At 51.8% G+C, this 115343-nt stretch carries 85 protein-coding genes and 20 pseudogenes (2 of these 105 only partly in view); 61 read left to right on the top strand and 44 right to left on the bottom strand.

The features are described from left to right. Positions 1 to 2143, top strand: partial view of a DUF3772 domain-containing protein gene (locus KQP84_RS15970; protein ID WP_215847267.1) — the 3' portion only. It extends 299 nt beyond the left edge of the window; the window shows 2143 of its 2442 coding nt (coding positions 300-2442); its start codon lies off the left edge, out of view; it ends in the stop codon at positions 2141 to 2143. A 70-nt stretch (positions 2144 to 2213) separates the two neighbouring features. On the opposite strand, the gene dld is transcribed toward KQP84_RS15970, so the two are convergent. Beyond that, a complete protein-coding gene (gene dld, locus KQP84_RS15965) occupies positions 2214 to 3917 on the bottom strand; it encodes a D-lactate dehydrogenase (RefSeq protein ID WP_215847266.1) in 1704 nt (567 codons plus the stop codon). Positions 3918 to 4071: 154 nt separating this feature from the next. Between dld and bglX the strand changes: the two genes are divergently transcribed. Both bglX and KQP84_RS15955 read left to right on the top strand, forming a co-directional pair. Beyond that, the gene (gene bglX, locus KQP84_RS15960) at positions 4072 to 6369 is read left to right on the top strand and encodes a beta-glucosidase BglX (RefSeq protein WP_215848316.1); all 2298 of its coding nucleotides are present in this window, start codon (positions 4072 to 4074) and stop codon (positions 6367 to 6369) included. A gap of 226 nt (positions 6370 to 6595) precedes the next feature. Further along, positions 6596 to 7473: pseudogene (locus KQP84_RS15955) on the top strand (oxygenase MpaB family protein). A 90-nt stretch (positions 7474 to 7563) separates the two neighbouring features. On the opposite strand, the gene KQP84_RS15950 reads toward KQP84_RS15955, so the two are convergent. Then, positions 7564 to 7875 (bottom strand): hypothetical protein, encoded by a 312-nt coding sequence (locus KQP84_RS15950; RefSeq protein WP_252515295.1) that lies wholly within the window; start codon positions 7873 to 7875, stop codon positions 7564 to 7566. Between the two features lie 255 nt (positions 7876 to 8130). On the opposite strand from KQP84_RS15950, the gene KQP84_RS15945 reads away from it, so the two are divergent. From KQP84_RS15945 to idi, 3 genes and pseudogenes are all read left to right on the top strand, one after another. Further along, the gene (locus KQP84_RS15945) at positions 8131 to 9240 is read left to right on the top strand and encodes a suppressor of fused domain protein (RefSeq protein ID WP_215847265.1); all 1110 of its coding nucleotides are present in this window, start codon (positions 8131 to 8133) and stop codon (positions 9238 to 9240) included. Positions 9241 to 9435: 195 nt separating this feature from the next. After that, a pseudogene (locus tag KQP84_RS15940) lies at positions 9436 to 11330 on the top strand (methyl-accepting chemotaxis protein). Positions 11331 to 11478: 148 nt separating this feature from the next. Then, on the top strand, positions 11479 to 12012 hold the full coding sequence (gene idi / locus KQP84_RS15935; RefSeq protein ID WP_215847264.1) for an isopentenyl-diphosphate Delta-isomerase: 534 nt from the start codon (positions 11479 to 11481) through the stop codon (positions 12010 to 12012). 50 nt (positions 12013 to 12062) lie between these two features. Here the strand turns inward: idi and KQP84_RS15930 are convergent, their stop codons facing one another. Then, a complete protein-coding gene (locus KQP84_RS15930) occupies positions 12063 to 13532 on the bottom strand; it encodes an MFS transporter (RefSeq protein ID WP_215847263.1) in 1470 nt (489 codons plus the stop codon). A gap of 200 nt (positions 13533 to 13732) precedes the next feature. On the opposite strand from KQP84_RS15930, the gene osmF reads away from it, so the two are divergent. From osmF to KQP84_RS15910, 4 genes and pseudogenes are all read left to right on the top strand, one after another. Continuing rightward, positions 13733 to 14644, top strand: a complete 912-nt coding sequence (osmF, locus tag KQP84_RS15925; protein ID WP_215847262.1) for a glycine betaine ABC transporter substrate-binding protein OsmF — start codon at positions 13733 to 13735, stop codon at positions 14642 to 14644. Between the two features lie 2 nt (positions 14645 to 14646). Beyond that, positions 14647 to 15813, top strand: a pseudogene (locus KQP84_RS15920) (ABC transporter permease); the annotation flags it as partial. Next, positions 15814 to 16776 carry an ABC transporter ATP-binding protein gene (locus KQP84_RS15915; protein WP_215848314.1) on the top strand — a complete coding sequence of 321 codons (963 nt, stop codon included), beginning with the start codon at positions 15814 to 15816 and terminating at the stop codon, positions 16774 to 16776. Next, a pseudogene (locus tag KQP84_RS15910) lies at positions 16764 to 17494 on the top strand (ABC transporter permease). The gene KQP84_RS15915 and the pseudogene KQP84_RS15910 overlap by 13 nt, the downstream one beginning before the upstream one ends. Here KQP84_RS15910 and KQP84_RS26470 read toward each other — a convergent pair. Both KQP84_RS26470 and KQP84_RS15905 read right to left on the bottom strand, forming a co-directional pair. Continuing rightward, complete coding sequence (locus tag KQP84_RS26470) at positions 17475 to 17582, bottom strand: YohO family small membrane protein (RefSeq protein WP_489853246.1); 108 nt, start codon at positions 17580 to 17582, stop codon at positions 17475 to 17477. The pseudogene KQP84_RS15910 and the gene KQP84_RS26470 sit on opposite strands and share 20 nt — an antisense overlap. Before the next feature lie 85 nt (positions 17583 to 17667). Further along, a complete protein-coding gene (locus KQP84_RS15905) occupies positions 17668 to 18402 on the bottom strand; it encodes a MerR family transcriptional regulator (protein WP_215847261.1) in 735 nt (244 codons plus the stop codon). Between the two features lie 149 nt (positions 18403 to 18551). On the opposite strand from KQP84_RS15905, the gene KQP84_RS15900 reads away from it, so the two are divergent. Together KQP84_RS15900 and KQP84_RS15895 are read left to right on the top strand one after the other, a co-directional pair. Continuing rightward, positions 18552 to 19115, top strand: coding sequence for a helix-turn-helix domain-containing protein (locus KQP84_RS15900; RefSeq protein WP_215847260.1), 564 nt, complete (start codon positions 18552 to 18554; stop codon positions 19113 to 19115). Then, positions 19112 to 19624 (top strand): annotated as a pseudogene (locus tag KQP84_RS15895) (GNAT family N-acetyltransferase); the annotation flags it as partial. The gene KQP84_RS15900 and the pseudogene KQP84_RS15895, both read left to right, overlap by 4 nt. 130 nt (positions 19625 to 19754) lie before the next feature. Here the strand turns inward: KQP84_RS15895 and KQP84_RS15890 are convergent. After that, on the bottom strand, positions 19755 to 20840 hold the full coding sequence (locus KQP84_RS15890; RefSeq protein ID WP_215847258.1) for an iron-containing alcohol dehydrogenase family protein: 1086 nt from the start codon (positions 20838 to 20840) through the stop codon (positions 19755 to 19757). A 330-nt stretch (positions 20841 to 21170) separates the two neighbouring features. Between KQP84_RS15890 and dinG the strand changes: the two are divergent. Together dinG and ybiB are read left to right on the top strand one after the other, a co-directional pair. Beyond that, a pseudogene (dinG, locus tag KQP84_RS15885) lies at positions 21171 to 23331 on the top strand (ATP-dependent DNA helicase DinG). A 29-nt stretch (positions 23332 to 23360) separates the two neighbouring features. Beyond that, positions 23361 to 24329: a DNA-binding protein YbiB gene (gene ybiB, locus KQP84_RS15880; protein ID WP_215847257.1), complete on the top strand. Its 969-nt coding sequence runs from the start codon at positions 23361 to 23363 to the stop codon at positions 24327 to 24329. 1 nt (position 24330) lies between these two features. Here the strand turns inward: ybiB and KQP84_RS15875 are convergent, their stop codons facing one another. The 3 genes and pseudogenes from KQP84_RS15875 to hutH all read right to left on the bottom strand — a co-directional run bounded on the left by KQP84_RS15875 (position 24331) and on the right by hutH (position 29130). Beyond that, the gene (locus KQP84_RS15875; RefSeq protein WP_215847256.1) at positions 24331 to 25488 is read right to left on the bottom strand and encodes a M20 aminoacylase family protein; all 1158 of its coding nucleotides are present in this window, start codon (positions 25486 to 25488) and stop codon (positions 24331 to 24333) included. Positions 25489 to 25875: 387 nt separating this feature from the next. Beyond that, positions 25876 to 27560, bottom strand: a pseudogene (hutU, locus tag KQP84_RS15870) (urocanate hydratase). Between the two features lie 10 nt (positions 27561 to 27570). Next, on the bottom strand, positions 27571 to 29130 hold the full coding sequence (gene hutH, locus KQP84_RS15865) for a histidine ammonia-lyase (RefSeq protein ID WP_215847255.1): 1560 nt from the start codon (positions 29128 to 29130) through the stop codon (positions 27571 to 27573). Between the two features lie 315 nt (positions 29131 to 29445). Between hutH and hutC the strand changes: the two genes are divergently transcribed. After that, complete coding sequence (gene hutC, locus KQP84_RS15860; protein ID WP_215847254.1) at positions 29446 to 30201, top strand: histidine utilization transcriptional repressor HutC; 756 nt, start codon at positions 29446 to 29448, stop codon at positions 30199 to 30201. Here the strand turns inward: hutC and KQP84_RS15855 are convergent. Together KQP84_RS15855 and KQP84_RS15850 are read right to left on the bottom strand one after the other, a co-directional pair. Beyond that, entirely contained in the window at positions 30185 to 30724 is a 540-nt protein-coding gene (locus KQP84_RS15855) for a HutD/Ves family protein (RefSeq protein ID WP_215847253.1), read from the bottom strand. The two genes, hutC and KQP84_RS15855, sit on opposite strands and share 17 nt — an antisense overlap. Next, on the bottom strand, positions 30721 to 32109 hold the full coding sequence (locus KQP84_RS15850; RefSeq protein WP_215847252.1) for a formimidoylglutamate deiminase: 1389 nt from the start codon (positions 32107 to 32109) through the stop codon (positions 30721 to 30723). Before KQP84_RS15850 ends, KQP84_RS15855 begins: the two co-directional genes overlap by 4 nt. A gap of 102 nt (positions 32110 to 32211) precedes the next feature. Here KQP84_RS15850 and hutI point away from each other — a divergent pair, with 102 nt between their 5' ends. Then, a complete protein-coding gene (gene hutI / locus KQP84_RS15845) occupies positions 32212 to 33375 on the top strand; it encodes an imidazolonepropionase (RefSeq protein WP_243078521.1) in 1164 nt (387 codons plus the stop codon). Continuing rightward, positions 33372 to 34195 (top strand): annotated as a pseudogene (hutG, locus tag KQP84_RS15840) (N-formylglutamate deformylase). The gene hutI and the pseudogene hutG overlap by 4 nt, the downstream one beginning before the upstream one ends. 32 nt (positions 34196 to 34227) lie before the next feature. On the opposite strand, the gene KQP84_RS15835 reads toward hutG, so the two are convergent. After that, the gene (locus KQP84_RS15835; RefSeq protein ID WP_215847250.1) at positions 34228 to 34860 is read right to left on the bottom strand and encodes a flavin reductase family protein; all 633 of its coding nucleotides are present in this window, start codon (positions 34858 to 34860) and stop codon (positions 34228 to 34230) included. A 185-nt stretch (positions 34861 to 35045) separates the two neighbouring features. Here KQP84_RS15835 and rlmF point away from each other — a divergent pair, with 185 nt between their 5' ends. After that, a complete protein-coding gene (gene rlmF / locus KQP84_RS15830) occupies positions 35046 to 35963 on the top strand; it encodes a 23S rRNA (adenine(1618)-N(6))-methyltransferase RlmF (protein ID WP_215847249.1) in 918 nt (305 codons plus the stop codon). Between the two features lie 81 nt (positions 35964 to 36044). Here the strand turns inward: rlmF and ybiO are convergent, their stop codons facing one another. The 6 genes and pseudogenes from ybiO to rhtA all read right to left on the bottom strand — a co-directional run bounded on the left by ybiO (position 36045) and on the right by rhtA (position 42714). Further along, positions 36045 to 38315: a mechanosensitive channel protein gene (gene ybiO, locus KQP84_RS15825; RefSeq protein ID WP_215847248.1), complete on the bottom strand. Its 2271-nt coding sequence runs from the start codon at positions 38313 to 38315 to the stop codon at positions 36045 to 36047. Between the two features lie 126 nt (positions 38316 to 38441). After that, positions 38442 to 39164: a glutamine ABC transporter ATP-binding protein GlnQ gene (gene glnQ, locus KQP84_RS15820; protein ID WP_215847247.1), complete on the bottom strand. Its 723-nt coding sequence runs from the start codon at positions 39162 to 39164 to the stop codon at positions 38442 to 38444. Continuing rightward, a pseudogene (glnP, locus tag KQP84_RS15815) lies at positions 39161 to 39819 on the bottom strand (glutamine ABC transporter permease GlnP). Before glnP ends, glnQ begins: the two are co-directional and overlap by 4 nt. Positions 39820 to 39895: 76 nt before the next feature. Next, the gene (gene glnH, locus KQP84_RS15810) at positions 39896 to 40642 is read right to left on the bottom strand and encodes a glutamine ABC transporter substrate-binding protein GlnH (protein WP_215848313.1); all 747 of its coding nucleotides are present in this window, start codon (positions 40640 to 40642) and stop codon (positions 39896 to 39898) included. 329 nt (positions 40643 to 40971) lie between these two features. Next, complete coding sequence (gene dps, locus KQP84_RS15805; protein ID WP_215847246.1) at positions 40972 to 41475, bottom strand: DNA starvation/stationary phase protection protein Dps; 504 nt, start codon at positions 41473 to 41475, stop codon at positions 40972 to 40974. 324 nt (positions 41476 to 41799) lie between these two features. Then, on the bottom strand, positions 41800 to 42714 hold the full coding sequence (gene rhtA, locus KQP84_RS15800; protein ID WP_215847245.1) for a threonine/homoserine exporter RhtA: 915 nt from the start codon (positions 42712 to 42714) through the stop codon (positions 41800 to 41802). Between the two features lie 45 nt (positions 42715 to 42759). Between rhtA and KQP84_RS15795 the strand changes: the two genes are divergently transcribed. Both KQP84_RS15795 and ompX read left to right on the top strand, forming a co-directional pair. Beyond that, the gene (locus tag KQP84_RS15795) at positions 42760 to 42924 is read left to right on the top strand and encodes a hypothetical protein (protein ID WP_215847244.1); all 165 of its coding nucleotides are present in this window, start codon (positions 42760 to 42762) and stop codon (positions 42922 to 42924) included. 159 nt (positions 42925 to 43083) lie between these two features. After that, complete coding sequence (gene ompX / locus KQP84_RS15790; RefSeq protein ID WP_215847243.1) at positions 43084 to 43596, top strand: outer membrane protein OmpX; 513 nt, start codon at positions 43084 to 43086, stop codon at positions 43594 to 43596. 304 nt (positions 43597 to 43900) lie between these two features. On the opposite strand, the gene KQP84_RS15785 is transcribed toward ompX, so the two are convergent. Next, entirely contained in the window at positions 43901 to 44092 is a 192-nt protein-coding gene (locus KQP84_RS15785; protein WP_215847242.1) for a hypothetical protein, read from the bottom strand. 267 nt (positions 44093 to 44359) lie between these two features. Here KQP84_RS15785 and mntR point away from each other — a divergent pair, with 267 nt between their 5' ends. The 8 genes and pseudogenes from mntR to KQP84_RS15745 all read left to right on the top strand — a co-directional run bounded on the left by mntR (position 44360) and on the right by KQP84_RS15745 (position 53696). Continuing rightward, positions 44360 to 44818, top strand: coding sequence for a manganese-binding transcriptional regulator MntR (mntR, locus tag KQP84_RS15780; protein WP_215847241.1), 459 nt, complete (start codon positions 44360 to 44362; stop codon positions 44816 to 44818). A gap of 21 nt (positions 44819 to 44839) precedes the next feature. Continuing rightward, positions 44840 to 45949, top strand: a complete 1110-nt coding sequence (locus tag KQP84_RS15775) for an SLC13 family permease (RefSeq protein ID WP_215847240.1) — start codon at positions 44840 to 44842, stop codon at positions 45947 to 45949. Positions 45950 to 46090: 141 nt separating this feature from the next. After that, the gene (locus tag KQP84_RS15770) at positions 46091 to 47242 is read left to right on the top strand and encodes an HlyD family secretion protein (RefSeq protein ID WP_370661505.1); all 1152 of its coding nucleotides are present in this window, start codon (positions 46091 to 46093) and stop codon (positions 47240 to 47242) included. Continuing rightward, on the top strand, positions 47239 to 48807 hold the full coding sequence (locus KQP84_RS15765) for a DHA2 family efflux MFS transporter permease subunit (RefSeq protein WP_215847238.1): 1569 nt from the start codon (positions 47239 to 47241) through the stop codon (positions 48805 to 48807). Before KQP84_RS15770 ends, KQP84_RS15765 begins: the two co-directional genes overlap by 4 nt. A gap of 10 nt (positions 48808 to 48817) precedes the next feature. Then, a pseudogene (locus KQP84_RS15760) lies at positions 48818 to 50339 on the top strand (efflux transporter outer membrane subunit). A 77-nt stretch (positions 50340 to 50416) separates the two neighbouring features. After that, on the top strand, positions 50417 to 50602 hold the full coding sequence (locus KQP84_RS26240) for an MFS transporter (protein WP_370661504.1): 186 nt from the start codon (positions 50417 to 50419) through the stop codon (positions 50600 to 50602). 922 nt (positions 50603 to 51524) lie between these two features. Then, a complete protein-coding gene (locus KQP84_RS15750) occupies positions 51525 to 51926 on the top strand; it encodes an H-NS family histone-like protein (RefSeq protein WP_215847236.1) in 402 nt (133 codons plus the stop codon). A 177-nt stretch (positions 51927 to 52103) separates the two neighbouring features. Further along, entirely contained in the window at positions 52104 to 53696 is a 1593-nt protein-coding gene (locus KQP84_RS15745; protein WP_215847235.1) for an ABC-F family ATPase, read from the top strand. 40 nt (positions 53697 to 53736) lie between these two features. Here KQP84_RS15745 and moeB read toward each other — a convergent pair whose 3' ends face one another. Together moeB and moeA are read right to left on the bottom strand one after the other, a co-directional pair. After that, positions 53737 to 54492, bottom strand: a complete 756-nt coding sequence (moeB, locus tag KQP84_RS15740; protein ID WP_215847234.1) for a molybdopterin-synthase adenylyltransferase MoeB — start codon at positions 54490 to 54492, stop codon at positions 53737 to 53739. Then, positions 54493 to 55726, bottom strand: a pseudogene (moeA, locus tag KQP84_RS15735) (molybdopterin molybdotransferase MoeA). Between the two features lie 226 nt (positions 55727 to 55952). Here moeA and KQP84_RS15730 point away from each other — a divergent pair. From KQP84_RS15730 to KQP84_RS15685, 9 genes and pseudogenes are all read left to right on the top strand, one after another. Further along, complete coding sequence (locus KQP84_RS15730) at positions 55953 to 56918, top strand: isoaspartyl peptidase/L-asparaginase family protein (RefSeq protein ID WP_215847233.1); 966 nt, start codon at positions 55953 to 55955, stop codon at positions 56916 to 56918. A 9-nt stretch (positions 56919 to 56927) separates the two neighbouring features. Beyond that, positions 56928 to 58783, top strand: a pseudogene (locus KQP84_RS26405) (dipeptide ABC transporter ATP-binding protein). Between the two features lie 72 nt (positions 58784 to 58855). Then, on the top strand, positions 58856 to 60391 hold the full coding sequence (gene gsiB, locus KQP84_RS15715; protein WP_215847231.1) for a glutathione ABC transporter substrate-binding protein GsiB: 1536 nt from the start codon (positions 58856 to 58858) through the stop codon (positions 60389 to 60391). 48 nt (positions 60392 to 60439) lie between these two features. After that, positions 60440 to 61369, top strand: coding sequence for a glutathione ABC transporter permease GsiC (gene gsiC / locus KQP84_RS15710; RefSeq protein ID WP_215847230.1), 930 nt, complete (start codon positions 60440 to 60442; stop codon positions 61367 to 61369). Beyond that, positions 61366 to 62270 (top strand): annotated as a pseudogene (gene gsiD / locus KQP84_RS15705) (glutathione ABC transporter permease GsiD). Before gsiC ends, gsiD begins: the two are co-directional and overlap by 4 nt. Further along, positions 62267 to 62716 carry a DUF4385 domain-containing protein gene (locus KQP84_RS15700; protein ID WP_215847229.1) on the top strand — a complete coding sequence of 150 codons (450 nt, stop codon included), beginning with the start codon at positions 62267 to 62269 and terminating at the stop codon, positions 62714 to 62716. The pseudogene gsiD and the gene KQP84_RS15700 overlap by 4 nt, the downstream one beginning before the upstream one ends. Positions 62717 to 63005: 289 nt before the next feature. Next, the gene (locus KQP84_RS15695) at positions 63006 to 63641 is read left to right on the top strand and encodes a carbonic anhydrase (protein ID WP_215847228.1); all 636 of its coding nucleotides are present in this window, start codon (positions 63006 to 63008) and stop codon (positions 63639 to 63641) included. A gap of 138 nt (positions 63642 to 63779) precedes the next feature. Further along, a complete protein-coding gene (locus tag KQP84_RS15690; RefSeq protein ID WP_215847227.1) occupies positions 63780 to 64436 on the top strand; it encodes a DUF3313 domain-containing protein in 657 nt (218 codons plus the stop codon). Between the two features lie 112 nt (positions 64437 to 64548). Beyond that, positions 64549 to 65685: a PQQ-dependent sugar dehydrogenase gene (locus KQP84_RS15685; protein WP_215847226.1), complete on the top strand. Its 1137-nt coding sequence runs from the start codon at positions 64549 to 64551 to the stop codon at positions 65683 to 65685. Here KQP84_RS15685 and KQP84_RS15680 read toward each other — a convergent pair whose 3' ends face one another. After that, positions 65686 to 66342 (bottom strand): HAD family hydrolase, encoded by a 657-nt coding sequence (locus tag KQP84_RS15680; protein WP_215847225.1) that lies wholly within the window; start codon positions 66340 to 66342, stop codon positions 65686 to 65688. It lies immediately after the preceding gene. A 309-nt stretch (positions 66343 to 66651) separates the two neighbouring features. Here KQP84_RS15680 and KQP84_RS15675 point away from each other — a divergent pair. Continuing rightward, positions 66652 to 67853, top strand: a pseudogene (locus KQP84_RS15675) (serine hydrolase). Positions 67854 to 67884: 31 nt separating this feature from the next. Here KQP84_RS15675 and ybjG read toward each other — a convergent pair. Both ybjG and KQP84_RS15665 read right to left on the bottom strand, forming a co-directional pair. Then, complete coding sequence (ybjG, locus tag KQP84_RS15670) at positions 67885 to 68490, bottom strand: undecaprenyl-diphosphate phosphatase (RefSeq protein ID WP_215847224.1); 606 nt, start codon at positions 68488 to 68490, stop codon at positions 67885 to 67887. A gap of 411 nt (positions 68491 to 68901) precedes the next feature. Then, positions 68902 to 70590, bottom strand: a complete 1689-nt coding sequence (locus tag KQP84_RS15665) for an aspartate:alanine antiporter (protein ID WP_215847223.1) — start codon at positions 70588 to 70590, stop codon at positions 68902 to 68904. Between the two features lie 258 nt (positions 70591 to 70848). On the opposite strand from KQP84_RS15665, the gene ybjM reads away from it, so the two are divergent. After that, positions 70849 to 71214, top strand: a complete 366-nt coding sequence (gene ybjM / locus KQP84_RS15660; protein WP_215848311.1) for an inner membrane protein YbjM — start codon at positions 70849 to 70851, stop codon at positions 71212 to 71214. A gap of 122 nt (positions 71215 to 71336) precedes the next feature. On the opposite strand, the gene KQP84_RS15655 is transcribed toward ybjM, so the two are convergent. Next, complete coding sequence (locus KQP84_RS15655; RefSeq protein WP_215847222.1) at positions 71337 to 71600, bottom strand: GrxA family glutaredoxin; 264 nt, start codon at positions 71598 to 71600, stop codon at positions 71337 to 71339. 270 nt (positions 71601 to 71870) lie between these two features. Between KQP84_RS15655 and KQP84_RS25465 the strand changes: the two are divergent. The 9 genes and pseudogenes from KQP84_RS25465 to KQP84_RS15610 all read left to right on the top strand — a co-directional run. Next, positions 71871 to 72056, top strand: a pseudogene (locus KQP84_RS25465) (DUF1418 family protein); the annotation flags it as partial. An 81-nt stretch (positions 72057 to 72137) separates the two neighbouring features. Further along, the gene (gene nfsA, locus KQP84_RS15645) at positions 72138 to 72860 is read left to right on the top strand and encodes an oxygen-insensitive NADPH nitroreductase (protein WP_215848310.1); all 723 of its coding nucleotides are present in this window, start codon (positions 72138 to 72140) and stop codon (positions 72858 to 72860) included. A 21-nt stretch (positions 72861 to 72881) separates the two neighbouring features. Beyond that, entirely contained in the window at positions 72882 to 73784 is a 903-nt protein-coding gene (gene rimK / locus KQP84_RS15640) for a 30S ribosomal protein S6--L-glutamate ligase (RefSeq protein ID WP_215848309.1), read from the top strand. Between the two features lie 87 nt (positions 73785 to 73871). Further along, on the top strand, positions 73872 to 74357 hold the full coding sequence (locus KQP84_RS15635) for a YbjN domain-containing protein (RefSeq protein ID WP_215847221.1): 486 nt from the start codon (positions 73872 to 73874) through the stop codon (positions 74355 to 74357). 369 nt (positions 74358 to 74726) lie between these two features. Then, positions 74727 to 75836, top strand: coding sequence for a spermidine/putrescine ABC transporter substrate-binding protein PotF (potF, locus tag KQP84_RS15630; protein WP_215847220.1), 1110 nt, complete (start codon positions 74727 to 74729; stop codon positions 75834 to 75836). Between the two features lie 123 nt (positions 75837 to 75959). Next, complete coding sequence (potG, locus tag KQP84_RS15625) at positions 75960 to 77093, top strand: putrescine ABC transporter ATP-binding subunit PotG (protein WP_215848308.1); 1134 nt, start codon at positions 75960 to 75962, stop codon at positions 77091 to 77093. Between the two features lie 9 nt (positions 77094 to 77102). Then, entirely contained in the window at positions 77103 to 78065 is a 963-nt protein-coding gene (potH, locus tag KQP84_RS15620; RefSeq protein WP_215847219.1) for a putrescine ABC transporter permease PotH, read from the top strand. Continuing rightward, positions 78062 to 78907, top strand: coding sequence for a putrescine ABC transporter permease PotI (gene potI / locus KQP84_RS15615; protein WP_215847218.1), 846 nt, complete (start codon positions 78062 to 78064; stop codon positions 78905 to 78907). The genes potH and potI overlap by 4 nt, the downstream gene beginning before the upstream one ends. Before the next feature lie 74 nt (positions 78908 to 78981). After that, positions 78982 to 79449: a YbjO family protein gene (locus KQP84_RS15610; protein WP_215847217.1), complete on the top strand. Its 468-nt coding sequence runs from the start codon at positions 78982 to 78984 to the stop codon at positions 79447 to 79449. A gap of 142 nt (positions 79450 to 79591) precedes the next feature. On the opposite strand, the gene artJ (KQP84_RS15605) is transcribed toward KQP84_RS15610, so the two are convergent. From artJ (KQP84_RS15605) to artP, 5 genes and pseudogenes are all read right to left on the bottom strand, one after another. Further along, positions 79592 to 80323 (bottom strand): arginine ABC transporter substrate-binding protein, encoded by a 732-nt coding sequence (gene artJ, locus KQP84_RS15605; protein ID WP_215847216.1) that lies wholly within the window; start codon positions 80321 to 80323, stop codon positions 79592 to 79594. Positions 80324 to 80447: 124 nt separating this feature from the next. Continuing rightward, positions 80448 to 81116, bottom strand: coding sequence for an arginine ABC transporter permease ArtM (gene artM, locus KQP84_RS15600; protein WP_215847215.1), 669 nt, complete (start codon positions 81114 to 81116; stop codon positions 80448 to 80450). Further along, positions 81116 to 81831, bottom strand: a pseudogene (gene artQ, locus KQP84_RS15595) (arginine ABC transporter permease ArtQ). The gene artM and the pseudogene artQ overlap by 1 nt, the downstream one beginning before the upstream one ends. 6 nt (positions 81832 to 81837) lie before the next feature. Then, complete coding sequence (gene artJ / locus KQP84_RS15590) at positions 81838 to 82569, bottom strand: arginine ABC transporter substrate-binding protein (RefSeq protein ID WP_215847214.1); 732 nt, start codon at positions 82567 to 82569, stop codon at positions 81838 to 81840. A 15-nt stretch (positions 82570 to 82584) separates the two neighbouring features. Beyond that, positions 82585 to 83313 (bottom strand): arginine ABC transporter ATP-binding protein ArtP, encoded by a 729-nt coding sequence (gene artP / locus KQP84_RS15585; RefSeq protein ID WP_215847213.1) that lies wholly within the window; start codon positions 83311 to 83313, stop codon positions 82585 to 82587. An 80-nt stretch (positions 83314 to 83393) separates the two neighbouring features. On the opposite strand from artP, the gene KQP84_RS15580 reads away from it, so the two are divergent. Then, complete coding sequence (locus KQP84_RS15580; RefSeq protein ID WP_215847212.1) at positions 83394 to 83537, top strand: hypothetical protein; 144 nt, start codon at positions 83394 to 83396, stop codon at positions 83535 to 83537. Positions 83538 to 83548: 11 nt separating this feature from the next. Here the strand turns inward: KQP84_RS15580 and KQP84_RS15575 are convergent, their stop codons facing one another. Next, positions 83549 to 84088 carry a lipoprotein gene (locus tag KQP84_RS15575; protein WP_215847211.1) on the bottom strand — a complete coding sequence of 180 codons (540 nt, stop codon included), beginning with the start codon at positions 84086 to 84088 and terminating at the stop codon, positions 83549 to 83551. Positions 84089 to 84216: 128 nt separating this feature from the next. Here KQP84_RS15575 and KQP84_RS15570 point away from each other — a divergent pair, with 128 nt between their 5' ends. Together KQP84_RS15570 and KQP84_RS15565 are read left to right on the top strand one after the other, a co-directional pair. Then, positions 84217 to 84537 (top strand): heavy metal-binding domain-containing protein, encoded by a 321-nt coding sequence (locus tag KQP84_RS15570; protein WP_215847210.1) that lies wholly within the window; start codon positions 84217 to 84219, stop codon positions 84535 to 84537. Beyond that, the gene (locus KQP84_RS15565; protein ID WP_215847209.1) at positions 84534 to 85358 is read left to right on the top strand and encodes an N-acetylmuramoyl-L-alanine amidase; all 825 of its coding nucleotides are present in this window, start codon (positions 84534 to 84536) and stop codon (positions 85356 to 85358) included. The genes KQP84_RS15570 and KQP84_RS15565 overlap by 4 nt, the downstream gene beginning before the upstream one ends. Positions 85359 to 85365: 7 nt before the next feature. Here KQP84_RS15565 and ltaE read toward each other — a convergent pair whose 3' ends face one another. From ltaE to KQP84_RS15550, 3 genes are all read right to left on the bottom strand, one after another. After that, a complete protein-coding gene (gene ltaE / locus KQP84_RS15560; protein ID WP_215847208.1) occupies positions 85366 to 86367 on the bottom strand; it encodes a low-specificity L-threonine aldolase in 1002 nt (333 codons plus the stop codon). A gap of 69 nt (positions 86368 to 86436) precedes the next feature. Next, positions 86437 to 88158, bottom strand: a complete 1722-nt coding sequence (poxB, locus tag KQP84_RS15555; protein WP_215848307.1) for a ubiquinone-dependent pyruvate dehydrogenase — start codon at positions 88156 to 88158, stop codon at positions 86437 to 86439. A gap of 123 nt (positions 88159 to 88281) precedes the next feature. Next, entirely contained in the window at positions 88282 to 89181 is a 900-nt protein-coding gene (locus KQP84_RS15550) for a LysO family transporter (protein WP_215847207.1), read from the bottom strand. A 135-nt stretch (positions 89182 to 89316) separates the two neighbouring features. Here KQP84_RS15550 and KQP84_RS15545 point away from each other — a divergent pair. Beyond that, positions 89317 to 90963, top strand: a pseudogene (locus KQP84_RS15545) (DUF2813 domain-containing protein). Between the two features lie 71 nt (positions 90964 to 91034). Here the strand turns inward: KQP84_RS15545 and cspD are convergent. Continuing rightward, positions 91035 to 91256 carry a cold shock-like protein CspD gene (cspD, locus tag KQP84_RS15540; protein WP_193403324.1) on the bottom strand — a complete coding sequence of 74 codons (222 nt, stop codon included), beginning with the start codon at positions 91254 to 91256 and terminating at the stop codon, positions 91035 to 91037. Between the two features lie 321 nt (positions 91257 to 91577). On the opposite strand from cspD, the gene clpS reads away from it, so the two are divergent. Both clpS and clpA read left to right on the top strand, forming a co-directional pair. Then, complete coding sequence (gene clpS, locus KQP84_RS15535) at positions 91578 to 91898, top strand: ATP-dependent Clp protease adapter ClpS (RefSeq protein WP_215847206.1); 321 nt, start codon at positions 91578 to 91580, stop codon at positions 91896 to 91898. A 55-nt stretch (positions 91899 to 91953) separates the two neighbouring features. After that, positions 91954 to 94230: an ATP-dependent Clp protease ATP-binding subunit ClpA gene (gene clpA / locus KQP84_RS15530; protein WP_215847205.1), complete on the top strand. Its 2277-nt coding sequence runs from the start codon at positions 91954 to 91956 to the stop codon at positions 94228 to 94230. Between the two features lie 87 nt (positions 94231 to 94317). Here clpA and infA read toward each other — a convergent pair whose 3' ends face one another. The 5 genes and pseudogenes from infA to trxB form a co-directional block, all read right to left on the bottom strand. Beyond that, positions 94318 to 94536, bottom strand: coding sequence for a translation initiation factor IF-1 (infA, locus tag KQP84_RS15525; protein ID WP_002211347.1), 219 nt, complete (start codon positions 94534 to 94536; stop codon positions 94318 to 94320). A gap of 345 nt (positions 94537 to 94881) precedes the next feature. Continuing rightward, complete coding sequence (gene aat, locus KQP84_RS15520) at positions 94882 to 95574, bottom strand: leucyl/phenylalanyl-tRNA--protein transferase (protein ID WP_215847204.1); 693 nt, start codon at positions 95572 to 95574, stop codon at positions 94882 to 94884. 33 nt (positions 95575 to 95607) lie between these two features. Further along, positions 95608 to 97337, bottom strand: a pseudogene (gene cydC / locus KQP84_RS15515) (heme ABC transporter ATP-binding protein/permease CydC). Next, on the bottom strand, positions 97337 to 99106 hold the full coding sequence (gene cydD, locus KQP84_RS15510; RefSeq protein WP_215847203.1) for a heme ABC transporter permease/ATP-binding protein CydD: 1770 nt from the start codon (positions 99104 to 99106) through the stop codon (positions 97337 to 97339). Before cydD ends, cydC begins: the two are co-directional and overlap by 1 nt. A gap of 143 nt (positions 99107 to 99249) precedes the next feature. Next, positions 99250 to 100218 (bottom strand): thioredoxin-disulfide reductase, encoded by a 969-nt coding sequence (gene trxB / locus KQP84_RS15505; protein WP_215847202.1) that lies wholly within the window; start codon positions 100216 to 100218, stop codon positions 99250 to 99252. A 110-nt stretch (positions 100219 to 100328) separates the two neighbouring features. On the opposite strand from trxB, the gene KQP84_RS15500 reads away from it, so the two are divergent. The 7 genes and pseudogenes from KQP84_RS15500 to KQP84_RS15470 all read left to right on the top strand — a co-directional run bounded on the left by KQP84_RS15500 (position 100329) and on the right by KQP84_RS15470 (position 109816). Continuing rightward, positions 100329 to 100583, top strand: a complete 255-nt coding sequence (locus KQP84_RS15500) for a hypothetical protein (RefSeq protein WP_215847201.1) — start codon at positions 100329 to 100331, stop codon at positions 100581 to 100583. A 156-nt stretch (positions 100584 to 100739) separates the two neighbouring features. After that, positions 100740 to 101234 (top strand): leucine-responsive transcriptional regulator Lrp, encoded by a 495-nt coding sequence (gene lrp / locus KQP84_RS15495; RefSeq protein ID WP_006118610.1) that lies wholly within the window; start codon positions 100740 to 100742, stop codon positions 101232 to 101234. Positions 101235 to 101352: 118 nt separating this feature from the next. Next, positions 101353 to 104817: a DNA translocase FtsK 4TM domain-containing protein gene (locus KQP84_RS15490; protein WP_215847200.1), complete on the top strand. Its 3465-nt coding sequence runs from the start codon at positions 101353 to 101355 to the stop codon at positions 104815 to 104817. Positions 104818 to 105000: 183 nt separating this feature from the next. After that, positions 105001 to 105611 (top strand): annotated as a pseudogene (gene lolA / locus KQP84_RS15485) (outer membrane lipoprotein periplasmic chaperone LolA). Positions 105612 to 105618: 7 nt separating this feature from the next. Further along, on the top strand, positions 105619 to 106962 hold the full coding sequence (locus KQP84_RS15480) for a replication-associated recombination protein A (protein ID WP_215847199.1): 1344 nt from the start codon (positions 105619 to 105621) through the stop codon (positions 106960 to 106962). A gap of 93 nt (positions 106963 to 107055) precedes the next feature. Continuing rightward, a complete protein-coding gene (gene serS, locus KQP84_RS15475) occupies positions 107056 to 108348 on the top strand; it encodes a serine--tRNA ligase (RefSeq protein WP_215847198.1) in 1293 nt (430 codons plus the stop codon). A 316-nt stretch (positions 108349 to 108664) separates the two neighbouring features. Beyond that, positions 108665 to 109816, top strand: a complete 1152-nt coding sequence (locus tag KQP84_RS15470; RefSeq protein WP_215847197.1) for an MFS transporter — start codon at positions 108665 to 108667, stop codon at positions 109814 to 109816. A gap of 56 nt (positions 109817 to 109872) precedes the next feature. Here the strand turns inward: KQP84_RS15470 and pflA are convergent, their stop codons facing one another. From pflA to ycaO, 4 genes and pseudogenes are all read right to left on the bottom strand, one after another. After that, on the bottom strand, positions 109873 to 110613 hold the full coding sequence (gene pflA / locus KQP84_RS15465) for a pyruvate formate lyase 1-activating protein (RefSeq protein ID WP_215847196.1): 741 nt from the start codon (positions 110611 to 110613) through the stop codon (positions 109873 to 109875). Positions 110614 to 110778: 165 nt separating this feature from the next. Next, a pseudogene (gene pflB / locus KQP84_RS15460) lies at positions 110779 to 113060 on the bottom strand (formate C-acetyltransferase). A gap of 72 nt (positions 113061 to 113132) precedes the next feature. Continuing rightward, positions 113133 to 113993, bottom strand: coding sequence for a formate transporter FocA (gene focA / locus KQP84_RS15455; RefSeq protein WP_215847195.1), 861 nt, complete (start codon positions 113991 to 113993; stop codon positions 113133 to 113135). A 379-nt stretch (positions 113994 to 114372) separates the two neighbouring features. After that, positions 114373 to 115343 carry the 3' portion of a 30S ribosomal protein S12 methylthiotransferase accessory factor YcaO gene (ycaO, locus tag KQP84_RS15450; protein ID WP_215847194.1) on the bottom strand. Its footprint extends 793 nt past the window's final position, so the window shows 971 of its 1764 coding nt (coding positions 794-1764); its start codon lies beyond the right edge, outside the window; its stop codon occupies positions 114373 to 114375.

Below are 115343 nucleotides of genomic sequence, written 5' to 3'. Positions count from 1 at the left end.
CGCGCAACTGGCGGTGCTGGGTCCGGCTCCCAAGCCAGACAGCGGCATGAAAGAGACCGCAGAAGTGGTGCGCAAACGTAGCGCCCTCGAAAGCCAGAAAGCCAAGATGGATGCGCAGATCAAGCAAGCCGAAGGCATTAAAAACGGCGCGCTGATGCTGTCATCGCAAATCGTTAATCTGCGTCGTGATCAATTGAAAAGCCAGCTGGCGCTGAACTCCGGCAGTATTTTTGGGCCACGTTTTTGGGCACCGGTGTTTAATAGTCAGGATCTTGATGGCGAAAAAATCAACGACTTCCTCAGCGAATTGCAAGATACCGCTGCCATGTCGTGGGAATCGGGTTGGCGCTTTGGCACCATCGCCTGGCTGGTTGCGGCGATGCTGGTGATGACGTTAGGACGTCGTTATAGCGAAGAGTTTCTCGCCTGGGTTAGCATTCACAAAATGCCGGAAGGGCGATTGCGTCGCAGCTTCCTCGCCGCGACCATTGCACTCACCACGCTGGCTGCGGTGGTGCTGACCTTCAACTTTATCGCATTAGCGTTGACCCGCCGCGATGAAGTCTCAACGGATGTGCAGGATTTTGTTGATCGATTAGTACAGCTCAGCGTGTTTTGTGGGTTGATTGCGGGCTTAGGCCGCGCTTTTTTGTCCACGCGCCGTCCAAGCTGGCGCTTACCGGCGCTTTCCAACGAAGTGGCGCTGGCGCTGAAGCCGTTCCCGCCGATTACAGCGGTGCTGGTGTTTATATTCCAGACGGTAGAAGCCTTTAACTACAGTGTTGGCACCAGCCTGAACACAACCATTTTTGCCAATGGCTTAACCGCGCTGCTGATTGGCAGCACTGCGCTGGCGATCAGCGTGCGCACCAATCGCGTTCGTCGTCGCATGGCGCTGGCGGGCACGCCGCCAGAAGCCCGCTCTACCGTGGTAGGTTTGATACAAATGGCGTTGACGCTGACAGCGGTGGCGATTCTGCTGTCGCTGATCATCGGCTACGTCACGCTGGCCCGCTACTTGAGTTATGAGGTGATCTGGTGCGGCATCTTGTTTGGCTCGTTTTACTTCCTCAGTCATCTGGTCAATGACGGGTGCGAAAGTCTGTTCTCAACCAATAACTCATCTGGTAAACGCATTCAAAGTTCGCTGAATATCGATGAGCGCCACCTACAGCAGGCGGCAACGGTGTTGGCGGCAATCGGCAAAACATTTCTGATTCTGTTTGTCGCGTTGGCCTTGCTGAATGGTACGTTCGCCTCGTCAACGCCGATTGAGCTGCTGCAAAAAGCTATCGAATTCTGGGGTGGTAAGGGACTGGAATCGCTGAATATTGTGCCAGCGCACATGGTAAATGCGATTATCTGTCTTATTGTGGGTATTTATGTGCTGCGTTCGGTGCGCCGTTGGCTGGATAACGATTTCCTGCCAAAAACCACCATGGACGTGGGCATGCGCGTTTCACTGGTGACCCTGTTCAGCAATATAGGCTACGTACTGATTATCCTGCTGACGCTGTCGATCATGGGCTTACAGTGGAATAAGCTGGCATGGATCGTCAGCGCCTTGTCGGTCGGTATCGGTTTTGGCTTGCAGGAAATAGTGAAAAACTTTATCTCGGGCCTGATCCTGCTGACTGAACGTCCGGTAAAAGTGGGCGATCTGGTGAGCATAAGCGGAATCGAAGGGGATATTCGTCGCATTAACGTGCGCGCCACCGAGATTCAGCTCAGCGATAAATCCACGGTGATTGTGCCGAACTCGCAGCTCATTTCGCAAAACGTACGCAACGCAACGATGGGCAATGCACAAGGTGTGGTCACTATTTTGCTGACCTTCCCATTAGATATCGATCCTGTGCAGGTGCGTGAAATTTTGCTGGAAGTGTATAACGAAAACGAACGTATTCTGGAAACACCGGAACCGTCGGTCTCGTTCAAGGATCTGACTCCGCAGGGCATTGTACTGAGCGTAACCGGAAACGTAGCAGGGCAACGACAGATTTCAGGTGCCAAAAGCGATCTGCTGTTCGACATCCTGACGCGACTGCGCAAAGAGGGCATTATGCTGTCCGCGCCGCAGACGATGATTATTGAGCGTCGTCATCAAGCAGCGGTTGCCGCTGCTGAAGAGCAAATGCCGTAAAGACAAAAAGGCCTCCGCATGTGCGGGGCCTTTTGCTTTAAACCGCCCTCAGCATTTCTCCTCGCGCAGATTAAATCTGTTTCACCGCCCAGCCTTTCTGTTTGCTGGTTTTGCCGATGCCCGGATTAAACGTGTTGGTGGGATCGAGTTGGCGATAAAACGACGCCAGCTGCGGTTTGGCCTGATAAAGATGACCGACATTGTGCTCTGCCGGATACTCCGCCCCACGCGCTTGCAATATCGCCAGCATTTTCTCTTTTAATGCGTGCGCATCTACCCCTTTTTTCACGATGTAATCCTGATGAAAAACGTGGCAAAAGAAGTGCCCGTAATAAAGGCTGTGGCTCAGTGACTGGGTGATCTCTGCGGGCAGCGTTTCAAACCAGTCACGATCGTTGCGGCGCAGTGCAATATCCAGCGCCAAAATCTCTTCGACTTCGTCAGCATGGACTGCGTGATAGCGCACCGCGGCTCCCGCTGCGGCAAAGCGATGTAGAAAGGCATGTGCGCCCTCTTTGCCTTCACATTCGAAGAATTCACCACCGCCTTCGCGGAAATAATCTTTTAGATATTCGCGCGCTTCCTGCACGCCGTCGCCAGACATTTTCAGCATGAGATGATGCGCATATTTATCGCGATACTGCTTCATGCGCTTGGGTAAATGCGCGGGAAACAGGCGGCTCAGACGCTGCAGCAGGCGATCGCTGAAGTGCGGTTTAACAAAAGAGAGTTTTGTCAGCCAGGCATCCACGCGGCCTTTTAATGTGAAAAACAGCGGCATTTTGTCGGTGCCGAGTTTGTCGATCATTAAAAAGGTGTCTTTGCCGTAAACTTCAGCGATGTCGTAGATGTCACGGTGCATATATTCACCCGCTACCGGCAGGTTTTTAAAGTGCGCGAGCATGTGACGACGAATGTCGCTCAATACCGAGACATCATTGGTGCCGATGTAAAACACCTGCTGCTGCGGTTCGGTGGGAAAAGTATCAAGTCGCACGGCAAATACTGCCAGCTTGCCTGCACAACCCGAGGCTTCAAACAGCCGACGCGCGTCAGCGTTAAAGCGTGCCGGTGTATCGGCATCAACCTCACGAACTCGCTCAGCGTATTCATTATCTGATGCATGACGACCATCATGCTGAACATCGTTGGTCTGCCAGCGATCGTCATCGAGACGTCCTAAAATCTCTTCCGGCGAGGCGCCAAGATCGATGCCCAGATGGTTCACCAGCTTCAACTTGCCTTGTGCATCTCTCTGTGCAAACAGCGCCATTTCGCTGTATGCCGGGCCGCGTTTGATCAGCGAACCGCCGGAGTTATTACAGATTCCGCCCAATACGGATGCGCCAATGCAGGATGAACCGATGACTGAATGCGGCTCACGCCCCAGCGGTTTCAGCACTTTTTCCAGTTGATACAGCGTGCTGCCCGGAAACGCTAAGATCTGTTTTCCCTCCTCAATGAGCTGTAGCTTATCAAGCCGCAGCGTACTGATAATCACTACCGGACGATCGTAATCATTGCCTTGTGGGGTTGAACCTTCGGTCAAGCCGGTGTTGGCCGCTTGCATCAAGATGATCGCGTCGGCGTTCACCAGCGTTTGCAGCACTCGCCACAGCTCCAACAGCGTGCCGGGAAAGACCACCGCCAGCGCATCACCTTCGCCTGAGCGAAAGCCTTTACGGTAGCGTGCCGTCTTTGCTGCTTCAGTAAGCAGGTGAGAAGAGCCGACCAAACGGCGTAAATCTGCGAGTAGGGCGGAGGTGTTAATCATGGGCAATTCCCTTGTCTTATTCATGCGTCCTTACTGTAGCACGTCAACCGTGCAGGACCAGTGTGACAGCAGCGGCTACCTGCTATCCTCTTCTTGTGGCAAACTGCCGCCAGTTAATTCGATATTGCGCAGTCACTTAAGAGAACCCGACCTGATGAAATGGATTTACTCTGTTAGTCTCGCTGTCTCCCTCGCTATACAACCCGCCTTAGCGGAGGAGCTGATTGGTAATCATCCGATGACGGAGCAGGCACGTGATGCCTTCGTCAACGATCTGCTTAAAAAAATGACGCTGGATGAGAAAATCGGCCAGCTACGTTTGATAAGCGTCGGCCCCGACAATCCGAAAGAAGTCATCCGCGAGATGATTCAAAAAAACCAGGTTGGCGCCATTTTCAATACGGTTACGCGCCAGGATATTCGCGCGATGCAGGATCAGGCGATGCAGCTCAGCCGCCTGAAAATTCCGTTGTTCTTCGCGTATGACGTGGTTCACGGTCAGCGCACCATTTTCCCCATTCCGCTGGGTTTAGCGGCCAGTTGGGATCTGGATGCAGTTGGCGATGTCGGACGCATTTCTGCCTATGAAGCCGCAGATGATGGTTTGAATATGACCTGGGCACCCATGGTTGATGTCAGCCGCGAACCGCGCTGGGGTCGCGTCTCGGAAGGCTTTGGCGAAGATACCTGGCTGACCTCTGAAATGGGTCGCAGCATGGTGCAATCGATGCAAGGTAAAAACGCGGCAGATCGTTACTCCATCATGACCAGCGTGAAGCACTTCGCACTGTATGGCGCAGTAGAAGGCGGACGTGATTACAACACCGTTGATATGAGTCCGCAGCGTATGTTCCAGGACTACCTGCCGCCTTATAAGGCTTCGCTAGATGCCGGCAGCGGTGGCGTGATGGTCTCGCTGAATTCCATCAATGGCGTACCGGCAACCGCTGATGGCTGGTTGCTGAAAGATCTGCTGCGCGGCGAATGGAAGTTCAAAGGCATTACCATCAGCGACCATGGCGCGATCAAAGAGCTGATCAAGCACGGTGTCGCCAGCGATCCGCAGGATGCAGTGCGCATTGCGCTGAAAGCGGGCGTCGACATGAGTATGAGCGACGAGTACTACAGCAAATATCTGCCGGGTTTGGTGAAAAGTGGCGCGGTCAGCATGGCGGAAATCGATGATGCTGCGCGTCATGTGTTGAACGTTAAATATGATATGGGGCTGTTTAACGATCCTTACAGCCATCTCGGTCCGAAAGAAAGCGATCCTCAGGACACCAACGCTGAAAGCCGTCTGCACCGTGCGGAAGCTCGCGATGTGGCGCGTAAGAGTATGGTGTTGTTGAAAAACCGCCTGGAAACCTTGCCGCTGAAGAAATCGGGCACGATTGCGCTGGTGGGGCCGCTCGCAGACAGCCAACGTGACATCATGGGCAGCTGGTCAGCCGCGGGCGTCGCGAAGCAATCCATTTCGCTGCTGCAAGGCATGCGCAATGCAACAGCGGGCAAAGCGACGCTGCTGTATGCCAAGGGTGCCAACATTTCTGACAATAAAGGCATTCAGGATTTCCTCAATCTCTACGAACCTGCAGTAACGGTCGATAAGCGCTCGCCGCAGGCGTTGATTGACGAAGCTGTCGAGAAAGCCAAACAGGCCGATGTGATTGTCGCAGCGGTAGGTGAAGCGCAGGGCATGGCGCATGAAGCGTCCAGCCGCAGCGATTTGGTGATTCCGCAAAGCCAACAGAACTTGCTGGCCGCGCTGAAAGCAACCGGTAAACCGCTGGTGATTGTCCTGATGAATGGTCGTCCGCTAACGGTAGTCAACGAAGATCACATGGCCGACGCGATGCTGGAAACGTGGTTTAGCGGCACTGAAGGCGGCAACGCAATCGCTGATGTGCTGTTCGGGGACTACAATCCTTCCGGTAAACTGCCCGCTTCGTTCCCGCGTTCGGTTGGACAGATACCCATTTACTACAATCACTTGCCAACGGGGCGTCCTTACAATCCGGAGAAGCCTAACAAGTACACTTCGCATTATTATGATGCGGTCAACGGCCCGCTGTACCCGTTTGGTTATGGCCTGAGTTACACCACCTTTACGGTGTCGCCGGTCAAGATGTCTTCGCGCACCATGCCGCGCAACGGCACCATCGACGCCAGCGTGACGGTGACCAACAGTGGCAAACGTGACGGCGCAACCGTGGTGCAGCTTTATCTGAATGATCCCGTGGCGACAATGAGTCGTCCGGTGCAGGAGTTGCGCGGATTTAAGCGCATCATGCTGAAAGCGGGTGAATCGCAGACGGTGACGTTTAAGATTGACGTTGATGCACTGAAGTTCTGGAATCAGCAGATGCAGCATGTCGCTGAGCCAGGTAAATTCAATGTGATGATCGGGTTGGATTCTGTACGAACCCAGGATGCGCAGTTCGATTATTTGTAAGTCTGTTTCGTTTGTGCTGGCCGATCTTGGATTGTGCTGGCTGTCCTCCATCCCAGCCTTCCCCGCTTGCGTAGGAAGGAGACGCTGCCACATGCAGGTAAAGCACTGATACAGGGCAGTGTCTTCCTTCCCCATTTATGGGGAGGGCTGAGGTGGGGACAAACGACCTCGCCCTTAACAGGACCGAAGTGAGAGCAAACGACGCCTGACTCTGAGAAAACTCACTATGGTTAACATCCGATACCGCATCCAGCAGCAGGTTTTTCGCCTGAATGGTCTGGCGCTTAATGAATTCGATATTTCTCAACCGCCGGGTGATCCGGGCCTGTTTGGCCCCGACAGCGTAATCTGGCGCGTACACGGCGATTTTTCCTCAATGATGTGCGGTGGCATCAGTGCGCTTTTTTGCAGATGTTACATCCGGCCGCGCTGGCAGGCGTATGGGATCATTCCAACTTTCGTGAAGATATGATGGGGCGCCTGCGCCGCACCAGCCAGTTCATTGCCGTCACCACCTTTGGTAATCAACACGACGCGCAATTTCTTATTGAGAAGGTAAAGCGTATCCATCTCAGGGTCAGCGGCGTAGACAGCGAAGGAAAACCCTATGCCGCCAGCGATCCGCATCTGTTGACTTGGGTGCACGTCGCCGAAACCAGTCGCTTTCTGGCCGCCCATCTTCGCTATAAAAATCCGTCGCTAAGTCCAGCGGAACAAGATCGTTACTACGCCGAGGCGGCCATTGTCGCTGAAGCGCTGGGCGCAGAAAAAGTGCCAAAGAGTTGTGCAGATATAGAAGATTATCTGCAATCGATGCGCAGCGAATTGCGTTTCGATGCCCGCACCGCAGACGTCACCCATACCTTGATGAATGCGCCCGCACCAAGCTGGCAGGCAAAACCGGTGATGAAAACCATGCTGAAAGCGGGTGTTGGGTTGATGCCGGAGTGGGCGCAGGAGATGTCTGGTTATCGCATCGGGCATTGGCAGCAATCACTGCTTGATCGGCAGATCAACGTTATCTCTGCCGCACTGCGTTGGTCGATTCAGCGCGGCGCTTATCAGCGTGCCATGCAGCGTATGGGCAGAAATCCTCAAAGCTGAAATATTACCCAGGCTAACCGGTTAGAACGCTTTTTTCGCGGCGGACACCGGGAAATTTGTGCTAATTGTCACCGGATGCTTTAACGCCTTTTAACTCTTGAGCCCATCCTGTTTGCGGTGATAAGTACGCGGTGTTTTAGCCTCCCGGCGGAGTGTAATTTGTCGTAGCTGATAGTGATAAAACAGCATGCCTAATCCAAAGCCAGACAGCGCCAGCGGCGGCAGACTGTAATAAAGATCGGCAGGTAAAATCATTATAATGACCAAGCCTAACGCCATTAACGTAACAGCAATCATCACCCAGGTATGGCGATAATAGAGCCAGGCAAATATCGCCAAAATCACCGCCTCACGAAATCCAAAATCTAATGTGCCCAGCAACATGTTAACTCTCTCTGGCATTTATCCGCATCCGTTGACGATAGCACTGGCTTACTCGGTTCAATCGCGGAATAAACTGCATAAAGCGCGGTATATAACCTTAAGCCAAATTACGGGTTTGATCGGGGTAATCACCATTTCCAGTTTGCGTTAATCAGTTTGCTTAAACTGTGCTTTTCACACTTTGAGAGTTTTACCCTTGTCACATGTGGCGGCAGTCAGGATCCTGCTCTAATCTCGGGGAAAATGACTTCCTCCTGGTTTTGTCGAGGCTCTATGACGTACCAACCTCTGATTGCCGAAGTCCACAATCAGCAACGTACCCTGACGGCGATTGTCGAACAGGATGCGCGCACCGCTTACTTCTACATCTGGCCGACGGATCTGTTTCGTAGCCAATATGCGGTGCGTGGCTGCTGGTTGCGTAACCTTGAGCCCGCTCCCGCGTTAGAAGATCGCGAAGCGATGGAGCAGGGCATTGCGCCGCTGTTGAGCGCTGAATTCTGCCGCACGCTGGAAGCGGAGCCTGCCCTGGATCCCGCCGGTCTTCAGGTGCTGTGGGAACCCAGCGATGATGGTGCGGCGTTGTGGTATTACGGCCAACTGCTGGCGGTGATTCCGGGATGGAGCCTGTATCAGGATAAGCAAGTGAGCTTTTCTGCGGGCTGCATCAAAAAGAATCGGTTAACCGCGCCGCTGGGTTCCGCCTCTACCAATGAATACTACGCACGTGCTGAGCAGCAGCGCCACTTCTGGCGCGAATGGCATGACGGCAGCGAATGGGACCGGGTTCAAAAAGAATTGATGGTGAGTTACCAGGCGCAGTTTGGCGAATCGGTAAAATATTACGCCATCGATCAGGGTAGCTGGCCGCCTATGGCGATTTCGCAGCACTGGCACAAAGGCATTTGGTATTTCCTGACGCTGGGTATGAGCATTCGTCCTATGCCGCAGGTGGATTACTTGTTTGACGAGTTAGCCCCGCAGTATCGCCGCATCGAACTGGCGATGGCGGTGGATGGCGAAGTGATGACCGAAAGCAATGCGGTGCAGATGGCCAGTGCGCTGGCGGAGTTCGTTCATCTGCCGTGGGCGCGCCTGACCTGGCTGGGCGAAGGTCATACGCTGGCATCAGAAGTTGCGCCGGTGGGCTTTGAGAGCTTCCTGCTGGCTAATGAGCTGGCCGAAGACAAAGCGCAGTTTAAATTGCCGAAGCGCGATGATGACCGACCCAAACTGTTGTGGGCCACGCCGGTAACGGAGGCGGAGCGTATATTTGCTCAGGCAGATGAACAGGGCGGTCAGCGGCTGCGAGAGCTATTAACCGCGCAGGGCAGCAATCATATTTTCCGACCCCGACAGCAAGTGGTTGATTCACCCGAGTAACCTTCAGCTCTTATCCCGGCTCTTTCGTCTGCACGCGGAGCAGAGCCGGTGGTTTTTTTATCGCGCCTGCTAACTAAATCCTTACCCTTATCAACTATTTCGTCAATCTGTGATCTCGCCCACCTCAAGTTCCTCACGGCCGCGCCGTTAAACCGGATCAGGCAATTGCGCCGCACCAGGCTCGAGGGAACAAAGATGTTTAAAACAACCCAATCCCGCTTCACCGCAACACTCATCGCATTCTTTATTTTATTGATGCTGATTACCGTATTGGTGATCAACCAGTTTGTCGCACCACAGCTCATTCATAACGAAAGCCGTCTGGTGCGTTATCAGGTTGATTCGCTTGCCAGCGGCATCGTAGAGCAGATGAACCGCGTACAGGCACAGCAACGCGCCATCACTGAAGCGGCATCGGTGATGGAAAGCGCCACCATCGATACGCTGCTGCCGACGTTAGTGAACCAATATCAGGACAGCAACGTATTTGGCGGCGGCATCTGGCCGTTGCCTAATCGTCGTGATGCTGACAAAGAGAAAAACAGCAGCTTTTTCGCCCGTAATGCCAGTAATCAACTGCAGGTAAACACCTACTGGAACTCTGACGCTGCCGACAAATATTGGGAGCAGTCTTGGTACAAAGATGGCTTAGCAGCGGCAAAAGGGCAGTGCGCTTGGGCAAAAGCGTACCAGGATGCTGCCAGCCCGCAGCCGCGCACCAACTGTGCCATGGCCATTTATCGTGATGGCAACGTTTGGGGGTCGCAACCATTGACGTTACGCTCGGCTTCTTCAATCAACTGGCAAAACAGATGGGTGAAGCCATTCAGGGCAACGTGCTGATTGTGGAGGCTGATGGCAAGGTGGTCGGCAACGCCGCGCTGGTTGATGCCACACCAAAGCTTGAGAATCTGGCTGACCTGCAATCGCCGATGGCGGCACCGTTGAAAGCATTGCTGGCAGGTGCAGGCACACAGCCCGCTGAGTCAACATTCGACAGTGATGAGGGCGAGCAAACGCTGTTCTTGCAGGCGATCCCTAACAGTCCGTGGTATCTCGCCAGCAGCGTGCCCACCAGTTTGCTAAAAGCGCAATCCCACAATATGTTGACGCGCCTGGGCTTAGTGCAGATCCCACTGGCAGTGATTCTGCTGCTGGTGCTGCTGGGTTTCGTGCGTACCATGATGAAGCGCCTCAACGTGCTTAACAGCAATATTGAAGCGTTATCAATGGGCGGCGCGGATTTAACCCAGCGTTTGCCTGCCAGCAATAGCCCAGAATTTAACGCGGTAGCGCAAAGCTTTAACCAGTTTATTAGCTACCTGCAAGGCTTGATGCGTCAGGTTGGAGAAAGCGCATTGGCGATCACCGCCGCCTCACGTGAAATTGCCAGTGGCAATGCCAACTTATCGTCACGTACCGAAGATCAGGCCAGTTCGATTGTTGAAACGGCGGCATCAATGGAGCAGCTGACGGGCACGGTGCGACAGAACGCGGATAACGCAACCCATGCTAACCAGCTGGCGGATGGCGCGTCACAAGTGGCAGCACGCGGCACCGACGTGGTGCGGCAGGTGGTGACCACCATGGGCGAAATTCACCATTCGTCGCGCAAAGTGGTGGATATCATCAGCGTTATCGACAGCATCGCGTTTCAAACTAACATCCTGGCCTTGAACGCAGCGGTGGAAGCTGCACGTGCTGGCGAGCAGGGGCGCGGATTTGCGGTGGTGGCATCGGAGGTGCGCAATCTGGCACAGCGCTCGGCTAATTCCGCGCGTGAAATCAAAAAGCTGATTGAGGAGTCAGTAGCCAACATTGATGCGGGTAGTCAGCTGGTGGAACAGGCCGGTAACACCATGGATGAGCTGATGCAGGGCGTGAGCAGCGTGACCACCTTAATGAGTGAAATCATGTCAGCCAGCCGTGAGCAGAGTATGGGCATTGAGCAGGTCAATATTGCCATTACGCAGCTTGATGGCACCACGCAGCAAAATGCCGTGCTGGTTGAACAAGTTTCTGCCGCCGCGCAGGCCATGGAAGTGCAAAGCGTGCAGCTGGAATTGGTGGTTCAAAGCTTCAAATTGTAAATTTTCAATGGGCCAGCGCGGCTGGCCCAATTTTTTCCTCGCTCGAAACCCTTGTCTGACATGGCCTGACGGCAAATAGCACGATTTTATGCGCTCCATATGCCAAATCCTGTGCCAAAATAGTTAGGAATAAGCTCAAGGAACCGACATGTCTGCTATTGAAGTTATCCTCGTCGACCATCTTGATCGTCCCACCGGCAAAATGGAAAAGCTGGAAGTGCATGAGAAAGGATTATTGCACCGTGCGGTGACGGTTTACGTCTTCAATTCCCGACAGGAATTGCTGTTACAACGTCGCGCCAGCGAAAAATATCACTGCGGCGGATTATGGAGCAACACCTGTTGCGGCCATCCGTATCCGCATGAATCCACCCAGGATGCGGCCGAACGTCGCCTGCGTGAAGAGATGGGCATGAACGTCTCACTGACGCCGATGTTTGAGCTGAGCTACAACCTGCCGCTGAGTAACGGTTTGACCGAACATGAATATGGTCACGTATTTTTTGCCGTTTGCGATGCATTGCCGCACCTCAACCCGGAAGAAGCGGATGCGTTTGAATACCGTCCAATGGAAAAGATTCAGCAACAGATGGAGCAAAATCCCCAGCAGTTTACGCCGTGGTTTCTTTACACCTTTCCGCGTATTCCTGCCTATATCGACGCTTTTTCTTTCCCTGCATAAATCAAGAATGGCATAAAAAAAGCCGCACCTTTTAGGGTGCGGCTTTTGTCTTAGCGATTAAAATCTTCCGCATCAACGTCGTAGCCCGAGGGTTCCCAGCGGATCGCCAGCAGCGCCAGCAAACCCGCCAGCGGAGCGAGAAAGATGACCCAGAAAACCCCGGTGCCCAGCGCAGCGACCAACACCGGGAAAAGGAACAGCGAAACGGTTGAGCTGCCGCGCATCAGCGTCTGGTTAAAGCCCACGCCAACGCCGCGCAGCGAAGTCGGGTAACTCAGCGAGGCATACGTCATGGTGTGCGAGCCGGGACCAAAACCCTGACCAAACAGGAACAGCGCCAGCATCGCGATCGCTAATGCGGCTTCTTGTCCGCCTTCCGGGCGACCAATCAAGGCCAGTCCTAACAGTGCAATACATTGACAGGCATATCCCGCCACCGACATCTTCCACGCTCCCAGACGCGGCACCAGCCGTACCGCAAGGATCCCGCCGACAAAGGCAAACAGCAGGTTCAGCGCCAGCGACACCAAAATGGTGGTGAGCATCGATTGCGCCAGGAAGCTGGAAATGATCACCGGTAAACCAAACGCCACGGCATTGTAAGCAAACGCTGAGGCGATCGAGGTTATGGTCGCCAACACCGTGCGGCGCAGGTAAACGCCCTGCAACAGCGCGCCATAATTACGCCAACTGGCGCGACGTGCCGGTTTTTCTGGCGTCAGCGGCGCATCTTTTGCGACCTGCGCATTAATATTCCATGCGCTGCGCAGAATATTAGCGGCTCCCTGTAAATCGCCCTGGTTTGCTGCCCATACCGGCGATTCGCTCATGTAGCGGCTGCGAATCAGGATTATCAAAATAGCCGGTACCGCACCAAAGCCTAAAATCAAACGCCATAACCAGTCCGAATGGCTTTCTGGCAGCACCGCATACAGCAGCAGCACCAGCAGATAGGAAATGCTAATGGCGGCATACCAGGTCGGGCACCACATCGCTACGGAAGCGGCTTTGTTGCCTTTACCGCGCAGTTTCGAGAACTCCGCTAAAAACGCCATCGCCACCGGTAAATCAATACCGACGCCAAGCCCCATCACAAAGCGGGCACCGCCCAGCACGTACTCATTTGGCGCAAACGCACAGGCCAAAGCCGCGACCACAAAGAAAAACATATCGGCCATGAAAACCCGATAGCGACCGATTTTATCGGTGAGATAGCCGCCAATCAGCGCACCAACGATGGCACCGAAGGTGATAGCAGAAGCCACCATGCCGGTGCCGGTTGGCGTCAGGTTAAATTCACGTGCGACATCTTTGATACCGAACGCCAGTGCACCGAGGTCATACGCGTCAAGAAACACGCCGCCAAGCGCAATAGCGACCACAATCCTCGCATTGTTGCGGGCGTTATCGCTGTGGTTTATTAGATTAGAAACGTCTGACGCGCTGCGGATCCATTGCGTTTCGCCCGTAGGCGCACTCCCTGCCGTTGCCACATGGGCTGAAGATGTTAATTCGGACATGATGTTGTCTGTTTTTTTATAAAAATGGTAATTGAGAATAATGTCTGGACGTCTAGACGTAAATTCTATTTAGTTATAGATGATAAGCTAACAATCTCGAATTGTTATTAGGATGCGCTAAAGTAGGTCGCGTATTGGCAATGCCAGGCTACGCTTTTAATGCACATCGCTATCAACAAAAAACAGAGAAGGAATGCGTCATGGCTAAGTTTCGGGGAATCGTGGGGATGGGCGCATTGCTGCTCAGCCTGGGCGTTGCGCAGGCTGCCGATCCGGTACGCGTGGGGTCGAAAATTGATACAGAGGGTTCGCTGCTCGGCAATGTCATTTTGCAGGTGCTGGAGAAGCACGGTGTGAAAACGGTGAATAAAATTCAGTTGGGCACCACGCAGGTGGTGCGCGGCGCGATTACCGCCGGTGAGCTAGATATCTACCCGGAATACACGGGCAACGGCGCCTTCTTCTTTAACGATGAAAAAGACAGTGCATGGAAAAATGCTCAGCAGGGCTACGAGAAAGTGAAAAAGCTGGATGCAGACAAAAATCATCTGGTTTGGCTCACACCCGCGCCCGCTAATAACACCTGGACGATCGCGGTACGCAAAGATCTCGCGGACAAAAATCAGCTTAAATCACTGGATGATCTCAGCGCATATTTGAAAAAGGGCGGCACCTTCAAGCTGGCAGCCTCGGCGGAATTTATTGAGCGCAGCGATGCGTTACCGGCGTTTGAAAAAACTTATGGCTTCGATCTGAAACAAGATCAGCTGTTGTCCCTGGCGGGCGGTGATACGGCTGTCACCATCAGTGCAGCGGCGCAGCAAACTTCCGGGGTTAATGCGGCAATGGCTTATGGCACCGATGGTCCCGTTGCGGCCCTGGGTTTGCAAACGTTAAGCGACCCGAAAGGCGTCCAGCCGATCTATGCGCCTACGCCAGTGATTCGCGAGTCAGTGCTGAAAGCTTACCCGGAGATCGGCAACTGGCTGAAACCGGTATTTAGTGCGCTGGATGAGAAAACGTTGCAACAGCTGAATGCCAAAATTGCTGTCGATGGGCAGGATGCCAGCAGCGTAGCCACTCAATGGCTGCAACAGAAAAAGCTCTTGTAACCATGCTGTTATCGCGGGATGCGATAATCCGCCCACGCCATTCTCCGGTTGCGCTGCTACTGGTGGTAGTGATTATCATCAGCTTAGTGAGCCTGCCTTTTCTCAAATACGCCGCCAATCGCCTGGTTGGCGGGCAACCTTTGATGCTGTGGCACATTAATGATGCGGCGATGTTGCTGCCGCCGCTGGCGCTGCTGCTGGGGCTGCTGTGGTGTAAGTCGTCGCGCACAACGTTGCTGCTATCATTGCTCGCCAGTGAAGTGCTCCTGGCGGGAATGATCTGGCTCAGCGGCCATCAGGCGACGCTGCTGGCGGATCAAGGTAGCCCGCTGGCGCGAACCAGTTTTGGCAGCGGCATGTGGTGCGCCAGTGGATTAACGCTATTACTGATGACGGATGTAATACGCCGCGTAACCCGCCATCGATTTGCGCAGCTGCTGCTGAATCTTCAGGTATGGATCATTCCACTCTTGCTGCTGTTTAGCGGCACGCTTGAGCACCTGTCATTACTTAAAGAGTATGCCAATCGGCAGGCCGTTTTTGATGCAGCTCTAACGCGACATTTGCTGCTGCTGGGCGGCACCGTGCTGCCAGCGCTGCTGATTGCGCTGCCGCTTGGCGTGGCGCTTTATCGTCGGGTTCACTGGCAAAGCAGCGTATTCAGCGTGCTCAACGTGATTCAAACCGTGCCTTCGGTGGCGCTGTTTGGGCTACTGATCGCGCCGTTAGCCGGTCTGGCTAATCGTTTTCCGTGGCTGGGCGAGTGGGGCATCAGCGGTATTGGTATGGCACCCGCATTGATCGCGCTGGTGCTGTATGCCTTGCTGCCGCTGGTTCGCAGCGTGGTAGTGGGTTTGCAGCAGGTGCCGCATGAGGTGCGTGAAAGTGCGCGCGGAATGGGAATGGGCGAGCGCCAACAATTTTTTGCCGTTGACGTGCCGCTGGCGCTGCCGGTGTGGTTGGCGGGACTGCGTGTGGTGGTGGTGCAAACTTTAGGGATGGCGGTGGTGGCCGCGTTGATTGGCGCAGGCGGGTTCGGTGCCATTATTTTTCAGGGCCTGCTGAGTAGTGCGCTGGATTTGGTGCTGCTGGGTGTTATTCCTGTGATTGCGCTGGCGGTGGTGATTGATGCGCTGTTCCGGCTGCTGATCTCTCTGCTGGAGAAAAAGATGATTCAGTTTGATGGCGTGACCAAGTATTTCGCCGGAAAAGCGGCAGTAAAAAATCTGTCGCTAACGGTGGGGAAGGGTGAATTCAGCGTGCTGCTGGGCACCTCAGGTTCAGGCAAATCCACCACCTTAAAAATGATTAACCGCTTGATTGAGGCAGATGAGGGCGAAATTCGTTTTGCCGGTGAAGCGATTCGTCAAATGGAGGCGCGCACTTTACGTCGCCGCATGGGCTACGCCATTCAATCCATCGGCCTGTTTCCCCACTGGACGGTGGAGAAAAACATCGCCACGGTACCCGTCTTGTTAGGCTGGTCAAAGGTGCGAGTAAGCGAGCGGGTCGAGGAGTTGTTCTCGCTGCTGAGCCTTGATCGACAACTGCTAAAGCGTTATCCACATCAGCTTTCTGGCGGGCAGCAGCAGCGCGTTGGCGTGGCACGCGCGTTGGCGGCCGATCCAGAAGTGCTGCTGATGGATGAGCCTTTCGGGGCACTTGATCCGGTCACGCGCGGGGCACTGCAACAGGAAATGTTGCGTATCCATCGCTTATCGGGCCGAACCATTGTGCTAGTGACGCATGATATCGACGAAGCGCTGACCCTGGCCGATAACATTGTGTTAATGGATGAGGGCGAAATCGTGCAACAGGGCAAGCCGGTCGAACTGCTGACTCAGCCCAAAAATGAGTTTGTGCGTAATTTCTTTGGCCGCAGTGAAATGGGCGTGCGGTTACTGGCGCTGGGACAAGCGGGGAATGCGGCACGGCGCGGTGAATGGCTGGAAGGCGAACCGATTGCCGCTGCGCTGACGCTGCGTGAAGCACTGTCGCAGTTTATCACCCGCCGTACCGACAAATTGCCGGTGGTGGACGATAGGCAACAACCGATTGGCGTACTTCACTTCAATGATTTGCTTAATCTGCGCGAGCTTAATCTCCGTGAGGGCGTGCAATGCGCTGGTTAAAAGATCCGTTACTGTGGTTGGTTATCCTTTATCTTGCGCTGCTCAGCGCCATGCCTTACAGCGCGCCGCTGTTTGCCCACTGGTTTCCTGAGCTGGCGCGTCCGCTTTATCAGCAGGACAGCTTTTGGCAGTTGACGCTGGCGCACCTTTTTTAGTGGTGACGGCCAGTTTGCTGGCGATAGTGATCGGCGTGGGAAGTGGGGTAGCGGTGACGCGTCGCAGCGGGCGCGCTTTTCGTCCCTTGATTGAGACAATTGTTGCCGCTGGACAAACTGTTCCACCGGTGGCGGTATTAGCCATTGCGGTGCCGGTAATGGGATTCGGCGCCTGGCCTGCGATCGTCGCGTTGCTGTTATATGGACTGTTGCCCATTTTGCAGGGCACGTTAGCGGGTATTGATAGCGTACCCGCCAGCAGTCGCGAAATTGCGCGAGGCGTCGGCATGAACGCATGGCAGCGTTTATGGCAGGTTGAGTTAGCGCTGGCTGCGCCAGTGATCATCGCCGGTATTCGTACCTCGGTGATCATTAATATAGGTACCGCCGCGATTGCCTCAACCGTGGGCGCAAAAAGCCTGGGTTCGCCGGTGATTATCGGTTTGAGCGGCTTTAATACCGCCTACGTTATTCAGGGAGCCTTGCTGGTGGCGCTGTTAGCGATTGTCAGCGATCGCCTGTTTGAGCGCTTGCAGCGTTGGTTTAGTTTGAATGAACGATAAGGCTATAACCCACCAGCATCATGCCGCCCGTGCCGCCAACAGCCATGATGAAAAACAGAGTTGCGAAGAAGATTTTTTGCCAGTTCATGAAGAAACCTGAGTGGATGACGTGGAGCGGGGGATAATAGCGCGCGCGAGGCAGGAGGCAAAGTGCCCAGCGTGCGTTTTTGTTATCAAGGCGTTTCGTGCAGATGAACGGTATAACCTTGCTCTTTCCAGTGTTCCATCTGTTCCTGCTGGCGACGCGTCAGCTTTTTACCGGTCCAGACAAACATATTCATGCCTGGAAACAACTCTGGGCGCGGCAGATCAAGTGGTTCAGCCAAGACATCGATACGCCAGCCATGTTGCGAAAGACGCCAGCCTTCCAGCCAAATACGGGTACGATCATCAGTGCCCCAGCCAATAATCAATGCATCTTTACCGGCTTTCTTGCGGCTTGCCGTGAGGCAGAAAGCCACGTAATCGATCAATATGCCATCAAGCAGACTGCACATGGTGCGCGCCGTGTTTTGATCCAGTCCGAGCTTCTGTCTTACCGGCATGAAAACATGATCGATAAGGGCATCAACGGGATGTTCACGACCAATTGTCGCGATTTTATTGCGTAATTTAGAGGGGCGAACGTGACGTAAAACGCTAATCAATTCGTCTTGTAGGGCGGTCCAGCCATCATGCGCATCAACGTCACCGCCTTCCAGCAACGCTTTGACTTTCCCAACCGGCACGCCACTTTCTATCCAGCGTTTGATCTCTTCAATGCGATTAACATCGACGTCGTCGAACTGGCGATGTCCACCTTCAGAGCGTTGTGGCTTTAATAAGCCGTAGCGTCTTTGCCATGCGCGCAAAGTTACCGGGTTTATCCCACAGCGTTCGGCCACATCACCGATACTGTATAAGGTCATACTTTCCTCTTCATGCTGACCTGAGTCGAAACACCATAACCAGGCAAGCTAAGTTGTACAATACTTTTTTACCTGTACAACTTGCCGGCGGGCTTATTTTGTTTGTATTCTCACTTATGAGAATAATTTCCCAAAAGTGAGACATAATCATGCAGATTCAAGATACCGAACAACGCTTAGCGGCGCGTCTTGCAGAGCTTCGACTGCAACGCGGCTGGTCGCTGGATGAACTTTCAATCGCAACCGGAATCAGTCGCGCTTCATTATCGCGTATTGAACGCAGCGAGACCAGCCCAACAGCCGCGCTCCTTAATCGCCTCTGCGTGGCTTATGGATTAACCATGTCACGCTTGTTAAGCGAAGTAGAAGAGGGCGTAGACTTACTGCTTACGCGTGACCAGCAGCCGGTCTGGCAAGATGAAACCAGCGGGTTTCACCGCCGTAACGTTTCACCCCCTGCCACTCATTTTAGATGCGAATTGGTTGAGGGCAAGTTACGTCCCGGCGCTCGTATCGATTATGACGCGCCGCCACTGCACGGCATGGAGCAACATATCTGGCTACGTGAAGGCGAACTCACTGTCAGCATGGATTCGCAGCAGTGGACGATGAAAGCGGGTGACAGTTTACGTTTTCACTTAACAGGAAAATCCTCTTTCGCTGCACATCTGACAGCAGGTGCGCGCTATTTACTGGTGGTGTGCAAACCATGATCGATTATGAGCCGCTGAATGCGAGGCAGGCGCAACAGGTTTTGCCGCAGTTATGTGATGTTTTACAGGCGTGCGTGGTTGAGGGGGCCAGCATTGGTTTTGTGAATGCCGACGATCGGGAAGTCATAACGCAGTTTTGGCAGAATAAAATACGTAGCCTCGCCAGCGGCGAGTGTGAGCTGCTGGTCGCGCGTCAGCATGGCGTGGTGGCAGGCACCGTGATGGTGAATTACAGCAGCATGCCGAACGGCCGCCATCGTGCTGAAATCAGTAAACTGCTGGTGCGGCCGCAGGCTCGGCGCCAGGGCATTGCGCGTCAATTAATGCAACAGGCTGAGCAGCGTGCCCGCGAGCAAGATAAAGTATTACTGGTGCTGGATACGCGCAGCGGTGATGTTGCCAGCGATCTCTACCTTTCGCTTGGTTGGCAGATTGCTGGGTCGATTCCGTTTTATGCAGAATCGACAGCGGGAATATTGGATGCCACAACGGTGATGTTTAAAGTGTTAAAAAAGTTTAGCGCGATTAGTGTGTTACACAGCTTGTCGCCGAACAATGTTGTAAAGCGGGGTAGCCGCGACGGCCAGCAAAACGCGTTATGCCCGATTTACCGCAGTAAGCCGGGCATAAAGTACAAGATTAAACCTGCTCTGCTAACGTCTCTACTCGCTGAATAGCGGCCAGCAGACGCGCTTCATTCACCGGTTCCGCCATCATGGCCATGTCCGGTGCGTGTACCGATTCTTTGATTATTAATGCCCGTTCGGTGTCATCCAGTGAGGCAATGGCTTGTAACGTCAGCGGGACGCCGCAATCGCGTGCGAGCCGCATCTCATTCAGCAGTTCCGCGTCGGGGCGATTTTCCAGCGCCAGCAGGCAGAGATTACCGAAACCAACCAGCAGCCCATGACCAAACTCACGGGTTTTATCACAGAAGGTAAAACCTTCATAAATCGCATGGGCCGCAGCGGCATGCGAGCCATTACTCATCAGCGACGTTAAGCCTGCCCAGGTAAAAATCGCATCCAAAACCTGATCTAACGCCGCGCTACTTTCGCCATTTAACACGGCCTGATAGGCATTCGGGCCTTGCTCTGCAATGACGTCGTAACAGATTTTGCTGTGTGCCAGTGAAGAGCGCGCATTGCCATCACGGGCGGGATGGCGTTGGCTGACCGCCCGAAACTCATACCATTTTGCCAGCGTGTCGCCCAATCCAGCAGCTAACCAGCGCGCCGGCGCTTTTGCCAGTAAATCACTGTCGATTAATACCGCAGCAGGCGCTTGTGGTAAGGGAAAGATATCGAAAAAATTGCCGTTGTCGTCATAGCGAATCGCTAACGGCGTGACCGCTGAACAGGTTGCGGCGATAGTGGGAATTGTCACCAGCGGCAGCCCGATTTGCGCCGCCACCGCTTTGCAGGTATCCAGCGACTTACCGCCACCCACACCGATAATCACCTCTGCTGCTAATTCCGTTGCCAATGCGGCTAAGCGATCAATGTGCGTTAGCGAGGTTTCTCCGCCGAACCACTCTTGCGCCAGCAGCGTTACGCCTGCGGCCTGCAACTGTTCACGTACCTGCGTTTCAACTGCTCGCAAAGCTTGATGACCACCAATCAGCACGGCTCGCTGCCCCAGGCTGGCGCACAGGCCGCCAAGCTGATTTAACACGCCTGCACCACGCAGTACGCGAGCGGGAAAGACAAGGTTCATTTCATGCATTCTGTTTTTCCAGATCACCGAGGCCGGGCAGATCGCACAGCATCTCAAAAAATAGTGTTTATCTGCGGCGAAGTCATACCGCTGATATCGCAGGGCAAAGCAGGCATCGACTACAGCAAAAGTCGGCGTGATTATCAATCTGATCTGCCGCGACAATTGGCCATAATATTTTATTTTTTACGCTGTGCAGCCGTGAAAGAGTGAACATCACAACGCATAAAATTCTGAACATGACGCGAAAAAATCACAGCGAAAGCTGACGCCGTCCAGACACTGTGTAAAAATACAGGCAATTTCCTGTAGTAGAGCGTTCCTGGTGGTAATGAAACAATGGCCCTGACAGCAGCAATAAAAAGCCAGATAGCGCAGTGGTATAAAGCGCTGCAGCAACAGGTGCCTGACTTTATTCCGCGCCCGCCGCAGCGGCAGATGATCGCCGAAGTAGCGAAATGCCTGGCCGGTGACGATGGTCGTCATCTGGCGGTCGAAGCGCCAACCGGCGTCGGCAAAACCCTTTCCTATCTTATTCCCGGCATTGCAGTGAGCCGTGCTGAAGAGAAGCGGTTGGTGATCAGCACCGCCAACGTGGCGTTGCAGGATCAGATCTTCACCAAGGATCTGCCGCTGCTTAAAAAATCATTCCCGATCTCACCTTTACCGCTGCTTTTGGTCGTGGTCGCTATGTTTGCCCGCGCAATTTGGCCGCACTGGCAGCGGATGACGAGCAGCAGGGCGATCTGCTGCTTTATCTGGATGACGAAGCGATCAGCAGTACTAAAGAAGAACAAACCCAATGTGGACGCTTGCAGAAGTCGCTGGATCGTTATCAGTGGGATGGTTTGCGCGATCACAGTGAAGACAACATCAGCGACAGCTTATGGCAGCGGCTTTCTACCGATAAAGCCAGCTGCCTGGGCGCGCATTGCCGCTGGTATCGCGAATGCCCGTTTTTTGTCGCCCGCCGTGAAATTGAGCAGGTGGATGTGGTGGTGGCAAACCATGCGTTGGTGATGGCGGCAATGGAAAACGAATCGGTGTTGCCGCCTGCTAAACAGCTGATGCTGGTGCTTGATGAAGGGCATCATCTGCCCGAAGTGGCGCGCGATGCGCTGGAAATGAGCGCTGATATCACACCCGGTTGGAGCAGCTTGCAGCTCGACCTTTTCGTGAAGCTGGTGGACAGCATCATGACTCAGATGCGACCTAAATCGCCGCCGCCACTGACGAATCCTGAACGGCTTAAAGCGCACTGCGATGAGCTACGTGAGCTGCTCACGATTATGAGTAACGCACTCAATCCGCTGCTGCCTTCGCATAATCAGCCCGGCGAATTCCGTTTTGTGCTGGGCGAATTGCCGCAGGAAATCCTCGAACTCTGTGCGCGCCTGTTTAAGCTCAGTGATGCGCTGCGAGGCTTAACAGAAGGGCTGATCAACGCGCTAAGCGAGCAAACGGGCAAAGTGGATCTGGTGCGGTTGCACCGCAACCTGTTGCAGCTCAATCGTCAGTTTGGCTGGTTTGAGTCGGTGAGCAAATTATGGCGACTGGCGGCGTTGGAAAAAGCCTCTGGCGCGCCGGTATCAAAATGGATCACCCGAGAACTGCGTGAGGGTCAGGCACATTTGCTGTTTCACTGCGCCGGCATTCGCGTCAGCGATCAGCTGGAAAAAATGCTGTGGCGGAAAATACCGCATGTGGTGGTGACATCCGCCACGCTGCGTTCGTTGAACAGTTTTAATCGCTTGCAGGAGATGTCTGGTCTGAATGAGAAGGCTGGCGATCGCTTTGTGGCGCTCGACTCGCCGTTCAATCATATCGATCAAGGCAAGCTGGTGATTCCGCAGATGCGTTACGAGCCCGTCATGGCTAACGAAGCGGAGCATATTGCTGAGATGGCGGGATTTTTCCGTCAGCAAATGCACGAAGAGAAACACAAAGGGGTGCTGGTGTTGTTTGCCAGCGGCCGTGCCATGCAGCAGTTTGTCGCCTGTTTGCCCGATTTGCGTCTGTCGATGCTGGTGCAGGGCGATCAACCGCGCAGTCGATTAGTGGAGCTGCACCGCAAGCGAGTGGAAAAGGGCGAAACCAGTATCCTGATTGGCTTGCAGTCGTTTGCCGAAGGGCTGGATTTAAAAGGCGACCTGCTAAGTCAGGTGCATATCCATAAAATTGCTTTTCCCCGGTGGACAGTCCGGTAATTTTAACCGAAGGTGAATGGCTAAAAAGCCTGAAACGCTATCCGTTTGAGGTGCAGAGTTTACCCAGCGCTTCATTTACGCTGATTCAGCAGGTCGGACGCCTGATTCGCAGCCATCAATGTTATGGTGAAATTGTCATTTATGACCGCCGTTTGTTGAGCAAAGCATACGGCAGCCGCTTGCTGGCGGCGTTACCGGTGTTTCCGATTGAGCAGCCAGCAGCGCCCGAACCTGCAAAAATAATAAGCACACCCACGCAAACCGTGCGTAAAAAACGTCCCACGCGGCGCTAAATGGCCGCGCACTTTAACGGAAGCGAGTGATGGAACTGAATAAGATTATTAAAGAGATTGGGCGTGGAAAGAATCACGCGCGTGACATCGACTTCGATACCGCAGTGGCGCTTTACAGTGCAATGCTGGCGGGCGATGTTCCCGATCTGGAGCTGGGCGGCATTTTAATTGCGCTGCGTATTAAAGGCGAAGGCGAAGACGAAATGCGCGGCTTTTATCAAGCGATGCAAACGCAAATGATGACGCTGCGTGCACCCGTTGATCGTCCTATGCCGATTGTCATTCCCAGCTACAACGGTGCACGTCGTCAAGGCAACCTGACACCTTTGCTGGCGCGGCTGCTCAACCAGCTTGGTTTTCCGGTGCTGGTGCATGGCGTGAGTGAAGATGCCACGCGCGTAACCAGCGAAGCGGTTTTTGCTGAACTTGGTGTACAACCTGCGACCACGCAGCAGCAGGCGCAGGAAAAACTGGATAACGGCGAGTTGGTGTTTATTACCATCGACAACCTTTGCCCGCCCATGGCAAAACAGCTGTCGCTGCGCTGGCGCATGGGCGTGCGTAACAGTGCGCACACGCTGGCCAAATTGGCCACCCCGTTTGGTGAGCGTGAGGCGCTGCGCCTTTCCAGCGTGTCGCACCCAGAATATGTGCCGCGCGTGGGCAAATTCTTCAGTGACATTGATGCGCCAGGCCTTTTACTGAACGGCACTGAAGGTGAGGTTTATGCCAATCCACAGCGCTGTCCGGCAATCAGCTACATTCACGGCGCAGAAACGGAAGCAGAGGTGTGGGTTGAACGTCAGCCAGAAGTCACGCTGGAACTGCCAGGCGATAAAACAGCTGCCGTGACGGCGCGTTGGATTGACGCGGTGTTGGCGAAACAGCTACCGGTGCCAGAAGCGCTGCGTTTGCAGATCGCCTGCTGTTTACGTGCCAGCGGACAAAGTGACTCGCTGGACGCGGGATTACAGCGCCTTAGCGAGGCGGGTTATTAAATCAGGCTTTTGGCAGCGCCTGTTCAACCAGGTTCTGCCAAAATTCAACGCCCAGCGGAATCAGCGCATCGTTAAAATCATAACGGGCGTTGTGCAAAGGTGCCGACGGCGTTTCGCCATCCACACCTAGCCAGAAATAGGCACCCGGACACGCTTCCATCATGCAGGCAAAATCTTCTGATGCCATGGAAGGATTAACCTGCCATTTGACATTCTCTTCGCCAAACGTGTTCAGCGCCACTGCGCGCACCTGTTCCGCCGGCTCTGCGTGATTGGCCGTTACCGGATAACCGGGTAACCAATCGATTTCTCCGCAGACGCCAAACGGTTTCGGCAGCGTACTCACAAAATCTTCAATTAACTGACGTACCCGATCGCGCACGTCGGTTTGCAGACACCGCACCGTGCCGCGCAGCTTTATCTGTTCGGGAATCACGTTGATTGCCTCGCCACCGTGGATTTGCGTCACGCTCACTACCGCAGAGGCCAGCGGCGACAGGCGGCGTGAGGGAATTGTCTGTAACGCTAAAATCAATTCTGCAGCGACCACCATCGGATCGGCACCACTTTCTGGCATTGCCGCGTGGCAACTTTTGCCATTCAGAGTGATTTCAAAGGAGTCAAGCGAAGCCATCATTGCGCCAGGATTCACCGCCAACGTGCCCAGCGGCATGCCTGGCCAGTTGTGCATGGCATAAACCGCATCCATCGGAAAGCGCTGGAACAGACCTTCTTCTACCATTTTCCGCGCGCCGCCAAGGTTCTCTTCAGCAGGCTGAAAGATGAAGTGCACCGTGCCGCTGAACTGACGCGTTGCGGCCAGTTGTTTTGCGGCAGCAAGCAGAATGGCGGTGTGGCCATCGTGTCCACAGGCGTGCATGACGCCAGGTTGCGCAGAGCGCCACGCAACATCACCTTTTTCGGTGATAGGCAGGGCGTCCATATCTGCACGTAAGCCAATTACCGGACCTGCACCGTTTTCCAGCGTGCCAATCACTGCCGTTCCCGCTAACCCACGAAAAACGTGCAGGCCAGCCAGTTCGAGCTGTTGAGCGACAACATCACTGGTTTTGTGCTCCTGATAGCCGAGTTCAGGTTCCTGATGAAACTGGTGGCGCCAGCGCAGGGCATCTTCAAGCAGAGCAGGGGAAAGGGTCATGCAGAAACGCGCTCCTTACGGATTGAGAAGATTTCACTTTAGAGGTCTGGCGAGCGCACGTCTATTGCCGAAACAGGGAATTTTGGCTATAGGCTAAATCAAAATGGAATAAGTAATAAGGAAGTGCGATGGGTTTGAGTCAGCGTAGGCGCGCAGAAAGTGAAGCGCGCGCGGTCCCCCATCCCAGCCTCGCCCCGTGAAGCGGGAGAAGGAGACGCTGCCACAGGCAGCTTTACTACTCGCATATTGCAGCATCTTCCTCCCCCATGTATGGGGGAGGATTGAGGTGGGGGCCAAACGACCTCGCACTCAAGAGGATTGAGGTGGGGGCCAAACGACCTCGCACTCAAGAGGAGCGAGGTGGGGGCCAAACGACCACGCACTTCTTTACTTCTGCATCGGCAGATTCAGCTCATGCGCCTTAGCACAGGCTTGCGCTTGCTCATAGCCTGCATCAGCATGGCGCATCACACCGGTGGCAGGATCATTCCACAATACGCGACTCAGACGTGCATCGGCGGCTTCGCTGCCATCACAGACAATGACCACGCCCGCATGCTGTGAGAAGCCCATGCCCACACCGCCGCCATGGTGGAGGCTGACCCAGGTAGCGCCGCCCGCCGTGTTTAACAGCGCGTTGAGCAGCGGCCAGTCAGAAACGGCGTCGGAACCATCTTTCATCGCCTCGGTTTCACGGTTTGGCGAGGCAACAGAGCCGCAGTCCAGATGATCGCGCCCAATCACCACCGGCGCTTTGAGCTCACCGTTGCGCACCATTTCATTAAAAGCCAGCCCGGCACGATGACGTTCGCCCAAGCCTAACCAGCAAATACGTGCAGGCAAACCCTGGAAGGCGATACGTTCCTGCGCCATATCCAACCAGCGATGCAGGCTGGCATGCTGTGGGAATAGCTCTTTCAGTTTGGCGTCAGTTTTGTAGATATCTTCTGGATCGCCCGAAAGCGCAACCCAGCGGAACGGGCCTTTGCCTTCGCAGAAGAGTGGGCGAATATAAGCCGGTACAAAACCTGGGAAATCAAACGCATTTTTCACGCCTTCATCCAGCGCGACCTGACGAATATTGTTGCCGTAATCAACGGTGGGAATGCCCATATGACAGAAGTCGAGCATCGCCTGTACGTGCACCGCCATTGATGCGCGCGCCGCTTTTTCTACTGCCTTGGGATTGCTGGATTTCTCCTGCTGCCAGCGCGCCAGATCCCAATCAATCGGCAGATAACCATTAAGCGGGTCATGCGCTGAGGTTTGATCGGTGACGATATCGGGGCGTGGGCCGCCCGCTTTAGCGCGTTTCACCAGCTCTGGTAAAATCTCTGCCGCGTTACCCAGCAAACCCACGGAAATGGCTTTTTCGCTTGGGTCGCTTCTGCAATCAGCGCTAATGCTTCATCCAGCGAGGTGGCTTTGTGATCGACATAGCGGGTGCGCAGACGGAAATCGATACGTGATTCCTGACACTCAATCGCTAGCACACAGGCGCCCGCTAAGACACCTGCTAACGGTTGTGCGCCGCCCATACCGCCTAAGCCTGCGGTCAAAATCCAGCGTCCGCTGAGGTCGTTGTCGTAGTGCTGGCGACCCGCTTCAACAAACGTTTCGTAAGTGCCTTGCACGATGCCCTGGGCACCAATGTAGATCCATGAGCCGGCTGTCATCTGGCCGTACATCATCAACCCGGCTTTATCCAGTTCGTGGAAGTGATCCCAGTTAGCCCAATGCGGAACCAAATTCGAGTTTGCCAGCAGGACGCGCGGCGCATCGGCGTGAGTACGAAACACACCGACCGGCTTACCCGATTGAATCAGCAGCGTTTCATCAGGTTTTAACACTTCTAAAGAACGCAGGATCTGCTCGAAGCATTCCCAGTTGCGCGCCGCTTTACCGATGCCACCGTATACCACTAAATCTTCGGGGCGCTCGGCGACGTCGGGATCGAGGTTGTTCTGGATCATGCGGTAAGCCGCTTCAATCAGCCAGTTAGCGCAATGCAGTTCGTTACCGTGTGGTGCACGCACTTCGCGTGCTACGGCCTGAGACAGGGTTTCGCTCATTACAGGTTCCTTATTCAGCAGACGTTACAGCGCGCATACTCGGCAGCAGCGCAGTCAAGGATTGAGGCCAGGCGGTGCGACTTGCCCACTGACGCATGGCGTCGATGTCAGGTGCCAGCAGGCGATCTTCCTCAAGGAAAGCCACTTGCTCGCGAATGGTGCTGATTTCCTGCTCGATTAAGGCCGAACTTTGCAGCGGACGATGGAATTCAATGCCTTGTGCTGCCGCCATCGCTTCAATACCGACGACCGCAGCGGTGTTAAAGCACATGTCGCCCAGACGGCGTGCGGCGTAAGTCGCCATTGAAACGTGATCTTCCTGATTAGCGGAAGTTGGCAGGCTGTCAACGCTGCCCGGATGCGCCAGGGATTTGTTCTCAGATGCCAGCGCTGCCGCTGTCACCTGCGCGATCATAAAGCCCGAGTTCACACCGCCGTCGCGCACCAAAAAGGGCGGTAAGCCGGATAAACCAGTGTCGAGCAGCAGCGCCATACGGCGTTCAGAAATAGCGCCCACTTCAGCGATTGCCAGGGCGAGAATGTCAGCCGCGAAGGCCACCGGTTCAGCATGAAAATTACCGCCGGAAATGACGTCACCGGACTCGCTGAACACCAGCGGGTTGTCTGATGCGGCGTTGGCTTCAATTTGCAGGACGCGTGCGGCGTGGCTCAGGTTATCCAGACATGCGCCCATCACTTGGGGTACGCAGCGAATAGAATAAGGATCCTGTACGCGACCGCAGTTAGCGTGCGAACCCAGAATTTCACTGCCTTCAATCAACGACGTCACTGCGGCGGCAACCGCAATTTGACCTTGCTGACCGCGTGCCTGATGAATGCGTGCATCGTAGGGCTTCAGCGATCCCTTGATCGCTTCCAGCGACAGCGCGCCCGCCATGAGTCCCGCTGCGAACAGATTTTCTGCTTCGAATAATCCCCGCAGCGCCAATGCGGTAGAGACCTGCGTGCCGTTGAGCAGCGCCAAGCCCTCTTTGGGGCCCAGTACGATGGGGGTTAATCCCACTTTGGCCAGGCCATCAACGGCAGAAATCAGCTCACCGTTAACACGGACCTGACCTTCACCTAATAACATCAGCGACATGTGCGCCAGCGGAGCCAGATCGCCAGACGCACCAACCGAGCCTTTTTCGGGGATGCAAGGCATGATGCCCGCGTTGAACAAAGCCAGTAGCGCATCAACCAGTTCGATACGCACGCCAGAATGTCCACGCGCCAGGCTTACGATCTTGGTAGCCAAAATCAGGCGCGTTACGTTATCCGGTAGCAAATTGCCCAAGCCGACACTGTGTGACAGCACCAGATTGCGTTGCAGATCGGCCAGACGTGACGTGGGAATTTGCGTCTGTGCCAGCTTGCCAAATCCGGTATTAATGCCATAAACCACGTTGCCAGAGGCGACGATGGCGTCAACGGTTTGCTGTGCCTGCACGATGGCGTTACGTGCCTGGTCATCAAGACTAAGCGAAACACCGCCTTGATAGATTGCGCGTAACGTAGCGAGATCCACCTCGCCTGGAACCAGGCGCAAATGCTGAGAAGAGCCTGACATAACCTACTCCTGTCTATACACGTTTGCTGGGGCTGTTAGCCGCTGTTAAGCGCATTGACCCCGCGGATTTATTCGAGTGAAGCATATGGGTTTAATCTTGTCTATCCTTGTATATACAATTAGCAAGGGCTGTGCCAAACCGATCACAAAATTCATGCTTGTTGTCATCTGTGGTTGCGCTGTTTTTACCGAAAGGGTTTGCACTGCAACGATGCGCCAGCTGCACTACCAACGTGCATCTACCTGATATGGATGTATATACATTTGCAGGTTGAGACAGTAAACTCGGGGTATTATCAGGATAAGGAACAGCAAATGGTCGAGCATACGGCGATAGCACAACTGGCTGCGGCCATGAGTGATGAACCCGCACCGATTTATCAGCGCGTTAAACAGGCAATCGTGAGTCAGATTCGTGAAGGGCACTGGAAAGCGAATCAGCGCGTGCCGTCAGAAAGCGAGTTGGTGAATGAGTTGGGCGTCAGCCGCATGACCATCAATCGCGCGCTGCGTGAGCTGACTGGCGAAGGTTTTTTAGTGCGAATGCAAGGCGTGGGAACCTTTGTCGCGGAGATGAAAGGTTACACCGCGATGCTGGAAGTGCATAACATCGCCGATGAAATCGCCCAGCGTGGGAATCTGCACAGCTGTAAAATCCTCGCCATCGGTCAGAACAAAGCCGATCCTGAGCAGGCCGCCGTTTTAGGGCTAAGCACCGGGCAAACCCTTTACCATTCGCTGATTGTTCATTATGAAAATGAGCTGCCGGTTCAGCTGGAAGATCGCCTGGTCAATCCGCTCGTGGCACCGGATTACCTGACGCAGGATTACCATACCTTTACGCCTTACACCTATTTGATGCGCGTCGCGCCACTGACGGCGGGCGAACACATTGTTGAAGCGGTATTGCCGGATGCGCGTCAGCGTAAACATCTGGCGTTGGATGAGCACGAACCTTGCTTGCTGATCCGTCGCCAGACGTGGAGCGATACCAAAATCGTCACCTATGCGCGTTTACTGTATCCGGGTTCACGCTACAAGCTGCTGGGCCGATTCAAAGGACACGGCTGAGGCGGGTAAACAGCAGCTGCGCATCATCGCCTAAAGGCGTCAGCTGCAGCGTTTCATCCATCCACCAGACGCCCTGCTGGCGAGAAAGTGTTTCTCCGTTCGCCAGCTGCCATTCTCCGCATAACACCCACGCCACACCGTTTTCACTGCCAGCCTGTTTTGTCACCACCGCAACTGAAGATTGCCAGACATCACGCCGCGTCATGATATTGAAATCTTCACTGGCGCCCCCTTTAAGGCTGGCTTGCAGTGCCCACTCACCAGGGAAAGCCCAGGGTTGATGGGGGATCAGGCGATGCTGCAAAGTCGGGGTACTCAGCAAGACGTCATCACCGTGCAGCAGCGTGATAACCCGATCCACCCCTGGAAACAGTGAAAAATCCCCGTCCGCGGCAAGGGTGGCGATACTGGCGCGCCAGCCGAACTGCGCTTCACCAAGCGGAAAGCTGACGATCTCGCGCGTTTCGCCGCCGCCGTTGCGCCAGCGGCTAACCGGTAAATCAGCATAGGAAAAGCGCTTCATCGTAGTGCCGCCATGGTCTGTTTGAACCGCGCGGTGCAGGCTTCTTCTGCGGCATGATGACCGTCCTGGATAACGGCATTGCCCGCAACATACACCTCACGAATCTGATCGCGCTGTCCGGCAAACAGCCAGCGATTGAGCAGGGCGCGATCGTCAATATGGCTAAACCAGGCATCATCCTTGAGCACCAGCCAGTCGGCGCGCTGCCCCACGGCGAGTCCACCGCTGCGAATGCCGCACGCCTGCGCGCCACCTTGCGCCGCCTGTTGCCATAACAGATCGCCCACCGAAGCTTGATGAGGCGTGGTGATGCGATTGCGTCGGCGGTCACGCAGACGCTGCCCATATTCCAGCCAGCGCAACTCTTCCTGGGCGCTGAGCGAAACGTGGCTGTCGGAACCGATGCCCCAGCGTCCGCCCTGCGCGATGTAATCAACGGCGGGAAAAATGCCATCACCCAGATTAGCTTCTGTTGTTGGGCACAAACCCGCTACCGCACCGCTGGCTGCGAGTCGGCGAATTTCTTGCTCATCCAGATGTGTAGCGTGGATCAGGCACCAGCGCGCATCAATCTCAAAGCGGTTCATCAGCCAGGCCACCGGGCGCTCGCTGCTCCACGCCAGACTGTCATTGACCTCTTTTTCCTGCTCAGAGACGTGAATGTGCACCGGCAAAGCGGCGTCGCTGGTTGCCAGCACCTCGCGCATCTGCGCTTCGCTCACCGCCCGCAACGAATGAAAACAGAGACCTTGATTGTGCAGCGGCTTATTGCGCAGGTTGCTGTGCAACCAAGCCTGCTGCTGCAGATAGCGATCGGTTTGCTGAATAAAACGTTTTTGCCCGTCTGAAGGTGGCTGCGCACCAAAACCGCTGTAGCTGTAAAGCACCGGCAGCAGCGTTTGACCGATGCCAGCCGTCTCGGCTGCGTGAATCAGCTGCTGTAACATCGCATCATCAGGATAGGGCGCGCCATGCGGGTCGTGGTGCAGATAGTGGAATTCAGCGACCTGGCTGTAGCCGCCTTTCAGCATGTCGATGTAAAGCAGCGCGGCAATGTCGCCAACCTGTTCGGGCGTCAGGCGCTGCACCATGCGGTACATCAGATCGCGCCAGGTCCAGAAGCTGTCTTGAGGATCGCCAGCGACTTCTGCTAATCCCGCCATCGCACGTTGAAACGCATGTGAATGCAGGTTTGCCATCGCGGGGATCACGTCGCCATGCAGGGGCATCGCCTCTTGTGCCTGACTGTCGGGGATGATTGATTCAATGAATCCAGCCTGATTGACTGAAATACGCACCTGCCTGCGCCAGCCTTCAGTAAGCAGCGCGCGGGAGGCAAAAAAGTCGCCATGGTTGATCCTCAACGGATGTGGTTGTATATACATATACATACTTTGATGCGCAGTGTAAATCTCAGGAGCGATGAGGTGACAACAGCAGATGACTTATCAATAGACAGCCTGTGGCTAGGGGCTGATCTGGTGACTATGCAGGGCGGTAAGTACCAGATCATCGAAGATGGCGCACTGGCGGTAAAAGCCGGGAAGCTGCACTGGGTAGGGCCGCGTGAAACGATGCCGGCGTTTCACGCGCGTGAGCAGCATCAACTTTCGGGTGGCATCATCACGCCGGGTTTGGTGGATTGTCACACCCATTTGGTGTTTGGCGGCAATCGCAGCCAGGAGTTTGAGCAGCGATTAAATAACGTTAGCTACGCTGAGATTGCTGCGCAGGGCGGTGGTATTCTCTCTACCGTGCGTGCCACGCGCGCGGCCAGCCAGCAGGAGTTAGTGGCTTCTGCGCGCTGGCGACTGGATCGCTTACTGGCAGAAGGCGTGACTACGGTTGAAATCAAATCGGGTTATGGTCTGGATGAAGAGAGTGAGCTGCGCATGTTACGGGCGATTCGTGAGTTAAGCGAAAGCGTGCCAGCGGATGTGCTCGCGACCTGTTTAGCCGCCCACGGTTTCCCGCCAGAATTCAAACACAATCCCGACGGCTGGATTGATGTCATCTGCAATCAGCTATTGCCGCAGGTAAAAGCGAAAGGGCTGGCGGATGCGGTCGATGCTTTTTGCGAACATCTGGCTTTGTCGCCTGCACAGGTGGCGCGTGTGTTTGATCAGGCAACAGCGTTGGGCTTGCCGGTTAAGTTACACGCAGAACAGCTTTCATCGCTAGGCGGTGCCGCACTGGCAGCGCGTTACGACGCGCTTTCTGCCGATCACCTGGAATACGCCACGGAAGATGATGTTAAAGCCATGGCGCAGCATGGAACGGTTGCGGTGTTGCTGCCGGGCGCGTTTTACCTGCTGCGTGAAACTCAGCGTCCGCCGGTTGAACTGTTCCGCCATTATGGCGTGCCGATGGCGCTGGCAAGCGATGCGAATCCTGGCACATCACCGGCATTATCCCTGCGCTTGATGTTAAACATGGGTTGCACGCTATTTGGCATGACACCGGAAGAGGCGCTGGCAGGCGTGACGATTTGGGGAGCAAAAGCGCTTGGTCTGGAACAGACTCATGGCACGCTTGAAGCGGGCAAAGTCGCCAGCTTCGTTCATTGGCCATTAGCCCGTCCGGCAGAATTGGTTTACTGGTTGGGTGGTGAGCTGCCCTGTAAAGTCATCTATCGTGGAGAAGCACAATGAGCAGTGAAAAAATCAGCGAAACAAGCAGTGAATCCACCTGTTTTCACTTTACCCAAGGCAAGATCCCGCTGCTGGTTAGCATTCCGCACGCGGGAACGCTGCTTACGCCAGAGGTTGAAAACGCGTTGAGCGATGCCGCGCGCAGCTTGCCGGATACCGATTGGCACATTCCGCTGTTGTACGATTTTGTGCGCGATTTGGGTGCCAGCGTGATCATTGGCCGCTACTCACGCTTCGTCGTTGACCTTAATCGTCCGCCCGACAACCAACCGCTGTACACCACCGCAACCACGGGTTTGTTTCCCGAAACGCTGTTTGATGGTACACCGACCTTCGCGGAAGGAAAAACGCCAAGCGCTGAACAGCGCCAAAGCTATATTGATCACATCTGGCAGCCTTATCATCAGCAAATTCAACATGAGCTGGCGCGACTCAAAGCCGAATACGGTTATGCCTTGCTGTTTGATGCCCACTCGATTGCCAGCGTGATTCCTCGCCTGTTTGAAGGACGCCTGCCGGATATCAATATTGGTACCAACGACGGTGCCAGCTGTAGCCCAGCGGTGATTAACGCTATTCAGGCTGTGTGTGCTGAACAAGATAAATACAGCTGGGTGCTGAATGGGCGCTTCAAGGGCGGCTACATTACTCGCGCCTACGCGCAACCTGATGAGAATGTGCAAGCGGTGCAGCTCGAACTGGCGCAATGCAATTACATGGATGAAACACCCCCTTTGCCTGGCGACAGGAACGTGCCACCGCGCTACAGAAGGTGTTGAAGCCGCTGATACAGGCATTTATCGAACAAGAAAAGGTGTAAACAAGCGCGTCGAGAAGACGCGCTGTGATGCTTTATGCCCGACGAGCATCCGGGCGCACTAAATCAAAACGCTGCGCTTCAGTGATGCTGTAATAGGCGCTCGGTCCGCCAGCGCGCAGAATCGGCTCGGCTTTGGCGGTTTGATAAATGCCATTTTCCAGCAGCGTTTCATCAATATGAATCGCCACCGCTTCACCCAAGACCAACCAGCTATCAATCGGCTGACCTTGTGCACCCTGCAACTGAATGAGCTGCGTGAGCTTGCATTCAAAATTAACCGGGCTTTCCGCCACTAAACTCGGCTTGACCTGCGAGGCGGGCAACGGCGTTAAGCCAGCAATAGCAAACTCATCCTGATCGGCGGGCACCGAAGCGGAGCTCTCGTTCATCGCTTCTGCTAACGAACGCGTTGCCAGGTTCCAGACAAATTCTTTGGTCTCAGAAATATTCTGCACACTGTCTTTCCATCCGCTGCTGGCGAAACCGATGATGGGCGGATGATAATTAAAGCAGTTGAAGAAGCTGTAAGGCGCGAGGTTGCGATGACCGCTGGCGCTGATGGAACTGATCCAACCAATTGGGCGTGGCCCAACAATCGCATTGAGAGGATCGTGCGGCAATCCGTGACCTGCGCGCGGTTGGTAAGAGTAACGTTTGTGCGTCATGAAATCTCCGATAGCGTTTTTTGTTTTATCTTAGTCTTACAGCATTGATTGAGTCGGCGAGAATTGTGTAAGCGGATTGTGCGAAGCCGCGTAGTTGTCTCAAGCAGATGCTCCTCGCATATTCATTATTTATTTTCAGCGATGCACAGCGTATTGTACGCGCGCCCGAATAATTGAGAGAAAGTATGAAAAAGTCAGCCAGTTCGTCACCGTTCCATGCCCGTAATCGCCATCAAAGTGAATACGATTTTGCCGCCTTAATCGCTGCACATCCACCGCTGGCGGTGAAAGTGCGCCCTAATGGTTATGGCGTGCAGTCGGTGGATTTTGCCGATCCCGAGGCGGTGATGCTGCTGAATCAGGCCTTGATCAAGCTGTTTTACGGCATTGACTGGCAACTTGCGCCGGGTTCACTCTGTCCGCCCGTGCCGGGCCGTTCAGATTATGTGCATTATCTGGCCGATCTGCTGGCGCTGGATAATCAAGGAAAAATCCCGATGGCCGATGTGCTGGATATCGGTTGCGGTGCGAACTGCATCTATCCGCTGATCGGTCAGGCTGAATATGGCTGGCGCTTCACCGGCACTGAAATTGATGAAAGCGCATTGAAAGCCGCAAATCAAATCGTGGCTGCGAATCCCGGTTTGCAGCGCAATATTCGCCTGCGCCGTCAAAAAAACAGCGATGCTATTTTGGCGGGTGTCGTGAACAAGAACGATTTTTTCCACGCCGTGATGTGTAATCCACCGTTCCATGCCTCTGCCGCTGAAGCTGCGGCCAGTTCACAGCGTAAAGTGCGTAATTTGGGTCTGGAGAAATCCGCACCGCTGAACTTTGGTGGTCAGCATAATGAGTTATGGTGCGTCGGCGGCGAAAAAGCCTTTGTCAGCAAAATGATTCAGGAAAGCGTGGCGCTGGCGCGTCAATGCATCTGGTTCACGTCGCTGATCTCCAGCAAAGATAATCTGGCTGCACTGGAAAAACAGTTGCAGGCACTGGATGTAGAGGTTCGCGTAGTGAACATGGCGCAGGGTCAGAAGCAGAGCCGCTTCCTGGCCTGGTCATTTATGCCTGCGGCGACACGCGCGCAGCGTTTACGTTAACCCAACGTTTGCTTATTGCTTCCGCCACCTGCATTCAGGTGGCGGATGTTCTGTTTGTGGCACCGACAAAAAATACCGCAGTTATTGCGGGGCCGGTAACGCCGGTAAGCTGGCGGCGCCTGCAACGTCAGGCCCGGTTTGCATCACTTCCACCGTTTGGTGCGGCGCTTTGATGCCTGCAGCATCAAAATGCTTCTTCACCTTTTCATCTAAAGCAAAACGTACCGTCCACTGCTTAAGCGGCTGGGTGGTAAACGAGACGCGCACAGTAAATGCCTGATTAGTCAGCCCGACTAAACCTGCAAAGTTTGGTTCGCCAATGACCATGCCGCGAATCTCTGGGTTTTCCAGCAGTTCATTTACTGCCGCCTGCAGCGCACGATTAGCGCGTTCCGTATCCTCATTACGATCGACATCATAGTTCGCAACAAACGAGCCGATACCGCGCACAAAGTTGGCGAAGGTGGTGATCGAAGACCAGGGAATGATGTGATAAGCGCCGGTATCCTGACGTACGCCAACAGATCGAATTGACATGCGCTCCACCGTGCCGGTAATGGCGCCTATCGTCACCAAATCGCCGGTGTTCATGCCATTCTCAAACTGAATAAAAATGCCGGTAATAATGTCCTTCACCAGCGTTTGTGATCCGAAGGAAACCGCCAACCCCAAGGCGCCTGCACCCGCCAGCAGAGGCGCAATATTGACGCCAATTTCTGACAGTAAAATCATGATGGTAATAGTGCTAATCACCACGGCTAACGCGTTGCGGAACAGTGTCAGCAGCGTACGTGTGCGGGCGCTGGGCATTGGTCGGCCATGTGAATCAGAGGCGAGACGGCTTTCAATCAAACTCGCCAGCACCGTCCAGCCGATCGCGGACAGCAGTAAAATCATCACGATGCGGATCAGGATATCCACCATTTTTTCGCCAGCACCAATGGTTAGCCAATGCCAAAGATCAAACAGGTTCCAGGCATTAAGTAGCAGCAGCAAGGTGGCAAAAACCGTGAGAATGCGGGCCAGCTTTAGCATGGCGCGAACCCAGTCATTCACGCGCTTTTGCAATTCAGGGTAATTGCGGCGTAGATCGGGTGACAAAATAATGGTTTTACCTATCCAGCGCGTCAAAATACCGGAAACAAAAGCGGCAATGCCGACAATGGCCAGGCTGCGTACCGTGGCGGACATCATAAATTTCAGGCTGTCGCCGGGATTGAAAATCGAAAACAAAAACAGCGCGATAAAATACGCGCTCGCCAACCAGTGCCAGAACAGCGCAAACGCTCGAATGAAGAAGGCAAAAAAGGCCATGCTGCGGTTGGCTAATCCAATCAACGCATTATGAATATTGCGTTTGTTACTGAATATCAGCCACTGCGCCCAACAGGTCATGATCGCCATAATGGCAATGTTCAGTAGCGCTGCAATTTGCACGTTCACCTGATTAGACACAATCGGCACGATCACCAATAAACCGTAACCCATAATGCCGCTGAGCCAGCTTAGCCGCGTATTCCAGTAGCTGGCGCGCTCATCGTTGAGATGAAAAAAACGGAGTTCAGGAAAATGCGGGCAGAAAATCAGGCGCAACAGCGCTTTAAAAAATTCGATCAAGGCAAAGGCGTTGAGGAACAAACCCTGCTGATAGGCGATAGTGCGGCTACCGCCGTGAAAGTTATCACTGATAATTTGGCCGATAAACAACGCCAGCGCCAGTAGTAGCAGGTCAATGATAAACGCGCCAATGATGGTAGCGGGAAGGTGTAGCCAGTTACGGTGATCGCGGTTTTTCTGTCGTCCCCATGCTCCAAGACGTTGATAGAGTGGATAAACCAAACGACGCAGCAGCCAGTAAAGGGAAAACATCGCCAAGGCCAGGCCGGAAAAATGGTTTACCGCATTCACAAAGGTCACGGGATTAAAGGGTTTATGTGGCGCGTAGAGAATATTGTCGTGCAGCCGAATGAATTGCGTAGCGGCTTCACCGCCATATTGGCGCGTCATATCGGTGAGCCCTTGCAACACGGTCTTTTCTTCCGGCTCCTCGGTTGGCGGTGCCAGTTCTGGTGTACCGGTATCGGTGGGTGTCGCGGCGGCATTACGCAGTTGCTCAATTAATTCCTGGCGGGACTGATCGTTATCAAGAATGTTTGCCAATGCCGCATACGCGGCTTTTTTATCACTCAGGCCAGGTTCTTGCGCATTACCTGAATCGGTTTTGGTTTGTTGTGCCGCAACAGCGGCTTGGGGCAATGAAACGGCTTGTGCTGTAGGTAGCGTAATGAAAAATAACAGACAGAGCAGAATCCAACGCCGCAAAAATGTGCGGGGTGGGCAGGCTGACAACATGGCTTTCTCCTTAGCAACATGCTTGCTTCACAAGAGAAAAAGTATAGTCAGGGATGGCGAATCAAAATTCTGAAAGAAGAAGGGCAGATAAAAAAGGGCCGCAATCTTATAAAGCGGCCCGTTTTATCAAGAGACGTGCTGCAAGAATTCGCGCAGACGATCGCTCGGTGGATTGCTGATTAACGCATCGGGATTGCCATCTTCAGCAATGCGGCCTTTGTCGATGAAAATCAGGCGTGAGGCAACTTTCTGAGCGAAGCCAACTTCATGGGTGACGATCACCATGGTCATGCCTTCTTCGGCCAAATCCTGCATCACTTTTAACACTTCGTGACGCAGTTCAGGATCGAGCGCGGAGGTTGGCTCATCAAACAGCATCATCTTAGGCTTCACCGCCAGCGCACGTGCAATCGCAACGCGTTGCTGCTGACCACCAGAAAGTTCAGAAGGGAAGTGGTGGGCGCGTTCCGCCAGACCGACTTTGCCCAAGAGTTCCTGCGCCAGTGCGCGCGCTGCCTCTTTTTTCGCACCACGGACGCGAATCGGTCCAAAAGCAACGTTATCCAACGCGCTCATCTGTGGAAACAGATGGAACTGCTGGAACACCATCCCCGCTTCCTGGCGGATCAGACGCTCATCAACTTTGGGGTCATTCACTTTTAATCCATCAACAATCAGCTCGCCGCTGGTGATCTCTTCCAACTTATTGATGCAGCGTAGCAGCGTGGATTTACCTGAACCAGAAGGGCCGATAATCACCACCACTTCACCCTGATTAATCTTCAGGTCGATGTTATGCAGCACCTGCGTTTTACCAAAATGCTTCGAGACGTCTTTAAATTCAATCACAGGATTTTCACCCTTTTTTCAATACGGCGCAGCACAAAGCTCAACACCAGCGTAATCACCAGATAAATGATCGCAACCGCGCTCCAGATTTCCAGTGCACGGAAGTTACCGGCAATAATTTCCTGACCCTGACGTGTCAGTTCCGCCACGCCGATAACGATGAACAGCGAGGTGTCTTTAATGCTGACAATCCACTGGTTGCCCAGCGGTGGCAACATGCGGCGCAGCGCCAGCGGCATAATGACATAACGCAAGGTTTCACGGCGTGACAGGCCAAGCGCCAATCCGGCTTCGCGAAAACCTTTATTAATGGATAACACCGCGCCGCGCGTGATCTCCGCGATATAGGCACCCGAGTTAATCATGATAGTGACAACCGCTGCGCTGAACGGATCAATGCGCAAGTCTGGGAAAGCCATGGGCAAGGCGAAATAGATGAACATTACCTGCACCACGATTGGCGTGCCGCGGATAATTTCAATGAACACCAGTGCGAGGTTGTTGGTGAACCAACCGCCGTAGGCGCGGGCAAAACCTGCGACCAAACCGATGATCAACCCCCAATCAGCCCAATAACGGAGATGATTAAGGTCAGTTTGGCGCCTTCAAGCAGCGCGGGCATGGCTGGCCAGATAACGCTCCAGTCGAACTCCATGGTGAACTCCAGATATGTTGCGATGGAAAAAAGCAGGGAAATGTTCCCTGCTGAAAATTAAACCGAGCTCAGATTATTATTTAGGTTCGCTGCCGAACCATTTTTTGTACAGCTCGTTGTAAGTCCCGTTTTCTTTAATGGTCTTCAGTGCGCCGTTTACTTTTTCACGTAAATCGTCGCTGCCTTTCGGGAAGGCGATACCATATTGCTGAGCTTCAATTGAGTCGCCTACCGCTTTGAAGCGGCCTTTACCGGCGGTGTTGATGAAGTACAGAATATTTGGCGTGTCGTGCAGTACAGCGTCAGCACGGTTGGTGCCAAGCTCCATATAAGCGCTGTCAATATTTGGGAACTGGCGCAGATCTTTAGATTTGATATTCGCTTTAGCGTATTCGACCGAACCGGTTCCGCTTTTCACTGCCACGACTTTGCCGTTCAGATCGCTGATGCCTTTGATGTCGTTTTCGTTGTTACGCACCATCACCAACAAGCCGCTTTTGTAGTAACCGTCAGAAAACTCAATGGCTTTTTTACGTTCTTCGGTAATGGTAATACCCGCTAACGCCAGGTCAACGTTGCGCGTTTGCAGTGCAGGAATGATGCCGCTGAAGTCCATCGGTTTCAGGGTGTAATCCAGTTTCAGTTCTTTCGCGATAGCTGCCCACAAATCAACGTCAAAACCGACGTATTTGTCGCCTTGCTTAAATTCGAAAGGAACAAAGGCGGTGTCAGTTGCGACAACCAACTTCTTTTCAGCTGCGGTAGAAGAGAGTGAGAAGGCCAGCGCCAGCGCGGCCACAGAGACTTTAAACAGTGACTTCATCATTTTTCCTTATTACTACAAGGTTATAAAACCCGTGTTTGCGGCTTGTCATATGAAAGAATTATGCCAACTTTGCAAAATCTCTAAAATCAGTGAGTTGGACAGGCTGGCTGACACGATTTTGCATCGCATTAGCGCTTTGCACTAAAATGGCGCCCTATATTGGTGCGTAAGGTTATTTTGGTGCAACAGGAAGTGTGACGTAAAAGCGGAGGCGGTAAAAATCTGAAAGGGAAAACTGTTAACGAAGTCATAAAAAGCCGGTAACAAGGCATAAAAAAAGGCGGGTTTCCCCGCCTGATTTATCATGTTGAACGTTCACTTATAACTTATTCAATATTTGCTTCGATAAACCACAGGAATTTATCGAGGTCACGTGACGCTGCGGTAAAGATATCAGCGGTATCTTCATCCTTCACTTCAGTGATGGCTTTACGTACATCGTTAGCAACCAGACCGTAGCGATCTGCCAGTGCTTTAAGATGATCCTGTACGCTATGAATATTCAGCGGATAGCTTTGCAGTGGCGTTTTATCACTCACCACCTGCGCTGTACCGAGTGCTACGCCGCCCAACTGCACAACGCGTTCTGCAATCGTGTCCTGATGATCGGTAATTGTGGTGCGGAAGCCGTCCAGCATCTCATGCACACCAATAAAGTTCGCACCGCGCATGTTCCAGTGCGCTTGCTTAGTGATCAACGACAGGTCAATGAACTCCACTACCAGCCGGTTCAGCACCTCGATGGTGGCTTTTTTATCGTTTTCAGCCACGTCATTACGGGTGTAAATGAGATCAGAAGAATTTGTTTTAACCAGTTTAGCGGTACTCATCGTTTCAGTCCTCTCTTTGATGGTTGTCCTAGTCAAGTACGGGAATAAGTATAGCAGCGCTTTGGGAGTTTGCAGTAACGGCTATGCCGATGGCTGAAATAGAGCACTTCCTGGTTATAAATAAGCATTTAGCCAAGGTAGTTAATGCAATGTTAAATTTAGCGTGAGCTAAAAATTTAATATTTACAGGTGGTTAGGTTAATGTGTCAATGTGGTATATCTGACTGTTTCAAAATAATACGGTAAAAGCCGTTCGTTAATTAAGAAGGCTTATCAAGATTAATACGCTTGTTATTTGGCCCGCGTTTTCACAGGCCAAATAATTTATTTTGGCGCTGCATTATTTAACTCAACCTCACTTAACCGGTTCTTTTTTGGCTTCATTGTGAGTGTCGAACCGGCAGAAGCTATGATGATCGCCAGCAAGGCAAGACATTGTTGTCCATTCAGGGTTTCGCCAAGAAAAAGCATGCCCGATAACGCTGCCATCGCGGGTTCCAGACTCATCAACGTACCAAAAATGCGTGCCGGTAAGCGGGTTAACGCGATCATTTCAAGAGAATAGGGGATGGCACTGGAAAGCAGAGCGACCAGCAACGCAATGGGAAGCACACTCCAGTGCCAGATGCCGCTTTCCGCAAAAGTCAGACCCAGCGGCACAAAAATAACAGAAGCAATCAACGAACCCATCGCCACGGTGGCAGGACCGTGTTCCGCGCCCGCACGTTGCCCCGCCAAAATATAAAATGCCCAACATGCGCCTGCGCCAACAGCGCATGCTGCACCCAGCGGATCGATTGCCGTCATGTTCGCGCCGAACGGCAGCAAAAACCATAATCCAATCACGGCCAGCACGACCCAGACAAAATCCAGCAAGCGGCGTGAACCAAGCAGTGCAAGCGTTAAGGGACCGGTGAATTCCAGCGCAACCGCCACGCCAAGCGGCACGGTACGAATAGAAAGATAAAACAAGAAGTTCATAGCGCCGAGCGACAGGCCATACATCAATAGCGGCATGCGCTGCGCACGCGTGAAATGTAGACGCCACGGCTTAAAAATTGCACAGAGAATAAGCGTCCCCAGCCCTAAACGTAACGCTGTAATCCCGGTGGCACCCACAGTGGAAAAAAGCGACTTGGCCAGCGATGCGCCGCCTTGCAGTGAAAGCATCGCGATGAGCAGTACCGCAATAGGCATTAAAACCGGTGCGAGATTTCTTAGGGGTGAGGTAGGTGACATCCTGTGGCTACATCCTGATCATTTACTTAACAAGTGCACAGTGTAATGGAATTTATGGGCAAAAGAGACGATGGCGCGTGGTTTAAATTTGGTTTAACTGCGCATGAATTGCGCAATTTCAGCGCCAATTTAGTAAAGAAACGTCAGGATTTTTTAGGATTTTACTTAAAGCGGAAATTAAAAGACGAAAAGTTTATTGCAGAAAAATGATGGTTTTTATAAGAAAAAAGAATGACATAGGATCGTGCATTAACGTCCTGTTACACCAAACTTTCTGTTAGACAATAAAATCTGGGCAGAGTTTCTCGCTATTTTTTGTTATATTTTCAGCGTTGTCAGGAGAGTAGTACTTTCACATTTGAGGTGGTTATGAAAAAAATTGCATGTCTTTCAGCACTGGCCTGTGTTCTGGCTGTATCCGCAGGTTCCGCAATGGCGCAAAGCACTGTATCTGGTGGCTATGCGCAGAGCGATTATCAGGGCGTTGCTAACAAAGCTAACGGCTTCAACCTGAAATACCGCTACGAAGACGGTTCTAACCCACTGGGTTGGATCGGTTCTTTCACTTACACCGAGAAAGATCGTACCGAAGCTGGCGTTTATAACAAAGGCCAATACTACGGCATTACCGGTGGTCCTGCTTTCCGTCTGAACGACTGGGCAAGCATCTACGGTGTTGTTGGTCTCGGCTACGGTAAGTTCGAGCAGAACACTACCGCATCACGCGACAAATCTGATTCAAGCGACGTAGGTTTCTCTTACGGCGCAGGTATGCAGTTCAACCCAATCGAAAACGTTGCACTGGACGTGGGCTACGAGCAGAGCCGCATCCGTAACGTTGACGTTGGCACCTGGATTGCTGGCGTAGGTTACAGCTTCTAAGTTCAGCTTAGACTGCCTATTCCAAAACGGCCCTTAATGGGCCGTTTTTTCGTTTCTGCACTTCCTCGTCTTTTCTCACCTTATTCATTGACCTTTCCCACCATCATTGAGTCAGGCGCGCACTTTTTCGACTCAGAAATGCACTGCGCTTTCCAGATTCGGATGAACATTTAAACGGATGGTTGAACAACGCAATGTCGCAGATTAAAAGGGCACAAACTAACGAAGCGAGCGCGGTCGAAGGGGAGTTAACAAGATTGGTAGCCCTTCAGCATTAATGTGAAAGGCTTAAAATGCGGGATGTTTAGCCGCGCCAGATCAGGTTTTGGCAGCGACGATTGTCAGTTTTTTTACCGAGCAATTTTTCGATCAACATCAGACGAAGCGTAAAAGGGGAACGCGTCAGCAGGCACAACCAGGATTTGATATCCACGGACGTTGTTTTTTCAGCCTGGAAGCATTTGCTGCAATCTAAACAGCTTTTTAGGGTGCTCATAGAATCACCTCCCAATGAATGTTGACGCAAAAGTAAGCAGAGATCGTCAATTAAGCTTAGAACAACAGCAATGATGAAAAAGGATCTTGCACGATCTTCACTGGCTGACCAGCGTTGCTGCTTACATTATCGACAAATATAGCATTGGCTATATCCTTTAGCCAATGCTAATTAGGAAAAATTTGAGCTTCTTTGCACCTGGTTTACAATGAGCGCAGCTAATCCGTAGTGCAGGTTGAATACGGATAATAATAAAGAGGAAGTTGAATGAGTCGTCGTGCTAAAAGCGTGGTTTCTGCCCCGCAAGGACCACTAAAAGATATTGAAGAGCATGTCGAAGGTTTTCGGCAGGTGCGTGAAGCGCATCGCCGTGAACTTATTGATGACTACGTTGAGCTAATCTCTGATTTGATTGGTGAATTTGGCGAAGCGCGTCAGGTTGATATGGCTGCGCGCCTCGGTGTCTCACAGCCGACGGTGGCGAAAATGCTGAAGCGCCTGAGCATCGCCGGTTTGGTTGAGCAGGTTCCTTATCGCGGCGTGTTCTTAACCAGTGAAGGCGAAAAGCTGGCGGAAGAGAGTCGTGCACGCCATTACATTGTTGAAACCTTCTTGTTAGCGCTGGGCATTAGTCCAGAAACCGCGCGCCGCGACTCTGAAGGCATTGAGCATCACGTCAGTGATGAAACGCTGGCCGTTTTCCAGAAATTCTACGAAAATCGCTAACCTTTAAGGCGAACGGCCAACATGCCCACTCTTTTTCGCTCCTTTTTGCATGACCGAATTTTGCATCTGCTGTTAATCATTGGAGCGATCTTGCTGTTTCTGGCCAACTTTCGTTGGTCAGACCTGCCTGGCGCCGTGGACTGGCATACCATTATTACGCTGACAGGATTGTTGATCCTGACAAAGGGATTAGAAGTCAGCGGCTATTTTGATGTGCTAGGCGAGCGATTAATCAGCCGTTTTAAGCATGAGCGGGCATTGGCCTTGTTTATGGTGTTAGCCGCGGCGCTGCTTTCTACCTTTCTGACGAACGATGTTGCACTGTTTATTTTGGTGCCGCTAACGTTAACGCTACGAAAATTCTCTCGCTTACCCCTTTCACGTTTAATCATTTTTGAAGCGTTGGCGGTCAATGCTGGCTCGTTGCTAACGCCGGTCGGTAATCCGCAAAATATTTTGCTATGGAGCCACGGTTCTCTCAGCGTGGCGGGATTTATCGGGCAGATGTTTCCCTTGGCGGCCTGGCTGCTGCTGAGCCTGGTTGCATTGACCTGGTGGAGCTTTTCAACGCGAGAAATACAAAAACATCAAAATAATGAAACGCATCAATGGCGGAAGCCGCTGTTTGCGGTGAGCGTCTTGCTGTATGTGCTGTTTATTGCCGCGTTGGAATGGCATCTCACTGGCTGGGCACTCCTGTTGATTGTGCTGTGCTTTTTAATCATGGCGCGCCCGGTTTTGCTCAATATCGACTGGAGCTTGCTGGCAGTTTTTATCGCCATGTTTGTTGACGTCTATTTACTCACGCGCTTGCCCGTTTTACAGGCGCATTTCGATGCGATTACGCATCTTGGCGACGGCGCGCTTTACTTGCTGGCTATCGCGTTATCACAAGTTATTAGCAACGTACCGGCGACTATTCTGCTGCTGCAAAAAGTGCCTTCTTCAGAGGTACTCGCATGGGCAGTAAATATCGGTGGCTTCGGTCTGCTGCCTGGTTCTCTTGCCAATTTGATTGCCTTGCGCATGGCAAAAGATCGCCGCGTTTGGTGGCGCTTTCATCTCTTTTCCCTGCCATTGCTCGCCTGGGCAATGTTGAGCGGCTGGCTGCTGCTGCGCCTGATTTCCTGACATCATTTCGTCCTGCTAATGAATTAATTGGCAGGACGTGCGTCTTTCATCAAGTTATGTAAAGTTGCACTGGAATTTGTCAGTTTCCCATCTAAGGTTAATTTGACCTTTTATGCCCGGGAATTAGGGCCTTAGCCAGTGATGGGAACTATGAGCGAGAAAGATCAACGCGAGCCACGCCAGGAAGACGCTGATAACGCGGCGGATAAAAACAGTCAGTCACAAGAAAACCAGAATAACGATGAACCCGAACGTAAACGCCCCGGTAAAAAACCGCTGATTATTTTAGCGATTATCGTTGTGGTGATGCTGATCGTCGGCTTCTATTTCTGGTTTAGTACTCGCAATGAAGAGACCACTGACGATGCCTTTACCGAAGGTGATGCGGTCACTATTGCGCCCAAAGCCTCAGGTTATGTCGTCAAACTGTTGGTAAAAGATAACCAGCGGGTGAAAAAGGGTGATTTGCTGGTTGAGATTGATCCCAGTGATACCAGTGCGCAGCGCGATCAGGCTAAAGCCCAGCTTGGCTTAGCGCAGGCACAATTACATCAGGCGCAGGCGCAACTGGCGCTGTCTCGCGTTCAATATCCGGCGCAGCGCGATCAGGCGTTAGCCGATCAAGCCAAAGCGCAGGCAAATATGATGAATGCCCAAGCCGATTATCGTCGTCAGCGCGGTGTTGATCCGCGTGCGACCAGCCAACGCAATATTGATACAGCGAATGCGCAACTGCGTTCCGCACAGGCACAACTGCAAAGTGCCAAAGCACAAGTTGAAGTGGCCTCTCAAGTTGCGTTGCAAATTCGGCAGCAGGAAACCAATGTCGAAGCGCGTCAGCAACAGGTTGAACAGGCTAAAGCGCAACTCAACACGGCAGAGTTAAACCTTTCATACACCCAGGTTCGCGCACCTTACGACGGATTCGTGACGAAACGTAATGTTCAGGTCGGTACGCTGGTACAGGCTGGCAGCTCGCTTTTCTCGCTGGTGTCAGCCGACATCTGGATTACTGCCAACTTTAAAGAGTCGCAACTTGAGCGCATGAACCCAGGCGATAAAGTGGCGATCACTGTCGATGCCTGGCCAGACATGAAGCTGGAAGGGCATGTCGACAGTATTCAAATGGGCTCCGGCTCGCGCTTCTCGACCTTCCCGTCGGAAAATGCCACCGGCAACTACGTAAAAATTGTTCAACGCGTACCGGTGAAAATCGTTATTGACCACGGTTTAGATCCCAACCATCCGCTGCCGCTGGGTCTGTCGGTTGAACCGAAGGTGACGGTGGAATGAGCCCAACGCAGAGCTGGAAACCCGCCAGTAATCCGTGGCTAGTTGCCATCACGGTTACGCTGGCGGTGTTTATGGAGATCCTTGACACCACGATCGTCAACGTAGCGTTGCCGCACATCGCGGGTTCGCTCTCTTCCAGCTACGATGAGTCAACCTGGGTGTTGACCTCGTATCTGGTGGCAAACGGCATTGTGCTGCCCATCTCTGCCTTTTTCAGTCGCCTGTTTGGCCGCAAGCAGTTCTTCTTGATCTGCATTGTGATGTTCACCATCTGCTCATTCCTGTGCGGTATCGCCACCGAACTGTGGCAAATCATTCTGTTCCGCGTATTACAGGGGTTTTTCGGCGGAGGCTTGCAGCCGGTGCAGCAATCGGTGCTACTTGACTACTTCAAGCCGGAAGATCGCGGCAAAGCCTTTGGTCTCTCCTCTATCGCCATCATTGTTGCGCCAGTGATCGGGCCAACGCTTGGTGGCTGGATTACGGATAACTACAGCTGGCGCTGGGTATTTTTCATCAATATTCCGGTAGGAATTTTAACCGTAATGGCGATCTATCAACTGCTGGAAGATCCGCCGTGGGAACGCAAGTGGGCTAAAGGTCGCCTGAAGATCGACTACATTGGCATATCACTGATTACCCTCGGGCTTGGCTGTTTACAGGTGATGCTGGATCGCGGTGAAGATGAAGACTGGTTTTCTTCAAACTTCATTGTGTTGTTTGCCATTTTGGCGGTTATCGGCATTGTTGGCGCGGTTTACTGGCTGATGTATGCGCGTAAACCGGTGGTCGACATCCTGGTGATGAAGGATCGTAACTTTTGGGTGGCGGGTTTATTGATGGCGGGTATGGCGATGATCCTGTACGGCAGTTCGGTAGTATTACCGCAGCTGGCACAGCAGGATTTGGGTTATACCGCAACCTGGTCTGGCTTGGTGTTATCGCCGGGCGCCGTGTTGATCGTGATGACCATTCCGCTGGTGCTTAAGCTGATGCCGATCGTGCAGACGCGCTATATCATCGCCTTTGGTTTTAGCTGTCTTGCCGTGGCGTTTTTCTATTCGGCAACCTTAACGCCGAATGTCGATTTTACCACGCTGGTGTTGATGCGTAGTGCTCAGTCAATTGGCCTGGGTTTCTTGTTTGTTCCTTTGACCACCATCGCTTTTGTCACCATTCCGCAACGACTGAATGCCGATGCCTCCGCGCTGTTTACCATGTTTCGCAATGTGGCAGGATCGATTGGGATCTCACTTTCTACCGCGGCTATCACCGAGCGTGAACAGGTGCGGTCGGCGCACATGGTGCACAACATGACACCGCTCAATGAGCCGTTCAATCTTACCGTGCAGCATTGGGCGCAGGCGATCCGTGACTTTACGTCGGCTGTTGGCGATCCGATCACCTTAGCCACCGGGCAGCTTTATCAAGAGATGATTGCCCAGTCGCGCATCCTCGCTTATATCGACGTCTTTTCAGGTTTGAGCATCGTCGCCCTGATATTGATTCCATTTTGTTGGCTGCTGTCGCCGATTAAAAGCGAAGGCAGTGCAGGAGCACACTGACATGAAGTTTATGTTTTCTCGCGGCCTCAAACCGTTGAGCTTATTAACACTGGCAATGTGGCTGGCAGGTTGCGCCGTTGGGCCCGATTATCAGGCACCGAAACCGCAAATGCCGGGCGGTTACAACTCGCTGGAATCACAAGAAGCCTCTAAACCGCGATCGTCAGCGATCAACGCCCGTTGGTGGCGCAGCTTCAATGATCCGCAACTCGACAGCCTGATTGCGCGTGCCATTGAAGGCAACCTGACGCTGCAACAGGCAGTGCTGCGCATTGCGGGCGCTCGACAACAGCTGGCGCAAGCGCAGGGCGGTTTGTTTCCAGCCTGAACGGTTCAGCCAAAATGACGCGTCAGCAGCCAGGACTTGAGGGCCTGTTGAAGTCAAATGGCGCTTACGATCAGCTTGATAGTGATGTTACCAGCCAGCTGAATAGTCTGACGCAGCCGGTTAATCTCTATCAAGGCAGTTTTGATGCCAGCTGGGAGCTTGATTTATGGGGCAGGGTACGACGTCAGGTTGAGGCAGCGAACGCACAGACGCAGGCAGCGATTGAGCAGCGTAATGATGCGTTAGTGTCGTTAGAAGCTGAAGTGGCGCGTGCCTGGCTGCAACTGCGCGGCGCGCAATCGACGGTGCAGACGCTACAGCAGCAGATCGATGTTGCCCAGCAAACCGTAGAGTTGACGCAAAGTCAGCAACGTAACGGCTTAGCACCCGTGACCGATGTGGAAAATGCGCACGCTCAGCTCAGTACGCTGCAGGCGCAGCTGCCGCAATATCAGGCTCAGGCGCGTCAAGCGATGAACGGCTTAGCCGTGTTATTGGGTAAAACGCCGGGCGCGTTGGATGCAGAACTCAATACGCCAAAAGCGCTGCCAACGCTGCCGCAAATTGTTTCAGTCGGCATTCCATCCACACTGGCTCGTCGTCGACCAGATATACGTCAGGCTGAAGCCACGCTACACGCGCAGACGGCCAATATTGGCGTCTCGGTAGCCCAACTCTTTCCGAGCCTGTCATTAACCGGTCAGCTGGGTGTACGTAACACCGATGTTAGCTATTTAGATAACTGGAGCAGCCATTTCTACAGCTATGGGCCCTCGCTGTCGATTCCAATTTTCCAGGGCGGTCAGTTGGTTTCTAGTGTGAAATTGGCGCGCGCGCAGCAAGCCAGCGCAGCACTCGATTATCGCCAAACGGTACTGACCGCATTGCAAGATGTGGAGAACGCGCTGGTAAGTTACCGCGCCGACCAGCAGCGTGTCACCGCGCTGGATGAAACCACGGGTGCGCTGCAACGTGCGTTTGACCTTGCCAGCGACAGTTATCGCCAAGGTCTGTCGACATTCCTTGACGTACTGGATGCACAGCGCCAACTGGCGCAAGCGCAGGAGCAGGCGACGCAAGCGAGGATGCAAAGCGGATTAGACTTAGTCGCCTTGTATAAAGCCTTGGGGGTGGTTGGGAAACGTATCAGAACGTTACGTTGCCGCAATATGATGTGTTTGGCCCCGCAACCCAGGTAAATTAATCACCCTTCACCTCTCACTTTCATCGTTTTTGGAAGCGCGGCTGTGATGAAAATACGTTTCATCACAGCCCGCTGACCTGTCGGCCACACGCGAGATCGGGTTTCATCCCGAACACATGATTGGCATGGGCATCGCGGCCATTCAGGCGTTTACCGGCGTTAAAATCCGAATTTATTACGCGCCAGTGTTGTTAAAAGCGGCGGATATGAGCGATAGCGTATTCTTATTTAACACCCTTACCACGGCGCTATTTCTGTTTTAATGGCGTTAGTCAGTATTTAGCTGTTGGAAAAAACAGCTCGCTGTACCCCGACAAAGGTGGGGAAATGGGATGGCATGGCTTGCTTATTATTTATCAACAACGCTGGCTATTTAATGCCGGAGCAGCGAATGGCTAGCCGGATGTTTTGTGCAGTGAAAGGGGATTATTGCGTATGCTTATGTCTCATCGCTTTCATCAAGGCGTGCTTTCACCGGTGAGATGATTGCTGTTTTAGAAATTCTTCCTACGCGCCTGGGTTATGGATGGCGCAGTATTTGCCATAGGGACAGCGAATTTCATTAATTCACTGATGTTTCCTGTTTTACTGGCGAGCGCAGGGCTGTCTGATCTCTTTTTTATCTGTATCGCGAGCGCGTATAGCAGGCCATTTTTGTGATTTTGTGTCTTTCTGAAACACATAACCGACGCCTGGAACAGAGGAAAGATTATTTGCATGATGGGTTATCATCCGATGAAGTATCACAAGCATTAACCTCTGTAATTAAAAAAACGCCAACGTGAAGAATTCGTAAGGGTTATAAAAATTTGATTTATTAAGCCGCTTTTTTAAAGCAGTGGCTTGTAGAACCTTCTGGTTGAGATCGTGGTTTAGTCCCCGTTAAAACCCGTGCGCCAACGTCTGCGGGAATAATCCTGTTACCTTTTTATGAATTTGTTTAAAAGCTATCAGGAAGAATTTCTGAAATGCTCTCGCCTGAAATCGATTCCAGAGTTTGGGGTTAACACCACGAGACTGTTAATTCTACGTTAATAAAGCCCATAAAATGAGGTGATAAAAAAAGCGTAGCGATTTAAATTAGCGCTCAGAATAATCTGTAGCGTAAAATTAATTTATTTTTTATTTGAATTAGGTAATCTTAACGCTACAGTTTTAATTACCCCCTCAATCAAGGACATTGTGATGAGTGACGCATTTAAAGTTCTGAACAACATTCGCACATTACGTGCCCAGGCTCGTGAACTGCCGCTGACTGACCTGGAAGAAATTCTCGAGAAATTAACCGTTGTTGTGACCGAACGTCGCGAAGAAGCAGAAGCGGAAGAGACTCAAAATCGCGAAAAAGAAGAAAAGCTCTCTAAATATCGCGAAATGCTGTTGGCAGACGGCATTGACCCAAATGAATTATTAGGCGCTCTGGAGCCAGGTAAAAAACGTTCTAAGCGTGCTCCGCGTCCAGCAAAATATTCTTATACCGATGAAAACGGTGAAACCAAATCATGGACCGGCCAAGGCCGTACACCAGCAGCGATTAAAAAAGCATTGGATTCAGGCAAGAGCCTGGACAGTTTCCTGATCGATTAATCAACACGATCCTTGTATGCGGGAGCCGAGGGCCAATATTGGCGCCTCGGCTTTTTTATTTACACCTGTTTATCAACTACTCTGCTTAGCCCGCACGCCTTGCGCTGGCGTGCGCTACATCACATCTGGCATAATAGCCGCCGTTTTTTCATCCACTTCTTCACAAAGGTCAATGCCGTGTTAGTTAGCAGCAATATCACCATGCAGTTTGGCAGCAAGCCACTGTTCGAGAACATCTCCGTTAAATTTGGCGGCGGTAATCGTTACGGTTTAATCGGTGCGAACGGCAGCGGTAAATCCACCTTCATGAAGATTCTGGGTGGCGATCTGGTGCCAAGCGGCGGAAATGTTTCTTACGATCCGAATGAACGTATCGGTAAGTTACGCCAGGATCAGTTCGCCTTTGAACAATATAGTGTGCTCGATACCGTTATCATGGGTCACCATGAATTATGGGAAGTTAAAGAAGAACGCGATCGTATATATGCTTTGCCAGAAATGAGCGAAGAAGATGGCTATAAAGTCGCAGACCTTGAAGTGCTTTACGGTGAAATGGATGGTTACAGTGCGGAATCACGTGCCGGAGAGTTATTACTCGGTGTAGGTATTCCAGTTGAGCAGCATTATGGTCCGATGAGCGAAATTGCACCGGGCTTTAAATTACGCGTGTTGTTGGCGCAGGCGCTGTTCTCTAATCCGGATATTTTGTTGCTGGACGAACCGACCAACAACCTGGATATCGACACCATCCGCTGGCTGGAGCAGGTTCTTAACGAACGCGACAGCACCATGATTATCATTTCGCATGACCGTCACTTTTTGAATATGGTCTGTACGCATATGGCGGATTTAGACTACGGCGAACTCCGTGTTTATTCGGGCAACTATGACGAATATATGACCGCAGCCACTCAGGCCCGCGAACGTCTGTTATCGGATAATGCCAAGAAAAAAGCACAAATTGCCGATCTGCAATCATTTGTTAGCCGCTTTAGCGCCAACGCCTCTAAATCGCGCCAGGCAACTTCACGTGCGAAACAGATGGATAAAATTAAGCTGGATGAAGTAAAAGCCTCCAGCCGACAGAACCCGTTTATTCGTTTTGAACAAGATAAAAAATTGTTCCGTAATGCGCTCGAAGTTGAAGCGATTACCAAAGGTTTTGATAACGGTCCGCTGTTTAAAAATTTAAACCTGATGCTTGAAGTCGGCGAGAAATTAGCGGTGCTGGGTGCCAACGGTATCGGTAAATCGACTTTACTGAAAACGCTGGTGGGCGAATTGACGCCGGAAAGCGGCAACGTTAAATGGTCAGAAAATGCGCGCATCGGTTATTACGCTCAGGATCATGCCGAAGATTTTGCAAATGATCTCACCGTGTTTGACTGGATGAGCCAGTGGAAACAGCAAGGTGATGACGAGCAAGTCATTCGTGGCATTTTGGGCCGCCTGCTGTTTTCTCAGGATGATATTAAGAAGCCAGCTAAAGTGCTTTCCGGTGGTGAAAAGGGACGCATGCTGTTCGGTAAGTTAATGTTGGAAAAACCGAACATCCTGATTATGGATGAACCCACCAACCACCTTGATATGGAATCCATTGAATCGCTGAATATGGCGTTGGAAATGTATGAGGGGACGTTGATTTTCGTTTCACATGACCGTGAATTTGTCAGCTCGCTGGCAACTCGCGTCATGGAAATGAAAGAAGATCGCATCGTGGACTTCACCGGTAACTACGAAGATTACCTGCGCAGTCAGGGCATCGTCTAAAAAAACGGGGTAGCGCTGGCTACCCCGTTTTTTCTCTTCGCTATTTGTCGCCACACACTTCGCAGTGCGCATCCTGCGCCACCTTCATGCTGCGGAATTCTGCACTCATGGCATCGTACATTAATAAGCGAGATGTTGCGGGCGTGCCGTAGTGTGTCAGCAGTTTAATCGCTTCCATTGCTTGCATAGCTCCAATCACACCCACCAGCGGGGCCATGACGCCAGCTTCTACGCAGCTTAATGTCTGCTCGCCAAAAAGGCGGCTAATGCAGCGATAGCAGGGCGTATTCGGCTGCCAGGTAAACACGCTGATTTGGCCTTCCATACGAATCGCTGCACCGGAAACCAGCGGCACGCGCTGCTGACGGCATAAGCGGTTTAGCTGCTCGCGCACCTGAACGTTATCGGTGCAGTCCAGCACCACATGATGCGTGGCGATCAACGTGCGCATCGCTTCATCCTCTAGCCGCGTGCTGACGGTATTCACCTGGCAATGTGGATTAATCATCGCCAGACTTTGCGCAGCAGATTCCACTTTGGCGTAACCAATATCTGCATCATGGTGCAATATTTGCCGTTGCAGGTTTGAGAGCGACACCGTGTCGAAATCAAGCAACGTCAGGCTTCCTACGCCCGCTGCGGCTAAATAGGGCGCAGCGGCACAGCCTAATCCCCCTAAACCTACCACCAACGCACGGCTGGCTTTGAGTTGCTCTTGGCCGTCGAAATCGAAACCACGCAACACAATTTGTCGGTTATAGCGCAGCATTTCTTCGTCGCTTAACTCGGGCAGCATTTACCCCTCCAGCAGCGCGTTGAACGGTTCAATTTCAACCCATTCACCCGCTTCAACATTCTCACGCTCTCGCTCCAGAACAATAAAGCAGTTGGCCTGTGCGAAGGAGCTAAAAACATGTGAACCTTGTGGCCCGGTGGAATGCACTTCTAATTCGCCCTGATCGTTACGACGGTAGAAGCCGCGCTGGAAATCGAGGCGGCCCGGCGTTTTTTCAGGCGTGTTGCCGCACGGACTTTTTGACGCGGCGGCAGCGCAGATTTTTCTGGCCCGTTAGCGTGGCGAGCAGCGGCACAACCAGCTGGTAAAATGTTACCGCAGCGGAGACCGGATTGCCTGGCAATCCACAAAACCAGCTGTTAGCCAGGCGACCAAAAGCAAACGGTTTGCCGGGTTTGATGGCCAGCTTCCAGAAAGTAATAGCGCCTAACTCTTCCAGCATGGTTTTGGTGAAATCAGCTTCACCGACAGAAACACCGCCGGTGCTGATCACCACATCGGCCTGTCGATCGGCTTCTTCAAAGGCAGCACGCAGCGCGTTGGGATCATCTTTAATAATGCCGAGATCGATAACTTCACAGCCCAACTTTTTCAGCATTAAAGAGACGGTAAATCGATTGGTGTCGTAGATTTGGCCTGCTGCCAAGGGATGACCTACCGGCTGTAATTCATCACCGGTTGAAAAAACCGCAACGCGAAGTTTACGCAACACGCTGACCTCTGCAATGCCCAGCGAGGCCAGCAGCGGTAATTCCGCAGCACCTAACCTGACGCCCGCCGCAAGCACGCCTGTGCCTGCACGAATGTCATCACCAATCAGGCGAATGTTCTGGCCCGCGTTCACCGGCGCGTTAAAAATAATCGCGTCGTCGCGCTGTTCGGTCTCTTCCTGCATCACCACCGCTTCACAACCTGCGGGAACCGGCGCGCCGGTCATGATGCGGATGACGCTGCCTGCGGGCCAACTGCCTGTAAAGGGCGCCCCGGCAAACGCTTTTCCTGCGACAGGCAGCGGAATACCTCTGTTGATATCAGCGAGGCGCACGGCGTAACCATCCATCGCGGCGTTATCAAAAGGCGGCACATCAATAGGCGAGGTCACGGCGCGAGCGGTAATACGTCCTGCGGCTTCGGTCAGTGGCACACTGAGTGAATCGGTAATGGGCGTCAGCTGCGCCAGCATTTTTTCCTGAGCTTCCTCAAGGGAGATCAATCCTGCGGTAAAGCTTTCCATTGGGTATCAACCTGGGTTATCGCATTTGCTGCTTATTATGGTGGCATTTGCGCAAGGAGTCACATCTGCTGCAACGGTATAAGCCACAATAAAAGGTTATGACTGTTGAGACAGTTTCCGCTTTACAACCCTTAGCAGGCTTTCTATAGTCAAAAACGACTAAAAATGGCTGAAAACCATTCTAAATCAGTGTTTTTCCATCTGATGCAACGACAGGGTAAGCGTTATGGTAACAGCAGTTATCGCCATTCACGGTGGTGCAGGCGCGATTACGCGTGCCGCGATGAGCGCAGAAAAAGAACAACTATATCGTCAGGCATTAACCGATATCGTTACGCGTGGACAACAGATGTTAGAGCAGGGCGCCAGCGCATTGGATACGGTGACGGAAGCGGTACGTCTGCTGGAAGAGTGTCCGCTTTTCAATGCGGGCAAAGGCGCGGTTTTTACCCATCAAGGCACGCATGAACTCGACGCCAGCGTAATGGATGGCCGCACGCTGGAAGCCGGTGCAGTCGCGGGCGTCACGCGCATTCGAAATCCTGTACTGGCTGCACGCGCAGTGCTGGAAGCGAGCCCGCACGTGCTGTTTATCGGTGAAGGCGCCGAGCAGTTTGCCGCATCACAAGGCATTGAGCAGGTTGAACCTGATTATTTCTCCACACCTGAGCGCTGGGAACAGCTGCAACGTGCGCTAAACAGCGATCAGATGGTGCTTGATCATGATGGTGAAGCACAACGTCACAGTGATGATCCGCTCGACCCCGATCGCAAATTTGGTACGGTTGGCGCGGTGGCACTGGATCTCGAAGGGAATCTTGCTGCTGCGACATCCACCGGCGGCATGACCAATAAACAAGCCGGACGCGTGGGTGATTCCCCGCTGCCAGGTGCCGGTTGCTACGCTGACAACGACAGCGTGGCGGTTTCTTGCACCGGCACAGGCGAAGTCTTTATCCGTACGCTGGCCGCCTACGATGTTGCCGCGCAAATGCGCTACGGTGGACGCAGCCTGCAGCAGGCTACTGTGAGTGTTATTCACGATAAAGTACTGGAAATGGGTGGAAGCGGCGGTCTTATCGCTATCGATCATGCAGGGAATGTCGCGCTGCCGTTTAACAGTGAAGGCATGTATCGCGGATTTGCGCGGGTAGGTGAAGCCGCTGAGGTGGCGATCTACCGCGAAAGCTAAGGAGCATGCATGACTGAGCGGAAAACGATGCCGCCAATGGCACCGGATCAGGTGTTAGCGGTGCGCGATTTAAATGTGCGCTTTCGTCACGAAGGCAAGGTAACGGAAGCTGTGCGTCACCTTTCACTTGATCTTCATCGCGGTGAAACCTTGGCTTTAGTGGGGGAATCGGGTTCGGGTAAATCAGTCACTTCGCTGGCCTTAATGCGTTTAATTGAGCAGACCGGCGGAGAAGTCAGCGGCGAAATTCAGCTGCGGCGTCGCAACGGCGACGTGCTGAATATTACGCACGCCTCATCCCGCCAGATGCGACGCGTACGTGGCGCCGATATGGCGATGATTTTTCAGGAGCCGATGACGTCGCTTAATCCGGTGTTTTCGGTCGGCGAACAGATAGCCGAATCGATCCGCTTACATCAGGGCAAAACGCACAGCCAGGCGCTGGCTGAAGCGCGCCATATGCTGGATTTAGTGCGTATTCCTGACGCGCAAAACGTGTTAACCCGTTTTCCCCATCAACTCTCCGGCGGCATGCGTCAGCGTGTGATGATCGCCATGGCGCTGTCGTGTAAACCCGCGTTGCTGATTGCGGATGAACCCACTACCGCGCTTGATGTCACTATTCAGGCGCAAATCCTGCAACTGATCCGTGTGCTACAAAAAGAGATGCAGATGGGCGTCATTTTCATCACGCATGACATGGGCGTGGTGGCTGAAATGGCCGATCGCGTACAGGTGATGTATCGCGGTGATGTGGTAGAAAATGCGCCGGTCGAGCAGCTATTTAGCGCGCCGCAGCAGCCTTACACACAAGCATTACTGGCGGCGGTGCCCAAACTCGGCTCAATGAGCGGACTCAGCTTACCGGCTAAATTTCCGCTGCTGCACAGTGAAAACAGTGAAGAGGCGCCGCAAGATACGGTTCGCCGCGCCGACCCCCTATTTTGCAGGTGCGTGATTTAGTGACCCGGTTTGATATTCGTGGCGGCTTATTAAATCGGGTGAAAAGTCGAGTACATGCCGTGGAGAAAGTCAGTTTTGATCTCTTTGCCGGCGAAACGTTGGCGCTGGTGGGCGAATCGGGCTGTGGTAAATCCACCACCGGACGCTCATTGCTGCGTCTGGTCGCCAGCCAGGGCGGCACTATCACCTTTAATGGTCAACGCATTGATGATTTATCCGGTCAGGCGCTGGCGCATTTACGCCGCGATATCCAATTCATTTTTCAGGATCCTTACGCCTCGCTCGACCCGCGCCTGACGGTGGGTTTTTCCATTATGGAGCCGTTGCTGGTGCATAACGTCATGCCGCGCCGCGAAGCGGAGCAGCGCGTCGCCTGGCTGCTGGAAAAGGTGGGTTTGCTGCCGGAACATGCGCAGCGCTATCCGCATGAATTTTCTGGTGGCCAACGCCAGCGTATTTGTATTGCTCGTGCGCTGGCGCTTAATCCAAAAGTGGTGATTGCTGATGAATCGGTATCGGCACTCGACGTATCAATTCAAGCGCAAATCATCAATCTCATGCTCGACCTACAGCGCGAATTTGGCATCGCCTTCTTGTTCATTTCCCACGATATGGCGGTGGTGGAACGCATCAGTCATCGCGTGGCGGTGATGTATCTTGGCCAAATTGTTGAGATGGGCCCGCGTCAGGCGGTGTTTGAACAGCCGCAGCATCCTTATACCAAAAAGCTAATGGCGGCGGTGCCTGTCGCCGATCCGGCGCATCGTCGTCGCGAGCGAGCATTGATGGTAGATGAAATTCCTAGCCCAATCCGTTCATTGGGTGATGAACCAGAAGTGGCTCCGCTGATGGAAGTGGCACCGGGCCATTTTGTTGCCCGTCATGTTATCAGCGTGGCCTGAGTACCATGATCAAAGAATGATGAAAGCACGCCGCTTCGGCGGCTAACCAGACAGGGATTACAGGAGAGTAAGATGCACATTACGATGCGTAAAGGGTTACTGGCAGCGGGCGTGTTGAGTAGCGTAATGACGCTGCCTGCCTGGGCGGCACAAGATGCGGTGATTGCTGTTGCATCCAATTTCACCACCATGGATCCGTACGATGCCAACGACACATTGTCGCAGGCGGTAGCGAAATCGTTCTATCAAGGTCTGTTTGGCTTTGATAAAGAGATGAAGCTCAATAATGTGCTGGCTGAAAGTTATCAAGCCAGCGCTGATGGTTTGACTTATACCATCAAGCTGCGCTCTGGCATCAAATTCCAGGATGGCACAGACTTCAACGCCGAAGCCGTTAAGGTGAACCTCGATCGCGCCAGCAATCCTGATAATCACCTGAAACGCTATAACCTGTTTAAATATATCGCGACCACCGAAGTGGTGGATCCCACCACGGTTAAAGTCACCCTCAAGCAACCGTTCTCAGCCTTTATCAACAATCTTGCTCACCCGGCGGCGGCAATGATTTCGCCGACGGCGTTGAAAAAATATGGCAAGGAGATCGGTTTTCATCCAGTAGGCACCGGCCCGTTTGAGTTCGTGACCTGGAATCAGACCGACTTTGTGAAGGTGAAGAAGTGGGACGGATACTGGAAAAAGGGCTATCCGAAACTCGACAGCATTACCTGGCGTCCGGTCGTAGATAACAATACCCGCGCGGCGATGCTGCAAACGGGCGAAGCCAACTTCGCTTTCCCGGTGCCCTATGAGCAGGCCAAACTGCTGGAGAAAAACGCCAAGCTGGATGTCGTCACCACGCCATCGATTATGCAGCGTTACATCAGTCTCAACGTCACGCAGAAACCGTTTGATAACCCGAAAGTACGTGAAGCGCTGGAATATGCCATTAATCGCGACGCGCTGGCAAAAGTTGCGTTTGCCGGTTATGCCACGCCAGCCACCGGTATCGTGCCGCCAAGCATCGATTTTGCCCAAAAATATCCCGCCATTCAGTACAATCCGGCGAAAGCCCGTGAACTGCTGAAGGAAGCGGGTTATCCCAACGGTTTTGAAACGACATTGTGGTCTTCTCATAACCACAGCACTGCGCAGAAAGTATTACAGTTTACTCAGCAGCAGCTGGCGCAGGTCGGCGTGAAAGTAAAAGTCACGGCAATGGATGCGGGCCAGCGTGCCGCTGAAGTTGAAAGCAAAGGCCAGAAAGAAAGCGGTGTGCGCATGTTCTACACCGGCTGGTCCGCCTCAACGGGTGAAGCGGACTGGGCATTGACGCCGTTGTTCGCTACTGCTGCCTGGCCGCCAGCCATTTTTAATACCGCGTTTTACAGTAATCCGCAGGTCGATAAAGATCTGGCTGATGCGCTGAAAACCACCGATCGCGAGCAAAAAGCCAAATTCTATAAAGACGCGCAGGATAGCATTTGGAATGACCATCCATGGATCCCGCTGGTGGTTGAGCAGCTGGTGTCAGCGAACAGCAAAAACCTCACCGGTTTTTACGTTATGCCTGACACCTCATTCAATTTTGATGAGGCCAGCCTGAAGTAACGGAGCAGGCCAGCCTTGTTGGCTGGCCGCTATTGCGCAGGATGTTGCATGTTTAATTATTTTCTAAAACGCTTATTGGGCCTGATTCCCACGCTGCTGATTGTTGCGGTGCTGGTTTTCCTGTTTGTTCATCTGCTGCCGGGCGATCCGGCACGCTTGATTGCTGGCCCCGAAGCGGATGCCTCGGTGGTGGCGCTGGTACGTCAGGAGCTGGGATTGGATCTCCCGCTGCCTCAGCAGTTTTGGCATTTTATTCTCAACGCTCTGCAGGGTGATTTCGGCCAGTCGATGGTGTCGAAACGACCGGTAGCCGATGAGATCGCTTCACGTTTTATGCCGACACTGTGGTTAACGCTGGCCAGCATGATTTGGGCGGTGATTTTCGGCATGACTATCGGCATTGTTTCAGCGGTATGGCGTAACCGCTGGCCCGATCGCATTGGTATGACGCTGGCGGTTTCCGGCATCTCGTTTCCCGCCTTTGCGCTTGGCATGTTGCTGATGCAGGTCTTCTCGGTTGAGCTTGGCTGGTTGCCAACCGTGGGAGCCGACAGCTGGCAGCACTATATTTTGCCATCAATCACCTTAGGGGCTGCGGTAGCGGCGGTGATGGCGCGCTTTACCCGCGCCTCCTTTGTTGAAGTGATGCAGGAAGATTACATGCGTACCGCTCGCGCCAAAGGGGTACGTGAATCGCTGGTGGTGGTGAAACACGGCCTACGTAACGCCATGATCCCGGTGGTTACTATGATGGGGCTGCAGTTTGGCTTTCTACTCGGCGGGTCGATTGTGGTGGAAGTAGTGTTCAACTGGCCGGGATTGGGCCGCTTGCTGGTGGATTCAGTGGCAATGCGCGATTATCCGGTGATTCAGGCCGAAGTCTTGCTGTTCTCGCTGGAATTCATATTGATCAATCTGTTTGTTGACATGCTCTACGCGGTCATCAATCCAGCCATTCGCTTTAAGGAATCGCGATGAAAAACTGGCGACGCGAAGCGGCACTGAAAACCATGCCGCTGATGACGGAAAATCGGGTACGTACGCCGTGGGGGAATTCTGGCGACGCTTTAAGCGCCAACCGGTCGCGTTATTGGCGGGGCTGTTCGTCGTGATATTAATCGTGCTGGCGTTTATCGCCCCTTACATCGCCCCCTTTGATGCTGAAAACTATTTTGACTACGACCGGCTGAATGAAGGGCCATCGTTAATGCACTGGTTTGGCGTGGATTCATTGGGCCGGGATATCTTCAGCCGCGTGCTGGTGGGCACACGCATCTCACTGATTGCGGGTTTCTTCTCTGTGGCGATAGGTGCCCTGATTGGCACGCTGTTTGGCTTGCTGGCAGGTTATTACGAAGGCTGGTGGGATCGTATTACCATGCGCGTCTGCGACGTGTTGTTTGCCTTTCCCGGTATTTTGCTGGCGATTGCGGTAGTCGCGATCATGGGCAGCGGCATGAGCAACGTGATCGTTGCGGTCGCCATTTTTAGTATCCCGGCCTTTGCCCGTTTGGTGCGTGGCAATACGCTGGTACTCAAACATCAAACCTATATTGAGTCGGCACGCAGTATTGGTGCGTCTGACTGGACGATCTTGATGCGTCACGTGCTACCGGGTACGGTATCACCGATTGTGGTCTACTTTACCATGCGCATCGGGACCTCCATTATCACCGCCGCCAGCCTCTCGTTCCTGGGTTTGGGCGCGCAGCCACCGACACCAGAATGGGGTGCCATGCTCAATGAGGCGCGAGCCGATATGGTGATTGCGCCGCACGTTGCCCTCTTTCCGAGTCTTGCGATCTTCCTCACCGTTTTAGCCTTTAATTTACTGGGTGACGGGCTGCGTGATGCACTCGATCCTAAACTAAAGACATGAAACCTTTCGATTACGATCAAGACTTCAGCACCATCGACTTTCGCAAACACCCGGAGCTCTACCAGGTGGGACGCGGTGAGCAGGGCGTGCTGATGGTCCAGCCCTATAAAGGCGAAATTTTACCGCACTGGCGTTTTCGTACCGTGCCGATTGCTGAAGAGTCAGCCGCAAAAATTATGCAGCTGTTCGAGGCGTATCGTGCGCAAGATGATTTTGTTGGCATGGATATGGCGCGCAAGTTTATTCAAATGGGCTACACCCGCGCTCGCCGCTACAGCAATCATCAAGGTGGACGCAAATATGATGCAGAAGGCAAAGAGTTGCCGCGCGGCGTCAATGAAGAAAAAGCCGCAGCGGCAGCGGTCTTCAAAACGTATTGGGATCGTCTTCGGGGTGACGAGGATTATCTAACGCGCAAAAAAGCACACCAACAAAAATATGGCTAATGCACTCAACGCGTTAATAAATCTGACTTTCATTCTCCGCCGAGTAGAGGTTCTACTGCGAGCGTGAAGGCTTGCACTGTTTCCAGTAAATCGCTGGCGGGAAGGTAACAAATGAAAATGCCGCCCGGTTTGCAAGGTTACGTAAAAAACGCAAAGGTTGTGTTTAGATTGGACGTTTGCTTAAATTCGCGGTTGATATTTGCCTGTTACGCTTAATAATAAACAGGCAAATCAACACTGAAGGCGCGTTTCCTTCAGGTGACGAAGTGGATAATGAGAGAGCTAAATAATGAAAGAGATCGTTAATGGATTTCTGAGTTTCCAACAGAATGTGTTTCCTGAAAGGAAGGATCTTTTCAAAAGCCTGGCGTCGAATCAAAATCCGAAAGCGCTGTTTATTTCCTGTTCTGATAGCCGACTGGTGCCGGAACTGGTGACTCAGCAAGAACCAGGACAGCTGTTCGTTATCCGTAATGCGGGCAATATCGTGCCGTCATTCGGTCCTGAACCGGGCGGTGTCTCAGCAACTATCGAATATGCTGTCGTGGCGCTCGGCGTAACCGACATCATTATTTGTGGTCACTCTAACTGCGGCGCCATGAATGCCATCGCATCCTGTCAGTGCATGGATACGATGCCCGCGGTTAAACACTGGCTGCAATATGCCGATGCGGCAAAAGCGGTAGTGGAAGAGCGTCAATATGATACGCCAGAGAAAAAGCTGAACGAAATGGTGAAAGAGAACGTTATTGCTCAGCTCAATAACATGAAAACCCATCCTTCCGTTGCGGTAGCGTTGCGTAAAGGCGCACTGCGTCTGCACGGTTGGGTTTACGATATTGAAAGCGGATTAATCATTGCGCTGACTGAAGGTGGAAAGCAGTTTATTTCGCTGGCCGATAATCCAGAGACGTGTTTCGAATAATTTTTTCAATCCGCCGCGTTTGTGGCGGATTTTCTGCTATTGAGTTCGCATAACCCCTCAAAAATTCGACATTTTACAGCAAGGCGGATTTGGCTTAACTATTCTCTTGTAAGCCTTCCTTACAAAAGAGAATTCGCTATGCGTAAATCTTCGGTTGCTGCTTTACTCGCGGTTTCATCATTGCTTCTTGCCGGTTGTACGTCTCACGTTGCTGATAAAGAGCAATATTCTGGATTCTTGGGTGATTACAGCCAGTTAAAACCGGCTGAATCTGTCAGCGGTGAGCAAACGCTGCGCTGGATTTCACCCGATTACCAAAAGGGTAATTTTAAAAATGCCCATTACACGCCGGTAATTTACTATCCAGCGGCGCATCCCTCTCAGCGTATTAGCCAGCAAACACTGGATGAAATTCGTAACTACACCGATATTCAGCTAAAAGGGGCTATCGCCACCCATTGGCCGCTGGTTGCGAGCAAAAGTTCGCAAACTTTAATGGTACGTGCGGCGATTACCGCAGTGAATGCCGAGAACAAAGGCATGCAGTTCTATGAAGTGGTACCGGTTGCGGCCGTTGTTGCCAGCACCATGGCGGCCACCGGTCATCGCACGCAAAACAGTATGCTGTTCCTCGAACTTGAAGCGACCGATGCAACCGGTAAGCCGATGATTCGGGTTGTGCGTAAAGCCTTTGGTAAAACCGTCAATAACAGCACGACGGCCATTACCTTTGCCGATCTCAAACCGGGTATCGACAAAATGATCCGTGACGCGGTAAGTTTCACTACGCCGTAATCGCCCATGGCGGCAGATGCCTGTCGCCATCCTTAATCTTTTGTAAATCCTCAACATCATCCTGCCTGGGCTGTCTACGCTTAACAGCATCGTATCCAGCCAGGAGAATTTCATGGTTCGTTTCCCTGTCGCGTTGGCTCTCAGCGGCGCGTTACTCTGTTCCTTTTCTTCCTTAGCGGCGGACTTGCACGTGCAGGTTCTGCAAGAAAAACTCGATCACCCCTGGTCGCTGGCATTTCTGCCCGATAACCAAACCCTGTTGATCACCGAACGTTCCGGCCAGTTGCGTAGCTGGCAACCCGGTAGCGGTCTATCCGAGCCGATTCAGGGTGTGCCGAAAGTCTGGGCGCAGCGTCAAAGCGGCTTGCTGGACGTGGTGCTGGCACCCGATTTCGCACAAAGCCGACGCGTCTGGTTGAGTTATACCGAAGCCAACAGCAGCGGCAAGGCGGGTGCGGTGGTCGGATATGGCACGCTGAGCGAGGATAATCGTCAACTCAGCGATTTCCGTGAAGTGATTCGGCAGACACCCATGCTCTCTCGCGGCAATAACATCGGCACGCGGCTGGCGTTTGATCGTCAGGGTTTTCTTTGGATAGCGTTTGGCGATAATTTTGCCAGCAGCACCGCGCAGGATCTCGACAAGCTGCAAGGGAAATTACTGCGCCTGAACAGTGATGGTAGCGTACCGAAAGATAATCCCTTTATTGACCGTGACGGTGCGCGACCAGAAATTTGGGCCTACGGTCTGCGTAATCCACAAGGACTGGCGCTCAATCCATGGACTCAGGAAATGTGGGAGAGCGAGCATGGCCCGCGCGGCGGCGATGAAGTAAACATTCCTGAGAAGGGAAAAAATTATGGCTGGCCGCTGGCCACTTATGGCGTTGACTACAGTGGTTCGAAAGTGCCGGAATCAAAAGGAACGCATGCCGATGGCACGGAGCAGCCGGTGTTTCACTGGAAGGTTTCGCCTGCGCTCAGCGGGATGGCATTTTACAACAGTGCCCGTTTCCCGCAGTGGAAAAACTCGCTGTTTATCGGCTCATTGAAAGAGAAAAATCTGATTCGCCTGCGGGTTAACGGCGAGAAAGTCGTCGAGGAGCAGAGATTGTTAGAGGATCGCAATGAGCGCATTCGCGATGTGCGTCAGGGACCGGATGGCTATCTTTATGTGCTTACTGATGAAGCTAACGGCAAACTGCTCAAGGTGGGATTAGCGCAGGACGCCACGGCGTCCCGCGGATAATTACCTTGCCCAGTGACAGACTTCCCAGCCCCGGCTCATTGCCTCCTGATGCAGCAATGCGTCGGGGTTGATCACATGCGCATGATCGGCCTGTGCCAGCAACGGCAGGTCATTCATGGAGTCGCTGTAAGCCCAGGTTCGCTCAAACGCTTCGCCTTCCTGTAATGCCTTCCAGTCCGTTAGACGTGTCACTTTGCCATCTTTGTAGGTCATGGTGCCGTAGGTTTGGCCGCTGTAGCGGTCGTTTACAACTTCCACTCCAATTGCCAACGCGCCATAAGCACCCAAACGCTCGGCGATGGGGATGACTAAGTGTTCGCCACTGGCCGAGATAATCATCACTTTATCGCCGCGCTGTTGATGCCATTCTATGCGTTCACGCGCTGCTGGAAACACACGTGGCATGATATCGCGATGAATAAAGCGACGCACCCAACCTTCGACTGTTAAGGTGGCCATACCCGCCAGCGGTGCCAGCGTTTTGTTCATGTATTCTTCGATAGAAAGCGTGCCAGCGTAATATTGCGTCATCAACTGCTGCTCTTCGGCTATAAGGTCACTGGATGCGAATCCTTGCGAGACCAGCCAACGCAGCCACAAGCTGGTGCTGTCTTCGCAAATAAGCGTTTCATCGAGATCAAACAGGGCTAGGTCCATGGCATTCTCCTCAGGCTGACTCAAGTCAGGTTAGCTGAATTTTGTGACGGTCTTAACTGTTCTGAGAAAAATCGGAATTTCACGCAGTTTTTAAGAGAGAACGTTTATGAGAGGAAAGCGTGTTAGACAAAGAGTTTGTAAAAGAGTCAGCGGAAGAAGGGGCGCATGGCGTGAATGCCAGGATTACTCTACTAAACTCTAAAAAACTTTACGGTTCATCGGTTTTTTCGCAGACGCCAACGGTTAGCGTTCTAACTGAAGGTTTTTGCCTTAAAACCCCGATTTAACAAGGACAATTCGGTCACGCTCATGACAAATACTCGCTTCGCTTCCCGTTTGCGGCTTTTTGCTGCAACCTCATTACTCATTGTTGCGCCGATCAGCGTTTTTGCTGAACAGGCGCCGAATGCCCTCAAATCGATGCGAAAGCCTGGATTTTAATCGACTACGCCAGCGGCAAAGTATTAACAGAATCTAATGCCGATCAACGACTCGATCCTGCCAGCCTGACAAAAATGATGACCAGCTATGTGGTCGGCCAGGCCATTAAAGCGGGCAAGATTAAACCCGACGATCTGGTTACTGTGGGTCAGGATGCATGGGCAACGGGTAATCCGAAACTCAAAGGCTCATCATTGATGTTTCTTAAACCGGGCGACCGTATTCCGGTACATGAGCTGAATAAAGGCATTGTGATTCAATCGGGTAATGATGCCTGTATTGCGCTGGCTGATTATGTCGCCGGCAGTCAGGATTCGTTTATTGGCTTGATGAACAACTATGTCAAAGCCTTTGGGCTGCAAAATACGCATTTCATGACGGTGCACGGTTTAGATGCGGAAGGGCAATATAGCACCGCGCGCGACATGGCGCTGATTGGTCAGGCGTTGATTCGTGATGTGCCTGAAGAGTATGCGCTAAATAAAGAGAAAGAATTTACCTTTAATAATATTCGCCAGATGAACCGAAATCGCCTGCTGTGGAGTACCAACCTAAAAGTCGATGGCATTAAAACGGGCCACACTTCAGGCGCAGGGAATAATTTGGTGGCCTCTGCAACCGAAGGCGACATGCGATTGATTTCCGTGGTGCTGGGTACTGCTACCGACGCTATGCGTTTCCGCGAGAGTGAGAAGTTGCTGACCTGGGGTTTCCGTTTTTATGAAACGGTAACGCCGATCAAAGCTGATGCGCCTTTCGCCCAGCAGCGCGTCTGGTTTGGCGAGCGCAATCAAGTGAACCTTGGGGTAGAAAAAGATGCCGCGCTGACCATTCCGAAAGGGCAGATGAAAAATCTCAAGGCCAGCTACACGCTAAGTTCGCCTCAGTTAGAAGCGCCACTGAAGAAAAATCAGGTTGTCGGCACCATTAATTTCCAGCTGGATGGCAAAACTATTGAGCAGCGTCCACTGGTGGTCATGCAGGATGTGCCAGAAGGCGGTTTCTTCAGTCGTATTATCGATTTTGTGATGATGAAGTTTAACGGCTGGTTCGGGAAGTGGTTTTCGTGAAGAGAGGGGACGCCGCAATGCGTCCCCTTTTTTAACCTTGCGTCCAGCCTTTACGAATCGGCAACGCGAAAAGGGTGCGGTAAAGCGGATTGATCACATTCAGCATGCGGTTGCCGTAAATTTGCCAGGCAAGATGCGACGCCAGACAACCCAGCATCCCTACCAAAAATCCGCCTAACATATCCATTGGCCAGTGCACGCCCAAATAAACGCGCGACCAGGCGATAGCGCTGCCAACCAGCATTAAAATTACACCCGACCACAAACGATGCCAGAAGATAAAAGCCAGCGCGAAGGTGAAGATGGTGGTGCCGTGATCGCTGGGATAAGAGTCGTCAGCCGTGTGATGCAGGAACTGATGCCCTAAGCCAATGGCAAAGGGGCGAGGATGCGGCAGCAGCTGGCCAACGCACCAGGAGATCGCTAACGCGTAAATCAAGGCCATTCCGGTTTTCAACACCAGCACACGCTGAGATTTAACCTGCTCGTGTGGCCCCCACAACCACAGCGCTACAATCAGCAGCGGCACAATGGCAATCAAGTCTTTGGCAATAAATGTCGCCAGTTGCAACATCCAGGCGGGCGAAGCGGGTGTAGCGTTAATCAACATAAACAGCGAGCGGTTTAACTCTTCCATTATTGGCGGGCTTCCTCTTTGAAAAGTGCGCGAGCACATTCAGCAATCTCTGTTTTGGATAGGCAACATCTGTAAACAGGCAAAATTGGCTCAGTTTGATGTGACCGCGTTGCTGAGCAGCAGCGCACTAAATGCTAATAAAATAAAGAGGCTATCCTGGAATTATTCGATGCATTCGTCCATAGCAGGGTTCTTAATCTTCATGCAGGTTGTAAAACGGTTTAGGTTTAATGACATTTACATGAAGGCTGTATCTCATGGGCAGGCGCTTTGACCGGGGATTTCAGGCATAAAAAAACCCGCTAGCTAAATCACTAACGGGCTCCACAATTTGGGGATTTCAAAGAAAAGCAGTGGCACTTATTAAGACTGCACCCCCATTAAAAAGTTCTGGACTCCACTAAAAAATTTTTATAAGGGCAATATCGGCCAAATAATCACAATCAGCGTACCTGCTAGCGTCAGAAGGACGTTGGCTATTGCGTAGGTGCCTGCGTAGCCGAGTGCTGGAATGTTGCTACGTGCGGTATCGCTGATAATCTCCATGGCGGGCGCGCAGGTGCGTGCGCCCATAATGGCCCCAAACAGCAGGGCGCGGTTCATTCGCAGTACGTAGGCGCCAAACAGGTAGCAAATCACCACCGGAATCAGGCTGACCAGCAATCCACACAGCAGCATTAAGGCACCGTCGCTGCTCAGGCCATGATTAATGCCGCTGCCCGCACTCAATCCAACACCTGCCATGAACACCATCAAACCAAACTCTTTCACCATGGTCAGCGCGCCCTGCGGGATATAACCAAACGTGGGATGGTTAGCACGCAGAAAGCCCAGCATGATACCTGCAAACAGCAAACCGGCAGCGTTACCAATGCCAAAACTAAAATTGCTGAACTGGAAAGTGATCAGGCCAATCATCAGCCCAACAATAAAGAAAGCGCAGAACGCCAGAAGATCGGTCATTTGACTATGAATGGCGATAAAGCCAATGCGATCGGCCACGCTTTTCACGCGACGCGCTTCACCGCTGACCTGTAACACATCCCCTTTGTTGAGAATGATGTTGTCATCGATCGGCATTTCGATCTGACTGCGTATTACGCGGTTAAGGAAGCAGCCGTGATCGGTCAGGTTGAGTTTGCTCAGGCGCTTATTCACGGCGTTATGGTTCTTTACCACGATCTCTTCAGTGACGATGCGCATATCCAGCAAGTCGCGATCAAAAACCTCTTTGCCGTTGCGAAAGCTAGGATCAAGACGGGCGTGAGCGTCGGGATAACCCACCAACGAAATATCATCGCCCAGTTGCAGCACCGCATCCCCATCAGGGCTGGCGATAATGCCATTACGGCGAATACGTTCGATGTAACAACCGGTCTGACGATAGATGCCTAATTCACGCAGGTTCTTACCGCCGCTCCACGCCACCAGTTCCGGGCCGACGCGATAGGCACGGATCACCGGCAAAAAGACTTTGCGCTGGCTGTCGGCATCTAAACCACGTTCACGGGCGATTTGTTGCGCGCAGGTTGATAAATCTTGATGCTGTAGACGGGGCAGGTAGCGGGCACCAAAAATCAAACTGACTAAACCAATCAGATAGGTGATGGCATAACCCAGGCTAAGGTGATCCTGCATCAATGCCAGCTGTTTGCTGTCGCTGATGCTTTGCCGCAAGGTATCGCCTGCGCCGACCAACACGGGCGTTGAGGTCATGGAGCCCGCCAACATGCCCGCGGTTAAACCGATATCCCAGCCAAACAACTTGCCTAAACCCAACGCTAAAACCAGCGCGCTGACCACCATGACGATAGCCAGCATGAAATAGTTTTTTCCGTCGCGGAAAAAAATTGAGAAGAAATTAGGCCCGGCTTCAACGCCAACACAAAAAATAAATAACATAAAGCCCAGGCTCAAGGCGTCTGTATTTATCGCGAAGTGTTGTTGCCCTAATAACAGGGAAATTACTAATACGCCGATAGAATTTCCTAGTTGAACGGAGCCGAGACGCAATTTACCCAGACAAAGTCCGAGGGCCAATACAACAAATAATAACAAAACGTCATTTCCGCTTAACAATTCTGCGACGTTAATATTCACTGTTTAACTTCTTGTTTACATGTAACTTATTGATGAGTGGCTTGTTTTTGGTTATCTTGAGCAAGCCGTAACATCCCGCATTGTAAAATGCAGCTGCAGGATAGGGTGATGCGGCGGCTATTCTAATCAGAAAAATCTTTCTCAGCTATGCGCTGAAATCATTCAGACGAACAGCGGACTGTTTCTTTTTATTTCCACCTGAGCGCAGCAGGTAGAACGTTGAATTTTGTCATGTTAAATGTTGATGAGTGGGGTGATATGCCGCAGCGTTCTTATCTCTGGACTATCCGTCTTCTGGGCGTGGTGATTTATAGTCTGGTGTTCATTTTTGCGCACGATTTTTGGCAGACCGGTAAAGCGGCTGTCCGCGGTCAACCGGAATTACTGCTTTTCATTCTTCCCGGTGTATTTATGGCTTTAGTGCAAGCGAACAGCCCGCTGAAAAGTACCTTGTTAATGGCTTTGTGGGGATCGTTGTTAGCCGCATTGATGCTCAACAGCGCGTTATTTCCCTCCACAAATTGGCTTTTTCTGACTGCATGGAGCCTGAGTGCCATTTTTTGGGCCGGTTGTGGCGCGTTGCTGGTGCGATTATTGCGGATAATGTTAACGCTTAGAAGTTAAGGTGGGCGTAGAGATGAAACCGTTCAGAGCGTTGTGATGCAGCGGCGTGATCAATTTTTGCGGATATTAGCGAAGCAGTTTATCGTTTGGACTAAACCGCTTCGTGAGATCTTCATACACCTTTAAGCAACAAAGCCCAGGTTTTCTTTAGTCCACGCCGCAAACTCGGTGTAGCCACCAATGTGCTGTTCGTCGAGGAAAATCTGTGGCACGGTGTTTACGGGTTTGCCTGCGCTGGCTTCCAGATCCGCTTTCGTAATCCCTTCCGCCTGAATATCAACGTATTGAAAGCTAAAATCGTCGCGATCGGCCGCTAATTTGTCAGCCAGTTCTTTGGCACGTACACAAAAAGAACAACCCGGGCGACCAAAAATTACAGCAATCATTGAAAACTCCTTGCAGACTATGTTGTGTGATCTGCATCACGCAACAGGTAAAAGAATGACAATCATCATGCCCGCTCGTACCGCTTAAAGAAAGCAGGATTTACCTGTTAGTCTGATGCCCGCCGTCTATACCCGTCTTGATCTAAAATGCAGGCGCGTCAGCGTTGTGTACTGGTCTTAACTTCTTTTCAAAAGATGTCGGGTATGGGCAGGCGCTGACTTGTTAACCATAATTACCGTTCCATTCAGGTGTGATGCAGGAGCGGAGTAATGCGAAATGTAGCGAGATTACCGAAACCCATTCTGGTAATGGAGGCGATAGGTGGCCTGCTGATTATTGCCGCACTGCTGGTGATCAATCAGTGGCTGCCTGCGTCAACATCGGTCGACAGCAAAACGCTGGCGACCGGGCTGTTGTTATTTGGCGTCATTTTGATGCTGCCTGCCGCCTGGCTATTAATGTGGCGCACCGCAAAAGCGATGGCGCCGCAGTTGTTTAATCGCACCGACAAAAAAGATAATGTTGCTGGAGAGTTTATGACACCGACCATTGATTTATTGTGTAGCCACCGTTCCATTCGCGCGTTTACCGATCAAGCCATCAGCGAAGCGCAACGTGAGGCAATTATTCACGCAGCGCAATCGGCGTCCACATCCAGCTTTTTGCAGTGTTCTTCTATTGTGCGCATCACCGACAAAGGCCTGCGCGATCAGCTGGTCACTTTATCTGGCGGACAGCCTTGGGTGGCGGATGCGGCTGAGTTTTGGATCTTCTGTGCCGATTTTAATCGTCATCTGCAGATCTGCCCGGATGCGCAGCTTGGTCGCGCTGAGCAACTGCTGTTAGGTTGTGTTGATACAGCATTGATGGCACAGAACGCCATGATTGCAGCAGAGTCAATGGATCTGGGTGGCGTGTTTATTGGTGGTATCCGCAATAGCATTGCGCAGGTTACTGAATTACTTGAGCTGCCAAAATATGTGCTGCCGCTGTTTGGTTTCTGTATGGGTTATCCTGAATCCGCACCAAATGTGAAGCCGCGTATGCCACAGGCGATGTTAGTGCATGAAAATCACTATCAATCGGTGGATCCAGCGGTGCTTGCCGATTACGATAATCAGATTACTGAATATTATCAGCAGCGCGACAGTAACCAGCGTAGCGAAACCTGGAGCCAGCTGATTCAGCGCCTGATCATTAAAGAAACGCGCCCATTTATGCTGGATTATCTGCATCAGCAGGGTTGGGCGACACGCTAATCTGACCCAAGGAATGTGATGATGAAAATGGCCATCCTGTCTTGTGATGGATCGCTTTATTCATGCCGCCGTTTACGTGAAGTTGCCGAGCAGCGTGGCCATTTTATTCACATCATTGATCCGCTTTCTTGCTACATGAACATCAATCCCGCGTCGCCTGCAGTACATTATTGCGGCGAACCGCTGGAACACATTGACGCCATTATTCCTCGCATCGGTACCTCCATCACCTTTTATGGCACGGCTGTGTTGCGCCAGTTTGAGATGTGCGGCAGTTATCCGCTCAATGAATCCGCAGCGATTACCCGCGCGCGTGACAAATTACGCTCCTTGCAGTTGCTGGCACGGGCAGGCATTAATATGCCAGTAACCGGTTTTGCCTCCTCGCCTGACGATACGCAAGATCTTATCGCGATGGTGGGCGGCGCGCCGCTGGTGGTAAAGCTGGTGGAAGGGAGTCAGGGAATTGGTGTGGTGCTGGCAGAAACGCGGCAGGCTGCGGAAAGCGTTATTGACGCCTTTCGCGGCCTGAATGCGCATATTCTGGTGCAAGAGTTTATCAAGGAAGCGCAAGGGCGCGACATTCGTTGTCTCGTCATTGGCAACAAGGTGGTCGCGGCCATTGAGCGTCAGGCGAAAGAGGGCGATTTCCGATCAAACCTGCATCGCGGCGGTAAAGCGCATCCGGTTAACATCACCGATCAGGAGCGTGAAATTGCTGTTAAAGCCGCGTCAACACTGGGATTAGACATTGCAGGCGTTGACATTTTACGCGCGCATCGCGGCCCGTTAGTGATGGAAGTTAACGCCTCGCCAGGGTTAGAAGGTATTGAAGCCTCCACCGGGTTGAATATTGCCGGTATGATGATTGACTGGATTGAGCAACACGCTCTACCCGGCCAACGTCCTAAAACCGCTGGCTAACCCGCGCTTTTCAGCGGTTTTCATAGCGTCAATGGCAATTTTTCCGTAAGCTTAGTCGCCTGTTTATTCACCCCAAGGGATTTTACGATGGATTCTCTTGTCGTTCCGGATATCGACCTGTTGCGTCGCTGGCTGGATCAGCAAAATATCACCTGGTTCGAATGTGATGCCTGTCAGGCACTTCATCTGCCGCACATGCAGAACTTTGAAGGGGTGTTTGACGCCAAAATCGATCTGGTCGACAACGTCATTCTGTTTTCTGCGCTGGCGGAAGTGAAGCCGACGGCATTAATTCCTTTGGTTGGCGACCTGTCGCAAATCAATGCCAGTTCACTCACGGTTAAAGCCTTTATCGACATTCAGGATGATAATTTGCCGAAGCTGATTGTGTGTCAGTCGATGACCACCACAGCGGGTCTAACCTTTGGCCAGTTTTCACATTTCATGAAGCAGAGTGAAGAGCAAATTTCCATGGTCATTCTGGAAGCGTTTGCCAACAATTTGTTGATGATGAGTGAAGATGAAGAAGAGGAGCGCCCGGCGACCTTGCTAGGCCACTCCATGCTGCATTAATCCTTCCAGATTTAACTGCTGCATAATGCAGCAGTTTTTCTTTATGCCCCACCACGTTTTATTCTGCATTTTGCCCTTTAATGCCAGATATTTGTCGTTCTTTATGCCATCAAAGCCGAACCTCATAGTTTAAAGATGAATAAAATATCGCAATTAGGCGTTTTTTACGCTGAGGTCTGGTTAACCCTCATCAGGGCGGCTATTCTTGCGGGGCTACGTCAGCCTTGTAAATGCAGCGCAGGTATAGGTTTTTACTATTAAACTCCCGCTGAATAATGATTCATTGTGTCACTAATTTTACGCACAGAACGCAACGTTCGGATCAGGTATTTGTAGCGTTGTGATGACCCGCTCAGGAGGAAGTAAAACATGTCCAACCAACGTCAAAAATGGTTGTCAGGTGTGGTTGCTGGCGTGCTGATGGCAGCTTCTGCCAGCACAATGGCGGAAGATAAAACGCTGCATGTATATAACTGGTCCGATTATATCTCACCAGATACCGTTCCGAATTTCGAAAAACAGACCGGCACTAAAGTGGTCTATGACGTGTTTGACTCCAACGAAGTGCTGGAAGGCAAGTTAATGGCCGGCAGCACCGGTTATGACGTGGTAGTGCCATCCTCCAGCTTCCTGGCGCGTCAGCTGCAATCTGGCGTGTTTCAGCCGTTAGATAAAAGCAAATTGCCTAACTACAAAAATCTCGATCCAGCGCTGATGGAAAAAGTCGCGCAGCACGATCCGGGCAATAAATACGCCATTCCTTACCTGTGGGGCACCACCGGTATTGGTTATAACGTTGATAAAGTTAAAGCGGCGTTGGGTGCGGATGCGCCCGTTAACAGCTGGGATTTAGTCTTAAAACCTGAGAACCTGGAAAAATTGAAAGGCTGCGGGGTTTCCTTCCTCGATGCGCCAGAAGAGATTTTCGCCACCGTGCTGAACTATCTCAGTAAAGATCCGAACAGCTCAGATGCGAAGGATTACTCAGGTGCAGCCACCGATCTGCTGCTGAAATTGCGTCCGAATATTCGCTATTTCCACTCTTCGCAGTACATCAACGATTTGGCTAACGGCAATATCTGCGTGGCCATTGGTTGGTCAGGCGATATTTTGCAGGCGAAAGATCGCGCCGATGCCGCGAAAAACGGCGTACATCTGGCTTACAGCGTACCCAAAGAGGGCGCGCTGGCGTTCTTTGACATGATGGCGATTCCGAAAGACGCGAAAAATCTGGATGCCGCTTATCAGTTCCTGAACTACATGATGGATCCGAAAGTGATCGCTGATGTCTCTAACAAGATGTCCTACGCTAACGGTAACAAGGCATCGCTGCCGCTGATTAACGCTGACGTGCGTAATAATCCAGGTATTTTCCCAACGCCTGAAGCCATGTCAAAACTGTTCGTGCTGAAAGTACAAGATCCAAAACTGGATCGTGTGCGTACGCGTGCATGGACTAAAGTAAAAAGTGGTAAGTAATTCGTTCTAAACGAATAGGCTTATAACGAAACAGCAACAGAGGTGCAGTGATGGCCTCTGTTGTGCCATTTTTAGCGGCTGGCTTTGCCGTGCAGTTCCGCGTGGCCCCGGAGATTAATGTTAGTGAACGACGCCATTCCTCGTCCTCAAAATAAAACCGCAAAGGCGTTAACGCCGCTGCTAGAAATCCGCAACCTGACCAAATCGTTTGATGGTCAGCACGCTGTTGATGATGTCAGCCTGACGATTTATAAAGGCGAAATTTTTGCGCTGCTGGGTGCATCCGGCTGCGGTAAATCGACGCTACTGCGCATGCTGGCGGGCTTTGAACCGCCAACCAGCGGCCAGATCGTATTGGATGGACAAGATTTGTCTCACGTTGCGCCGTATCAGCGCCCAATTAACATGATGTTCCAGTCCTACGCCCTGTTTCCACATATGACTGTGGAACAGAACATCGCTTTTGGCCTGAAGCAGGACAAGTTGCCAAAGGGTGAGATCAGCAGCCGGGTTGAAGAGATGCTGACGTTAGTGCACATGCAAGAGTTCGCCAAACGTAAACCGCATCAGCTTTCGGGCGGCCAGCGTCAGCGTGTGGCGCTGGCACGTAGTCTGGCAAAGCGTCCAAAGCTGTTATTGCTGGATGAGCCGATGGGTGCGTTGGATAAAAAGTTGCGTGACCGCATGCAGTTAGAAGTGGTCGATATTCTTGAGCGTGTCGGCGCGACCTGCGTGATGGTGACGCACGATCAGGAAGAGGCGATGACCATGGCGGGTCGTATTGCCATCATGAACCGCGGCAAATTTGTGCAGATTGGCGAGCCGGAAGAGATTTATGAACACCCCACCAGCCGCTACAGCGCCGAATTTATCGGCTCAGTCAATGTCTTTGAGGGTCTGCTGCGCGAGCGTCGTGAGGATGGCCTGGTAATAGACAGCCCCGGCTTGCTGCATCCACTGAAAGTGGACTCAGACGTCTCAGTGACAGACAACGTGCCGGTACACGTCGCGCTGCGTCCAGAAAAAGTGATGCTTTGTGAAGACGTTCCTGCAGATGGCTGTAACTTTGCGGTGGGTGAAGTGGTGCATATTGCCTATTTAGGCGACTTGTCGATTTTTCATGTGCGCCTGCGTAGCGGGCAAATGATCAGTGCACAATTGCAAAATGCACACCGCTTTCGCAAAGGGTTGCCGACATGGGGCGACGAAGTTCGTCTCTACTGGGAAAGCGACAGCTGCGTGGTGTTGACGGTTTAAGGAGGCGCAATGAGCCAGATTTTTCAACGCAGCAAAGCGCCCGCCAAATTGGTTGGTACGCCGCTGCAGCGCTGGGTAACGCGCATCAAAATGCAACATGGCCGCAAGCTGGTCATTGCATTGCCTTATATTTGGCTGGTGCTGTTTTTCCTGCTGCCTTTCCTGATCGTGCTGAAAATCAGCTTCGCGGATATCGCTCGCGCCATTCCGCCGTATACCGATTTAATCAGCTGGGCCGACGATCAGTTCAGCCTGATTCTTAATTTTGCCAACTATCTGCAACTTACTGATGATCCGCTGTATATCGACGCCTATTTGCAATCTTTGAAAGTGGCGGCGATCTCCACGGTGATCTGTCTGTTGATTGGTTATCCGCTGGCGTGGGCGGTGGCGCACAGTAAGCCCTCAATGCGCACCATTTTGCTGCTGCTGGTGATTCTGCCGTCGTGGACCTCATTTCTGGTGCGTGTTTATGCCTGGATGGGGCTCCTTAACAACAACGGTATTTTGAACCGCTTCTTGCTGTGGCTGGGCGTGATCGACCATCCGCTGGTGATCCTTTACACCAACACTGCGGTTTATATCGGCATTGTTTACTGCTATTTGCCGTTTATGGTGCTGCCTATCTATACCGCATTAACCCGCATCGATTATTCGCTGGTGGAAGCGTCGTTGGATTTGGGTGCGCGTCCGCTGAAAACTTTCTTCAAGGTGATTGTGCCGCTAACCAAAGGTGGGATTATTGCCGGTTCGATGTTGGTATTTATTCCGGCGGTCGGAGAATACGTGATTCCTGAGCTGCTTGGCGGGCCTGACAGCATCATGATTGGTCGTATCTTGTGGCAAGAGTTCTTTAATAACCGCGATTGGCCAGTCGCATCTGCGTTGGCGGTGATTATTCTGCTGATACTGATTCTGCCTATCATCTGGTTCCACAAGCATCAAAATCGTGAAATGGGAGAGAAGGGATGAATAATCTGCCAACGATCCGCTCGCCCTGGCGCACCGCCATTTTGGCGTGCTGTTTCCTGTTTCTTTATGCGCCGATGCTGCTGTTGGTGATTTATTCATTCAACAGCTCGCAGCTGGTCACGGTGTGGGAAGGTTTTTCGTTTCACTGGTACAGCGTGCTGTTTCAGGATGATGCGATGATTGATGCGGTGCTGCTGAGTTTAAGCATCGCGGGATTATCGGCCAGCATGGCGGTGGTATTGGGCACGCTGGCGGCAGTGATCATTGTGCGCTTCGGTCATTTCCGCGGTCACAACGGTTTTGCCTTTATGCTGACAGCGCCACTGGTTATGCCGGATGTGATTACCGGGTTATCGCTGCTGTTGCTGTTTGTCGCGATTGGCAATGCCATCGGCTGGCCGAGTGAGCGCGGCATGTTAACTATCTGGCTGGCGCACGTCACGTTTTGTACCGCCTATGTGGCGGTGGTGATCAATTCGCGCCTGCGTGAACTGGATCGCTCCATTGAAGAAGCGGCGATGGACTTGGGCGCAACGCCGCTGAAAGTGTTCTTCGTGATTACCGTGCCGATGATTGCACCCGCGCTGGTGACGGGCTGGCTGCTGGCGTTTACGCTATCGCTTGATGATCTGGTGATTTCCAGTTTTGTCACCGGGCCAGGCGCGACCACGCTACCCATGGCAATTTTCGCCACCGTGCGCCGTGGTGTGAACCCGGAAATTAATGCACTGGCCTCGCTGATCCTGTTCATTGTCGGTTTGGTTGGCTTTATCGCCTGGCGCTTCATGGCGCATACAGAAAAACAACGTTTAAGCGATATTCAGAAAGCTAAACGTGGCTGAAACTCGTAAGCTTTGCCACTATAAGAATGGGCTGGTTTTCCAGCCCATTTTCAATGGCGTACGGAGCACGGAACATGTCGGAAACCCTCAAACACCGCCCGGTTTTACCAGAAGCACCCGTGGCGGTATCGGTCGCAGGGATTGCTATTATCGTTACGCGTTGCCTTAGCGTATTGATGCTAGCTAACGAACTGGGTTACGCCGAAATCGTTAATTTTGTTCATCGCAGCGCCCAAGCCTGGGATTCCACATTTATCTTTATTGCCAGCCAACTGATTTTTCTGTTTGAGCTACGCTGCGCGTTTACGTTGATGCGGGGCAGCAATCGCGGACGTTGGGGATATGTCGGGACACAGGTGATTGTGTTGTTTTATATGCTGATGGCTTCAATGGGATGGATCTACCCAGAAATATTCAGTATTAGCGGCGAGAGTAATGCGCAGATTATCCACCATACGCTGTTGCAGAAGCTACCGGACGTTGTGGTGCTGATGCTGCTTTTCCTGCCTGTCAGCAGCCGCGTCTTTTTCTATAAGCGTTGAACGCACGCCTGCCGCAACTCTGCTTTGTCAGGTTTTAGCGGTTGCCGAACGATTGATGAACGAGGGTGGGCCAGCGTAGCAATTATCTGAACTGAGGACAGTGCAGAACCGGTCAGACAATGACCTTGCTGGCCCATAATACTTATTCGGGGAACCACTTCTGATTGAGCTGCTGCCAGCTGCCATTAGCTTTCATTTCAGCCAGTGCGCTATTCAACTTCTCGCGTAACTCTTCGTTACCTTTGCGTACTGCGATACCTAAACCGGTGCCAAAGTAATCGGTATCGGTGACATGTTCACCCACGGTAGCGAGATCGTTATTGGTTTTTAACCACTGATTAACCACTGCGCTGTCGCCAAACACGCCATCCAGACGACCGTTTTTCATATCCAGAATTGCGTTCTGGTAGCTGTCATAGGCCACCATCACGACTTCAGGATGTTTATCCTGCAAGAATTTCTGATGCGTGGTGCCGTTCTCTACGCCAATGCGCTTGCCTTTCAGCTGGCTGAAATCGTTGAATTTGCCTTTGCGAGCAATAACGATGGCGGAGTTAGCGTAATAAGGCTGCGTGAAATCGACCTGTTTACTGCGATCGGGCGTGATGTCCATGCCGGAGATCACCGCATCGTAACGACGGAATTTCAACGACGGAATCAAGCTGTCAAAAGCGTTATTGGTAAACGTACAGTCTGCTTTCATCTGCTGGCATAACGCTTTAGCCAAATCGATATCGAAGCCGACAAGCTGATTTTCACGATCCAGAGATTCAAAAGGGGGATAGGTTGCCGAAGAGGCAAAACGGATTTTCTCCGCAGCGTGGGCATTCATTGCCAGGGTTGCCAGTGCAGCGGCAACAATCCATTTTTTCATGATACGGCTCCTGTAAAACGTCATTAGCACAGCGTTTGGACGCGTTACAAGATGCCACTAAATGAATCTTTATGCAATATCTGTGAGTAAATAAGTGAAAAAGGCGAGAATTCTCGCCTAAATATCAGTTTCGGCGCTCAAATGCCAGCGCGCGCTTTTCGATCAGACGCATCATCAAAGTGAGTAAACCGTTGACGCACAGATAAACCAGACCCGCCGCCGCGAACACGGTGACATCGTAGGTGCGTCCGTACAGCAATTGTCCGTGTCCCATCACTTCCATCAGCGTAATGGTATAAGCCAGGGAGGTGCCTTTAAACACCAGCACCACTTCATTGGAATAGGATGAGAGGGCGCGTTTAAAGGCGTAAGGCAGCAGGATGCGCAGCGTGTCTTTGCGGTTCATCCCAAGCGCAGCACAGGATTGCCATTGACCAGCAGGGATGGCACGCACAGCACCATAAAAAAGCTGCGTGGTATAAGCCGCACTGTTTAGTGACAGTGCCAACATGGCACACAGCCACGGTTGTGACAGCAGATGCCACAACCAGGGAATCTGTTGAATGCTCGGGAACTGGCCGGGACCGTAATAGATCAAGAATATTTGTACGAGCAGCGGCGTGCCGGTAAACAGCGTAATAAAACATTTTACCAGCGGTGTAAGCAGCGGCATTTTCAGTGACAGCACCACGGTGAACAGCAATGACAGCACCAGCGCCACGATCAGCGAGGCCATAGTCAGTGTCAGGCTGGTATGCAGCCCTTTCATTAATTCGGGTAGATACTCAAGCATCAGCTGTTTCCCCGCTCAAAACGGGTAGTGCGTAATTCAATGCGGCGTAATACCGCCTGGCTGAACAACGTAATAACCAGATAAATAGCCGCCGCCACTAAAAACCAGGTAAACGGCTCTTGAGTGCGGGTCGCAATGCTTTTGGTTTGCAGCATCAGGTCATTTACGCTAATCAACGATACCAGCGCCGTATCTTTCAGCAATACCAGCCATTGGTTGCCTAAGCCTGGCAAGGCGTGCCGCCACATCTGCGGCATAATCAGACGAAAAATATGGCTGATTTCTTCATGCCCAGCGCCTGACCCGACTCCCATTGTCCCACCGGCACCGCTTTTAATGCGCCGCGCAGGGTTTGGGATGCATAAGCGGCATAAAGCATCGCCAAGGCAATCACGCCACACAGGAAGGGGCTGACGTCGAAGTTTTCGATCTGCATCTGTATCGGCAACTGGAACAGGCCGAAATTGAGGGTAAAGCCGTCAGATAAGATCAGCAGCAGCTGCGAGGCGCCGAAATAAATAAACAGCACCACCAGAATTTCCGGCAGGCCGCGGATCAACGTGACTAAACCTGTACCGAGCCACGCCAGCGGTTTCCAGCGCACCGATTCCCAGCCAGCAAAAATCATCGCCAGCACCAGGCCAGCGATGAGAGCACAAACGGCAAGGCCGACGGTCATACCGGCGGCGCTTGCGAGTGGAATCATTTCATTCATTGAAAATTACTGTTGGAACCATTTGCTGTAGATGGTTTTGTAAGTGCCGTCTGCTTTGACTTTATCCAACGCGGCGTTGAATTTAGTCTGCAGCTCGCTGTTACCCATGCGTACTGCGATACCCAAACCGGTACCGAAATAGGCTTTGTCCGTGACTTTTTCACCGACAGGTGCCAGCGCAGTGTTCTGCTTCAGCCATTCGTTTACCACTGCGGTATCACCAAATACGGCATCGATACGGCCATTTTTCAGGTCAAGAATCGCGTTCTGGTAGCTGTCGTAAGGTACGGTGGTAATTTCACTGTGTTTTTCGGTCAAATATTTCTGGTGCGTGGTGCCATTCTGAACCCCAACACGTTTGCCTTTCAGTGCTGCCACATCAGCCACCTTGCCTTTCTGCGCAACAAACAGCGCAGAGTTATCGTAATAAGGCTTGCTGAACAGAACCTGCTTTTCACGCTCTGGCGTGATATCCATGCCGGCCATAACGGCATCAAAACGACGGAATTTCAGGCTTGGGATTAAACTGTCAAAGGCCTGATTGGTGAAAGTACAGGTTGCGTCGATCTCTTTACACAGTGCGTTAGCCAGATCGACATCGAAGCCCTGAATTTTGTTGTCTGAATCAACAAACTCAAACGGAGGATAAGAGGCTTCAGTGGCGAAGCGAATCGTTTGAGCGGCTGATGCGCTCAGGCTCAATCCAGCAAGCAGTGCAGCAAGTACAACTTTTTTCATTTTTAGCATCCTGACTTAGTGCGAAAGGTAGTTGGCAAACGCTTCGGTTTGCGGCTGTGTAAATCGGCTGGCGTCGCCCTGTTCCACAATATGACCGTTCTCCATGTAAACCACGCGGCTGGCAGTTTTACGTGCCACTTCCACTTCATGGGTAACGATTACTTGGGTAATTTGGGTCTGCGCCAGCTCGCGAATAATGCTGACAATCTGGGCGGTGATTTCGGGATCGAGCGCGGCGGTAGGCTCATCGAATAGCAATACCTGAGGTTCCATCATCAACGCACGCGCAATAGCGACGCGCTGTTGCTGACCGCCGGAAAGATGCAGCGGGAAGCGATCGCTATAAGGCGTTAAGCGCAGGCGATCCAACAGTTTGTCGGCGCGTGCTTTTGCATCCGCTTTGCTTAAACCCAAGACACGGCAGGGCGCTTCAATCAGGTTTTGCAACACAGTGAGGTGCGGCCAAAGATTATATTGCTGAAAAACCATGCCGACATTTTGGCGAAGTTCGCGAATTGCCGCGTCAGAGGGCTTTTTGCTGAAATCGAACTGGTTTCCGGCGATCTGCAAATGGCCAGAGCGCGGATGCTCCAGCAAGTTCAGTACGCGCAGCAGAGAACTTTTGCCTGCGCCGCTCGGACCGAGCAGCACCAGCGTTTCGCCCTGCGGGCATTCCAGGTTGATGTCAAACAGCGCCTGATGAGCACCGTAGAAGCAGTTAATTGCGTTTAGTTGAATACTCATGCGCCAAATATGAATAGCTATTAGTGTCGTAGATTTTAACGTCCTCAGAATAGTTATGCAATTGAGGTGGGTTAAAATTTATGAAACAGCAGCAAAACCCTAAAAGCGTAGCACAATATCGCGCCTTTCCCCTTCACGTTTGGCTGGGTTGCGTGTTTATCCTTGAACTGAAACTAAAAGCGCACCACATTGCTGCAGTACGCTTTTTCTATCTAAATACCTGAAAAATAATGTATTACTTCTTCTCGTACTCCAGCGTCTGACCCAGCGTGCCGCTACCCGGATGTGACCAGTTGGCCGCATAACGTATGTCGTCAACGACCCAGCAGGTGCCTTCACGGATCATCAATACTTCATCCTGCCATTGTTTACCGTCACGGCTCAGATCAACACGCAAAGGAATATTATGCGCATCGCTGTTAGGAATAGTGGAGGCGTCCGCTACGCTGGCTACCGTTGGACCTTGCGCCAGGCTGGAGAAGAGATCGCCGTTGCGCCATGCGCCATTTTTGGTGTTGCCGTTGGCGGCAAGTAACGTTTGATAAAGGTGATCGCTTAGATAGGGACGATATTTTGCCAGCGTGCTGCTGTCAGGCAAACCCTGCGTAGGCTGGGCAACGCGCAGGTCATAAAACTGCTGGGCAACGCTATCAGGACCGCCCTCAGCGCAGGACGCTGTACGTGGGCCATTATCCTTGATGACCGGCTCAACCGTGGTACAGGCGCTAAGCAGCACTGCCGCAGGGATCAACAGCGCAAAGGCTTTGTTTCTCATCTCGATTTCCTTATTGTTCTCTGGCAAAGCGCCATTTTTAGCATAGAGTATAGCCGTGCTTTTTAGTCGAAAGAGCCTTAGTCCGCTTTGTTAAGGTTTTAGTCTGGTTTTCAGAGAAGGAGAACACGATGAAATTGTCTACCACGCCTACGCTAGAAGGGCACCGCATTACCGAATATTGTGGCGTTGTAACGGGTGAAGCGATTTTGGGCGCTAATATTTTCCGTGACTTTTTTGCCGGTATTCGCGACATCGTCGGCGGTCGCTCGGGCGCCTATGAGAAAGAGTTACGTAAGGCGCGAGAAATCGCGTTCAAAGAACTGCAAGAACAGGCAAAAGCATTAGGCGCTAATGCAGTAGTGGGGATTGATATCGATTACGAAACCGTCGGCAAAGACAGCAGCATGTTGATGGTGAGTGTAAGCGGCACGGCGGTCATCGTTAGTTGAAAAAATGGATACTAATACTGGCAGCGATCCTATTGTCTGGCTGCCAGTCTGGCGTGGAATCACGTAAGGGTTACTGGGCCGATTTACGCCATCCGGCTCAAGGTGCGCGCCCGCGTATCAAGGTGATTGTGATTCACTACACCGCCGAAGACTTCTCATCTTCACTCGCTACTTTGACCGATAATCAGGTCAGTGCGCATTACCTTATCCCGCGCCAGCCGCCACAACGCGAGGGCAAAGGCATTATCTGGCAGTTAGTTCCCGAGCGTGATTTAGCCTGGCATGCTGGCCCCAGCTTTTGGCGTGGTGCTACGCGCATCAACGATACGTCAGTGGGTATCGAACTGGTGAACAGTGGTTATCGACGCACGCTAACCGGGCGCGAATGGCAAGCTTTTACCCCGGCGCAAATCGCATCGCTAAGCGCACTAGTGAAAGACGTGGCGCAGCGTTACGGCATCGCGCCTGAGAATATTGTCGGGCACAGCGATATCGCTTCGCAGCGCAAACAGGATCCGGGCCCCTGTTTCCCTTGGCAGCAACTGGCGCAGCAAGGTATTGGCGCGTGGCCAGATGCCGATCGTGTGCAGGTTTATTTAGCCGGAAAAGCCGCGCAGACGCCGGTGCCAACGGCACAGGTGATGGAATTGCTGCAGCGCTACGGTTACGCGGTGACGCCAGAGATGACGCTACCTCAGCAGCAAAATCTGATCGCCGCCTTTCAGATGCACTTTCGGCCAACTGATTATCGCGGACTACCGGATGCAGAAACCGCAGCGATTGCCGCCGCGCTACTGGAAAAATATGGCGCGGCGGAATAGCACGCTGTTACTGCTGTAAAAAGGCTTTCCAGTGCGTGACAACCTGTTCCAGCGCCGCACGGTCAACATCAATATGCGTCACCAAACGTGTTGCTGGGCCGACGCTAATCAGCACATCACGCGCCTTCATCCACGCCTTGAGCGGTTCAACCTGTTCCGCAGGTACACGGACAAACAGCATATTGGTTTGCTGATCAACGACCTCAACGCCAATTTCATGCAGCTGTTGTCCCAGCCATGCGGCGTTGTCGTGATCCTCTTGTAAACGCGTCACGTTATGTTGCAGCGCATACAAACCGGCAGCCGCCAGAATACCGGCCTGGCGCATGCCGCCACCGGTCATTTTACGCCAACGGCGTGCACGCTCAATGTAGGCTTCATCGCCACATAACAGCGATCCCACTGGCGTACCCAACCCTTTAGAAAGGCAAATGGTCAGGCTATCGCAATAGCGTGCGATGGCTTCCAGCGTGACCTTTTGAGCAACAACGGCGTTGAAAATACGTGCGCCATCAATATGCAGCCCCAGTTGGTGTTGGCGGGTAAAGGCAAAAGCTTCAGCCAGATAAGCCAGCGGCAGCACTTTACCATGATGGGTATTTTCCAGACTGAGCAGGCGAGTACGTGCAAAATGAATGTCATCAGGCTTGATTGCAGCAGCAATAGACGCCAACGGCAATGTGCCATCAGCGGCGGCTAAGATCGGCTGCGGCTGAATACTGCCAAGTACAGCAGCGCCGCCCGCTTCATATTTGTAGTTATGCGCTTGCTGGCCCACGATATATTCATCGCCGCGCTCGCAATGGCTGAGCAGCGCGACCAGATTCGCTTGGGTACCGGTTGGAAAGAACAGCGCGGCAGCTTTGCCGCTCAAGTGCGCAGCTTCAGCTTCCAGTGCATTAACCGTAGGATCATCACGATAGACGTCATCGCCGGTCTCTGCCGTCATCATCGCTTGCAACATCGCGGCACTAGGCCGGGTAACGGTATCACTGCGTAAATCGATCACGTTGCGCTCCTGAACTTTCCTGATTAATAAAAAAGCGGGCATGGCGCCCGCTTGCGAAGTTCTATGGTTTTACCGCAACCAGTTGGTTTTCGCCAGTTCAACCACTTCATCGCCGCGACCATTCAGAATGGCCCGCAGCATGTAAAGACTGAAACCCTTGGCCTGCTCCATTTTGATTTGTGGCGGCATCGCCAACTCCTCTTTGGCGGTGATAACGTCAATTAGCACCGGGCCATCGTGGGAAAACGCCTGTTCCAGCGCGCCATTCAGATCAGACGCTTTTTCTACGCGGATACCTTTAATGCCACAGGCTTGCGCAATAGCGGCGAAGTCAGGATTGTCTAACTCTGTGCCATCGGTTAAATAACCGCCGGCCTTCATCTCCATCGCGACAAAACCCAGCACGCTGTTGTTGAAAATCACCAGTTTTACCGGCAACTTCAACTGCGCCACCGTAAGGAAATCCCCCATCAACATACTGAAACCGCCGTCACCACACAGCGCGACCACCTGACGATCGCGATCGATGGCCTGCGCGCCCAAGGCCTGCGGCATGGCGTTTGCCATTGATCCGTGGTTGAACGAGCCCAGTAAACGACGCTTCCCGTTCATCTTCAAATAACGCGCAGCCCAGACGGTGGGTGTACCCACGTCGCAAGTGAAAATAGCGTCATCGTTGGCGTAGTGGCTAATCTGCTGAGCAAGATATTGCGGATGAATGGCTTGCTTGTCGTTGGCATTGGCGAGATCGTCGAGATCTTTGCGTGCCTCAACATAATGTTTCAATGCGCTGTCGAGATGCTGACGATCGGTTTTATCCATCAGCTGCGGCAATATCGCCTGCAGGGTGGTTTTCACATCGCCGATGTAAGCTTGATCCACGCGACAGTGCGCGCCAAGGCTACCGGGATTGATATCCAGTTGGATAATTTTGGCTTTTTCCGGGTAGAAAGCGCGATAGGGAAATTGCGTTCCGAGCAGCACCAGCGTGTCGGCATTCATCATCGCGTGGAAACCTGATGAGAATCCGATAAGCCCGGTCATGCCGACATCGTAAGGATTGTCATATTCAATGTGTTCTTTGCCGCGCAGCGCATGAACGATAGGCGCTTTTAGCGTCGCGGCCAGCTCAACCACTTCTTTATGCGCACCTGCAACGCCACTCCCGCAAAGCAAAGTAATATTACTGGCTTCGTTTAGGGTTTGAACCAGACGCGCTAACTCTGCAGCTTGCGGTTGGATGTGTGGAAGCTGTGGCGGATACCACGCCGCGCTCGCCGTTTCTGGCGCTAACTTCAGCGCAACATCGCCAGGAATGACCACCACCGACACGCCGCGATTCAGGATCGCTTTACGCATCGCGATGCCTAAGACCTGAGGTAATTGCTCTGGATTAGAAACCAGTTCGCAGTAATGGCTGCATTCGCGAAACAGCTCTTGTGGGTGCGTTTCCTGAAAATAGCCGCTACCGATCTCGCTGGAAGGAATATGTGCGGCAATGGCTAATACCGGAACATGGTTACGATGACAATCAAACAAGCCGTTAATCAGATGCAAATTGCCGGGACCACAAGAACCCGCGCAGACTGCCAGCTCACCGGTCACGTGCGCTTCTGCGCCTGCGGCAAACGCAGCAACTTCTTCATGGCGGGTTGGCATCCATTCAATGGTTCCCATGCGATTTAAGCTGTCACTCAGACCGTTAAGCGAATCACCGGTCACGCCCCAAATGCGTTTGACGCCTGCATTCTCAAGGGTTTTTGCGAGCAGCGCCGCAATGGTTTGTTTCATCATCTTCTCCTTTTGGTGATTGGCCATCCTGGCGATGGCACAACCGAAAGCGCAAAAAAGAAGCTTAGACGAGGTTATCGAAACGCAGCCGTGAAAAAATGCGCTGCGTTTCGGCTCAGGGCGTTAAGCGGAGAACAGGGCGATGAGAATAGGGGCCAGCAGGCTCATGACAAAACCATGCACTATCGCGGCGGGAACAATTTCCATGCCGCCTGCGCGTTGCAACACCGGCAGGGTGAAATCCATTGAGGTGGCGCCACATAAACCCAATGCACTGGAACGATGACGGGCAATTAAGGCCGGGATCAACATAATAGCAATCAGTTCGCGTAACAGGTCATTGAAGAACGCTGCGCTGCCAATGACCGGGCCAAACGCTTCGGTCATTAAAATACCGGACAGCGAATACCAGCCAAATCCGCTGGCCATTGCCAAACCGGTTTTTAACGGTAAACCCAACAGCAGCGCCGCAATCATACCGCCAATCAACGCACTCACTAACACGACGCTGGCGACAATCATGCCGCGGCGATTCAGGATAATTTGGCGCAGCGTCATGCCGCTGCCACGCAACTGTATTCCCACTAAAAACAGCAAGAAAATTAATGCGTATTCACTGGCTGCAGAGGCGTGATGAAGAAAGTTCCACTGTGTCAGGCCTAATAAAAATCCCACGATGACTACGCCGCACAGCTTGAGTGATTCCAGCGCCATATGCAGCCGCGACGGCAATTTTTCCTGTTTGTGAGCGTGTTGCCACGGCAAGCGTTTTTCCAGCCAGAGCAATGCCAGTAGATTGCATAACATGATGCAAACTGCGGCGACTGCGGCGGTGTGAAATACCGTGAGCAGATTGCGGCTAAGGTTATCAAGAAACGCCAAACTGATGCCCATGAAGAACAAGATGACATACACCATCCAGCTCAGTAAGCGATTAACTGCACGTAGAATTGCGGTTTTATGCAGAGGTAACAGCCAGCCCACGACCAGTGGAACAAGAATAATCAGAAGTCCGGAATACATAATTATTTAAGCCATCCGTGCGAAAGTGGCGACACGCTAGCGAAAAAGGCGCTAAGAGTAAACCCTGTAGAGAGAGTGGCTTGACCGGTTTGCGTTCGCCAACCATGCTTCGGTTAATAAGAGGATGAGCCACGTATGATTCTGCAACATATCGATATTCGCGGTTTTCGCGGCATCAGTCAGCTTTCCTTGCCGCTGACACCCACCAACCTGTTAATCGGTGAAAACGCCTGGGGCAAATCGAGTCTACTGGACGCACTTACACTGTTATTGTCACCGCAAACGGAAGATTATCAGTTTACGCCTGCTGACTTTTACTTTACGCCAGGCGACGTTAACGATCAGCGACGACGTCTGCAGATTGTGTTCCATTTCCGTGATGACCACAGCGATCAAGACGCGCTGCTTACGCCGTTCTGGCAAAGGGACGCACAAGGGCAACGTTGGCTCTATTACAGTACGCGGGCGAAGCTGCGTGATGGCCATGTCAGCACAACACGGCGCTTTGTCGATCAGCAGGGCAACGTGTTACCAGAAGAGGGGACGGGAGCGGCTATTCGCCATCTGCTGCACAGGTATCCGGTGCTGCGATTGCGTGATGCGCGTTTTAGTCGTCGCAGGCGGGATAGCGAAAGCAATAACGATACGCGCACCGCCACCTTGAACCAGTTAGCGATGGAGCTTGATACGCTCACGCGAGATCTGGTGACGCAGCCGCAAACGCTGAGCGATGAGGTGCTGCGTCAAGGTTTGCAAACCATGCAACAACTGATGGAGCACTATTTTTGGTGCAGCATCCCAAAGATGCCAGTGAAGCGCGCCGCATTGATCCGCAAGCGCGTGATGGCATGCAAGGATGGCGCTCGCTGGATAGGCTGAATAAACTGATATCGGGAACGGATTCGCGCAGTCGCCAGCTGATTTTACTGCGTATGTTTACGCTGCTGATACAGGCGCAGGGCAGTGAGCCGCTGGCTATTGGCGCACGACCGCTGTTGCTGATAGAAGATCCCGAAACGCGACTTCATCCGATTATGTTGTCAGTGGCATGGAATTTACTGATGTTGCTGCCGCTGCAAAAATCACGACCACCAATTCAGCTGAGCTGCTTTCACAGGTGCCGATTGAGAATGTGTGTCGGCTGGTACGAGAGCCGTCGCGGGTCGCTGCGTGGCGTATCGGCCCGGAAGGATTGAGTGCGGAAGATAGCCGGCGCATTGGGTTTCATATTCGCGTTAATCGTCCGTCTGCCCTGTTTGCCCGCTGCTGGTTGCTGGTGGAAGGCGAAACCGAAGTGTGGATTATCAATGAACTGGCGCAGCAATGCGGTCATCACTTTGCCGCAGAAGGGGTAAAAGTGATTGAGTTTGCTCAGTCAGGATTAAAGCCTTTACTCAAATTTGCCCGCCGCATGGGCATTGCCTGGCATGTGTTAACCGATGGTGATGATGCCGGCAATAAATATGCAGCTACAACGCGCAGCCAATTGCAGGAGGGGACGAGGAATCACATCATCTTACCCAGCTTCCCGCGCTGGATATGGAAAATTTCCTTTATAAACAAGGGTTCGATGAAGTTTACCATCAGATGGCGCACCTGCCGTTAAACGCGCCCATGAATGCAAGGCGTATTATTACCCAAGCTCTTCATCATGCGTCGAAACCGGAACTGGCAATTGCCGTGGCGATGGCGGCGGCCGAGCGCGGCCCCGAGGCTATTCCAACGCTGATGCGCCAGATGTTTTCACGGGTGATTTGGCTGGCGCAGGGTAAAGCAGATTAGAAAGGTAACAAAAAAATGCCAGCGGCATGGGCTGGCATTTTTTTAGGGAATGTTCAGAATGGGGATAAACGTCAGGCTACAGCCTGCGCTTCTACTGGCACGATAAGACTGGCATGATTGCCTTTCGGACCTTGATGGACGTCAAACTGAACTTGTTGGCCGGCTTTAAGTGTTCTGTAACCATCCATCTTAATCGTTGAGTAGTGCGCGAAGATGTCTTCGCCGCCCCCGATTGGACAGATAAAGCCGAAGCCTTTGGCGTTATTGAACCATTTAACTGTACCCGTCTCCATGCTTTTACTTCCCTCGCAAGACATTTTATTAAGTAGGTGAGGTCATTTAAGCTGTGAGTCGAGTTTGATTAAAACTCAATCAGCTTGTGTCCGTAGAATGTAGAGAAACGGGCACTGGCGTCAAGCAAAGCGCCGGACTGTGCAGGAGAAAATCACTAAAATTTGAGGTAGTTAACGCTATTGCGAATTTTGTGATACAGGTCGCGGAGGCTTTTTTCGGCTAAATTTCCATCATCGGCTGATAGCTTGACAAGCGTGTTAAACTCTAAATATGAACTGCAATGGGTTTATGAATGATGTGCGGAATCTCAACGGATCATTATGGCAAACAATAACGACTGGCTTAATTTTGAACATCTGGCCGAAGACAAAGTACGCGAAGGGTTAAAGCCGCCTTCAATGTATAAAGTCATTCTGAATAATGACGATTATACACCTATGGAATTTGTTATTGACGTAGTGCAAAAGTTCTTTTCTTATGATGTTGAACGTGCAACGCAGCTGATGTTGAAAGTTCACTACCACGGTAAAGCGATCTGTGGTGTATTTACTGCAGAAGTCGCCGAAACCAAAGCGGCCCAGGTGAACAACTATGCGCGGGAAAATCATCATCCTTTGCTGTGTACGCTGGAAAAAGCCTGATCCCGTCTCCATATAGGAAACAGGTCGTCAGAGCGATAATTGGGGGAGGTGCCTAATGCTCAATCAAGAACTGGAACTCAGTTTAAATATGGCTTTCGCCAGAGCGCGTGAGCACCGTCATGAATTTATGACCGTCGAGCATCTGTTACTGGCGCTGCTCAGTAACCCGTCGGCCAGAGAGGCACTGGAAGCCTGTACGGTGGATATTGTGGCTCTCCGGCAGGAGCTCGAAGCCTTCATCGAACAAACCACACCTGTGCTGCCTGCCAGTGAAGAGGAGCGTGATACGCAACCTACGCTCAGCTTCCAGCGTGTGTTACAGCGTGCGGTTTTCCATGTCCAGTCATCAGGCCGAAGCGAAGTCTCCGGTGCTAATGTGCTGGTTGCCATTTTTAGTGAGCAGGAGTCGCAAGCGGCTTACCTGCTGCGCAAACACGAAGTCAGCCGCCTTGATGTGGTGAACTTCATTTCTCACGGTACGCGTAAAGACGAACCCGGCCATGCGCCGAATGCAGAAAATCCGGTTAACGAAGAGCAAGCAGGCGGGGAGGATCGTATGGAAAACTTCACCACCAATCTCAATCAGCTTGCTCGCGTCGGCGGAATCGATCCGCTGATTGGTCGGGACAAGGAGCTTGAGCGTACCGTTCAGGTTTTATGCCGCCGTCGTAAAAATAACCCGCTGCTGGTGGGAGAATCGGGTGTCGGTAAAACCGCTATTGCTGAAGGTCTCGCCTGGCGTATTGTTCAGGGCGACGTGCCGGAAGTGATGAAAGATTGCACCATTTACTCTTTAGATATTGGTTCACTGCTGGCAGGCACTAAATATCGTGGCGACTTCGAGAAGCGTTTCAAAGCGTTGTTGAAACAGCTTGAGCAGGACAACAGCAGTATTCTGTTCATCGATGAAATCCACACCATTATTGGTGCGGGCGCGGCGTCAGGTGGCCAGGTTGATGCTGCTAACCTCATCAAACCGCTGCTTTCCAGCGGCAAGATTCGCGTTATGGGTTCAACGACTTATCAGGAATTCAGTAACATCTTCGAGAAGGATCGTGCTTTAGCACGTCGCTTCCAGAAAATTGATATCACTGAACCGTCGCTGGATGAAACCGTTCAGATTCTGAATGGCCTGAAACCGAAATACGAAGCGCATCACGATGTGCGTTATACCGCGAAAGCGGTGCGTGCAGCGGTAGAGCTGGCGGTGAAATATATCAACGATCGTCATTTGCCGGATAAAGCGATTGACGTTATCGACGAAGCGGGCGCTCGCGCTCGACTGATGCCGGCCAGCAAGCGCAAGAAAACGGTCAATGTGGCTGATATAGAATCAGTGGTGGCGCGTATTGCGCGTATCCCAGAGAAAAGCGTTTCAGCAAGCGATCGCGATACGCTTAAAAATCTGGGTGACCGCTTGAAAATGCTGGTATTTGGTCAGGACAATGCGATTGAAGCCCTGACTGAAGCGATCAAAATGAGCCGGGCGGGTTTGGGCCAGGATCGTAAACCGGTTGGTTCGTTCTTGTTTGCGGGCCCAACGGGCGTGGGTAAAACCGAAGTCACGGTTCAACTGGCAAAAGCGTTGGGCATTGAGCTGCTGCGTTTCGATATGTCCGAGTATATGGAGCGTCATACCGTTAGCCGTTTGATTGGTGCGCCTCCGGGCTACGTTGGTTTTGATCAAGGTGGTTTGCTGACCGATGCGGTAATCAAACATCCTCATGCCGTTGTGCTGCTGGATGAAATTGAGAAAGCGCACCCCGATGTCTTTAACCTGCTGTTACAGGTCATGGATAACGGCATGCTAACGGACAACAACGGGCGTAAAGCGGACTTCCGTAATGTCGTGCTGGTGATGACGACAAACGCCGGTGTGCGTGAAACGGAACGTAAATCTATCGGCCTGATTCATCAAGACAACAGCACCGATGCAATGGAAGAGATCAAAAAGATCTTTACGCCAGAGTTTCGTAACCGCCTCGACAACATCATTTGGTTCCGTCACTTGTCTCCAGAGGTGATTCATCAGGTGGTCGACAAGTTTATTGTCGAGCTGCAAGCGCAGTTGGATGCGAAAGGTGTGTCGCTGGAAGTCAGTGATGAAGCGCGCGATTGGCTGGCTGAGAAAGGCTATGACAAAGCGATGGGTGCACGTCCGATGGCGCGTACCGTTCAGGAAAGCCTGAAGAAACCGTTGGCTAACGAACTGCTGTTTGGTTCGCTGGTGGATGGTGGATCGGTATCAGTTGGACTGGATAAAGAAAAAGGCCAGCTAACCTATCATTTCCTGAGTGCGGAAAAACGTAAAACAGAGGGCACTGTGCATTAATCACGGATGTCAGATAGAGAAAAGGCCGGATGAGAATCCGGCCTTTTTTTGCTTGCTGATATTATTCAGCAGCGCGATGAGAGCAGCTTAGCGACTACGGAAGACAATGCGGCCTTTGCTCAGGTCGTACGGGGTCAACTCGACAGTCACTTTGTCGCCCGTCAGGATGCGGATGTAGTTTTTGCGCATTTTACCGGAGATATGAGCGGTAACCACGTGTCCGTTCTCAAGTTCTACGCGGAACATGGTGTTAGGTAACGTATCCAGTACGGTACCTTGCATTTCAATATTGTCTTCTTTGGCCATCGAATCCTCTGGGTGTACTACCTTTCAGTTGAACCGGCAAGATAATGCCCAATTCAACGATTTATGTAAAGAACCGTCGACGATTTTGCCAACGCTTCGCCGTGCTTCGCGTTATAACGCGAGCATCTCGGTTAAATTCGGGTGTTTTATGTGACGTCTGCGGGGAGTTAGCGGGCTAAGAATCTGTATCAACCGGTTACACGCGCACGATTGAACAGTTCCGAGAGTGCGTTGAGATTCCCAGCCTGGCAATTCCGGCTTACTACTATGAAGCGCGGACGACATACCAAACTCGATTATTATATCACTTTTACCGCTTTATGTGTGCAAAACATCTGTGTAGGTTTAAAAAAGGGTTTGCGTACGCCAGCAGCCTTCGCTGACCGGTTGCCACGCAAGGCTTTGCACATATTGCAGATAATCTACACGGGGGATTTCCCTCGCACCTAAAGACGCAGTATGCGGGTTAAGTACCTGACAATCCACCAAACGCCCCTGGTGTTTTACGAAGTGTTGGCAAAATACCCAGAGTGCGGTTTTCGAGGCATTCTCCTGACGACTAAACATCGACTCGCCGCAGAATATTTGGCCTAACGCTAAACCATACATGCCGCCGACTAAACGTTGCCCATTCCAGACTTCAATCGAATGCGCATGGCCGAGTTCATATAATCGCAACCAGGCGCGTTTAACTTCGAAAGTAATCCAGGTACCTTCCTCACGTCCAGTAGCGCAGCCTTCAAGAACGTCGGCGAAAGACTCGTTCATGGTCACACGATAAGGTGACTGCTTGTGGAAACGCTTCATGCTGCGACTGAGATGAAAATACTCAGGCAGTAGCACGGCACGAGGATCGGGCGACCACCATAAGATAGGATCGCCGGGCGAAAACCAGGGAAAAATTCCACGTTGATACGCATTCAGTAAACGAGCAGGGGAGAGATCGCCACCCATTGCCAGCAAGCCGTTCGGTTCGCGCAAGGCCATTTCAGGCGGTGGGAAATGCAATGACTCCCTTGAAAGTTGTACCAGTCTCATGACGTTATTTTACCTGTCAGCTATTCGCTAGAACTATAGCGCAAAGCGTTGTTGGAAACGCCAATAGCGACCCGTTTTTGAGATTAATTCCTTATGGCTGCCTTGCTCAATAATTGCACCATTTTCCATTACGCAGATGCGATCCATAAGATGTAAGCCACTCAGGCGGTGGGTAACGATGATCACCGTTTTCCCCTGAGTGACCTGATTCAGCAACGTCAAAATTTGTTGCTCCGTACTGACATCTAAACCTTCAGTAGGTTCATCGAGCAACCAAAGATCGCCATCATGCAAAAGTGCACGTGCAATGGCTAAACGCCGCAGTTCACCACCTGAAAGCGGGCGTCCGCCTTCACCAAGCCAGGCATTTAAGCCCTCATCGTTCTCAAGTAAACATTGCAGTTCGACCTGAATCAGCACTGCTTTGAGCTTTTCATCAGTTGCGGTTGGAGAAGCAATAAGCAAATTATCGCGCAGCGTTTGACTAAATAAATGGACTCGCTGCGTCACCATGCTAATACGCTGACGTAGTTGCGCTTCATCCCACGCCTGAAGCGCAACATCATTGAGCGCTATGGTGCCGTGCTGACTTTCCCAAGCGCGCGTCAATAAGGCTAACAACGTTGATTTACCGCAACCGGTTGATCCGAGCAAAGCGATGTGCTCGCCAGCCCGGATATTCAGGGAGAAATCGCTGAGCACGGCGTCGGGTCGATCAGGATAAGAGAAATAAAGATTTTCGATGATGACTTCAAGGCTACCTGTTCTGACATCAGCAACCGAAGGGAAAATTATCGTAGTCTCTCGACCAATGATGTCATTTACGCGTTGCGCAGCCGTAATGACCTGGGATAATGGCAGAAACGCACCAGCAACCGGTGCCAGCGCTTCGAAAGCGGCTAGCGCGCAAAACACCACTAACGCAATGAGGGAGCCCGGTAACTGCTGTGCTTCAATTGTCGTTGCGCTGACCCAAAGCAGAAGAGTTACGGTAAAACCGCTAATCAGCAACAGTAGGCTTTGTGCTAAAGCGTGTAGGCGCTGCTGTTGACGCTGTGCTTGCTGCCACTGCTGTTCTTGATCATTAAGCTGTTTCCGCCAAGAGGAAGCTGCGCCATAGAGCGTGAGTTCCGCCTGTCCGCTCAGCCAATGCATGAACTGCATGCGCCAATGAACACGCCCTTGCGCGATTGCCCGGCCTGCTGGTGCACCAAGATGATAAAAAAGCGGCGGAAAAAGCAGCAGCGTTGCTAACATGATACCCCCAAAATTAATGCTAATTGCAGGTCAATCAGGCTGAGTGCTGGCGTGACCAGCATAATGACCACAAAAGCACCCGCTAGCGGGGAAATAACACGCAAATAAAGGTGATCGAGCGTATCTACATCGCCAACAAAACGATTTAACAGGTCAGATTGACGAAAATCAGCAAGTTGACCGGGTGATAAGGCAATCAGGCGGCTAAAGGTGAACACGCGCAGATGTTGCAATACGCGGAAAGTGGCATCGTGACTCGCAAGGCGTTCAAAATAACGGGCAGCGGTACGTATGATGGCAGCACCGCGAACACCCGCCGCGGGTAGCATGTAGTTGAAGCTGTAGAGTCCCGCAAAACCCGCAACTGAGGACGCCGCCAGAAACCAACCAGAAAGAGTAAGAAGGCCAATGCTGGCCAGCAAAGTAATCATGGCTAACGCCATGCCTAAGGCTAAGCGATAAGGATGGCGCAACCAGAGACGGAGGAAAGGATGCAATGCAGACATCAGGAAATCTCCTGCTGACGGTGCTTCATCATCTGTTTAAACGCACCGGATTGTTCACTTAGCTGATGCCAGTTTCCTTGCTGTATTAGCTGTCCGTTTTGCATCACCCAAATTGCATCCCATTCCTTAAGATTATCGAGTTGGTGAGTAATCATTAGCGTAGTTTGCTGTCTGGCAGCTTGGTTGAGCGCCTGCATGACCAGCGATTCACTAAGGGCATCAAGACTGGCGGCGGGTTCATCCAGTAATAACAAGCGTGCTGGTTTATACAATGCGCGCGCAACAGCGATGCGCTGTGCCTGACCAACCGATAAACCTGTACCGCCATCGCCCAGAATTGTCTTCAGACCCTGAGGCAGCCGCGGTAGAAATTCGTTTATTCCGCAGGTTTTTAATAACTCGGTAAAACGGCTTTCACTATAAGACTCATTCATCAAAATATTGTCGCGAATTGTCGAGGCCGGCAGATGGGGGTTTTGTCCGACCCAAGCCAAATGTTGGTGCCAGTTATCACGAATAATATCGCGTAACTCCATCCCATTAACGCGGAGAGAGCCTTGATAAGGTAAAAAGCCCAGTAACGCATTCATTAATGCGCTCTTGCCTGCACCACTTTGCCCAACCAGTGCCACGCGTTGATTAGCTGGCAGCTGGAAGGTTAACGGGCCACACAAAGTTTTTCCGTTTGGCGCGCAAATCAGCAGGTTTTCAGCCATGACTTCAATCGAATCATTTGACGCGAAAGGATTTTCTCCTTGATTGGCAACGGTGTCCGGTGTTTCGTGCATGAATTTTTCAAGCGCATCAGCGCCGCCAACTGCTTGCGCTTTGGCATGATAAAAGGTGCCGAGATCACGCAGCGGTTGAAAAAATTCAGGCGCTAATATCAGCACTAAAAAACCGGTAAAAAGCGTAACGCCATGGCCATAATCGCCAAAATGCAGTTCGCCTAAATAGGAAAAGCCAAAGTAAACCGCGACCACCGCAATAGCCAATGAAGCAAAAAACTCCAGCACGGCAGAAGAGAGAAAAGCAAGGCGCAGCACTTCCATAGTGCGCTGGCGAAAATCTGTGGTTGAAGCCGCAATAGCCTCTTTTTCCGCTTCGCCTCGATGAAAAAGGCGCAGCGTTTCGCGCCCACGCAGGCGATCAAGAAAATCGCCGCTCAGTCGTGCAAGCGCGCTGAAATTACGACGATTAGCATCAGCAGCTCCCATGCCGACCAAGGCCATGAACAGCGGAATCAAAGGCGCGGTGACAAACAGAATTAAGCCGGCGGTCCAGTTTAGAGGAAAGAGGGTGAACAGAATGCAAAAGGGGATAAGTACGGCAAGCGTCATTTGAGGAAGATAGCGTGCATAGTAATCCTGCATATCTTCAATTTGCTCAAGTAATAACGTTGCCCAACTGCCAGCCGGTTTCCCCTGAATCCAGGCGGGACCCAGTACAGCCAGACGATCAATGATCTGCTTTCGAAGGGCCTGACGAATGGCCTGGCCAGCACGAAACCCAGCCTGTTCCCGAGCATAATTTAATGCCGCGCGCAGGACAAAGCACAGCAGTAACAGCACGAAATGGGTCAGCAGCGTATCGCGTGATTGTTGTTCAATAATCAGCGCTTGCAGCAATGAGGCCATTAGCCAGGCTTGAGCAATAATAACCAGCGCGCTGGCAAAACCCAGCAGCGTGGTCAGTCGCAACCATCGTCCAGCGTGACTGCGTTGCTGGCGAAGCCAGCGGGTAAGATGCTGTTGCCGCGATTTGTTCATGCGATACCGTGGAGAATGCCAAAGGCGAATGCAGAATCAGGACGTTTCCTGCTTCTATAGGCGCATGAATCTAGCATGGCGACAATAAAAAAGGCGACTGAAAAACAGTCGCCTTTATTGATTACGATCAGGAAATGAATAACTTATCGATCGTTTTTAACCAAACCGTCGAGATAACGTTCTGCATCCAACGCAGCCATACAACCGGTACCCGCTGAAGTAATAGCCTGACGATAGATATGATCCATGACATCACCTGCGGCAAATACGCCCGGAATGCTGGTTTGGGTCGCGTTACCATGCAGACCAGACTGGACTTTGATGTAACCATTTTCCAGATCCAGCTGTCCATCAAAGATGGCGGTGTTCGGGCTGTGACCAATGGCCACAAACAGACCTGCGACATCCAGCGCTTCAGTTTCTTGCTCGTTGAGCGTGGAGCGCAATGTTAAACCGGTAACGCCCATCTGATCGCCCACCACTTCATCCAGCGTGCGGTGAGTATGCAGAACAATATTCCCGCTACTCACTTTTTCCATCAGTCGATCAATCAGAATCTTCTCTGCACGGAAGCTGTCACGACGATGAATCAGGTGCACTTCAGAAGCGATATTGGCGAGATAAAGCGCTTCTTCCACGGCGGTATTACCGCCGCCAATAACCGCGACTTTCTGCTGGCGGTAGAAGAAACCATCACAGGTTGCGCAGGCTGAAACGCCTTTGCCTTTAAACGCTTCTTCCGACGGCAGACCAAGGTAACGTGCAGAGGCGCCAGTGGCGATGATCAGCGCATCAGCGGTGTATTCAGCGCTGTCACCAGTCAAACGGAAAGGACGATTCTGTAAATCGACAGTGTGAATGTGGTCAAAAATGATTTCAGTATTAAATTTCTCAGCATGCTCATGCATGCGTTCCATCAGAGATGGACCTGTCAGATCGTGCGGGTCACCCGGCCAGTTTTCAACTTCTGTCGTGGTGGTTAACTGACCGCCTTTTTCAAGCCCAGTAATTAAAACCGGATTCAGGTTGGCGCGTGCAGCGTAAACGGCTGCGGTATAACCCGCTGGACCGGAGCCCAGAATGAGTAACTTACTGTGTTTTGCCGTACTCATGCTTTCCTCAGTTTCATTCGGCTGACATAGCCTGCGATTGTAGGGAATATCCTGATGGAATGACAAGGCTTGCACGATTTTGTTAACGATAGCTGCAAATGGCGTAGACGATGATGATAGTTTCCGCCTCTCCTTTGCGCCAAAAGGGGGCAAAAATCGGCTTTTGTGGTGCAGCTGTTCAAAAATACTCATTTAAAAACAGTTACCCAGAGGACTGTCTGGCATCTTGTACTGGATTTGGACATTTTACTTTGACAATCGCCTGCGCATTTGCGAAAACAGTGTCAGAAGCGAAGAATGTTAATCGGATCAAAACAGGGTTTAATGCCTCGTTTTGCGCGCAACACCGAATAAAAGCAGCCTGACATTGGTAATGACGCATGATGTGGACAGACAACATGCGTCATGCGGATGAGTGCCTTAACGCACAGGCTCTACAACTTCACTTCAAAAATGCCCCGAACAATGAGCGTTTTCAGGGCGTGGCAGGTAAAGGGAAGGAATTAAGAGAGACAATAATAATGGTAGACAATAAGAAACGCCCCGGGAAAGACCTCGACAGAATCGACAGAAATATTCTGAATGAACTGCAGAAAGATGGTCGTATTTCAAACGTGGAACTTTCCAAACGCGTAGGATTATCGCCTACGCCGTGTCTTGAGCGTGTGCGCCGCCTTGAGCGTCAAGGTTTTATCCTGGGCTACACCGCACAATTAAACCCGCATTATCTGGATGCATCACTGCTGGTGTTCGTTGAGATTACTCTGAATCGTGGCGCGCCAGATGTGTTTGAGCAATTTAACGCCGCTGTACAAAAACTTGAGGAAACTCAAGAGTGTCACCTCGTTTCGGGTGATTTCGACTACCTGCTTAAAACGCGTGTACCTGACATGTCTGCCTATCGCAAACTGTTGGGCGAAACCTTGTTGCGTCTGCCAGGCGTTAACGACACGCGTACTTATGTGGTGATGGAAGAGGTCAAACAGAGCAATCGTCTGGTGATCAAAACTCGCTGATGCGGGGCAGGTGCAAAACCTGTGGGATTTCGGTACACTCCTGTGAATTCATACAGGACCAGCGTCGGGAGTGCCCGACGCTGTTGCTTCATACTTTACAGGCACCTGGAGAGTTCTCTTGAGCCAGGAATACACAGAAGATAAAGACGTTTCGTTACAATCGCTGAGCAGTGGACGCCGTCTACTCGAAGCGTTGCTCATCCTGGTGGCGCTTTTTGCCATTTATTTGATGGTTTCATTGGTCAGTTTTAATCCTTCCGATCCAAGCTGGTCGCAAACGGCCTGGCATGAACCCATTCACAACATTGGCGGCAGCGTTGGCGCCTGGCTTGCTGACACCTTACTTTTCATTTTTGGTGTGATGGCTTACGCCATTCCGCCGGTCATTCTGGGGCTGTGTTGGATCGCTTTTCGTCAGCGTGACAATCAAGACTACTTCGACTATTTCGCGGTTGGCCTGCGTTTGATTGGTGTTTTGGCGCTGGTAGTCACCACCTGCGGCATGGCTGCTTTGAATGCTGATGATATTTGGTATTTCGCTTCCGGCGGTGTGATCGGCAGCCTGGTCAGTAATGCCATGGCGCCTTGGTTAAATCCTGCGAGTGGAACGTTAGCATTGCTGTGTGTCTGGGCAGCGGGTGTCACGCTCTACACCGGTTGGTCATGGCTGACCATTGCGGAGCGCATTGGGGGTGTGGTCATGGGTGTATTAACCTTTGCCAGCAACCGATCGCGCCACGATGAGCCATGGCAAGAAGACGAAGAGTATGAGGCTGAACACGCATCGACCTCCCGTTCACGTGCTATTCAGCATAATGACGATGAAGAGGATATTTTGCTGGCGGCGCCACGTAATGTGGCTGCTGAAAGCGTGCCCGCTGAAGAAGATGTCTCAGCTGAAGATGTTCTCTTGTCAAACCAGGATCCCTTGTTAGCGAAAGCGGCTGCAGCAACCAGCGCAGCTGTTGCTACAACTGTGGAAGCAGCGCACGTCGAATTAGCGCCATTACCTGCCGTTGCGCCAGTTTCTTCGGTTGCTGTGCCATCAACAGTTGCACCTGCCGTAGCAGCACAGGTTTCTGCACCGATAAACAATGGTCAACCTCAGGTTCAGACTGCACCAGAAGCGTCGCCGCCGCTTTATCGTTTTGAAATTCCAGAAGATAAACCTGCTCAAGCACCGCCGTTTACCGCCTTTGAAGATAACGAGCCGAAGATGGGCAACTGGCGTGAAAGCGCATCTTCAATGCCAGAAACGCCTTCCGCAGTAACGCGAGTAGCAGCGACAGCCGCTGCATCCGTTGCAACAAGAACAACCCCTACATTTGACCTTGCGCCAGAAGTGAATCCTAACCCGCAGGTCAAACAAGGGATCGGGCCTTCGTTGCCCCGTCCTAATCCGGTTAAGTTGCCGACGCGTCGTGAATTAGCCTCTTACGGCATCAAATTACCCTCACAACGCATGGCGGAAGAAAAAGCTAAAGCGGAAGAGTCGAGCACGGTTCAGTCAGCCGCATCTTCTGAACAAAATGCCATCTGGGCGCCAGAAGACGAAGAAGCATTGCAGCAGGCAGAACTGCGTGAAGCGTTCCAGTCTGGACAACAGCAACGCTATGGCGAAAGCTGGCAGCAAGATGAAGAGGATGAAGAAGCGTTACAGCAAGCCTCGCTCGCCCGTCAGTTTGCTGAACAACAGCAGCAGCGTTATGTGCCTGAGCGTGAAGCGCCTGCGGCACCCGTATTTAATCTGGATACGGCTTCCGCCTTTGATTTTTCTCCAATGAAAGATCTCATCGATGATGGCCCAACCGAGCCTCTGTTCACCATTGCTGCTACGCCAGAGCCAGAAGAACCTGCGGTTTCGCATGAGCCGTGGCAGCAAGTGGCAGAAGTTTCTGCGCCCCAGGCACCCGCACAGGTTCCGGTGCCAGAAGCGCCTTCAACTTTTGCTGCGCCAGTTCAGCCTCCGGTTCCGGCTGCACATTCTTCTTATGCTGCGCCAGTGCCAACGCCAGCGGTCGAAGAAGCGAAACCTTCAGTGCATGACAGCCTGATTCATCCCTTCCTGATGCGTCATGAACACCCGTTGGAGAAACCGTCCACGCCACTCCCAACGCTCGATCTGCTGACGGCTCCGCCAGAAGAGGAAGAGCCGGTGGATATGTTTATGCTGGAGCAAACGGCGCGGCTGGTGGAGTCTCGCTTGGGCGATTACCGCGTAAAAGCGGAAGTGGTTGGCATTTCGCCTGGTCCAGTCATTACGCGTTTCGAACTGGATCTGGCACCTGGTGTAAAAGCGGCGCGAATCTCAAATCTTTCACGAGACCTGGCTCGCTCGCTTTCTGCAGTGGCGGTGCGTGTAGTTGAAGTGATTCCGGGCAAGCCATATGTCGGACTGGAGTTACCCAATAAACATCGCCAGACGGTTTATCTCCGTGAAGTGCTGGATTGCGCAAAATTCCGCGATAATCCTTCTCCGCTGGCGATCGTGTTAGGTAAAGATATTGCAGGGCAACCGGTGGTCGCGGATCTGGCTAAGATGCCGCACTTGCTGGTAGCGGGTACAACCGGTTCTGGTAAGTCTGTGGGCGTTAACGCCATGATTATCAGTATGCTTTATAAAGCGACGCCTGAAGAGGTGCGCTTCATCATGATTGACCCGAAAATGCTGGAGTTGTCCGTCTATGAAGGCATTCCGCATCTGTTAACCGAAGTGGTTACAGACATGAAGGACGCCGCTAATGCGCTGCGCTGGAGTGTGGGCGAGATGGAGCGCCGTTATAAGCTGATGTCTGCTTTGGGTGTGCGTAATCTGGCGGGTTACAACGAGAAAGTTGAGCAAGCTGAAGCCATGGGCCGTCCAATACCCGATCCATTCTGGAAGCCGGGCGATAGCATGGATATGACACCGCCGGTGTTGGAAAAACTGCCTTACATTGTGGTTCTGGTGGATGAATTTGCCGATTTGATGATGGCCGTCGGTAAAAAAGTGGAAGAGCTTATTGCCCGCCTGGCGCAAAAAGCCCGTGCCGCAGGTATCCATCTGGTGCTGGCAACGCAACGTCCTTCCGTTGACGTGATTACCGGCTTGATTAAGGCGAACATTCCAACCCGTATCGCCTTTACGGTATCGAGCAAAATTGATTCACGTACCATTCTTGATCAGGCCGGTGCTGAGTCACTGTTGGGGATGGGTGACATGCTTTATATGCCGCCTAACTCTTCAATGCCGGTGCGTGTTCATGGCGCATTTGTTCGCGACCAGGAAGTGCATGCCGTTGTTCAGGACTGGAAAGCGCGCGGTCGCCCACAATACATCGAAAGCATCACCGCTGGCGAAGAGAATGAAAGTGGTGGCGGCGGAATGGACAGCGACGAAGAGCTCGATCCGCTGTTTGATCAGGCAGTCGCCTTTGTGGTGGATAAACGTCGTGCGTCAATTTCAGGTGTTCAACGTCAGTTCCGCATTGGTTATAACCGTGCGGCGCGCATTATTGAGCAGATGGAAGCGCAAAGCATTGTTTCTCCTCCGGCACACAACGGCAATCGCGAAGTGTTAGCGCCGCCGCCGCACGAAATGTAGTTCGGATAAAAACACGCATGGAAACAGCAACAATGAGCCAGTTTAGACTGGCTCATTGTTTATCAGCAGATCATCCCCATATCAGACTATGCTTTCGGTTTTTTCTCCTGTCTAAAAAGCAGGATTGCAGCCAGGCTTAATGCAGTTATCAATGGGAAACGAGAAGATAAGGAATTGAAGCAGATGAAATTACGTGTAATTGCTTTTGGCCTGATGGCCTCTTTCGCTTCTGCCAGCGTGTTGGCTGATGCTTCAAGTGACCTGCAACAGCGTCTTAATAAAGTCAGCAGCTTTCATGCCAGCTTTACTCAAAAAGTTACAGACGGCACCGGTGCAAATGTTCAGGACGGTGAAGGTGAATTGTGGGTGAAACGTCCCAGCCTGTTTAACTGGCACATGACCGCCCCGGATGAAAGCGTCATCATTTCTGATGGTAAGTCGCTGTGGTTCTATAATCCATTTGTTGAACAAGCCACGGTTAGCTTGTTGAAAGATGCAACCAGCAACACACCCTTCATGCTGATTGCGCGTAACCAATCCAGCGACTGGCAGCAATACAATATCAAACAGCAAGGTGATGAGTTTGCGTTGACGCCGAAAAACAGCGACGGCAACTTAAAGCAGTTCACTATTACTGTGACTCCGGCTGGCACCATTAATCAGTTCAGCGCTATTGAGCAAGATGGTCAACGCAGTAACTATCAGCTGAAGAGCCAAAAAACGGTGCGATAAGCCCGGACAAATTTACGTTCACACCGCCTAAAGGCGTAACGGTGGACGATCAACGTCAGTGAGGTTGCGGTGAGTACTCTGTCTCTGGATTTTTCCACCGAAGATTTTAAACCTCTGGCCGCACGTATGCGGCCAGAAACATTGAAACAGTACATTGGTCAGCAACATCTGCTGGCAGCGGGTAAACCGTTGCCACGCGCTATCGAAGCCGGTCATCTGCACTCAATGATTCTTTGGGGGCCACCGGGCACAGGTAAAACCACGCTAGCAGAAATTATTGCGCATTATGGTAACGCCGACGTTGAACGTATTTCAGCCGTGACGTCGGGCGTTAAAGAGATTCGTGAGGCGATTGAGCGAGCACGTCAAAGTAAGCAAGTTGGACGGCGTACCATCCTGTTTGTCGATGAAGTGCATCGTTTTAATAAAAGCCAGCAAGACGCTTTTTTGCCGCACATTGAAGATGGCACCATTACCTTTATTGGCGCCACCACTGAAAACCCGTCGTTTGAACTGAATTCGGCGCTGTTATCACGCGCACGCGTATATCTTCTTAAATCTTTATCCAGTGATGATATTGAACAGGTTCTGAATCAAGCCATGCAGGATAAAGAGCGAGGTTATGGCAACAGTGACATTGTATTGCCTGATAATACTCGCCGCATGATTGCTGAACTGGTGAATGGCGACGCTCGGCGCGCCTTAAATACGCTTGAAATGATGGCGGATATGGCGGAAGCCAATGCATCAGGTCTGCGAGAACTCACGCCGCAGTTACTCAATGAGGTGTCAGGTGAACGTGCAGCGCGTTTCGATAATAAAGGCGATCGCTTTTACGATCTGATTTCAGCGCTGCATAAATCAATTCGCGGTTCTGCCCCGGATGCAGCGTTGTATTGGTACGCTCGCATTATTACTGCAGGCGGCGACCCGCTTTATATCGCACGTCGACTGCTGGCAATCGCTTCTGAAGATGTGGGGAATGCTGATCCGCGTGGCATGCAGGTCGCCATCGCTGCCTGGGATTGCTTTACTCGCGTCGGTCCAGCAGAAGGGGAACGTGCCATTGCTCAGGCGATTGTTTATCTCGCTTGTGCGCCAAAAAGCAACGCTGTTTATACAGCTTTTAAAGCTGCGATGCGCGATGCGCGTGATAACCCGGATTATGATGTGCCTGAGCATTTGCGCAATGCGCCGACCAAGTTGATGAAAGAGATGGGACTCGGCAAAGAGTACCGTTACGCGCACGATGAAGTGAATGCGTATGCTGCAGGTGAAGTCTACTTTCCACCTGAAATGGCCCAAACGCGCTATTACCGTCCAACTTCGCGTGGCCTCGAAGGTAAAATTGGCGAAAAGCTCGCCTGGCTTGCTGAGCAGGATCAAAATAGCCCGACAAAACGCTACCGCTAAAACAGACGTTGCGGTAATGTGGGCAAGGATTTCAACGTGTTCCAGCTGGAGCACGTCCCTTCATTCAATCAACTTTAATTACACAGGATAAGCATGCTCGATCCCAATCTGCTGCGTAATGAGCCAGACGCAGTCGCAGAAAAACTGGCACGCCGAGGATTTAAACTGGATGTGGATACGCTGCGCTCCCTTGAAGAGCGTCGTAAAGTGCTGCAGGTCGAAACTGAAAATCTGCAAGCCGAGCGTAATTCTCGATCCAAATCTATCGGTCAGGCCAAATCCCGTGGGGAAGATATCGAGCCGCTGCGTCTGGAAGTCAATGTGCTGGGTGAACGTCTGGATGCTGCAAAAGCAGAGCTGGATGAGCTGCAAAACCAAATTCGCGATTTCGCGCTGGCGCTACCTAATCTGCCTGCAGATGAGGTTCCGCTGGGCAAAGATGAAACTGAAAACCAGGAAGTCAGCCGCTGGGGCGAGCCGCGCCAGTTTGATTTTCAGGTAAAAGATCATGTTGAGCTCGGTGAAGCAGCAAAAGGTCTGGATTTTGCTGCAGCGGTTAAACTTACCGGTTCACGTTTTGTCGTGATGCAAGGTCAAATCGCTCGACTGCACCGTGCACTTAGCCAGTTCATGCTTGATCTTCATAGCGAGCAGCATGGTTATCTTGAAACTTACGTGCCTTATCTCGTCAACCATGAGACGTTATATGGCACCGGTCAGTTACCAAAATTTGGCGAAGATCTGTTTCACACTAAGCCGCTGGAAGAAGAATCAGACAGCAGTAATTATGCTCTGATTCCTACCGCTGAAGTGCCATTAACCAACCTGGTTCGCGACGAAATTCTTGAAGAAGAAACGTTGCCAATCAAACTGGCAGCCCATACACCTTGTTTCCGTTCGGAAGCGGGTTCTTATGGCCGCGATACGCGTGGTTTGATTCGTATGCATCAGTTCGACAAAGTTGAAATGGTGCAGGTTGTGGCGCCTGAAACTTCCATGGATGCGCTTGAAGAGTTGGTAGGCCACGCTGAGAAAGTTCTGCAGTTGCTGAATCTCCCTTATCGTAAAGTGTTGTTGTGTACTGGCGACATGGGCTTTGGTTCAACCAAAACTTATGACCTCGAAGTATGGTTGCCTGCGCAAGATACCTATCGTGAGATCTCTTCCTGCTCGAACATGGGTGATTTCCAGGCACGTCGCATGCAAGCTCGCTGCCGTAGCAAGCAAGAGAAAAAGCCGCGCCTGGTTCATACCCTGAACGGTTCTGGACTGGCGGTAGGCCGTACATTAGTTGCGGTCCTGGAAAACTATCAACAGGCTGATGGTCGCATTGCGGTACCCGAAGTACTGCGCCCTTATATGAAAGGGATTGAATTCATCGGCTGATAAATTCCAGATAAACAGAACCCGGTTTTTGCCGGGTTTTTTTATGCCTTTAGAACGGCAATTAAGTTAGTTAGCAGCGGGAACTTATCACAAATAAACGTTATCGACGCTTTATTCATCGTAAAGCTTAATAATCTCATTATTCATAGAGATAGAAAAATTCTATAGCATCATTAACCGCGCTGTAACCTACTGAAGATTAGTAAATTAAATTGTTAAGCAGCAAAATGTGCTGCACCTTTTTTTGCCGTTGACTTTAAAAAAGGCAATGGCAAACTGCGCGCAATTTCCTTCATTTCTTTTGGTTTTATCCACTATGTCTACCTGGTCACGTCCTGTGATGTTGCTGCTTTGCGGCTTGCTGTTAATGACGGTTTCAATAGCAGTACTTAACACGCTCGTCCCGTTGTGGCTCACGCATGACTTGCTGGCTACATGGCAAGTAGGCATGGTCAGTTCCTCCTATTACACCGGTAATTTAGCGGGCACGCTTTTAGCGGGATGGTTAATTAAAAAGCACGGTTTTAATCGGAGCTACTATTTCGCCACGCTGTTATTTGCGGTGGCCACAGTGTGTCTTGTGCTGCTTGATGGTTTTTGGGCCTGGACTTCGTTGCGTTTTATTGCTGGCGTCGGCTGCGCATTAATGTGGGTCGTAGTAGAGAGCGCATTACTGTGCAGCGGTACGGTACGTAACCGTGGTCAACTTCTTGCCGCTTATATGATTGTTTACTATCTCGGTACGGTCGCTGGGCAGTTGCTGGTGAGTAAAGTTTCGACTGAAGTTCTGAGTGTTATCCCTTGGGTTACAGCGCTGGTTATTTGCGCCGTATTACCCTTGATTTTCACGCGTGTTTCTTCAGAAAGCGAATCAGCTGAAGCGGCGCCAGGTCGTATCTGGCCGATGTTGCGTCGTCGCAATTCTCGCCTGGGTATCAACGGCTGCATTATTTCTGGCATCTTATTAGGCTCACTATATGGCCTGATGCCGCTGTATCTCTCACATCAAGGCATGAGCGATGCGAACGTCGGATACTGGATGGCATTGCTGGTAAGCGCAGGTATTGTGGGACAGTGGCCAGTAGGCAAACTTGCCGATCGCTTTGGTCGCATGTTAGTCCTGCGGGTTCAGGTCTTTGTGGTCATTCTCGGTGCGATTGCTATGTTAGCAAATGCTGCAATGGCACCTGCGCTGTTCGTACTGGGACTGGCGGGTTTTACGCTTTATCCGGTCGCGATGTCATGGGCATGCGAAACCGTTGCCCATCATGAGCTTGTTGCAATGAACCAAGCGTTACTGATGAGTTATACGGCGGGCAGTCTCGCGGGTCCCAGCATGACAGCTATGCTGATGCAAAATTACTCTGACCGTTTGCTGTTTGTTATGATAGCGGCGGTTGCGCTGGTTTACTTAGTGATGCTGCTGCGCAAAGCCGATCAGCAGGCAACACCCGTGGCACATGCCTAAAATCGGGTCATAGACATGAAAAAGGGAGCGAATTGCTCCTTTTTTGTGCGTGTCAGTTAGTACATGACGTTGTGACCGTAGCTCGCAAGAATGTTTTTTACGCGTTCCATAGTCTCTTTTGACGGGGGTTTTACACCGTCAAGTTTGTACTCTTCACCCATGGCAATCCATTTGTGTTTGCCCAGTTCGTGGTAGGGAAGCAGTTCGATTTTCTCAACATTCTGCATATCCTTAGTAAACTCGCCAAGGCGATGAACCGAATCATCATCATCGGAATACCCAGGAACCACGACAAAGCGTATCCACGTTCGCTTGTCTTTCTTCTGCAAATAGCGAGCAAAGTCGAGCGTACGGTGGTTAGAAACACCCACCAGGTTCTGGTGTATATCATCATTCATTTGCTTCAGATCGAGCATCACCAGATCGGTTGCATCTAACAATTCATCTATAACCGGATCATAACGACGCACAAACCCATTGGTGTCAAGGCAGGTATGAATGCCTTCAGCCTGACAGGCCCGAAACCAATCACGGACAAATTCTGCCTGTAGAATCGCTTCGCCGCCCGATGCGGTTACTCCGCCTCCCGATGCGTTCATGAAATGGCGGTACGATAAAACATCCGCCATCAATTCTTCCACTGTGATCTCTTTACCACCATGGGTGTCCCAGGTATCACGGTTGTGGCAATAAAGGCAGCGCATCAAGCAGCCTTGAAAGAAAGTGATGAAGCGGATGCCGGGACCATCAACGGTACCGCACGATTCGAATGAGTGGATACGACCGGTGATTGACATTGCGATGTATTCTCCAGGTAGGCCTGCTGAAGCAGGCAGCACAATCTTTGTCGCGCTTAAAACATTAAATCAATTTTGGTTGCTTCCTGTTAAGAGAGCAACCAAAGCAGACTTTGTATAAAAGGCTCCAAAAGGAGCCTTTTTAACGATTTTAAAGCTGAATTTTTAAAGTGACTGCGTGAAGGTACGCGTAATCACGTCTTGCTGCTGCTCTTTTGTCAGCGAGTTAAAGCGAACCGCATAACCCGAAACACGAATGGTGAGCTGCGGATATTTTTCTGGATGCTCCATAGCGTCTAACAACATTTCACGGTTCATCACATTCACATTAAGATGTTGGCCGCCTTCAATGTCAGCCTCATGATGGAAGTAACCATCCATCAAACCTGCCAGGTTAGCTTTACGTACGTTATCGTCTTTACCCAGCGCATTTGGCACGATAGAGAAGGTGTAAGAAATACCATCTTTAGCGTAGGCAAAGGGGAGTTTCGCTACGGAAGTCAAAGAAGCAACCGCGCCTTTCTGATCGCGTCCATGCATTGGGTTAGCACCCGGCCCGAATGGCGCGCCAGCACGACGACCATCGGGTGTGTTACCGGTTTTCTTACCGTAAACCACGTTTGACGTAATAGTCAGAACTGATTGAGTTGGCACCGCATTACGATAAGTTGACAGCTTCTGGATTTTTTCATGAAGCGTTCTACTAAATCACAGGCCAAATCATCCACACGTGAGTCATTGTTACCAAACTGCGGATATTCACCTTCAATGTCGAAATCGATCGCCAAACCGTCTTCATCGCGAACCGGTTTCACTTTGGCATATTTAATCGCGGACAATGAGTCTGCTGCTACTGACAAGCCTGCGATACCACAAGCCATGGTGCGGTAAACGTCACGATCATGCAGCGCCATCAACGATGCTTCATAGCTGTACTTATCATGCATGTAATGGATAATGTTCAGTGAAGTAACATACTGTTTGGCCAGCCAATCCATGAAGTGATCAAGACGCTCCATGACGGTGTCGAAATCCAACACATCATCGGTAATTTTGTCGCCTTTCGGGCCTACCTGCATTTTCAGTTTTTCATCAACGCCGCCATTGATTGCATAAAGCAGCGTTTTAGCCAGATTGGCGCGTGCGCCAAAGAACTGCATTTGCTTGCCAACAATCATCGGGCTTACACAACAGGCGATGGCGTAGTCATCATTGTCGAAATCTGCGCGCATCAAATCATCATTTTCATACTGCAAAGATGACGTATCGATGGAAACTTTAGCTGCGTATTTTTTAAAGTTGATGGGTAATTTTTCTGACCACAAGATGGTCATATTCGGTTCTGGTGAAGGTCCCATGGTGTAAAGCGTATTCAGGAAGCGGAAAGTACTTTTGCTGACCAGCGTACGTCCATCTACACCCATACCGGCGAGGGATTCAGTTGCCCAGATAGGATCACCCGAGAAAAGCTCATCATATTCTGGTGTACGAAGGAAACGCACCATACGCAGTTTCATCACCAAATGGTCAATCAGTTCTTGAGCCTGCTCTTCATTTAACTTGCCAGCTTGCAGATCGCGTTCGATATAGACATCAAGGAATGTCGAAACGCGGCCAAAAGACATGGCTGCACCATTCTGTGATTTAACAGCGGCCAAATAGCCATAATAGGTCCACTGAACAGCTTCGATTGCATTGGTTGCCGGACCCGAGATGTCGTGGCCATATTTAGCCGCCATCTCTTTGATCTGACCTAATGCGCGATGTTGATCTGAAATCTCTTCACGCAAACGAATGGTTGCTTCGAGGTTGACGCCATTTTCAAGGTCATTTTGCAGAGAGGCAAATTGCGAGAATTTATCAGCCATCAAGTAATCAATGCCATACAGCGCTACGCGTCGATAATCACCGATAATGCGGCCGCGACCATAAGCATCAGGTAAGCCTGTCAAAATACCTGATTTACGGCAGCGCATAATGTCCGGCGTATAAACATCGAACACGCCTTGGTTATGCGTTTTTCGATATTCGGTAAAGACTTTTTTCAGGCCGGCATCAAGTTCACGGCCATATACTTTGCATGACCCTTCGACCATTTTGATGCCGCCAAAAGGGATGATGGCGCGTTTTAGTGGTGCTTCAGTCTGCAAGCCGACAATTTTTTCTAAAGACTTATTGATATAGCCTGCATCGTGAGAAGTAATAGTAGAAGCAAGATCGGTGTCGAAATCTACCGGCGCATGGGTGCGGTTTTCAATTTTGATGCCTTCCAGCACGCTATCCCACAGCTGAGTGGTTGCTTGTGTTGCGCCGGAAAGAAATGATTCATCACCATCATAAGGCGTGTAGTTTTTTTGAATAAAATCACGTACGTCGACGCGATTTTGCCATTCGCCCTCAGCGAATCCTTCCCAGGCCGAAGCCAGTTTTGCATTAAGTTCGGTCATGATATACCTGCCTTATCTAAGAAGACTTTCACATTCAAGCATAAGGAAATACCTTGTGCCGTCCGGATACTGTTAATGCACCGAGTCACCGTCACGTAAATAGATGACCCAGTAAGTCAACCCGACCAGCAGACCACCACCAATGATATTGCCAAGGGTGACTGGAATCAGATTGTCGAAAATGAAGTTATTGACGGAAAGCGCTTGAAATTGCGATGCGCTGGCGCCGGTTGCCTGCCAAAACTCTGGACCAGCAAAATCGCGAATGACGATGGCGAAAGGAATCAGAAACATGTTTGCAATGCTGTGCTCAAAGCCACTGGCGACAAACATGGCAACCGGTAGAATCATCACCACTATTTTATCTGTTAGTGTTCGACCGGAATAACTCATCCAAACTGCCAGGCAGACTAATAAGTTAGCAAGGATCCCTAAACAAACGGCTTCGATAAAAGTGTGATGCATTTTATGGTCGGCTGTTTGTAAAACATTCATACCCCATGCGCCGTTGGCGGCCATGTGTTGGCTTGCAAACCACATCAATGCGACGAAAAACAGAGCACCAACCAAATTACCGATATAAACGTTGATCCAGTTACGCGCTAGCTGCCCCCAGCTTATACGTCCGCTTGCTTTAGCAACGACAATTAATACTGTTGAGGTAAAGAGGTCTGCTCCGCCGACTACGACGAGAATCAAACCGAGTGAAAAACAGATACCACCAATCAGTTTCGCGACGCCATACGACATGCCGGCACTGCCTGTTGTAGCAGTAATATAAAAGACGAAAGCAATTGAAATAAAAACGCCAGCGGTTATGGCTAAGAAGAAAGTCGTAAAAGGATGTTTGGTTGCTTTATAAACCCCGGCTTCTTCAGCAACTTTTGCCGTTGCGGCTGGTAGCAATAAATTAAAAGGGTTGTCAGCTTTCACACTAACTCTCTCCAAAAGATGTCTGTGAAAATAGTAACAAAGGAGTATAGGTTAGAAATTGATATGGATCATGTTTGCCGAGGCGATGGGATTTTGAAGGTAATAAATGACTGTTTGTTTCATTCAATCTCTTGAAAACAAAGATAAAAAATATTTTTAAAATATAAAATATTTTTTTAATTTATTTTAATGGTGCTTTTTATACGACAAGAATGTTTTTGAATTGATAGTAAGGTGTTAAATGAAAGAGTGCTTTTTCAATAGGATGGTTTTATTTTTCACACCGAATTCTTGAGGCGATTTGAAAAAAAGGCACTTCAAAATATCAGTGCCTAAATTTCGTTTTTAGCGTTTTTTATAAATCACAAAACAGCAGTGATTATTTATTTTGCCAATAAAGACGCTTGGCATTTTGCAACTTTTCGTAGGCAGCAAGTAATGACTGATGTGCCGGAAAAGCTTTCAAGTCATTATCAACGGGTTGCAGTCCATTAAACGGTGCTTCGCCACTGATTGCTGCTGAGGCAGCTTCAACCGCTTTTGCGCCATACATACGAGTGAAGGCATGATGATACTGAAGCGGATCACGCTCATCTTCCATTGCCAGCAGTAAGAGAGTTTGCAAGCAGCGATAGTAGTTTGCACGCTCTGGCGTGAAGATTGAGCTGTTAAACTCCATCGTCCATTCAGTCCAGATCAGTGCCTGATCTAAATCACCGCCCGCCAATGCTAACATCGCCTTAAGTTCCCCGATGCGCAGCGTATACCAACCATTATCTTTTCCGGTTGCCAAACCCAGTAGCTCGCGGACGCGAGTAAAATCGTCAAAGCCTTCTTCATCCAGATGGGCGATCAAATCCAAATATTCCTCTGGATTCCAGTTGCTTTCTGGCAAAGCCAATAACGTTTCACGAATGCCAGCACCCATGCTGTTATTGGCCAGCAACAAATCTTCTGCTGGATAAATATCAGACATGCCAGGCACAATAATGCGGCAAGCATAAACACTTAAATGTTCATAGTCGGCAATATAGACTTCCTGATTTTCGCTGCGGAAAATTGCCATTAACGTGTCGAACTCTTGCTCGGTAGTGCCGTCAAATTTCCAGTCAACGAAAGGATAGTCTGCTGTTTCTTTGAACATATCCCATGAAATTAAACCACTTGAATCAATAAAGTGCGTTTCTAAGTTGGCATGTTCTGCCACTTCTTCATCATCGAATGTTGGAGGTGTAAAGACATCTAAATCTTTCAGGCTACGGCCTTGTAATAACTCGGTTACGGTACGCTCAAGCGCAACACCAAAATCTGGGTGAGCACCGAAAGAGGCAAAACAAGTCCCATTTTCCG

The sequence above is a fragment of the Candidatus Pantoea bituminis genome, assembly GCF_018842675.1.
GTDB lineage: Bacteria > Pseudomonadota > Gammaproteobacteria > Enterobacterales > Enterobacteriaceae > Pantoea > Pantoea phytostimulans.
This window is presented reverse-complemented; position numbering and strand designations above follow the sequence as displayed.

Bases quoted from the DNA above. Each gene is read 5' to 3' on its own strand.
- dld (WP_215847266.1), bottom strand. From the start codon at position 3,917: ATGATTAACACCTCCGCCCTACTCGCAGATTTACGCCGTTTGGTCGGC.
- bglX (WP_215848316.1), top strand. From the start codon at position 4,072: ATGAAATGGATTTACTCTGTTAGTCTCGCTGTCTCCCTCGCTATACAA.
- KQP84_RS15950 (WP_252515295.1), bottom strand. From the start codon at position 7,875: ATGCCAGAGAGAGTTAACATGTTGCTGGGCACATTAGATTTTGGATTT.
- KQP84_RS15945 (WP_215847265.1), top strand. From the start codon at position 8,131: ATGACGTACCAACCTCTGATTGCCGAAGTCCACAATCAGCAACGTACC.
- idi (WP_215847264.1), top strand. From the start codon at position 11,479: ATGTCTGCTATTGAAGTTATCCTCGTCGACCATCTTGATCGTCCCACC.
- KQP84_RS15930 (WP_215847263.1), bottom strand. From the start codon at position 13,532: ATGTCCGAATTAACATCTTCAGCCCATGTGGCAACGGCAGGGAGTGCG.
- osmF (WP_215847262.1), top strand. From the start codon at position 13,733: ATGGCTAAGTTTCGGGGAATCGTGGGGATGGGCGCATTGCTGCTCAGC.
- KQP84_RS15915 (WP_215848314.1), top strand. From the start codon at position 15,814: ATGATTCAGTTTGATGGCGTGACCAAGTATTTCGCCGGAAAAGCGGCA.
- KQP84_RS26470 (WP_489853246.1), bottom strand. From the start codon at position 17,582: ATGAACTGGCAAAAAATCTTCTTCGCAACTCTGTTTTTCATCATGGCT.
- KQP84_RS15905 (WP_215847261.1), bottom strand. From the start codon at position 18,402: ATGACCTTATACAGTATCGGTGATGTGGCCGAACGCTGTGGGATAAAC.
- KQP84_RS15900 (WP_215847260.1), top strand. From the start codon at position 18,552: ATGCAGATTCAAGATACCGAACAACGCTTAGCGGCGCGTCTTGCAGAG.
- KQP84_RS15890 (WP_215847258.1), bottom strand. From the start codon at position 20,840: ATGCATGAAATGAACCTTGTCTTTCCCGCTCGCGTACTGCGTGGTGCA.
- ybiB (WP_215847257.1), top strand. From the start codon at position 23,361: ATGGAACTGAATAAGATTATTAAAGAGATTGGGCGTGGAAAGAATCAC.
- KQP84_RS15875 (WP_215847256.1), bottom strand. From the start codon at position 25,488: ATGACCCTTTCCCCTGCTCTGCTTGAAGATGCCCTGCGCTGGCGCCAC.
- hutH (WP_215847255.1), bottom strand. From the start codon at position 29,130: ATGTCAGGCTCTTCTCAGCATTTGCGCCTGGTTCCAGGCGAGGTGGAT.
- hutC (WP_215847254.1), top strand. From the start codon at position 29,446: ATGGTCGAGCATACGGCGATAGCACAACTGGCTGCGGCCATGAGTGAT.
- KQP84_RS15855 (WP_215847253.1), bottom strand. From the start codon at position 30,724: ATGAAGCGCTTTTCCTATGCTGATTTACCGGTTAGCCGCTGGCGCAAC.
- KQP84_RS15850 (WP_215847252.1), bottom strand. From the start codon at position 32,109: ATGTATATACAACCACATCCGTTGAGGATCAACCATGGCGACTTTTTT.
- hutI (WP_243078521.1), top strand. From the start codon at position 32,212: ATGCAGGGCGGTAAGTACCAGATCATCGAAGATGGCGCACTGGCGGTA.
- KQP84_RS15835 (WP_215847250.1), bottom strand. From the start codon at position 34,860: ATGACGCACAAACGTTACTCTTACCAACCGCGCGCAGGTCACGGATTG.
- rlmF (WP_215847249.1), top strand. From the start codon at position 35,046: ATGAAAAAGTCAGCCAGTTCGTCACCGTTCCATGCCCGTAATCGCCAT.
- ybiO (WP_215847248.1), bottom strand. From the start codon at position 38,315: ATGTTGTCAGCCTGCCCACCCCGCACATTTTTGCGGCGTTGGATTCTG.
- glnH (WP_215848313.1), bottom strand. From the start codon at position 40,642: ATGAAGTCACTGTTTAAAGTCTCTGTGGCCGCGCTGGCGCTGGCCTTC.
- dps (WP_215847246.1), bottom strand. From the start codon at position 41,475: ATGAGTACCGCTAAACTGGTTAAAACAAATTCTTCTGATCTCATTTAC.
- rhtA (WP_215847245.1), bottom strand. From the start codon at position 42,714: ATGTCACCTACCTCACCCCTAAGAAATCTCGCACCGGTTTTAATGCCT.
- KQP84_RS15795 (WP_215847244.1), top strand. From the start codon at position 42,760: ATGGAATTTATGGGCAAAAGAGACGATGGCGCGTGGTTTAAATTTGGT.
- ompX (WP_215847243.1), top strand. From the start codon at position 43,084: ATGAAAAAAATTGCATGTCTTTCAGCACTGGCCTGTGTTCTGGCTGTA.
- KQP84_RS15785 (WP_215847242.1), bottom strand. From the start codon at position 44,092: ATGAGCACCCTAAAAAGCTGTTTAGATTGCAGCAAATGCTTCCAGGCT.
- mntR (WP_215847241.1), top strand. From the start codon at position 44,360: ATGAGTCGTCGTGCTAAAAGCGTGGTTTCTGCCCCGCAAGGACCACTA.
- KQP84_RS15775 (WP_215847240.1), top strand. From the start codon at position 44,840: ATGCCCACTCTTTTTCGCTCCTTTTTGCATGACCGAATTTTGCATCTG.
- KQP84_RS15770 (WP_370661505.1), top strand. From the start codon at position 46,091: ATGGGAACTATGAGCGAGAAAGATCAACGCGAGCCACGCCAGGAAGAC.
- KQP84_RS15765 (WP_215847238.1), top strand. From the start codon at position 47,239: ATGAGCCCAACGCAGAGCTGGAAACCCGCCAGTAATCCGTGGCTAGTT.
- KQP84_RS15750 (WP_215847236.1), top strand. From the start codon at position 51,525: ATGAGTGACGCATTTAAAGTTCTGAACAACATTCGCACATTACGTGCC.
- moeB (WP_215847234.1), bottom strand. From the start codon at position 54,492: ATGCTGCCCGAGTTAAGCGACGAAGAAATGCTGCGCTATAACCGACAA.
- KQP84_RS15730 (WP_215847233.1), top strand. From the start codon at position 55,953: ATGGTAACAGCAGTTATCGCCATTCACGGTGGTGCAGGCGCGATTACG.
- gsiB (WP_215847231.1), top strand. From the start codon at position 58,856: ATGCACATTACGATGCGTAAAGGGTTACTGGCAGCGGGCGTGTTGAGT.
- gsiC (WP_215847230.1), top strand. From the start codon at position 60,440: ATGTTTAATTATTTTCTAAAACGCTTATTGGGCCTGATTCCCACGCTG.
- KQP84_RS15700 (WP_215847229.1), top strand. From the start codon at position 62,267: ATGAAACCTTTCGATTACGATCAAGACTTCAGCACCATCGACTTTCGC.
- KQP84_RS15695 (WP_215847228.1), top strand. From the start codon at position 63,006: ATGAAAGAGATCGTTAATGGATTTCTGAGTTTCCAACAGAATGTGTTT.
- KQP84_RS15690 (WP_215847227.1), top strand. From the start codon at position 63,780: ATGCGTAAATCTTCGGTTGCTGCTTTACTCGCGGTTTCATCATTGCTT.
- KQP84_RS15685 (WP_215847226.1), top strand. From the start codon at position 64,549: ATGGTTCGTTTCCCTGTCGCGTTGGCTCTCAGCGGCGCGTTACTCTGT.
- KQP84_RS15680 (WP_215847225.1), bottom strand. From the start codon at position 66,342: ATGGACCTAGCCCTGTTTGATCTCGATGAAACGCTTATTTGCGAAGAC.
- ybjG (WP_215847224.1), bottom strand. From the start codon at position 68,490: ATGGAAGAGTTAAACCGCTCGCTGTTTATGTTGATTAACGCTACACCC.
- ybjM (WP_215848311.1), top strand. From the start codon at position 70,849: ATGCCGCAGCGTTCTTATCTCTGGACTATCCGTCTTCTGGGCGTGGTG.
- KQP84_RS15655 (WP_215847222.1), bottom strand. From the start codon at position 71,600: ATGATTGCTGTAATTTTTGGTCGCCCGGGTTGTTCTTTTTGTGTACGT.
- nfsA (WP_215848310.1), top strand. From the start codon at position 72,138: ATGACACCGACCATTGATTTATTGTGTAGCCACCGTTCCATTCGCGCG.
- rimK (WP_215848309.1), top strand. From the start codon at position 72,882: ATGAAAATGGCCATCCTGTCTTGTGATGGATCGCTTTATTCATGCCGC.
- KQP84_RS15635 (WP_215847221.1), top strand. From the start codon at position 73,872: ATGGATTCTCTTGTCGTTCCGGATATCGACCTGTTGCGTCGCTGGCTG.
- potF (WP_215847220.1), top strand. From the start codon at position 74,727: ATGTCCAACCAACGTCAAAAATGGTTGTCAGGTGTGGTTGCTGGCGTG.
- potH (WP_215847219.1), top strand. From the start codon at position 77,103: ATGAGCCAGATTTTTCAACGCAGCAAAGCGCCCGCCAAATTGGTTGGT.
- potI (WP_215847218.1), top strand. From the start codon at position 78,062: ATGAATAATCTGCCAACGATCCGCTCGCCCTGGCGCACCGCCATTTTG.
- KQP84_RS15610 (WP_215847217.1), top strand. From the start codon at position 78,982: ATGTCGGAAACCCTCAAACACCGCCCGGTTTTACCAGAAGCACCCGTG.
- artJ (WP_215847216.1), bottom strand. From the start codon at position 80,323: ATGAAAAAATGGATTGTTGCCGCTGCACTGGCAACCCTGGCAATGAAT.
- artM (WP_215847215.1), bottom strand. From the start codon at position 81,116: ATGCTTGAGTATCTACCCGAATTAATGAAAGGGCTGCATACCAGCCTG.
- artJ (WP_215847214.1), bottom strand. From the start codon at position 82,569: ATGAAAAAAGTTGTACTTGCTGCACTGCTTGCTGGATTGAGCCTGAGC.
- artP (WP_215847213.1), bottom strand. From the start codon at position 83,313: ATGAGTATTCAACTAAACGCAATTAACTGCTTCTACGGTGCTCATCAG.
- KQP84_RS15580 (WP_215847212.1), top strand. From the start codon at position 83,394: ATGAAACAGCAGCAAAACCCTAAAAGCGTAGCACAATATCGCGCCTTT.
- KQP84_RS15575 (WP_215847211.1), bottom strand. From the start codon at position 84,088: ATGAGAAACAAAGCCTTTGCGCTGTTGATCCCTGCGGCAGTGCTGCTT.
- KQP84_RS15570 (WP_215847210.1), top strand. From the start codon at position 84,217: ATGAAATTGTCTACCACGCCTACGCTAGAAGGGCACCGCATTACCGAA.
- poxB (WP_215848307.1), bottom strand. From the start codon at position 88,158: ATGAAACAAACCATTGCGGCGCTGCTCGCAAAAACCCTTGAGAATGCA.
- KQP84_RS15550 (WP_215847207.1), bottom strand. From the start codon at position 89,181: ATGTATTCCGGACTTCTGATTATTCTTGTTCCACTGGTCGTGGGCTGG.
- cspD (WP_193403324.1), bottom strand. From the start codon at position 91,256: ATGGAGACGGGTACAGTTAAATGGTTCAATAACGCCAAAGGCTTCGGC.
- clpS (WP_215847206.1), top strand. From the start codon at position 91,578: ATGGCAAACAATAACGACTGGCTTAATTTTGAACATCTGGCCGAAGAC.
- clpA (WP_215847205.1), top strand. From the start codon at position 91,954: ATGCTCAATCAAGAACTGGAACTCAGTTTAAATATGGCTTTCGCCAGA.
- infA (WP_002211347.1), bottom strand. From the start codon at position 94,536: ATGGCCAAAGAAGACAATATTGAAATGCAAGGTACCGTACTGGATACG.
- aat (WP_215847204.1), bottom strand. From the start codon at position 95,574: ATGAGACTGGTACAACTTTCAAGGGAGTCATTGCATTTCCCACCGCCT.
- cydD (WP_215847203.1), bottom strand. From the start codon at position 99,106: ATGAACAAATCGCGGCAACAGCATCTTACCCGCTGGCTTCGCCAGCAA.
- trxB (WP_215847202.1), bottom strand. From the start codon at position 100,218: ATGAGTACGGCAAAACACAGTAAGTTACTCATTCTGGGCTCCGGTCCA.
- KQP84_RS15500 (WP_215847201.1), top strand. From the start codon at position 100,329: ATGATGATAGTTTCCGCCTCTCCTTTGCGCCAAAAGGGGGCAAAAATC.
- lrp (WP_006118610.1), top strand. From the start codon at position 100,740: ATGGTAGACAATAAGAAACGCCCCGGGAAAGACCTCGACAGAATCGAC.
- serS (WP_215847198.1), top strand. From the start codon at position 107,056: ATGCTCGATCCCAATCTGCTGCGTAATGAGCCAGACGCAGTCGCAGAA.
- KQP84_RS15470 (WP_215847197.1), top strand. From the start codon at position 108,665: ATGTCTACCTGGTCACGTCCTGTGATGTTGCTGCTTTGCGGCTTGCTG.
- pflA (WP_215847196.1), bottom strand. From the start codon at position 110,613: ATGTCAATCACCGGTCGTATCCACTCATTCGAATCGTGCGGTACCGTT.